Source organism: Aquitalea sp. S1-19 (assembly GCF_024343515.1).
The window spans coordinates 1-83809 of the sequence record NZ_RJTZ01000001.1 but is presented as its reverse complement, the minus strand read 5'-3'; the positions used below and the strand labels follow the sequence as shown (position 1 = coordinate 83809).

General features: G+C 57.9%; 86 protein-coding genes and 1 tRNA gene. 41 read left to right on the top strand and 46 right to left on the bottom strand.

Going from position 1 to position 83809, the window contains the following annotated elements; all coding sequences use genetic code 11:
* From EGI20_RS00435 to EGI20_RS00420, 4 genes are all read left to right on the top strand, one after another.
* Positions 1–358: GntT/GntP/DsdX family permease (locus tag EGI20_RS00435; protein ID WP_498628704.1), on the top strand; the 358-nt coding region annotated here is incomplete at its 5' end.
* 54 nt (positions 359–412) lie between these two features.
* Positions 413–1759: a D-serine ammonia-lyase gene (gene dsdA, locus EGI20_RS00430; RefSeq protein ID WP_124736487.1), complete on the top strand. Its 1347-nt coding sequence runs from the start codon at positions 413–415 to the stop codon at positions 1757–1759.
* 83 nt (positions 1760–1842) lie between these two features.
* Positions 1843–2826: a DNA-binding transcriptional regulator DsdC gene (gene dsdC, locus EGI20_RS00425; RefSeq protein WP_498628701.1), complete on the top strand. Its 984-nt coding sequence runs from the start codon at positions 1843–1845 to the stop codon at positions 2824–2826.
* Positions 2827–2859: 33 nt separating this feature from the next.
* Entirely contained in the window at positions 2860–4503 is a 1644-nt protein-coding gene (locus EGI20_RS00420) for a methyl-accepting chemotaxis protein (protein ID WP_498628699.1), read from the top strand.
* Here the strand turns inward: EGI20_RS00420 and tpx are convergent.
* The 4 genes from tpx to EGI20_RS00400 all read right to left on the bottom strand — a co-directional run bounded on the left by tpx (position 4476) and on the right by EGI20_RS00400 (position 7156).
* Positions 4476–4970, bottom strand: a complete 495-nt coding sequence (tpx, locus tag EGI20_RS00415; RefSeq protein ID WP_498628697.1) for a thiol peroxidase — start codon at positions 4968–4970, stop codon at positions 4476–4478. The two genes, EGI20_RS00420 and tpx, sit on opposite strands and share 28 nt — an antisense overlap.
* 135 nt (positions 4971–5105) lie before the next feature.
* A complete protein-coding gene (locus EGI20_RS00410; protein WP_498628695.1) occupies positions 5106–5720 on the bottom strand; it encodes an O-methyltransferase in 615 nt (204 codons plus the stop codon).
* A 129-nt stretch (positions 5721–5849) separates the two neighbouring features.
* Positions 5850–6239: a carboxymuconolactone decarboxylase family protein gene (locus EGI20_RS00405; RefSeq protein ID WP_498628693.1), complete on the bottom strand. Its 390-nt coding sequence runs from the start codon at positions 6237–6239 to the stop codon at positions 5850–5852.
* 17 nt (positions 6240–6256) lie between these two features.
* Positions 6257–7156, bottom strand: a complete 900-nt coding sequence (locus tag EGI20_RS00400; RefSeq protein ID WP_498628691.1) for a DMT family transporter — start codon at positions 7154–7156, stop codon at positions 6257–6259.
* A 273-nt stretch (positions 7157–7429) separates the two neighbouring features.
* Here EGI20_RS00400 and EGI20_RS00395 point away from each other — a divergent pair, with 273 nt between their 5' ends.
* Positions 7430–8536 carry a succinylglutamate desuccinylase/aspartoacylase family protein gene (locus EGI20_RS00395; protein WP_498628689.1) on the top strand — a complete coding sequence of 369 codons (1107 nt, stop codon included), beginning with the start codon at positions 7430–7432 and terminating at the stop codon, positions 8534–8536.
* A gap of 129 nt (positions 8537–8665) precedes the next feature.
* On the opposite strand, the gene EGI20_RS00390 is transcribed toward EGI20_RS00395, so the two are convergent.
* Both EGI20_RS00390 and EGI20_RS00385 read right to left on the bottom strand, forming a co-directional pair.
* Positions 8666–10099, bottom strand: coding sequence for a high affinity choline transporter 1 (locus EGI20_RS00390; RefSeq protein WP_498628687.1), 1434 nt, complete (start codon positions 10097–10099; stop codon positions 8666–8668).
* A gap of 278 nt (positions 10100–10377) precedes the next feature.
* Positions 10378–11226, bottom strand: a complete 849-nt coding sequence (locus EGI20_RS00385; RefSeq protein ID WP_498628685.1) for an MBL fold metallo-hydrolase — start codon at positions 11224–11226, stop codon at positions 10378–10380.
* A 210-nt stretch (positions 11227–11436) separates the two neighbouring features.
* Between EGI20_RS00385 and EGI20_RS00380 the strand changes: the two genes are divergently transcribed.
* The gene (locus EGI20_RS00380) at positions 11437–12678 is read left to right on the top strand and encodes a response regulator (protein WP_498628684.1); all 1242 of its coding nucleotides are present in this window, start codon (positions 11437–11439) and stop codon (positions 12676–12678) included.
* Here EGI20_RS00380 and EGI20_RS00375 read toward each other — a convergent pair.
* The 7 genes from EGI20_RS00375 to modA form a co-directional block, all read right to left on the bottom strand.
* Positions 12675–12923: a FeoC-like transcriptional regulator gene (locus EGI20_RS00375; protein ID WP_498628682.1), complete on the bottom strand. Its 249-nt coding sequence runs from the start codon at positions 12921–12923 to the stop codon at positions 12675–12677. The two genes, EGI20_RS00380 and EGI20_RS00375, sit on opposite strands and share 4 nt — an antisense overlap.
* Positions 12917–15202, bottom strand: coding sequence for a Fe(2+) transporter permease subunit FeoB (gene feoB, locus EGI20_RS00370; protein ID WP_498628680.1), 2286 nt, complete (start codon positions 15200–15202; stop codon positions 12917–12919). Before feoB ends, EGI20_RS00375 begins: the two co-directional genes overlap by 7 nt.
* Positions 15193–15432, bottom strand: coding sequence for a FeoA family protein (locus tag EGI20_RS00365; RefSeq protein ID WP_498628677.1), 240 nt, complete (start codon positions 15430–15432; stop codon positions 15193–15195). Before EGI20_RS00365 ends, feoB begins: the two co-directional genes overlap by 10 nt.
* A gap of 98 nt (positions 15433–15530) precedes the next feature.
* Entirely contained in the window at positions 15531–16394 is an 864-nt protein-coding gene (locus EGI20_RS00360; RefSeq protein ID WP_498628676.1) for an ATP-binding cassette domain-containing protein, read from the bottom strand.
* Positions 16391–17068, bottom strand: a complete 678-nt coding sequence (modB, locus tag EGI20_RS00355; protein ID WP_498628675.1) for a molybdate ABC transporter permease subunit — start codon at positions 17066–17068, stop codon at positions 16391–16393. Before modB ends, EGI20_RS00360 begins: the two co-directional genes overlap by 4 nt.
* On the bottom strand, positions 17058–17459 hold the full coding sequence (locus tag EGI20_RS00350; RefSeq protein WP_124736595.1) for a TOBE domain-containing protein: 402 nt from the start codon (positions 17457–17459) through the stop codon (positions 17058–17060). Before EGI20_RS00350 ends, modB begins: the two co-directional genes overlap by 11 nt.
* The gene (gene modA, locus EGI20_RS00345) at positions 17456–18211 is read right to left on the bottom strand and encodes a molybdate ABC transporter substrate-binding protein (protein ID WP_498628673.1); all 756 of its coding nucleotides are present in this window, start codon (positions 18209–18211) and stop codon (positions 17456–17458) included. The genes EGI20_RS00350 and modA overlap by 4 nt, the downstream gene beginning before the upstream one ends.
* A 200-nt stretch (positions 18212–18411) precedes the next feature.
* On the opposite strand from modA, the gene EGI20_RS00340 reads away from it, so the two are divergent.
* On the top strand, positions 18412–18738 hold the full coding sequence (locus EGI20_RS00340; RefSeq protein WP_498628671.1) for a hypothetical protein: 327 nt from the start codon (positions 18412–18414) through the stop codon (positions 18736–18738).
* 75 nt (positions 18739–18813) lie between these two features.
* Here EGI20_RS00340 and obgE read toward each other — a convergent pair whose 3' ends face one another.
* The 3 genes from obgE to rplU form a co-directional block, all read right to left on the bottom strand.
* Entirely contained in the window at positions 18814–20067 is a 1254-nt protein-coding gene (gene obgE / locus EGI20_RS00335; RefSeq protein WP_498628670.1) for a GTPase ObgE, read from the bottom strand.
* A 129-nt stretch (positions 20068–20196) separates the two neighbouring features.
* Positions 20197–20472, bottom strand: coding sequence for a 50S ribosomal protein L27 (gene rpmA, locus EGI20_RS00330; RefSeq protein WP_124736599.1), 276 nt, complete (start codon positions 20470–20472; stop codon positions 20197–20199).
* 12 nt (positions 20473–20484) lie between these two features.
* Complete coding sequence (rplU, locus tag EGI20_RS00325; protein ID WP_124736600.1) at positions 20485–20796, bottom strand: 50S ribosomal protein L21; 312 nt, start codon at positions 20794–20796, stop codon at positions 20485–20487.
* 188 nt (positions 20797–20984) lie between these two features.
* On the opposite strand from rplU, the gene ispB reads away from it, so the two are divergent.
* The 5 genes from ispB (at position 20985) to EGI20_RS00300 (ending at position 24511) form a co-directional block, all read left to right on the top strand.
* Positions 20985–21956, top strand: a complete 972-nt coding sequence (ispB, locus tag EGI20_RS00320) for an octaprenyl diphosphate synthase (RefSeq protein WP_498628706.1) — start codon at positions 20985–20987, stop codon at positions 21954–21956.
* 11 nt (positions 21957–21967) lie between these two features.
* Positions 21968–22042: transfer RNA gene (locus tag EGI20_RS00315), tRNA-Arg, on the top strand.
* 413 nt (positions 22043–22455) lie between these two features.
* Positions 22456–22659 carry a cold-shock protein gene (locus EGI20_RS00310; RefSeq protein WP_124735977.1) on the top strand — a complete coding sequence of 68 codons (204 nt, stop codon included), beginning with the start codon at positions 22456–22458 and terminating at the stop codon, positions 22657–22659.
* Positions 22660–22823: 164 nt separating this feature from the next.
* Positions 22824–23609, top strand: coding sequence for a DUF4396 domain-containing protein (locus EGI20_RS00305; RefSeq protein WP_498628667.1), 786 nt, complete (start codon positions 22824–22826; stop codon positions 23607–23609).
* Positions 23610–23692: 83 nt separating this feature from the next.
* Positions 23693–24511: a DUF3025 domain-containing protein gene (locus EGI20_RS00300; protein ID WP_498628666.1), complete on the top strand. Its 819-nt coding sequence runs from the start codon at positions 23693–23695 to the stop codon at positions 24509–24511.
* Here EGI20_RS00300 and EGI20_RS00295 read toward each other — a convergent pair.
* On the bottom strand, positions 24457–25662 hold the full coding sequence (locus EGI20_RS00295; RefSeq protein ID WP_498628664.1) for a YihY family inner membrane protein: 1206 nt from the start codon (positions 25660–25662) through the stop codon (positions 24457–24459). The two genes, EGI20_RS00300 and EGI20_RS00295, sit on opposite strands and share 55 nt — an antisense overlap.
* 55 nt (positions 25663–25717) lie before the next feature.
* On the opposite strand from EGI20_RS00295, the gene wrbA reads away from it, so the two are divergent.
* Positions 25718–26311 carry an NAD(P)H:quinone oxidoreductase gene (wrbA, locus tag EGI20_RS00290; protein ID WP_498628663.1) on the top strand — a complete coding sequence of 198 codons (594 nt, stop codon included), beginning with the start codon at positions 25718–25720 and terminating at the stop codon, positions 26309–26311.
* A 189-nt stretch (positions 26312–26500) separates the two neighbouring features.
* Here the strand turns inward: wrbA and EGI20_RS00285 are convergent, their stop codons facing one another.
* The 4 genes from EGI20_RS00285 to metX form a co-directional block, all read right to left on the bottom strand.
* The gene (locus EGI20_RS00285; RefSeq protein ID WP_498628662.1) at positions 26501–26944 is read right to left on the bottom strand and encodes an MliC family protein; all 444 of its coding nucleotides are present in this window, start codon (positions 26942–26944) and stop codon (positions 26501–26503) included.
* A 2-nt stretch (positions 26945–26946) separates the two neighbouring features.
* Positions 26947–28206, bottom strand: a complete 1260-nt coding sequence (locus EGI20_RS00280) for an AmpG family muropeptide MFS transporter (protein ID WP_498628660.1) — start codon at positions 28204–28206, stop codon at positions 26947–26949.
* A gap of 96 nt (positions 28207–28302) precedes the next feature.
* Complete coding sequence (gene metW, locus EGI20_RS00275) at positions 28303–28896, bottom strand: methionine biosynthesis protein MetW (protein WP_124735970.1); 594 nt, start codon at positions 28894–28896, stop codon at positions 28303–28305.
* Positions 28893–30035, bottom strand: coding sequence for a homoserine O-succinyltransferase MetX (gene metX, locus EGI20_RS00270; protein ID WP_498628658.1), 1143 nt, complete (start codon positions 30033–30035; stop codon positions 28893–28895). Before metX ends, metW begins: the two co-directional genes overlap by 4 nt.
* Positions 30036–30155: 120 nt before the next feature.
* On the opposite strand from metX, the gene EGI20_RS00265 reads away from it, so the two are divergent.
* The 3 genes from EGI20_RS00265 (at position 30156) to ybaK (ending at position 32050) form a co-directional block, all read left to right on the top strand.
* The gene (locus EGI20_RS00265) at positions 30156–30338 is read left to right on the top strand and encodes a protein MIGRI (protein ID WP_124735968.1); all 183 of its coding nucleotides are present in this window, start codon (positions 30156–30158) and stop codon (positions 30336–30338) included.
* A 246-nt stretch (positions 30339–30584) separates the two neighbouring features.
* A complete protein-coding gene (gene mnmL / locus EGI20_RS00260; RefSeq protein WP_498628655.1) occupies positions 30585–31502 on the top strand; it encodes a tRNA modification radical SAM protein MnmL/YtqA in 918 nt (305 codons plus the stop codon).
* A 65-nt stretch (positions 31503–31567) separates the two neighbouring features.
* Positions 31568–32050 carry a Cys-tRNA(Pro) deacylase gene (ybaK, locus tag EGI20_RS00255; RefSeq protein ID WP_498628653.1) on the top strand — a complete coding sequence of 161 codons (483 nt, stop codon included), beginning with the start codon at positions 31568–31570 and terminating at the stop codon, positions 32048–32050.
* A 5-nt stretch (positions 32051–32055) separates the two neighbouring features.
* Here the strand turns inward: ybaK and EGI20_RS00250 are convergent, their stop codons facing one another.
* Positions 32056–33270: a multidrug effflux MFS transporter gene (locus EGI20_RS00250; protein WP_498628651.1), complete on the bottom strand. Its 1215-nt coding sequence runs from the start codon at positions 33268–33270 to the stop codon at positions 32056–32058.
* A 68-nt stretch (positions 33271–33338) separates the two neighbouring features.
* On the opposite strand from EGI20_RS00250, the gene arsC reads away from it, so the two are divergent.
* A complete protein-coding gene (gene arsC / locus EGI20_RS00245) occupies positions 33339–33692 on the top strand; it encodes an arsenate reductase (glutaredoxin) (protein WP_124735964.1) in 354 nt (117 codons plus the stop codon).
* Between the two features lie 46 nt (positions 33693–33738).
* Here the strand turns inward: arsC and EGI20_RS00240 are convergent, their stop codons facing one another.
* The gene (locus EGI20_RS00240) at positions 33739–36105 is read right to left on the bottom strand and encodes a penicillin-binding protein 1A (RefSeq protein WP_498628649.1); all 2367 of its coding nucleotides are present in this window, start codon (positions 36103–36105) and stop codon (positions 33739–33741) included.
* 172 nt (positions 36106–36277) lie between these two features.
* Between EGI20_RS00240 and EGI20_RS00235 the strand changes: the two genes are divergently transcribed.
* The 8 genes from EGI20_RS00235 to EGI20_RS00200 all read left to right on the top strand — a co-directional run bounded on the left by EGI20_RS00235 (position 36278) and on the right by EGI20_RS00200 (position 43357).
* Positions 36278–37360, top strand: coding sequence for a pilus assembly protein PilM (locus EGI20_RS00235; RefSeq protein WP_498628647.1), 1083 nt, complete (start codon positions 36278–36280; stop codon positions 37358–37360).
* Positions 37360–37938: a PilN domain-containing protein gene (locus tag EGI20_RS00230; RefSeq protein ID WP_498628645.1), complete on the top strand. Its 579-nt coding sequence runs from the start codon at positions 37360–37362 to the stop codon at positions 37936–37938. Before EGI20_RS00235 ends, EGI20_RS00230 begins: the two co-directional genes overlap by 1 nt.
* Complete coding sequence (locus EGI20_RS00225) at positions 37935–38573, top strand: type IV pilus inner membrane component PilO (protein ID WP_498628643.1); 639 nt, start codon at positions 37935–37937, stop codon at positions 38571–38573. The genes EGI20_RS00230 and EGI20_RS00225 overlap by 4 nt, the downstream gene beginning before the upstream one ends.
* Before the next feature lie 8 nt (positions 38574–38581).
* Positions 38582–39106, top strand: coding sequence for a pilus assembly protein PilP (locus EGI20_RS00220; protein ID WP_498628642.1), 525 nt, complete (start codon positions 38582–38584; stop codon positions 39104–39106).
* Positions 39103–41226, top strand: coding sequence for a type IV pilus secretin PilQ (locus tag EGI20_RS00215; protein ID WP_498628640.1), 2124 nt, complete (start codon positions 39103–39105; stop codon positions 41224–41226). Before EGI20_RS00220 ends, EGI20_RS00215 begins: the two co-directional genes overlap by 4 nt.
* 32 nt (positions 41227–41258) lie before the next feature.
* Positions 41259–41825 (top strand): shikimate kinase, encoded by a 567-nt coding sequence (locus EGI20_RS00210; protein ID WP_498628638.1) that lies wholly within the window; start codon positions 41259–41261, stop codon positions 41823–41825.
* Positions 41812–42897 (top strand): 3-dehydroquinate synthase, encoded by a 1086-nt coding sequence (gene aroB / locus EGI20_RS00205; protein ID WP_498628637.1) that lies wholly within the window; start codon positions 41812–41814, stop codon positions 42895–42897. The genes EGI20_RS00210 and aroB overlap by 14 nt, the downstream gene beginning before the upstream one ends.
* Positions 42898–42991: 94 nt before the next feature.
* Positions 42992–43357 carry a type IV pilus assembly protein FimV gene (locus tag EGI20_RS00200; protein WP_124735957.1) on the top strand — a complete coding sequence of 122 codons (366 nt, stop codon included), beginning with the start codon at positions 42992–42994 and terminating at the stop codon, positions 43355–43357.
* A gap of 64 nt (positions 43358–43421) precedes the next feature.
* Here EGI20_RS00200 and EGI20_RS00195 read toward each other — a convergent pair whose 3' ends face one another.
* From EGI20_RS00195 to EGI20_RS00160, 8 genes are all read right to left on the bottom strand, one after another.
* Positions 43422–43856, bottom strand: a complete 435-nt coding sequence (locus tag EGI20_RS00195; RefSeq protein WP_498628635.1) for a hypothetical protein — start codon at positions 43854–43856, stop codon at positions 43422–43424.
* Between the two features lie 9 nt (positions 43857–43865).
* Positions 43866–44936: a PilX N-terminal domain-containing pilus assembly protein gene (locus EGI20_RS00190; RefSeq protein WP_498628634.1), complete on the bottom strand. Its 1071-nt coding sequence runs from the start codon at positions 44934–44936 to the stop codon at positions 43866–43868.
* A 47-nt stretch (positions 44937–44983) separates the two neighbouring features.
* Positions 44984–45682, bottom strand: coding sequence for a hypothetical protein (locus EGI20_RS00185; RefSeq protein WP_498628632.1), 699 nt, complete (start codon positions 45680–45682; stop codon positions 44984–44986).
* Positions 45675–46247, bottom strand: a complete 573-nt coding sequence (locus tag EGI20_RS00180) for a GspH/FimT family pseudopilin (protein ID WP_498628630.1) — start codon at positions 46245–46247, stop codon at positions 45675–45677. The genes EGI20_RS00185 and EGI20_RS00180 overlap by 8 nt, the downstream gene beginning before the upstream one ends.
* A 7-nt stretch (positions 46248–46254) precedes the next feature.
* Positions 46255–46713: a type IV pilin protein gene (locus tag EGI20_RS00175; RefSeq protein WP_498628628.1), complete on the bottom strand. Its 459-nt coding sequence runs from the start codon at positions 46711–46713 to the stop codon at positions 46255–46257.
* A gap of 104 nt (positions 46714–46817) precedes the next feature.
* Positions 46818–47795 (bottom strand): NAD-dependent epimerase, encoded by a 978-nt coding sequence (locus EGI20_RS00170; protein WP_498628626.1) that lies wholly within the window; start codon positions 47793–47795, stop codon positions 46818–46820.
* Positions 47792–48550, bottom strand: coding sequence for a glycosyltransferase family 2 protein (locus EGI20_RS00165; RefSeq protein ID WP_498628624.1), 759 nt, complete (start codon positions 48548–48550; stop codon positions 47792–47794). The genes EGI20_RS00170 and EGI20_RS00165 overlap by 4 nt, the downstream gene beginning before the upstream one ends.
* A gap of 99 nt (positions 48551–48649) precedes the next feature.
* Positions 48650–49969, bottom strand: a complete 1320-nt coding sequence (locus EGI20_RS00160) for a UDP-glucose dehydrogenase family protein (protein WP_498628622.1) — start codon at positions 49967–49969, stop codon at positions 48650–48652.
* A 96-nt stretch (positions 49970–50065) separates the two neighbouring features.
* On the opposite strand from EGI20_RS00160, the gene EGI20_RS00155 reads away from it, so the two are divergent.
* The 5 genes from EGI20_RS00155 to EGI20_RS00135 are packed head-to-tail and all read left to right on the top strand — an operon-like array spanning position 50066 to position 55360.
* Positions 50066–51022: a glycosyltransferase family 2 protein gene (locus EGI20_RS00155; protein ID WP_498628620.1), complete on the top strand. Its 957-nt coding sequence runs from the start codon at positions 50066–50068 to the stop codon at positions 51020–51022.
* Positions 51003–52220, top strand: coding sequence for an O-antigen ligase family protein (locus tag EGI20_RS00150; protein ID WP_498628619.1), 1218 nt, complete (start codon positions 51003–51005; stop codon positions 52218–52220). The genes EGI20_RS00155 and EGI20_RS00150 overlap by 20 nt, the downstream gene beginning before the upstream one ends.
* Positions 52217–53290, top strand: a complete 1074-nt coding sequence (gene rfaQ / locus EGI20_RS00145; RefSeq protein WP_498628618.1) for a putative lipopolysaccharide heptosyltransferase III — start codon at positions 52217–52219, stop codon at positions 53288–53290. Before EGI20_RS00150 ends, rfaQ begins: the two co-directional genes overlap by 4 nt.
* Before the next feature lies 1 nt (position 53291).
* Positions 53292–54392 (top strand): glycosyltransferase, encoded by a 1101-nt coding sequence (locus tag EGI20_RS00140; RefSeq protein ID WP_498628616.1) that lies wholly within the window; start codon positions 53292–53294, stop codon positions 54390–54392.
* A gap of 5 nt (positions 54393–54397) precedes the next feature.
* Positions 54398–55360 (top strand): polysaccharide deacetylase family protein, encoded by a 963-nt coding sequence (locus tag EGI20_RS00135; RefSeq protein WP_498628613.1) that lies wholly within the window; start codon positions 54398–54400, stop codon positions 55358–55360.
* Here EGI20_RS00135 and EGI20_RS00130 read toward each other — a convergent pair.
* The 9 genes from EGI20_RS00130 to polA all read right to left on the bottom strand — a co-directional run bounded on the left by EGI20_RS00130 (position 55327) and on the right by polA (position 67548).
* Positions 55327–56556, bottom strand: a complete 1230-nt coding sequence (locus EGI20_RS00130; RefSeq protein ID WP_498628611.1) for a glycosyltransferase family 4 protein — start codon at positions 56554–56556, stop codon at positions 55327–55329. The two genes, EGI20_RS00135 and EGI20_RS00130, sit on opposite strands and share 34 nt — an antisense overlap.
* On the bottom strand, positions 56553–57680 hold the full coding sequence (locus tag EGI20_RS00125; protein ID WP_498628609.1) for a glycosyltransferase family 4 protein: 1128 nt from the start codon (positions 57678–57680) through the stop codon (positions 56553–56555). The genes EGI20_RS00130 and EGI20_RS00125 overlap by 4 nt, the downstream gene beginning before the upstream one ends.
* 52 nt (positions 57681–57732) lie before the next feature.
* A complete protein-coding gene (gene msbA / locus EGI20_RS00120) occupies positions 57733–59484 on the bottom strand; it encodes a lipid A export permease/ATP-binding protein MsbA (RefSeq protein ID WP_498628607.1) in 1752 nt (583 codons plus the stop codon).
* Between the two features lie 95 nt (positions 59485–59579).
* The gene (locus EGI20_RS00115; RefSeq protein WP_498628605.1) at positions 59580–60716 is read right to left on the bottom strand and encodes a glycosyltransferase family 4 protein; all 1137 of its coding nucleotides are present in this window, start codon (positions 60714–60716) and stop codon (positions 59580–59582) included.
* Between the two features lie 64 nt (positions 60717–60780).
* Positions 60781–62520: a phosphoenolpyruvate--protein phosphotransferase gene (gene ptsP, locus EGI20_RS00110; protein WP_498628603.1), complete on the bottom strand. Its 1740-nt coding sequence runs from the start codon at positions 62518–62520 to the stop codon at positions 60781–60783.
* Positions 62521–62571: 51 nt separating this feature from the next.
* Positions 62572–62841 carry an HPr family phosphocarrier protein gene (locus tag EGI20_RS00105; RefSeq protein WP_124735941.1) on the bottom strand — a complete coding sequence of 90 codons (270 nt, stop codon included), beginning with the start codon at positions 62839–62841 and terminating at the stop codon, positions 62572–62574.
* A complete protein-coding gene (locus EGI20_RS00100) occupies positions 62834–63235 on the bottom strand; it encodes a PTS sugar transporter subunit IIA (RefSeq protein ID WP_498628601.1) in 402 nt (133 codons plus the stop codon). The genes EGI20_RS00105 and EGI20_RS00100 overlap by 8 nt, the downstream gene beginning before the upstream one ends.
* A 47-nt stretch (positions 63236–63282) precedes the next feature.
* Positions 63283–64674, bottom strand: a complete 1392-nt coding sequence (gene cysG / locus EGI20_RS00095) for a siroheme synthase CysG (protein WP_498628599.1) — start codon at positions 64672–64674, stop codon at positions 63283–63285.
* Positions 64675–64746: 72 nt separating this feature from the next.
* Complete coding sequence (polA, locus tag EGI20_RS00090; RefSeq protein ID WP_498628596.1) at positions 64747–67548, bottom strand: DNA polymerase I; 2802 nt, start codon at positions 67546–67548, stop codon at positions 64747–64749.
* 14 nt (positions 67549–67562) lie between these two features.
* Between polA and EGI20_RS00085 the strand changes: the two genes are divergently transcribed.
* Genes EGI20_RS00085 through thrB form a run of 3 tightly spaced genes read left to right on the top strand, consistent with a single transcriptional unit; the run spans position 67563 to position 69580 of the window.
* On the top strand, positions 67563–68291 hold the full coding sequence (locus EGI20_RS00085; RefSeq protein ID WP_124735937.1) for an LOG family protein: 729 nt from the start codon (positions 67563–67565) through the stop codon (positions 68289–68291).
* A 17-nt stretch (positions 68292–68308) separates the two neighbouring features.
* Complete coding sequence (locus tag EGI20_RS00080; RefSeq protein ID WP_498628594.1) at positions 68309–68632, top strand: DUF2782 domain-containing protein; 324 nt, start codon at positions 68309–68311, stop codon at positions 68630–68632.
* A 9-nt stretch (positions 68633–68641) separates the two neighbouring features.
* Positions 68642–69580 carry a homoserine kinase gene (gene thrB / locus EGI20_RS00075; RefSeq protein WP_498628593.1) on the top strand — a complete coding sequence of 313 codons (939 nt, stop codon included), beginning with the start codon at positions 68642–68644 and terminating at the stop codon, positions 69578–69580.
* A 56-nt stretch (positions 69581–69636) separates the two neighbouring features.
* On the opposite strand, the gene EGI20_RS00070 is transcribed toward thrB, so the two are convergent.
* Both EGI20_RS00070 and EGI20_RS00065 read right to left on the bottom strand, forming a co-directional pair.
* Positions 69637–71955 carry a putative bifunctional diguanylate cyclase/phosphodiesterase gene (locus tag EGI20_RS00070; protein WP_498628591.1) on the bottom strand — a complete coding sequence of 773 codons (2319 nt, stop codon included), beginning with the start codon at positions 71953–71955 and terminating at the stop codon, positions 69637–69639.
* A 79-nt stretch (positions 71956–72034) separates the two neighbouring features.
* On the bottom strand, positions 72035–72895 hold the full coding sequence (locus EGI20_RS00065; protein ID WP_498628589.1) for a LysR family transcriptional regulator: 861 nt from the start codon (positions 72893–72895) through the stop codon (positions 72035–72037).
* A gap of 161 nt (positions 72896–73056) precedes the next feature.
* Here EGI20_RS00065 and EGI20_RS00060 point away from each other — a divergent pair, with 161 nt between their 5' ends.
* Both EGI20_RS00060 and EGI20_RS00055 read left to right on the top strand, forming a co-directional pair.
* Positions 73057–73989: a YeiH family protein gene (locus tag EGI20_RS00060; protein WP_498628587.1), complete on the top strand. Its 933-nt coding sequence runs from the start codon at positions 73057–73059 to the stop codon at positions 73987–73989.
* A 115-nt stretch (positions 73990–74104) separates the two neighbouring features.
* Positions 74105–75136, top strand: a complete 1032-nt coding sequence (locus EGI20_RS00055; protein ID WP_498628585.1) for a YeiH family protein — start codon at positions 74105–74107, stop codon at positions 75134–75136.
* A gap of 57 nt (positions 75137–75193) precedes the next feature.
* Here the strand turns inward: EGI20_RS00055 and EGI20_RS00050 are convergent, their stop codons facing one another.
* A complete protein-coding gene (locus EGI20_RS00050) occupies positions 75194–75565 on the bottom strand; it encodes a YbdD/YjiX family protein (protein ID WP_498628583.1) in 372 nt (123 codons plus the stop codon).
* A complete protein-coding gene (locus tag EGI20_RS00045) occupies positions 75558–77624 on the bottom strand; it encodes a carbon starvation CstA family protein (protein ID WP_498628581.1) in 2067 nt (688 codons plus the stop codon). Before EGI20_RS00045 ends, EGI20_RS00050 begins: the two co-directional genes overlap by 8 nt.
* 247 nt (positions 77625–77871) lie before the next feature.
* On the opposite strand from EGI20_RS00045, the gene hemF reads away from it, so the two are divergent.
* From hemF to EGI20_RS00015, 6 genes are all read left to right on the top strand, one after another.
* A complete protein-coding gene (hemF, locus tag EGI20_RS00040; RefSeq protein ID WP_498628579.1) occupies positions 77872–78780 on the top strand; it encodes an oxygen-dependent coproporphyrinogen oxidase in 909 nt (302 codons plus the stop codon).
* Between the two features lie 27 nt (positions 78781–78807).
* A complete protein-coding gene (locus EGI20_RS00035) occupies positions 78808–79590 on the top strand; it encodes an MOSC domain-containing protein (RefSeq protein WP_498628577.1) in 783 nt (260 codons plus the stop codon).
* A gap of 79 nt (positions 79591–79669) precedes the next feature.
* Entirely contained in the window at positions 79670–79990 is a 321-nt protein-coding gene (locus EGI20_RS00030; RefSeq protein ID WP_498628576.1) for a hypothetical protein, read from the top strand.
* A 54-nt stretch (positions 79991–80044) separates the two neighbouring features.
* Positions 80045–80476 carry a DUF411 domain-containing protein gene (locus tag EGI20_RS00025; RefSeq protein ID WP_498628574.1) on the top strand — a complete coding sequence of 144 codons (432 nt, stop codon included), beginning with the start codon at positions 80045–80047 and terminating at the stop codon, positions 80474–80476.
* A gap of 18 nt (positions 80477–80494) precedes the next feature.
* Positions 80495–80959, top strand: coding sequence for a CopM family metallochaperone (gene copM, locus EGI20_RS00020; RefSeq protein ID WP_498628572.1), 465 nt, complete (start codon positions 80495–80497; stop codon positions 80957–80959).
* A 171-nt stretch (positions 80960–81130) separates the two neighbouring features.
* Positions 81131–81379: an alanine-zipper protein gene (locus EGI20_RS00015; RefSeq protein ID WP_124735924.1), complete on the top strand. Its 249-nt coding sequence runs from the start codon at positions 81131–81133 to the stop codon at positions 81377–81379.
* A 62-nt stretch (positions 81380–81441) separates the two neighbouring features.
* Here the strand turns inward: EGI20_RS00015 and EGI20_RS00010 are convergent, their stop codons facing one another.
* Complete coding sequence (locus EGI20_RS00010) at positions 81442–82479, bottom strand: L,D-transpeptidase family protein (RefSeq protein ID WP_498628569.1); 1038 nt, start codon at positions 82477–82479, stop codon at positions 81442–81444.
* Between the two features lie 133 nt (positions 82480–82612).
* The coding region (glmS, locus tag EGI20_RS00005; protein ID WP_498628567.1) for a glutamine--fructose-6-phosphate transaminase (isomerizing) at positions 82613–83809 on the bottom strand (1197 nt) is incomplete at its 5' end.

The window sequence follows — 83809 nt, the reverse complement described above, 5'->3', positions numbered from 1 at the left end:
GGGCAAGGTCCTGGCCGGAACGCTGGCACAACTGGACATGAACCCTATCGTACTGGCCTGGCTGATTGCAGGGCTGATGCACTTCGCCGTCGGCTCGGCCACCGTTGCCATGATCAGCGCGGCCGGCATGGTATTGCCTATGCTGGGCGATAACTCCGGCTACAGCCGTGAAATCATCGTGATTGCCATCGGCGCCGGCGCTATCGGCTGGACCCACGTCACCGACTCGGCATTCTGGGTGGTGAAGGAATATCTGGGTGTCTCGCTATCCGATGCACTGAAGAAATTTACCGGCGGTACCGTGCTGGCCTCCGTGGTCGCACTGGGACTGACTTTGCTGTTGTCGCGCGTGATTTAAGCAGACTACAGACAACACATGATCAAACTTATTATCTGATACAGGAGCAACATCATGATTCTGGGCAAAACAATTGAAAGCTGGTGCGCCAGCTACCCGCTGATCAATGAACTGATCGCCTTGCAGGAAACCAGCTGGTTCAACCCTGGCATCGCACCGACGGCAGAAGCACTGGCAGATGTCGGCCTGACCGCTGCCGATGTGGCCGATGCCAGTGCCCGTCTGGACCGCTTTGCCTCCTACATCATGCAGGTGTTCCCGGAAACCCGCGCCAGCGGCGGTATTATCGAGTCGGGCATCCTGCCCATGCCCAAGCTGCAAGCCGAACTGATGGCGCGTCATGACCAGGAATCTGCCGGCCAGTTGTGGCTCAAGGCAGATTGCAACCTGCCGATTTCCGGTTCGATCAAGGCACGCGGCGGCATCTATGAAGTGCTCAAGCATGCCGAAGACCTGGCGCTGGCTGCCGGCCTGCTCACCATCGATGACGACTACGCCAAACTGGACAGCGATGCCATGCGCGCTTTCTTCGGCCAATACAAGGTCGCGGTCGGCTCGACCGGCAACCTCGGCCTGTCCATCGGCATCATGAGTGCACAGCTGGGCTTCCAGGCCTCGGTGCATATGTCGGCCGATGCCCGCCAGTGGAAGAAGGACAAGCTGCGCGCCCATGGCGTGACCGTGGTTGAATATGAATCCGACTACAGCGTCGCGGTGGCACAAGGCCGCAAACAGGCCGAATCCGATCCTAGCTGCCACTTTGTCGACGATGAAAATTCTACCAGCCTGTTCCTCGGCTACGCCGTTGCCGCCGAGCGCCTGCAGCGCCAGATCGCGGCCGCCGGCATCACTGTCGACGCCGAACACCCGCTGTTCGTCTATCTGCCATGCGGCGTTGGTGGCGGCCCGGGCGGGGTGGCCTTCGGTCTGAAACTGGTATTTGGCGATGCCGTACACTGCATCTTTGCCGAACCGACCCACTCGCCGTGCATGCTGTTGGGCGTCCATACCGGCATGCACGACGCGGTGTCGGTGCAGGACTTCGGCATCGATAACGTCACTGCCGCCGACGGGCTGGCGGTCGGCCGTGCCTCCGGTTTTGTCGGCAAGGCGATGCAGCGCCTGCTGGACGGCTACTACACCGTCAGCGATGAAACGCTGTATCGCTATCTGGCACTGGCCGAACAGCTGGAAGGCATCCGCATGGAGCCTTCGGCACTGGCAGGCGTGCAGGGCATGGCGCGGGTACTGCAGGAAACACAGGGCTACCGTGCCCGCATCGGCCTGAGCGCCGAGCGCATGGCCAATGCAACCCATCTGGTATGGGGTACCGGTGGCAGCATGGTGCCGCCGGCTGAAATGGAAGCCTATCTGGCCAAAGGCCGGGCACTACTGGCCTAAACGTCGACACCCTGCACTGCCCGGGCGCGCTGACTGCGGCAGGCCCGGGCGGTTTGCATCCGGCTTTCCGGTACAATGCGACCATGTTGAATCTTTCGCCAAGAATGGGCGCCAAGCTCACCAACGCCCAGTTCGCCAACCTGCATACCTTTCTGGTGGCGGCCCGCCACCTGAGCTTCGCCCGCGCCGCCGAAGAGCTCTGCCTGACCGCCAGCGCCGTCAGCCACCGTATCGCCCGTCTGGAACAAAGCCTGTCACTTGCACTCTTCCACCGCCTGACCCGGAGGGTCGCCCTGACCGAAGACGGCGAGCGCATCTACCGCATTTTGCAAGGAGCGATGGGGGAGCTGTCAGAGGCATTGCAGCAGACACCGCAAGCCGAAGTGGCCGGCGCCATCGCGCTCTATGTCCGTCCGTCACTGGCTCAGTGCTGGCTGGTGCCGCGTCTGGCCAACTTCAGCGCCCGTTACCCGCATATCTCGCTGGATATCCGCGTGGGTAACGATAACGTCGACGTCCGCACGCAAGCCATCGACTTGGCCTTGTACTACGCCGATGGCGAGTTTCCCGGTCTGGTCGGCAGCAAGCTGATGGGGGAGATGATCGCGCCGGTGTGCAGCCCGGAATATGCCCATCAGCATGGTTTGCTGGACACGCCGGACAATCTGCGCCATTGCACCTTGCTGCACGATTCGCTGGCCTGGCATAACGCGGCCTACGATGCCGAATGGCGCTTGTGGGCGCGTCATCACCAGATGGATGCCTTGTTGCCCGAACGTAGCCTGACCTTTGACCGCTCGGATCTATGTGTAATTGCGGCGCTCAACCATGGCGGCATCGCTATCGGCCGCCATCAGCTGGTACAAAAGCGCATAGACAAGGGCGAACTGATCCTGCCCTTCGGCAATTTCACCCAGCCCGGCCACTATGATTATTACCTGGTTCACCCGCCCTACGCGGCCGTCCCCAAGCGACTGCAGGTGTTGATAGACTGGCTGCACGAATGCGCTACCCAGCCTTGCACACCGACAATTACTTGTCATAAAAATTTAACCACCCAAGGTTAAGCTGCGGCCATTCATATAAAATGGTGCCAGAGAATGACGATCAGCCAGCGCCTGTGGTCCTCGGTTGCGTTTACCCTCGCCTGCCTGCTGCTGGTCATGGCCAGCAGCGCCTATTTGCTGGAGCGGACACTGGGCGAGCTGGAGCACAACCGCCAGCAACAGACGCTCGGCATCCAGCTGTACACCCTCAAGAGCGAGGCGCTGGCACTGTCCCGCGCCGACCCGCTGCTGGATGAAACGGCCGTCAGGCTCAAGCGTGCCGACGCCACTTACGCCCGCCTGCTGCCGGAAGTGCTGGCGGCCTTGCCGGCCAGCGAGCACGAAGTGTTCCGCAACGCGGTTGCCGCCAGCTGGACGCAATACCACCAGCAGATGGCCTCGGCATTACAGATTGCCGCCACCGCACCGGAAGACGCGCTGGCGATCCCGGAGTCCGCCTACAGCAGCTTTCTGGCACCACTGGTCACACGGCTGGATCAGGACCTCCAGCGCCTGCAGGCTCAGACGGAACGGGACAATCTGCAGATTTCCCGCGACCTTGACCAGCTGCTGTTGCTGGTACTCGGGCCGCTGGCACTGGCTTGTCTCGCCGTGGTGCTGTCGCAAGGGCTGATCGCCCACTGGCTCAAACGCCGTCTGCGCGCCATCGACCAGGCCGCCGGCCATCTGGCCGAGGGCTGGCTGTCTACGCGCCTGCCCGAAGCAGGCAAGGATGAACTGTCGCATGCGGCACAAGGCATCAACCGTTTTCTGGAAAAACTGTCGACACTGCTGTCCCGCGTCCACAGCCATGCAGCGGCCGGTGCACATGAAAACACGCTGCTGTCCGGACTGACCCAGCAGGTCATTGCCATCAGCGCGGCTCAGGCTGAAGAAGCCGGCGTATCCCACCATGCAGCCAGCCGCGTCGATGAAGCGGCCGCCATGATCGCCCGCCATCTGGCAGTGATCGAAGCTGGCACCGCCGACGTGACGCGCCGCACCGCCAGCGCCCGCAGCGCATGCGAACAGGGCGCGGTCAAGATGGGGAGCCTGCTCGAGCGCATCGATGCCGTTTCGTTGCAGATGAGTGAACTGAAATGCTCCAGCGACAATATCCGTCAGGTCAGCACGCTGATCCGCGATATCGCTGACCAGACCAATCTGCTGGCACTCAATGCGGCCATCGAAGCGGCACGCGCCGGCGAGAGCGGCCGCGGCTTTGCCGTGGTCGCCGATGAAGTACGCAAACTGGCCGAACGCACCCGCGACGCCACCGACGGCATCGGCCAGGCCCTGCTGCAGATCGAAAACGCGACCGGCGTGCTGGACAGCACCATTCGGGAAGCGGGCAGCACCGGCAACGACAGCCGGCAGGCACAGAGCGTACAGGCCGAAACGCTGGCCGCCGTCGATGCGGCACTGAACGAAGTCAGCCGTAAAGTCAGCGAGATTGGAGAGGCGGGAGAAGAACAGGAAGCCAGCGGGCGACAGATCGTCGACACCAGCCGCCACCTGTCGGACAAGGCACAGGCCATTGCCCGCCAGATGGCCGCCATCGCACCGATGACTCAACGCCTGGATCAGGCCTCGGTGCTATTGCTGGGCGAGATGAGCTGGTTTAAACAGGCAGAACAGACGCCAGAAGTGGCGTCCCTCCACCCAGCTGCTTACAACACCGCCAGCGCCGCAGCGTAGTCCGGCTCCTGCCCGACTTCGCTCACCAGCTCGCTGTGCAACACCTTGTTGTCGGCATCCAGCACCACCACCGCGCGCGCAGTCAGACCCTGCAGGGGGCCGCTGGCAAACTCTACGCCCCAAGTGCTGCGAAACTCGGGATGGCGGAAGGTCGACAGATTGACCACGCCCTCGATGCCTTCGGCGCCGCAGAAGCGCTTCTGCGCGAACGGCAGGTCGGCCGAGATGCACAGCACGGTCACGCCGTCGCGGCCGGCAGCCTGCTCGTTGAACTTGCGTACCGAGGTGGCGCAGGTCGGGGTGTCGACGCTAGGGAAAATATTCAGGATCTTGTTGCCGGCAAAATCGGCCAGCGTCACCTCGGCCAGATCGCCGTTGGTCAGATTCAGGGCCGGTGCCTGAGAGCCGACGGCAGGCAAGACACCAGAAACTTCGATAGGGTTACCGCGCAGGGTGATGGTAGGCATGGGCTGCTCCTTGTGGGTTGACGCCATATCCTGCGCCACATGCCATCGAGATTCAACCACACGCGCATGATGGGTAGGGTGGCTTAGGCCGAAGGCCATCACCCACCAGCGACAAAGGCATCCCTACGCAGTGGCTTACTCTGGCGCTAGCGGCGCACCTTCCCTCACGGCCCGGGTCGCCATGAATTCACCATTGCCGACCGGAACCACGCAACAGAAGAATGCAGGATCCGCTTTGACCTGTGCCATAAACCCCACCATTTCCGCTTCGTGGGAAACGGCATTGTCAACGACCAGCAAACCGCCGGGTCGCAGACTACGCCGCAAGTCAGGCCACCAGCCAAGGTATTCTGAGCGCTCTGAATCAAGAAAGATCAGATCGTATGCATCATCCCTTGCTACTGCCAGCACCTGTCCTGCATCTTCGTGCTGCAAGATAATTTGTTGGTCCAGACCCGAGCGCTCAAAGTTGCTGAGTGCCAGCTGACACTTGAATTCGGAAAACTCTACTGTATGGACCTGCCCGCCCGTTGCCTTACATGCCTCGGCAAGCCATAGCGTCGAATAGCCATTCGATGTGCCGATCTCCAGCACTTGCCTTGCCTTGGTACTACGGACAAGCACGCCCAGCAACTCCCCGGTGCTGCGGGTAATATTGAGCATGCGCCGGGGACGATCACTGATCGTTGCATCATTGCCCTCGCCAAACTGCTCAAGCTCACGCAATAACTGCTGCAGTCCTGACTCCATCTTCCATCCTTTGAGCAATCAGGCCCCTAGCCGAGGCCGAAACATGAATTCACCTGCAATGATGTAGCGCTCACAGGCACCAATGGATGGTGGCCAACACGCCGCATCCTTCACCCTGGCTTACGCCCCCTACTCCACCATCTCCAGCCCCAGCTCGGCCATCAGTTCGCGCGCAACGCGGAATGCCTCCACCGCCGCCGGCGCACCGCCGTAGACACCGACATGCAGCAGCACTTCACGGATTTCGGTAAGGGTCGCGCCGTTATTGAGCGCGCCGCGCAGATGGCCCTTGAGTTCGGTGCTGCGCCCGAGCACCGCCAGCATGGCGCAGGTGACGAGGCTGCGGGTTTTCAGCTCGATGCCGCCGCGCTGCCAGGTGCTGCCCCAGGCATGCTCGTTGACCCAGTCCTGCAAGGGTTGCGAGAAGGCGTCGGCGCTACCCATCGCGCGCGCGACGAATTCCTCGCCCATCACCCGGGTGCGCATGGCAAGGCCGGCCTGTTTGTCCTGTTCACTCATCGTGTTCTCCTCTGGTGTCAGCGGTTCGCACGCGCGGCCAGCCACACGCCGGACAGGATCAGCGCGATCCCGGCGGCGTGATAGGCATGGAAGGCTTCACCCAGAAACAGCACCGACAGCAAGGCACCGAACATTGGCATCAGGTGGATGAAGCTGCCGGCCCTGGCCGGCCCGACGCGGGCAACGCCGAGGTTGTAGAAATAGTAGGCGGCCACCGACGGCAGGGTGCCGACGTAGGCGAAGGTAATCAGCGTGGTCGCGTTCAGCGGCGCACGCTGCCCGCTGGCGTATTCGAGCAGGAAAAACGGCGTGATGCAGGCAAGACCGATCACCACCAGCACCGTCAGCAAGCCCAGGCGGTTGAGGCCAGCCGGCAGGCCGCGCAGCAACAAGGTATACAGCGCCCACGCCAGCATGGCGGCAAATACCACCACGTCGCCGTGGTTGATCTCGAGGCGGATCAGGCGCGCCAATTCGCCGTGCGCGACGATGGTCAGCACGCCGGCAAACGACAGCAAAATCGCCAGCAACTGCAGGGCGCTGGCCTTGATGCCGAAAAACAGCGCGCCCAGCAGCACGATCAGGATGGGGATAAACGAATTCATCAGCACCGCATTGGTGGCAGTAGTTTCCTGCACCCCCAGATACACCAGCGAATTAAAGCCGGCGATGCCGAACACGCCAAGCGCCAGCAAACGGCGCCAATAGGGCAACCATAGCGCGCGCTGCTGCCATGCAGGCTTCAGCCCGAACGGCAGCAATACCAAAAGCGCGATCGCCCAGCGCGCGAACGACAGCGTCAAGGGCGGAATACTGGCGTGGGTGGCACGGGCGAGTACGAAATTGCCGGACCAGAACAGCGTGGTCAGCACCAGGAGCAGATAGGCGGAAGTCAGCGAGGAGCGGGAGGTCGTCATCCCCCGACCTTGCCATGCCATTAGGGTTAAAGCAAGCAGGACAAACCCTGTGCCATTTGCCACTCGCCGTCTTTTTCGCCATCCATGACACATCGGAAATGTGTTGTAACGGGTAAGCCCACCTTAGCCGCCAACACGCATACGGCATCATGGGCAAGACGCGGGGCGAGCCGCAAGGTACCATTCAGAGGAAGTGCGCTACCTGCGCTGAATGCCTGTTGAAGAACAACAGCGAACGTGACGCCGTTGATCACCCATACGACCGAGCCTGCCATGAAAATCGAGACCCTGCCCCTGATCAGCCCGATTCCCGGCCAGCAACATGCGCTGCAACTATGGCGTTTTGGCACAGCCGGCGCCCGCCCGCGCGTTTACCTGCAGGCGGCGCTGCACGCTGACGAAATCCCCGGCATGCTGACGCTGACACGCTTGCGCGAACATCTGGCCAGGCTGGAAACCGACGGACAGATACAAGGAGAAATCCTGCTGCTGCCCGTTGCCAATCCTGTCGGGCTGGCGCAGCAGCATCTGGGGCTGGCACAAGGGCGCTTCGACGCAGGCAGCGGTCTTAACTTCAACCGCCACTATCCAGACCTTGCGCCTGCCTTGCTGCAGAGGCTGCAAGGTCAGCTAGGCCAGGGCGCAGCAGACGACGTGATGATGGTACGCGCCAAGATACAGGCGCTGATGGCCGAACAGCGGCCGGCAAGCGAACTGCAAAGTCTGCAGCACACCCTGTTTTCGCTCGCCTGTATCAGCGATGTAGTACTCGACCTGCACTGCGACAGCGAAGCGGCGCTGCATCTGTATGTGCACAGCGAACAGCAAGAAGAGGCTAGTGTTCTGGCCGGCTTTATGGGCGCGGCAGCCACGCTCTACGCCACCGAGCAAGGCGGCAACTCTTTCGATGACTGCTGCACCCGGCCGTGGTGGAGCTTGCGCCAGCACTATCCCGGGCTGCCCATGGCCTGCTTTGCCGCCACGGTAGAACTGCGCGGCCAGCTTGACGTTTCACTGGAGCAAGCCGAAGCCGATGCGCAAAATTTGCTGGCTTATCTGGTCTGGCGTGGCGCCATCGCAGGACAGATCCAGCCGCCGGCCGCACCCGAAGCCCCCACGCCACTTGCCGGCGTCGGCATCAGCTATGCGCCGCATGGCGGCATTGTCAGCTACAGCCTGCCAACCGGCACCCGGGTCGAGGCCGGCACGCGGCTAGGCTGGGTGATCGACCCCTTAAGCGGCCAGCGCAGCGAACTGACGGCACAAACCAGCGGCCTCTATTACGCACGCGTGTTGCAGCGCTTTACGCTGGCCGGCAGCGAACTGTGCTTTGTTGCCGGCAGCGAACCGCTACGCCAAGGCTGCCTGCTGTCGCTGTAAGTCTGGATAAGTGATCTGGCCGTGGATGGTGCGGGACGCATTCCGCCCCAGGCTGCTGACACGAACAGGCCACAGAAAAAAAGAGCACGCCCCACCAGGGACGTGCTCTTTATGCTTTGGCACAGAGACTCAGGCGCGTCGCGCCTCTGGCGTCATCATCCCGATACGTTGCGGAGCCAGCGAGCCGATCAGCATGCCGGCCAGACTCATCAGCAAGCCCATCAGTTGCGGCGGCCAGAAGGCATCGTCGGTGTAACTGGCCTCCAGTAACAGCCAGCTAGTCATGCCGAAAGCGATGGCCAGCAGCGCGCCCTGTGTCGTCGCGCGCTTCCAGAACAGGCCGGCAATCAGCGGTACCGAAGCGGCGACCAGCGTCACCTTGTACGCGTTGCCGACCATCTCGTAGATGCTGGCATCGGACAACAAGGCAAAGGCTGTGGTCGAGATGGCGGCCACCACGATGGAGATGCGCATCGCGCGGATGAACTGGCGGTCGGTCATGCGTGGCAGCAGGTGCTTGAGCACGTTCTCGGTAAAGGTGACCGACGGCGCCATCAGCGTACCCGAGGCGGTCGACATGATGGCCGACAGCAGTGCGCCAAAGAACAAGACCTGCGCAAACAACGGCGTCTTGTCGAGGATCAGCGTCGGCAGGATCATCTGCGCATCGCGGGCGGCCACGCTGGCCACCATCCCGGGTTCGATGATCTCGGCCGCATAGGTCAGGAAGATGGGCAGCATGCAGAAGCACAGATAGAAGATCGCACCCAGGATCGTGCCGCGCTGGGCCACCTGCTCGCTCTTGGCCGACATCACGCGCTGGTAAATATCCTGCTGCGGGATCGAGCCCAGCATCATGGTCACCGCCGCACCGATAAAGCCGACCACGGTCTTGGGGTCAGTGTCGTGCAGAAAGGTAAACTTGTCGGCTGCGACCGCCTTGGCAATCACCACGTCGGCACCGCCGGCCATGCCGCCGATCAGCCACACCAGATACACCAGGCCAATCACGATGATGGACATCTGCAGGAAGTCGGTAAACGCCACCGACAGCATGCCGCCGCACAGCGTATAGACCAGCACGATGACTGCACCCAGCAAGGTGCCCATGGTGGTGCTGATCGCGCCGTCTGACAGCACGTTGAACACCACGCCCAGCGCCGTCATCTGCGCCGCGATCCAGCCCAGGTAGGACAGGATGATGACGATGCTGGAAATCGCCTCGACCACCGGACCATAGCGCTGGCGGAAGAAGTCGCCGATGGTCAGCAGGTTCATCCGGTACAGGCGGCGCGCGAAAAAGATACCGACCAGCATCAGGCAGGCAAAAGAGCCGAACGGATCTTCGACGATGCCGGAGAAGCCTTCCGCCAGGAAGGTGGACGGGATACCCAGGATGGCTTCCGAGCCAAACCAGGTGGCAAACACCATGGCGGTCACCACCGGCAAGGGCATGCTGGCGCCGGCCGTAGCAAAGTCCTTGGCATTCTGAACCCGGGTCGAGGCGTACAGGCCGATCCCGACCGTCACCATCAAATAAAGCACGACAAACCAAATCAACATCTCACGCTGTCTCCCGCGATTAGGGTGGTTGTTTTTTGCGGATTATCCGCCATGCCATGCCCCAGTCGAAGAGTTGTGAACGAAAAAACTACAGTTGCAGTGTCGTCAGCGTCCGCTGCTACCCGGGAAAAGGCAGGGATGGGCGGCGGAACCGTCCTCCCTGCCAGTGCTGCAAGGGCTTGCGGATAAGGATTTAGCCAAAAAATGCCTTTAGCCGCATATTTTTGAATTAATAAATTCAACACGCGTTAAACATGTTAAACAAAAACAACACTCAATCACGCCACCGCCAGCACATCCCAGTCCTCGACACCAAAGCGCCCCTTGCCATCACGCACCACCCTGCCGCTGGCCAAATGTGGATCATGGGTAAAGAACAGGCCGCCTTCGCGCGCCAGCAGGCCCTCAAGCAGCGCCTGCTTCTCATCGATCAGCATTTCCGGATAGCGGTCGTAACCCATGGTGATCGGCACATGTACCCAAGGCGTACCCGGAATCAGATCGGCGGCAAACACCAGCGGCCCGGCCGGCGTCGGAATTTCGGTCAGCAACATACCCGGCGTATGCCCATGCGACAGATGAAAGCGCCAGTCTTGCGGCAGGCAATCCGGTATTTCACCATCGGATAGCACCAGACGACCCGATGCCTGCAGAAGCTCGATCAGCTCGGGTATAAAAGAGGCACGATCACGCGCATGCGGCGTCAGTGCACGCTGCCAGGCGGCGCGACCGGCAACAAAGTGCGCGTTGGGAAACAGCAGTCGGGCCGGGCCGCCATCCCAGGCCGCAAGCAGACCGCCAGCGTGATCGAAGTGCAGATGCGACAGGATCACCACATCGATATCGGCATCAGACAGGCCCTGCGCGGCCAGTGCGTCCAGCAAGACATGCTGCGCCTCGACCACGCCGTAACGCTCGCGCATTTCAGGCGAGAAAAAAGCACCAATCCCGGTTTCCAGCAGGATACGCTGGCCAGCCGTTTCAACCAGCAGGCAGCGGCAAGCCAGCGGTACACGATTGGCCTCGTCAGGCGCCAGATAGCGCGACCACAAGGCACGCGGTGCATTGCCGAACATCGCGCCGCCATCCAGCTTCTGCGAATTACCATCAAGAGGGGTGAGCTTCATTGCGCCGTGCCTTTGTCATAAAAAGGCACATTATTACCAACAAAGCGGCGGATGCCAATAAACCGCCCGCAGCCGGTTCCATCCTGGCGCTACACGTCAGCGTGACATATGAAAAAGATCTCTTCGGCAAACGGATACAACATACGGCACAAGTCAACCCAGATGGATTAATGATATGATCATATTGAATTGACGCAAATGGGAAAGAGCATGCCGAGCGGCGATATCCTGCTAATCGAAGACAGTACCGCCATTCTGCACCCGCTGGCGCGGGTGATAGAACGCATGGGCTATTGCGTCCGCATCGCCATGAGCCGCGCCCAGATGAAGCAGGAGCTACTCAAGGGCGGATTGATGGCGGCGGTGCTGGATTACAGCCTGCCCGATGCACTGGAAGGCGAGGCGCTTTACGACCTGCTGCAAAAAGGTGTCCCGACGCTGGTATTGACTGCACGCAATGATGCCGCGACCCGCGAAAAGATTCTGTCCTATCCGGTCGTCGACTATATCCCCAAAGACATGCCGGCGGCGCTGGAGTATGTAGCCATGCTGCTGCGCCGTCTGGATCGCAACCGCCAGCTGGCCGCATTGGTCGTCGATGATTCGCATACCGTACGCCAACATCTCAAATCGCTGCTGGAACGCTACCTGTTCCAGGTCATTCTTGCCAGCGATGCCGATGAAGCCAAACAGGCACTGAAACAGCACAAACATATCCGTCTGGCGCTGATAGACCATGATATGCCGGGCATGGATGGCGCCAACCTGACCACCGAGATCCGTCGCAGTTTCGGACGCGAGCAACTCGCCATCATCGGCATTTCCGGTTCATCCAATAGCAGCACCAATCCGCGCTTTATCAAGGCCGGCGCCGACGATTTTTTGAGTAAGCCATTCAATCCTGAAGAGTTCTACTGCCGTATCACGCGTACGATCGAATATCTGGAAAATATGGAGGCCCTGGTGCAGGCAGCCAATCAGGACGCGCTGACCGGCCTGCCCAACCGTCGTGCCTTTTTTGCCGAGGCACTGCGCCAGAATGACGATTACGCTGTCGCCATGCTGGATATCGACCATTTCAAGTCCATCAACGACCGCTGCGGCCATGCCGGTGGCGATGAGGCGCTGATAGCGCTGGCAAAACAGCTGCGAGAACATTTTCCGGACGAAATGGCGGCGCGACTGGGCGGGGAGGAGTTTGCCATTATTCTGGGCGGCGATAACCGGGTACAGCAGCAAAGGCTGGAGAACTTCCGCCAGGCGCTGGCAAACCAGAAGCAGCATCTGGCCGGCCAGCACCTGAATCTCACCATCAGCATCGGCCTGTCAGATTGCAGCACCCAGAGTATAGAGCTGCAACTGCATCAGGCCGATGAGCGCCTGTACCAGGCCAAACAAGGCGGACGCAACTGCCTGGTTGCGCGCAAACGCAGCATGCAAGCGGCCAACTAAGCCTGCTCTAATACAAAAACCGGTCGGACTGTCTCGTCCCGCCACTGGTAGAGACGGCAGTCGCTGCTGCTGCAACCACCACAGCCCCCGCCGCATGCCGAACCACTGACCTGCACCCGTCCCTTACGTATCCACAGCGCCAGCATGGGCTCCAGGGCAGATGGCGGCACTTGCATCAGCACCGATAGTTCGGACAGACTCAAAACGGCACGGCTTTGCAAAATATCCCGCAGCCGGTTCAGCATGCGCAACTCCCGGAAGCGCAAGCCTTGGCCTTGCCTGCCGGCAGGGTATTGGCCGCGCCAGCCTGACGGCCAAAGTAGCGCAACAGCAAAAACCCCAGCCCCAGCATGCCCAGCACGCCAGCGATCCATAGCCCGGCCGTGGCCGGTACCGTTGCCAGACGCGAGACCTGATAAGTCAGCGTCGCCGCCGACCAGGCAATCACGAAGCACCATGCCCCGACCCCCGCCATCCAGCGTGCGCCGGCCTCGCGATACACCGCACCCAGCGCCGCGACGCAAGGCGTGTACAGCAGGATAAACACCAGATAGGCCAGCGCCGCGGCCGCACCGCCAAAACGCATTTGCATCTGGCCAAAGGTGGTCGTATCCACGCCCTGCTCTTCGGCAATGGCGTCACGGTCGGCCAGATCCCCGACCGACAGACCCAGCGGGTCGGTCAGCGCATCCCCCAGCGACGCCAGATTATCAGCTACGCTGGCAACGGCGGCCTGCAGGCCGGCTGCCATATCGTAAACCGGCTCATCCTCATGCCCTGCCGCTGCGCGCGCCAGATTGCCGTACAGCGAATCCAGCGTCCCCACCACGGCTTCTTTGGCGAAGATGCCGGTAAACAGCCCGACCGTTGCCGGCCAGTTGTCCTGCGTAATGCCCATAGGGGTAAATACCGGCGTCAGCACCCTGCCGGTTGCCGACAGCAGCGAAGCCTCGGTGTTTTCATTACCGAAACTGCCGTCTGCGCCCAGCGAATTGAACAGCGACAACACCATCACCACCGCCACGATCGCCTTGCCCGCGCGCACGATAAAACTCTTCAGCCGCTGCCAGCTGTGGATCAGCATGCCTTTAAGCGTGGGCAGGCGATAAGGCGGCAGTTCCATCACAAAAGGCGAAATCTCGCCCGACAGCAGGCTGTGCTTCATGGCCAGCCCGGTCAGTACCGCAATAGCGATGCCCAGCAGATACAGGGCAAACACCACATTCTGCCCGTCGCTGGGGAAGAAAACAGCGGCAAACATCACATACACCGGCAAGCGTGCACCGCACGACATAAAAGGCATCATCATGATGGCGGTCAGCCGGTCGCGGCTGGAGTCCAGTGTGCGCGTGCCCATAATGGCCGGCACATTGCAGCCGAAGCCGACCAGCATGGGTACGAAAGCCTTGCCCGGCAGGCCGACCGCGCGCATGGCACGATCAACCACCATGGCGGCCCGCGCCAGATAGCCCGAGTCTTCCATAAAAGACAGACACAGGAACATGGCGGCAATCACCGGAATAAAGGTCGATACGGTCTGAATGCCGCCGCCGATGCCGTGGGCCAGTACCGCCACCAGCCAGGCCGGAGCACCCATGTTTGAGAGCAGATGAGCGGTGCCATCCACCAGCAAGGTGCCGGTGGCCAAGTCGAAGAAGTCGATAAACACCGCGCCGGCATTGATCGCAAGCAGGAACATCAGATACATGGCCAGCAGGAACACTGGCAGACCGGTCACCCGGCCCAGTGCGAAGCGGTCAAGCCGCGCGGTCATGCCGGGGCTGGCAATATGCTCGCGCCGCAGCACTCTGGCACACAGCAGATCGATGGCGCTATAGCGCGCGCTGGCCAGCGCGATATCGGCGTCCTCCCCGGCCAGATCCGGCAGTGAACTGGCCGTACCCTCCAGCAAACGTGCCGACTGTATGGCACGGCTGACATCCGGCTCGGCCTGTGCCTGCGCCTGCAGCCAGGCTTCCAGATCGCCCGCCAGCGTAGGCTCGGGGCAGGGGATCACGGCGCTCGCCGCCGCCAGCTGGATGGCCGTCACCAGTTCGGCAACCCCCTTGCCACGATTGGCGCAGATGGCAAGCACCGGGCAGCCCAGTGCCTGCTGCAGAGCCGGCATGTCTATGCTGTGGCCACTGTTTTCCAGCGCATCCACCATATTCAGCACCACCAGCATCGGACGGCCCAGATCCAGCAACTGGAAGGTCAGAAACAGATTGCGCTGCAGATTGGCCGCATCCAGCACATTGACAATCAGCCCGTCCGCACCGGCCAGCACATGGTCGCGGGCGATGCATTCGTCTTCCGATACGCCTTCGTCACCGCCTTCAATCGAATAGGTGCCAGGCAGATCAATCACCTCCAGCGAGACATCGCCACGCAGACGCCCGCTCTTGCGCTCTACCGTGACCCCCGGCCAGTTGCCGACTTTCTGCCGCGCGCCGGTCAGCGCATTGAATAATGTGGTTTTACCGCAGTTGGGGTTGCCGATCAGGCTGATGCTGTTTAACGGCATAGCGCCACCTCGAGTCCGTCCGCCTCGGCCCGACGCAGGCACAAAGAAAAGCCGCGCAGGCTCAGCTCGAGCGGGTCGCCAAATGGCGCGACGCGCACGATTTCGACCATACAACCCGGAGTGATCCCCATCGCCAGCAGTTTGCGCCGGAATGGCAATGCAGCCGCAGACAAAGCGCTGACCGTCGCTTTTTGACCGGGCCGCAATTGACCCAGAGTGAGAGGCAACATGATGCACACTCCGACACAAATGATAATGGCTCGCATTATCACCCTATCGGCGTGATTTAATCCAGCAATGAATGCGATTTATTCGCATTTATGTCACATCACAGAATCAGCGGACTAAAGCCCTTGGCGGCGATGGTGACACTAGCCCCCACGCGCAACCGTGCCGCCTCGCCCTCATCCAGCACCACATCGACAATCTGCCCGCCCACCAGCAAGCTGGCCATCTCGACCACGTCGACGCGGCGTATCGCCAGCACCTGTGCCGCCAGATGAAAGCGTCCGCCGCTGCTTTGCGCGAGAAACAGCTCGGCCGGTGCGCCCTCGCCGACCACCTGCCCCGCTTCCAGCCTGAGCACATGCTGCGCCAGACGAAACACCTCGGCCAGATCATGACTGACCAGCACCGTAGACAAGGCAAACCGCTGTTGCAGCGCCAGCAACTCGCCCTGCAACTGCTCGCGCAAATCCGGATCCAGCGCCGACAAGGGCTCGTCCAGCAGCAAGAGCCGCGGCTCGGCCGCCAGCGCGCGCGCCAGTGCTACCCGCTGCTGCTGGCCACCAGACAAAGTCGCCGGCTTGCGCGTCGCCAGCGCAGCCAGCCCGGTCAGCGCCAGCAGCTCGTCCACCCGCTGCGGGTCTTTGCGCGCTTGGGCAAACTCGAGATTGCCGCGCACCGATAAATGCGGAAACAGCGCATAGTCCTGAAACACCATACCTACCCGCCGCGCCTGTGCCGGCAGGCACACGCCCTTGCTGCTGTCGAACCAGAGTTCGCCATCAACCACGATGCGCCCGGCGTCCGGGCGCACCAGCCCAGCCAGCATCCTGAGCAAGGTGGTCTTGCCGGCGCCCGAGGCACCAAACAGCGCTACGCGCTGCCCCGAATCCCAGCGGCTATCCACGCGCAAGAGCTGGCTACCCGCCGCGCCATCCAGCCGCTTTTCCACGTTGATTTCTATCATGCGGTCCTTAACGCGCGACGGTTGAACAGATACACCGTCAGCAAGATGACAAAGCTCAGGACAAACAGCACACCGGCGTACAGATTGGCCGCGGCATAGTTCAGGCTTTCGACTTCATCGTAAATGGCAATCGAGGCCACCTTGGTCACCCCCGGAATATTGCCGCCTATCATCAGCACCACGCCGAATTCACCCACGGTATGGGCAAACGACAACACGATACCGGCCAGCAAAGCCCCTTTGATATTGGGCAAAAGCACAGTAAACAGGGTATTGCTGCGCGAGCGCCCCAGCGTATAAGCCGCCTCGCTCAGGCTATGCGGCAAGGCCGACAGGGCCGACTGCAAGGGGTGCACCATAAAAGGCAGGCTGAACAGAACCGAGCCCAGCACCAGCCCTTCAAAGGTAAACACCAGACGCAAGTCGAAGGTCGCCAACAGCCAGCCACCCAGCGCACTATTCGGACTGAAGGCCAACAGCAGGTAAAAACCCAGCACCGAGGGCGGCAGCACCAGCGGCATGCTGACCAGGGTTTCCGCGACCGGCTTGAAGCGGCTTTGGGTGGCCGCTAGCCACGCCGCCAGCGGCACACCGATCAGCAGCAGGATCAGGGTCGTGATGCCGGCCAGACGGAAGGTCAGCCACAGCGGTGCCCAGTCAAGTTCAGTCCACATCAGAGAGCACCGTCAGTTCGTTGGCCTTGACCAGCGCAATCACCTCGTCCCCCACCACAAGCGCCAGCTCATCCGCGCCGCGCCGCGTAATCAGCGCCTCCAGCGTCAGGCCGGCGCAGTCGAGCATAATGCGCGACAGCAAACGGCCATGCTCCAGACGCAATACCCGCCCGGGCAGGCGGTTGCGCAGGCTGATGGCGGACAAGGGCGGGCGCGCCAGCGACACTTCCGCCGCCTTGATGGCGACATACAGGCGTGCGCCGGCCTCGTCCACGCCGTCCAAACCGGCGGACAAGGCGGTCAGCTCGACACCATTATCCAGTCTGAGGCGGCTCAGGCTCAGACAGCCCTCGCGCTCGCGCTCGAGCAAAGTGGCGGCAAAGCGGTTCATGGCAACAGATAACCGTGTTGTTGCAAAATGCGCTGCGCCTCGGGGCCGATCATAAAATCGGCAAAATCCTGGGCGGCTTTGCCCTGCGTGGCGGCACCATGGCGGGTAATCAGCATGGCCTGGCCGATAGGCTGGTACAGCTTGCGGTCTACGTCCACCCACTGTCCCTGCCCCGCCATCTGGCGCGACAACACCACCGCCTTGGCGGTAAAGCCTGCGTCTGCCGCGCGCGAATGGATGTACTGGTTGGTCTGGGCGATGCTCTCGCCAAACACCAGCTTGGCACGCAAAACGCCATCCAGCTTGAGCCGCGCCAATACCTTCATGCTTTCTCGGCCATAGGGCGCGACCTTGGGGTTGGCGACGGCAATCTTGCCGACTGCGGGCGACAACAGGCTCTGCTGCCAGTTTTTCATATCAAAGCCCGGCTGCCTCGACCACAGCACCAGCTGACCATAGGCGTAGATGCGCGGCGCGCCGGCAGCATGGCCGGATGCGGCCAGCGCCGCCGGATATTCGGTATCCGCCGACAAGAAAACATCAAATGGCGCGCCGTTCTGGATCTGGGCGGCAAACTTGCCGGAAGAGTTGTACACCGGCTGGAGCGGGATGCCGCTTTGCGCCGTAAAACGCTGCGCCAGTTCGACAAAGGTGTATTGCAGATTGGCGGCGACGGCAACAGTCAAGGGTTCGGCAGCACGTACGCTCAGACCGGAGAACAACAGGACAACAAGCAATAACAGACGGGGCATGCGGCATATCCTGGCGGGCAATGCCTGCGAGTGTATCAAAACTATCCAGCTTATCGTGGATGGCACCAAAAGCTCGCCTGCACTTCTGCGGCACGTGAACAAATGCACACACCCTACACTTAAAAAGTAACCGCAATCATAATTCAGGCATCGTCAAGGGTGGCAGCAAGCTCACCATCCGCCATACAAGGATATCAAACATGAAAAAACCCCTGATCATTGCCATGCTGCTACTCGGCTGCAGCAGCGTATTTGCCGGAAGCTGGGATGTTCGCAAGGAAATATGGGAAGGCGCGCATGAAGTTGGCCAAGCCAAGCGCGAGGGTGCGCGTGAAGTCCTGCAGGAAAGGCGGGAAGCGGCACGCGACTTCTACAATGCCGATACACCGTGGGAAAAGCGTCAGGCCATCCGTGAAGGTGCCCGCGAAGTCCGCCAGGCCAAGGCGAGAGCCTTCCGCGAAGTCCGTCAGGAAAAGCGCGAGGCGCGCCGCGAAATCCGCCGTGAGATCCGCAAACACTACCGTTAAGCATCCGGCACAGACAAACAAATCGGGGACAGGCCTGCTGACAGGTCTGCCCCCGATTCTTTATCACGTCAAAGCTTATTCGCCAGCCTGTTTTCCTTCTTCGCGCGCCGCGCGGTTGGCCGCTTTGGCCGCGGCCAGTTCGGCCTCTTTCTTGGCACGGGCGTCAGCTGCTGCCGCTTCACGCTGGGCATGAGCGGCCTGACGCTCGGCCCGCAATACCGCCTTGGCTTCGGCTTCGGCCGCTTCCTTGGCTGCCGCTTCATCACGCTCCTGCTGACGCTTGATGTCGAGATATTGCATGATGGCGTGGGTCAAGGGCTTGGTGCCTTCACCGGTCAAAGCCGAAATGGAGAACACGCGTGGTGTCACCATATCGAACTCGTAGCTGTCGTCCGGCTTGGCCGAAGTCCAGCCGAAGGCCTCAAGGAAAGCCGACACCGTCAGCTCGCGCTCTTCTTCCGGCAGCATGTCCAGCTTGTTAAGCACCAGCCAGCGCGGCTTGCTCAGCAGCTCCTCATCGTACTTTTTCAGCTCTTCCACCAGCGCATGTGCCTCGCGTACCGGATCGACATCCGGGTCGAATGGAGCCACATCCACGATGTGCAGCAAGATACCGGTACGCTGCAAATGCTTGAGGAAGCGGTGGCCCAGGCCTGCACCGTCGGCTGCGCCTTCGATCAGGCCAGGAATATCGGCAATCACGAAGCTCTTGGTATCCTGCATCCGCACCACACCCAGATTGGGATAGAGCGTGGTAAACGGGTAGTCGGCCACCTTGGGCTTGGCCGCAGACACCGAGCGGATAAAGGTCGATTTGCCGGCGTTGGGCATGCCCAGCAAACCGACGTCGGCCAATACCTTCAGTTCCAGACGCAGCGAACGTGATTCGCCGTCTTCACCCGGCGTGCACTGGCGCGGCGCCCGGTTGGTCGAGCTCTTGAAGTGGATATTACCCAGACCGCCGGCACCGCCCTTGGCGATGCACAGGCGCTGACCATGATGGCTCAGGTCGGCAACCACTTCGTCGGTATCGGTATCCATGATGATGGTGCCGACCGGCATATGCAGTTCGATATCTGCACCGCCTGCGCCGTAGCAATCGGCGCCACGACCACGCTCACCATGCTCGGCAAGGTATTTTTTAACAAAACGGTATTCAACCAGGGTGTTGACGTTCTCGTCGGCCACGGCATAGACACTGCCGCCCTTGCCGCCATCGCCACCGTCTGGCCCACCGAACGGCACGAATTTTTCACGGCGGAAGCTGGCTGCGCCATTCCCGCCACGGCCCGCTACCACTTCAATACGGGCTTCATCAATAAACTTCATCTTCTCATCCTTGCGCTGGACAGTGAGGAGTCAGGCATCAGATGCCGCGTGTGCAGCACCTCATGCCTCACACCTCACAAAAAAGAAAAGCCCTATCGCAGGATAGGGCTTTCCAGACCGGAACGGCGATTACTCGGCGTCTGCACCGGTGTACGGAACAACATTAACCGTCTTGCGCTGCAGAGCACCTTTGGTGGTGAACTCTACATAACCATCAACCTTGGCGAACAAGGTGTGATCCTTGCCCTGACCAACGTTCTCACCTGCGTGGAACTTGGTACCGCGCTGACGCACGATGATGGAACCAGCTGGGATCAGCTCGCTACCGTAAACCTTAACGCCGAGGCGTTTGGCTTCGGAGTCACGACCGTTGCGTGAACTACCGCCTGCTTTCTTGTGTGCCATGACTTATGCTCCTTACTTCGAAATCTCGTCGATACGGACTTCGGTGTAGTTCTGACGGTGACCTTGATGCTTCTGGTAGTGCTTACGACGGCGCATCTTGAAGATGCGAACCTTTTCGCCACGGCCGTGGGCAACAACCGTAACCTTCACGGAAGCACCAGCAACCAGAGGAGCACCTACAGAAACCTGTTCACCGTCAGCGACCATCAGCACTTCTTCAAGTACGATCTGGCTGTCGATGTCTGCAGGTATCTGTTCTATTTTGAGTTTTTGACCAACGGAAACTTTGTACTGTTTCCCGCCGGTTTTTATGACCGCATACATTCGAATAGCTCCTAATTCAAAATCTTCCGTACACGAAGCGTGCGAAAGAGCCGGGAATTCTACGCAAGTGCCTGAATCGTGTCAATTTTTTGCCCGCCCCGCCCTCACATGCACAGGGCATGGCGGGGCGCAGGGCTTTTCTGTTAATATCATGCGCTCCTGGCCCTAGCACTCACGCATACAAAATCATTGTGTCCAACCTCCTCTACCGAACCCTGATCGCCGACGACATGCAGGCGGTTGACCGCGTTATCCGCGAGAGTCTGCACTCCGACGTTGCCCTGATCCGCCAGATGGCCGAATACATTATCGGTGCGGGGGGCAAACGCATGCGCCCGGCTCTGACCCTGCTGTCCGGTCTGGCCTGCGGCTACCGCGGCGAGCATCTGTACAAGCTGGCAGCGATGATAGAGTTCATCCACACCTCGACCCTGCTGCACGACGATGTGGTTGACGAGTCCGATATGCGCCGTGGCCGCGAAACGGCCAATGCCCTGTTCGGCAACGCGGCCAGCGTGCTGGTGGGTGACTTCCTGTATACCCGCGCCTTCCAGATGATGGTCGGCAGCGGCAATATGCGCGTGCTGGAGGTGATGGCCGAGGCCACCAATATCATCGCCGAAGGCGAAGTGCTGCAACTGCTGAATATCGGTGAAACCGACGTCAGCGAAGAGCAGTACTTGCAGGTTATCCGCTACAAGACCGCCAAACTGTTTGAGGCGGCGGCACAAGTGGGGGCCATCATGGCAGGCGCCGACGAAGACAGCATTGCGGCGCTGGCTGCCTATGGCATGCATCTGGGTACGGCGTTCCAGATCATCGACGACGTTCTGGATTACAGCGGTGATGCAGCCACCATAGGCAAGAGCCTGGGCGATGACCTGGCCGAGGGCAAACCGACACTGCCGCTGATCTACACCATGCGTCACGGCAGCGCCGAAGCCGCAGAGCTGGTGCGTGATGCCATTGCCAATGCCAACCGCGACCGTTTCCCAGAAGTGCTGTCTGCGGTACAATGCTGCGGCGCGCTGGATTACGCCACGACTGAAGCCGAACGCGCAGCCGATGCGGCCATTACCGCGATTGCCGGCTTGCCCGAGTCGGACATCAAGGCGGCGCTGGTCGACCTGGCTTACCAAGCGGTGCGCCGTCAGGCCTAACCTGTTTCAGAGTCTCCGTAGTTAAATGGATATAACGGCCCCCTCCTAAGGGGCAGTTGTGGGTTCGATTCCCGCCGGGGGCACCAACAAGCAGTTCCACAAAGTTCCAAGAAGTTCACCCAACCCGCACAGCACTAGGCTTTGCGGGTTTTTTGTTGGCCGATAGAAGCAACAGCCCCCAAGCAACCGTCCTACTGGCCCTGATACCGCAGGCCAGCATACAAAACCCATGCCCCCAAGCCAAACAAGCACTTAGCGGCGCATGGCTATGGCCGGCGTAAAACCGGCCATAGCTTGGCCGAAATTATTTTCACAAAACCATTTGACCGACCGGGACAAGGTGCGTATAAAGGTCTCCGCAAGATCTTCAAGTAGTAGATTCAAGTATCAGAGTTGTTCCTCTTTATTGCGGTACTCCATTGTTCCACTCGGTCTTCCTTGATTATTGCGCATTCGGGCTTAGGCCCATTTCTACAGATTTGTTTTAAAGGAATTCCTCATGGAAACCGGTACCGTTAAGTGGTTCAACGACGCAAAAGGCTTCGGCTTCATCACTCCTGATGCAGGCGGCAACGACCTGTTTGCACACTTCTCCGAAATCCGCGCTGACGGCTTCAAGTCGCTGGCCGAAGGTCAGAAGGTTAGCTACGTATCCGGCATGGGCCAAAAAGGCCCACAGGCAACCAACATCCAGCCGCTGTAATTCGGCCCGGATTTGTTGTCTAGAAAAAGCCCCGCATTGCGGGGCTTTTTGTATGGGTAATGCGCATGAATATGCGCGCAAAAAAGCTAAAGACACTCCCCCCTCATAAGAAAACCCAAAGTAATCAGGCTATAGATAGAGACTTGCAAACATGAGTTTCTGCCATGCCTCTCCAGCATCTACCCGCCTGGCTTCACCCCCTTTCCCTGTTCACTCTTGCACTGGGTCTCGCCTGTTCTATCTATATCCTGCTTGACCAGCGCCAACGCCCTGCTCCCATGATGGCCATCATGCGCTGGGTCTGGCCAATCAATGCGCTGTGGGCCGGACCACTCGCCATCTGGGCCTACCGCCATATCGGCAATGGCAGCAAACCCCGCATCACATCTGCTCACGCCATGAAGATGGACATGCCCGCAGGCGGACACGATATGAAAATGAGCATGGATATGGGCGCCATGAAGATGGACCATATGAAGATGGGGCACATGGACATGGGTCCTAAAAAGCCGTTCTGGCAGAGCATCACCGCCGGCACCCTGCATTGCGGCGCAGGCTGCTCCCTGGCCGACCTGATCGGCCCCTGGCTGTTTCTCTTGATGCCTTTTTTGCTATGGGGCAGCCCCGTTTTCGGCGAATGGGCACTGGACTATCTGCTGGCGCTGGCTATCGGCGTAACCTTCCAGTACGGCGGCCTGATCGGCATGGTACCGCAGCAGGGTGCAGCGCTATGGTGGCGCGCGCTCAAGGTCGACTTTCTGTCGCTCAGTGCATGGCAAGTCGGAATGTATGGCTGGATGGCCTTCGCCATTTTCTGGCTGATCGGCCCGATGCATCCCACTGAACCTATCTTCTGGCTGATGATGCAGATCGCCATGGCTTGCGGCTTTATCACCGCCTACCCGATGAACTGGTTTCTGGTTCGCGCCGGCATCAAGACCGCCATGTAAGCCCCATGCTGCGCCGGCAACAAACCGCACCCGGCGCAGCAACTTGCTTTAAAATATTAGGCCGCATACCCGAACTGCCCGGCATGATCTCCACTTCCTTTCCGCACGCCCCCGCCCCGTTTTTCTCCACGCTGGACAGCCTGAGTGCGCTCACGGCAGTGCTGCAGGCCTGGCCCACACAACAAGACTATGACCAACTGCTGGCCAGCGCCCGCCATAGCGGCATCACACTGCCGCCGACACTGCGTTTCGCCTGCGACCTTGAGCCAGAAGCCTATTACGAGATGCATATCGGCAGCACCGGCGAAGTCCCGACCCGCAGTGAAAACTGGCACGACTGGTTTAATGCCTTGTGCTGGCTGATCTGGCCACAAAGCAAGACCGCGCTGAATGCACGCCATGTGCGCGCAATCGAGCGCGGAGAAGTCAAGCGCGGGCCGCTCAGGGATGCGGCGACCTTGCTGGATGAGTGCGGCGTGATTGTCGCCAGCTGCCGCCCCGACCTGCTCGCGGCGCTGGATGATATGGACTGGCAGACGCTGTTTGTCGGGAACCGCGCAGCCTGGGGACGGGAAATCGTCCCGCTGGTACTGGGGCATGCTGTCTTCGAGCAGGCGCTGGCTCCGCACCCAGGCTGGTGCGCCAAGGCGTTGCTGGTCGAGGTTGATGCCGACTTTTTTGGCCTGCCTCAAAGCGCGCAACTGGCGGCGCTGGACGCAAGGCTTGCCAGCGCACTGAGCAATGACGACTGGCTGCATAGCCCGCGCCAGATGCCGCCCTTGCCGCTACTGGGCATTCCCAACTGGTGGGCAGCCAACCGCGACCCGGATTTTTATCAGGATGCCGCTTATTTCCGCGCCACGCGCAGGGCAAAGTCGGCCAGCGTAGTGCTTTCCAGCTGATCGACAAAGGGCTGGAATACGCGGTCGACCTCCTCGGCCAGCGCGTCATCCTCGACATCGCCGCGATAGACAAACAGACGGAACAGCTCGGCCAGGTTGATGGTCGAGAGCTTGCGTCCCAGCGCCCAGTCGCCGGACTGGGTGGCCAGCACCATGCCTACGCTGGACAGACGCTCCAACACCCGCCCCAGTTCGTCGTAGCCGACAGCGACTTCGCCGCGCAATGCCTGCGGGCTGACCGGCTTGCCGCGCTCTTGTGCCGCATCCAGCAAGACCATCACCTCCAGCGCATCCAGAAAACGGCGGCGCGGCTCATTGCGCCGCCGCCATGCCTGACCCTGCCAGTAAGACAGCGAAGCGGTAAAGCTGGCCCCTACCAGCAAGACCATCCACAGCAGATACAGCCACAGCAGGAAAATCGGAATACTGGCAAACGCACCATAGATCGTCTGGTATGACCCCATCTCGCCGATATAAAAGCCGAACAGCGCACGCACCGCCTCCAGCAAAATGGCGGTGAGCGTGCCGCCCAGCGCGGCATGCCTCAAGGGTACAAAGCGGTTGGGCACGATACGCAGCAACAGGGTCAACACCAGCGTCGTCAGCAAAATGGAGCCTGCCACCTGGATAGACTGATCCAGCAGCGGCGACACCCGCTCGAAACGCGTGACCTTGAATAGCCAGCGCCAGGCCAGCAAGCCGCCGCCCAGCAAGATAGGCCCCAGCGACAACACCATCCAGTAGATCATGGTCTGCTGCAGCAAGGGACGCGGCTTGTTGACGCTCCAGATCGCATTAAAGGTGCGCTCCACCGTCGCCATCAGCATGATGGAAGTCGCCCCCAGAAAGATCACGCCGAACAGCGTCAGCCCGGCTGCGTTCTCGGTAAACTGGCGCATATAAACGGTAATCACCTTACCGGCAAATTCCGGCACCAAGGTGGTCAGCAGCAGTACCTTGAAGCGGGTGCTGTATTCGGAAAATGCCGGAAAAGCGGAAAAGACCGTCAGCGCAATCGTCAGCAAGGGCACCAGCGCCAGCAGCGTGGTAAAGGTCAGACTGCCGGCTACTTGCGGCAGGCGCAAACGAGCCATGCGCGTCAGAGTAAAGCGGGTGAAGCCGAACAGTGCTTCAGGACGTGGGAAAGTCATGGTTTCCAAGTGTAAGATGCTGCCATAACTCATGGTAACGATTTTCGGAGACACAATGCAGGATATCCTGGTGCTTTATTACAGCCAGCACGGCGCAACCCGCGAACTGGCGCGCCTGATCGCACGCGGTATCGACAGTGTAGACGGCTGCCGCGCACGCTTGCGCACCGTCCCCAAGGTATCGACGGTATGCGAAGCCACCGAGGCGACGGTACCGGACGCAGGTGCGCCCTATGTCGAGCGCGCCGATCTGGCCGAGTGCATAGGCCTGGCGCTAGGCAGCCCGACCCGTTTCGGCAATATGGCTGGCGCAATGAAATATTTTATCGATAGCACCAGCGCCGAATGGATGGCCGGCACGCTGGCCGGCAAGCCGGCCTGTGTGTTTACCAGCACCGCCTCCATGCACGGCGGACAAGAGACCACGCTCACCTCGATGATGATTCCGCTTCTTCATCACGGCATGGTGCTGCTGGGCCTGCCCTATACCGAGCCTGAACTGGCCGCGACCACCAGCGGCGGTACGCCTTATGGTGTCAGCCATGTCGCTGGCCTCAAGAACGATCATGCAATCAGCGAAGCCGAGCGCAAGCTAGCGCTGGCACAGGGCAAGCGTCTGGCTGAGATGGCAAAAAAACTTTCGGTCTAAGCTTCAACCGGTATCTGCCAACTCAAAGCCTGCAGCATGCGCGAGCACGCCAAAGCAGCAAACAGGTGCGCACCAACCCGGAGGACGGATGCGAGGTGATGGCCGGACAGGTACGCTTTTCGCTGTCAGGCCGTACGCGTCAATATGGCAGGCCATCCCTAGCCGCCGTGCTGCGGCTAACACCGCAGCCTAGTTCGGCTGCGCCACACACTGGCGCACCAGCATCCGGCCACCGCGCGTGCTCAAAAATGCGCTATCGCCCTTGGTCCACCACACCAGCTGGCGGCTGGCGTAGCGTGCTCCGCTGCCGCTCACTGCCAGGCTCAAGCGGTACTTATACCCCTTCCAGCGCAGGCGGATAGGCTGCGTGTCTGCATCGGCATAGGCCGGATACAGCACACTAATCTGTTGCGCCCCCGCGCAACGGTAGTCAACCCGAAAAGGCACCGAACCCAAGGCGGGTTCGACCACCGGGGCGGGCTTCGGCGCCTCCGGGATGGCGACGAGCGGCGTGGCCGGCACCGCCAGCGGCGCACTGCTCTCCAGCGCCGGCATCGACGCTTGCACGGCACTGGCATCGGCCCATGCCATGCCACTCATCAGCAGCCCTAAAACAGCAAGCGGAGATCTCACGCTTATGCCTCCTTCCATGGCGCGACCTTGTGCAGCAAAGCCATGCCTGGCAGCGCCAATACGGTACAAATCAGAAAAAATACGGTCCAGCCCAGACTGTCGACCAGATAGCCGGTGCCGGCATTGGCCACCGTGCGCGGCACGGCGGCGAGGCTGGTAAACAGCGCAAACTGGGTGGCGGTGTAAGCAGGATGGGTGGTGCGCGCGATAAAGGCGACAAACGCCGCCGTACCCAGCCCCACCCCCAGTGCTTCGAAACCGATCACCAGCGCAAGGCTGGACAGCTCCGTCGCACCAACCTCGGCAAAGCGGCCATGCATCGCCAGCCAGGCAAAACCCAGAATCGACAGCACCTGCACCACGCCGAACACCCACAAGGCGCGGTTGATGCCCAACTTGATCATCCAGGCACCGCCCAGCAAGCCGCCAATCACCGCCGGCCAAAGCCCGGCATGCTTGGCGACCAGCCCGATCTCGGACTTGGAAAACCCCATATCCATATAAAACGGCGTCGCCAGCGCAGTGGCCATGCTGTCACCCAGCTTGTAGAGAAAGATGAAACCCAGAATCAGCAGCGCGCCCTTGACGCCACTGCGCCCGATAAACTCGTGAAACGGCTCGACTACCGCCTCGCGCAGGGTCTTGGGAGTGGCGGCTGCCAGCGCAGGCTCGCTTACCATCAGCGTCATGGCAATGCCGGGCAACATAAACACGGCGGTAATTACAAACACCTGCGCCCATGGCAGATGGTCGGCCAGAATCAGCGCCAGCGAGCCCGGAATCAGGCTGGACAGGCGATAGGCATTGATATGGATGGTGTTGCCCAAACCCAGTTCGCGGTCGGACAATATCTCGCGCCTGAAGGCATCGATCACCACATCCTGACTGGCAGAAAAGAATGACACCCCCAGCGCCAGCGCCGCGATAGTCATCAGATCCTGCTGCGGCGAGAACAGGCCAAAGCCCATCATCGACAGCAAGAGTGCACACTGGGTCAGCAGCATCCAGCCACGGCGCCGGCCAAACAGCGGCGGCGTAAAGCGGTCCATCAGCGGTGCCCAGACGAATTTCCAGGTAAACGGCAACTGGATCAAGGCAAACAGGCCGATAGCCTTGAGGTCTATGCCCTCGCTTCTGAGCCAGGCCGGCAGCAGGTTGATCAGCAGATACAGAGGCAGGCCGGAGGCAAAACCGGTAAAGACGCAAATCAGCATCTTGCGCGACAGGATCTCATGCTTCCAGTCGGTGGGTGCGTCAGTCATAAGCGGGGACAGCCTTTTCAATCGGGGTAGAGGGGCAGAGCAGCAAAGCGGGCATTCTACGCCACGCCCCCGCTGCCCGACATGCCGGCCCGGCCTTTATTGCCGGCTGACGCGGTAAAACGCCAGGCTGCCCAATAAATTGGGCATGAAATCGATGCGCCGCCCTTTGTCCATCACCACCCGCTCCAGCACGCGTATGCCGTTCTTGGCACACAGCGCTTCGAAATCCCCCAGCATGCACCAGTGGATGTTCGGCGTGTTGTACCACTGGTAAGGCATGGTTTCCGACACCGGCATCCGCCCGCGCATAATCTGCCAGCGGTTGCCCCAGTAGCCGAAATTGGGGAAGGTGACGATAGCTTCACGCCCGACGCGCAGCATCTCGATCAGGATCTGCTCGGTGTGCAGCATGGCCTGTATGGTCTGCGACAGCACCACTACATCGAAGCTCGCATCGCCAAACTCGGCCAGGCCCGCCTCCAGGTCGGCCTGCAGCACATTGATACCGGCCTCAACGCAGCGCACCACATTGTCGACGGCAAAGTCGACGCCATAGCCGCTCACCTGTTTGCTCTGCTGCAAGTGAGCCAGCAATTCGCCCGAGCCGCAGCCCAGGTCGAGCACGCGCGAAGAAGGTTTGATCCAGTCGGCGACCAGCGCCAGATCCGGTCGCAAGGCAGGGGTACTCATGCGCTTATCTCCGCAGCAACGCGGCCCAGATAGGCACGCATCAGCTCTACATAAGGGGGGTCCAGCATCAAAAAGGCGTCGTGGCCGTGTGCCGACTCGATCTCGGCATAACTGACGCGCCGTCCGGCGGCGACCAGCGCCTTGACCGTCTCGCGCGAGCGCTCGGGCGAGAAGCGCCAGTCCGAAGTAAAGCTGGCCACCAGAAAACCGGCGCTGGCACGCTGCAAGGCCTTGACCAGATCGCCACCGTATTCGCGCGCCGGATCAAAATAATCCAGCGCCTTGGTCATCAGCAAATAGGTATTGGCATCGAAGCTGTCGGAGAATTTGTCGCCCTGATAGCGCAGATAAGACTCGATCTCGAACTCGACATCGAAGCCGAACTGGTATTCGCCCGAGCGCAACATGCGGCCGAATTTCTCGCCCATGCCGTCATCCGACAGATAGGTGATATGGCCCAGCATGCGCGCCAGGCGCAGGCCGCGACGCGGCAACACGCCCTGGCCGTAAAAGTTGCCGCCATGAAACTCGGGGTCGGTGAGGATGGCCTGACGCGCCACATCATTAAAAGCAATATTCTGCGCCGACAGCTTGGGCGCCGAGGCGATCACCAGCGCATGAGCGATGCGTTCGGGGAAACGTATGCTCCAGTCCAGTGCCTGCATGCCGCCCAGACTGCCACCTATCACCGCCGCCCAGCGCTCGATGCCCAATCGGTCGGCCAGTCGGGCCTGCGCGATCACCCAGTCCGCCACCGTCACCATGGGGAAGTCCGCCCCCCAGGGCTGGCCACTGGCCGGATTGATCGAGGACGGCCCGGTCGAGCCATGGCAGCCGCCCAGATTATTGACCCCGACCACGAAGAAGCGCTCGGTATCGATGGGCTTGCCCGGCCCAATCATATTGTCCCACCAGCCGGCACTCTTGTCGGACTCGCTATAACGCCCGGCCACATGGTGGTGGCCGGACAAGGCGTGGCAGATCAGGATGGCGTTGCTTTTGGCCGCATTCAGCGTGCCATAGGTCTCGAATGCCAGCTGATAAGCCGGCAGTACGGCCCCACAGGCAAGCGCAAGCGGAGTATCAAACGCCGCATACTGGGCACTGACTATCCCGACAGAAGAGGGAGTAACGGACATGGGTGATTGCGGCCTCGAAAAAATCGCCATGTAAGCGGTCAGCCATTATATCGTTTGGGCAGACTTGCGTAAGCTTCAAGTACAAAGCAATAATGAGCCCCCATATCCCCCGCCTTAGCCATGTTCGGTCGCCTGTTCAAATTTTTCGTTCTGTGCTTTGTGCTGTATGCAGCCTATCGCTGGCTGTTTGACCGCAGCCAGAAAAAGACCCTGCGCGAATGGGTCCTCATCCTCGCGCAGGCACTGGTGATCAGCTCGGCCATCTTCGGTGTGCTGTATCTGTTTGGCTGGCACCGCTTATAAGAGCGTGTTCACGATCTCGCGAGCGAGGGCGAGACAAGGCGAAAACGGCTGAGAAAGCGGAATGTACAGGTGGTACATGAGCATTTCGAAACCGTTTTCAACGCCGTATCGCTGATGCGCAGCAGATCGTGAACAGGTTCTAAGACCCAGGGCGGAAGCGGAAAGCCATCCACACCCAAGTCTTTGATCCAGCACAGGGATTCATTTTCACCGGACTGTTAAGCTGTGCGGTTTTTTCCGGCCGCCATGCAACTCGATCACTACGTCCACACCTTCGGCCATTACCTCAAGGCACGCTTCGGCGAACGCGTGCATAAGCTGTCACTCGCCGGCGACTTCACCTGCCCCAACCGCGACGGCACGCTGGGCCGTGGCGGCTGCACCTTTTGCAATGTAAAAAGCTTCGGTCGCGATGCCGGCATTCTCTCCATCAGCGAACAGATCGCCCGCGAAAAGATTCGCACCGACCGCGCACGGCGCTATCTGGCCTATTTTCAGGCCTACACCAGCACCTATGCCGAAGTCGAAACCCTGAAAGCACTCTATGACGAGGCCGCTACCCAGTCCGATATCGTCGGCTTGTGTGTCGGCACCCGTCCCGACTGCGTACCGGATGCGGCACTGGACCTGCTGGCCGGCTATCAGGCGCAGGGCATGGAGGTCTGGCTGGAGCTGGGTCTGCAAAGCGCGCACGACAAGACACAGGAAGCCATACGCCGCGGCCACACGCTGGCCGACTACCGCGACGCGGTGGCGCGCGCGCATCTGCGCGGGCTCAAGGTCTGCACCCACCTGATTGCCGGCCTGCCCGGCGAAAGCCATGCAGATATCCACAGCACACTAAAGACCGTACTCGACATCGGCGTCGAAGGCCTCAAGCTACACCCGCTGATGATCGTGAAAGGCAGTCGCATGGCGGCGCAATACCAGCGACGCGAAGTCATGCCGATGCCGCTGGACGAATACGCGGCGCTGGCGGCCGATTTGATCCGCGCCACCCCGCCCGAAGTGGTCTACCACCGCGTTTCCGCTACAGCGCAAGCGCCAACGCTGATTGCGCCCGACTGGTGCGGCCCGCGCTGGCTGGCGATGCAGGCCATAGCCGACAATCTGGCACGCCACGGCGGGCAAGGCAGCGTATTGGGGCAGCCATGGCATATGTAAGCCGGACTTTACCGGCAGCCTGAGCGACTCTAAGCTAGCATGGTTTTTTATCGACAAAGAGCACCATGGCCAAGGAAAAAACTCCGGTGACCCAGGCGGTACGACTACTGCGCGAGCACGGCATCGCCTTTAGCGATCATCTGTATAAATACGAAGAGCGCGGCGGCACACGCGTGTCGGCGCAGGAACTGGGCGTAGACGAGCATTGCGTCGTGAAAACGCTGGTAATGGAAGACGAACACAAAAAACCGCTGATCGTGCTGATGCATGGCGACCGCGAAGTGGCGACCGGCCTGCTGGCACGCGCCATAGGCGTGAAAAAAGTCATGCCGTGCGACCCCAAAACCGCCGACAAACACAGCGGCTATCAGGTTGGCGGCACCAGCCCCTTCGGCACGCGCCACGCCATGCCGGTTTATATGCAGGCCAGCATCGCCGACTTGCCGCGCATCTATATCAATGGCGGCAAGCGCGGCTATCTGATAGGGATAGACCCTGCCGATGTGGTCAAGGTATTGAACGCGACGCTGGTCGAGGCCGCCGCCTGACCTTTTTAGCGCTCAAGGCAGGAGGCGCGGCCGACACGCCGCCGGTAGGCGTAACGGAAGGCAAAACCCAGCGTCAAAAAGGCTGTCATGGTCAGCGCCAGCATCAGCGGGCTGCCCCATACCAGGGGCGACACCACGCCGGCAACGATACTGGCCAGCATGGTCTGGGTGAAGCCCTGCAGGGAAGATACCGTGCCACGCAGTTCGGGAAACTGGTCCATCAGGGTCAGGGTGATGGAAGGCGACGCCAGCGACATGCCTGTGGTGTACAGCATCAGGGGCAGCACGCTTTGCGGCACGCCGGCCGGCAACCACAAACACACCGCCAGATTGGTGGCTGCGGCAATAAACATCATCCAGTAGGCGATGGACACCAGCTCGCGCGCGCCGCGCCGCCCGGCCATCTTGCCCGACAGGAAAGCGCCCAGCATGATGCCGCCAACGGCCGGGCCGAACATCCACAAAAACTCGTCCGGCCCCAGCCCAAGATGGCGCATTAAAAACACCGGCGCCGACGGGATATACAGGAAGAAGCCGGCGAAGTTGCATGACACAGCCGCGGCCAGCAACTGGAATTCGCGCTTGCGAAGCACGGTCAGATAAGCCTGCCACATCGTGGAAAAACGCAAAGCCTGGCGCTTTTCCGGCGGATGGGTTTCCGGCAAGGCAAACCAGCTCATGGCAAACAGGCCGAAACCGATCAGCGCCATAAACACGAAAATCGAACGCCAGCCAAAACCGCCATACAGAAAACCGCCCACCACCGGTGCAATCGCCGGTGACAGCGAGAACAGCATGGTCACCTGCGACATCAGTCGCTGCGCTGCGGCCCCGTCCAGACAATCTCGGATAATCGCCCGCCCCACCACCAGCCCCGCCCCGCCACACAAGCCCTGCAAGGCGCGAAACAGCAGCAGCGTGCCCAGATTGGGCGCCAGCGCGCAGCCTAGCGATGCCACGCCAAACAATAAAGTCGACGCCAGTAAAACACGGCGCCGCCCCACCGCATCGGAAATGGCTCCGTGCCACAGCATCATAAAGGCGTAACACAGCAGATACACCGTCAGCGCCTGCTGGATTTCTATCGCGTCCACGCCCAATGCCTCACCGATGGCATGCATGGCCGGCAAAAAGGTGTCGATGGAAAACGGGCCGACCGTGGACAGCGCCGCCAACAAGAAAGCGAGTGCCCCGTGGCGCTGGGTGACAGATGGTGGCATGCTGCATTCCGGATAGAGTCACAAACAGGGTGGCGGTTTTCCGTTACCCAAGAAACGAAGGAGATGGCATGATCCGCCTTTACCACAACCCGCGCTGTTCCAAGTCACGCGAGGCACTGCAACTGTTACAGGATGCAGGCGCTCAAATCGAAGTCATCGAATATCTGAAGCAAACGCCCAGCATTGAAGAACTGGACCAATTGCTAAGCTTGCTGGAGCTGGAGCCGCGCCAGCTGATGCGCCGGCATGAAGAGGAATACCAGATGCTGTATCTGGACGATATCGCGCTGGAGCGCCGGCAGCTGATCGCCGCCATGCACGACAACCCGATACTGATCGAGCGCCCCATCGCACAGTGCGAACAGCGCGCCGTGATCGGCCGACCGCCACAGAATGTATTGAGCCTGCTCACCCAGGCTTGACGAAAAAGGGGCAACGCCTCTCAAACCGGAGGCGCTGCCCGTATGCTCAGAACAGCAATTCTTTCACATTTTCCACCGCATCCTGCGCCGCATCGGGTGGTGCCACCGGCACTGCGGCCTCCTCTTCGGCAGGCTTGGCCGCTCCCGGCACCGAACCACGGTTATTGATCTGCAATTCGGGATTGGTGCGCTGGAACTCTTCCATATAGTACTCGTCGCCTCCGCGCAGACCGGCTCCAGGCCTCACCACAATACCCTCGGGCGGCGGCAGGTCGACTTCGGGCTGTCCCTTGAGCGCATTAGCCATATAGTTGGTCCAGATCGGCAAGGCGGCCGTCCCGCCATAACCGAAGCGCCCCAGACTGCGCGGCTGGTCATAGCCCACCCAGGTCACCGCGACCAGATTCGGACTAAAACCGGCAAACCAGGCATCACGGAAATCATTGGTGGTACCGGTTTTCCCCGCCAGATCGGAACGCCCCAGGCTCATGGCACGGTTGGCGGTACCAAAGCGGATCACATCGCGCAACAGGCTGCTGGTAATAAAAGCATTGCGCGGATCGATCACCTGGGTCGCCCCCTGTCCGGCCACCGCCGGCGCGGTACGCGCAATCACGCGACCATTCAGGTCTTCAATGCGGTCGATGAAATAGGCGCGGGTACGGTAGCCGCCATTGGCAAACACCGAATAGCCCTCGGCCATCTGCAAGGGCGTCACCAGACCGGCTCCCAGCGCCATGGTCAGATAGGCCGGATTATTCTTGGCCGAAAAACCGAAACGCTGTGCATATTGCTGGCCGTAGTCGGTACCTACCGCCTGCAGGATGCGGATGGACACCATATTTTTGGACAAGGCCAAGGCACGGCGCATCGAAATCATGCCGGCGTAACGGTTATCGTCGTTTTTGGGTTCCCAGCGCTGGCCCCCGATGCTGGCCGGGTCTATCGACAATGGTGCATCGTTAATCAGAGTTGATGCAGTAAAGCCGCGATCCAGACCTGCCGAATAAATAAAAGGCTTGAAAGTCGAGCCCGGCTGGCGCCATGCCTGCGTCACGTGGTTAAAGCTGCGTCGGTTGAAATCAAAGCCCCCGACCAGCGACTTGATGGCACCGGTGCGCGGATCCATCGAAACAAAGGCCCCTTCCACCTCGGGCATCTGGGCGATTTCCCAATAGCCTTTCGGGTTGGGCTGGATACGCACCACGGCACCCGGCCGTATCTGCTGTGCCGGCGTCAGCTTGCTGGACAGGGCGCGGCGGGCAAACGACAAGCCCGGCCCCTTGACCGTGGCAAAACGGCTGCCGCGCAAGTAAACCTTTACTTCCGACGGTGAAGCAAACAACACCACACCCGGCTCAAGCTCGCCACTATCGCGAATCGACGACAGCGCCTCATCCAGCGCCTCATCCCGCTCTTCGGTCATCGCGCCCAGATCGACAAATGACTCTGGCCCGCGATAGCCCAGACGGCGGTCGTAATCCATCAGCCCGGCACGCAGTGAGTCAAAAGCCCAGCGCTGGTTGCGGCTATCGATGGTGGTATAGACGCGGAAGCCTTCGGTATAGGCCGCATCCTTATACTTCTGGTACATGTCCTGACGTACCATTTCCGCCACAAACTGCGCAGGCACGCCGGTGTCACGTGCAGGCTTGGCTAAGCCCAGCGGCTCGGCCTTGGCCGCCTCTAGTTGAGCTGTCGAAATATGGCCTAGCTCATGCATGCGACGCAAAACATACAACTGGCGCAAACGGGCACGCTCGGGATTGGCAACCGGGTTGTACGAGGAAGGCGCCTTGGGCAAGCCGGCCAGCATGGCAAATTGCGCCACGCTTAACTCATTCAAAGGCTTGCCGAAATAGGCTTGCGAGGCGGCCGAAAAACCGTAGGCACGCTGCCCGAGATAGATCTGGTTCAGATACAGCTCGAGAATCTGGTCCTTGGACAGGGTATGTTCGATCTTGAATGCCAGCAGCGCTTCATTAAACTTCCTGCTAAAAGTCTTTTCACTTGATAAGAAGAAGTTTTTAGCCACTTGCATGGTAATGGTGCTTGCACCGGACCGCGTATGCCCAGATACTATATTTCCTAGCGCGGCTCTAAGAACACCGACATAATCTACACCACCATGCTGGTAAAAGCGTTCATCCTCAGCGGATAGCAGCGCCTGACGCATCAGCGGCGGCACGTCGTGAATACGGGAGAACGAGCGGCGCTCTTCTCCGAATTCACCAATCAGCGCACCGTCGGCGGCATAGACGCGCAGCGGGATCTTGGGGCGGTAATCGGTCAGGATGTCCAGATTGGGCAAACGCGGCCAGGTGACAAGAATGGCAACAGCCAGCACACCGACCGCAAGTGTCGTGATACCGAGTATGGAGCCCAGCACAAGCTTCAGGATTCGCAGCAACATAATGGTTCGAAAGAAAAATCGAGCCCTGATTATACCGTTTTACCCGGAAGCGCTGGCAAAGTTCCGCACTTAAGAATAATTGGTCATTATTAAAGGGAGGCGGCTACTTTCCATATCTAAGGAAAGAGCCGATAACGACATGCTGGGTGGCAAACTGGAATTACCCAAATCCTTGAGCAGTCTGCTAGCGGGACGCCGCCAGACAGCAGACAGCCTGATCGGACTGGATATCAGTTCAAGCGCTATCAAGATGGTCGAAATCGGCCGCCAAGGCAAAAACCTCCTGCTGGAACGCTACGTCATCGAGCCCCTGCCCAAGGACGCGATGAACGAAGGCAACATCAATGACATCGAAGCGGTTGCTGACACGCTGCGCCGTGCGCGCGCACGGCTGGGCAGCCACTGCAGCCGGGTTGTCATGGCGCTGCCCACGACCATGGCAATTTACAAAAAAATACTGGTGCCGGCCGGTCAGGACAAAACGGATCTGGAGTTTCAGGTCGAAAGTGAAGCCAGCCAATACATCCCCTTCCCGCTGGATGAGGTCAATCTCGACTTCCAGGTACTGGGACCCGCGCCAACCCATGCCGACGATCTGGAGGTATTGATATGTGCCTCGCGCAAGGAAAAAGTCGAAGAGCGCCTGGCCATCGGTGAAATGGCAGGATTCACAACGGCCATTATGGATGTCGAAGCCTTTGCCATGCTGACCGCGTTCGAGCAGTTGCAAATGCAGCTGCCAGATCAGGGCTTCAACCAAACCTTTGCCCTGTTTGATATCGGCGCCACCAAGATTCACTGCTCTGTGATCCGCAACGGCCAGCAGTTGTATTACCGCGAACAGGCATTCGGCGGCACCCAGCTGACACGTGAAATCCAGCGCCGCTACGGCATGACCCATGAAGAGGCGGAAAAAGGCAAGCGCAGCATGCTCTTGCCCGAAGGCTATGAATTCGAACTGCTGCAGCCCTTTGTCGACTCTTTATCACAAGAGATCCAGCGCGCGCTGCAATTCTTCTACACCACGGTCAGTGTGTCGCAATATCTGCGCGTCGACTACATCCTGCTCGCCGGCGGCAGCAGCATGCTGCTAGGTCTGGATGACGCTGTTGCCCTGCGCACCCAGATCAGCACCATGATTGCCAACCCCTTCACCACCATGACCCAAGCCCCCGGCATTCCGATTAAAGATCTGTTGCTGGATGCGCCTGCCCTGCTGGTTGCCTGTGGTCTTGCACTAAGGAAATTCGACTGATGATACGCATCAACCTGCTCCCATACCGGGAAATGCGGCGCGCGGATCACAGACGCCGCTTCCAGAACATGCTGGCACTGGCCATTGCCGGTAGCGCCTTGCTGCTGGCCGCCGGCTATGCCCTGCAAAGCCATGCACTGGACAAGCAATTGTCCCGCAACCAGCGTCTGGATAGTGCCATTGCCGAACTGAGCGTCAAACTGGGCAAGATCACCGAGTTGCGCCAACAACGCGCTGCTTTGCTTGCGCGCAAAGACCAGGCCGCCCAGCTGCAAAATGGCCGCTCGCAGGCGGTGCGCCTGTTTGATGACCTGATCCGCTTTATGCCGGAAGGGGTTTATCTCAAGGATTTCAAACAAGCCGGCAACACCATCACCCTGTCCGGCTACGCACAATCCGGCGCTCGCGTTTCCAACTATATGGGCACTTTATCCGACTCCGGCCTGTTCATTAATCCGGTACTGATAGAAGTGAAAGCCGCCGCGCTTGGCAATCTGCGCGCCAGCGAATTCAGCCTGACGATGGCGCTGCAGACACAAGGCGAGCAAGAAGCCCACAAGACAGGAGCGCCACAGTGAACCTGAATATCAATCTGGACGAGCTGCGCAACCTCGACTTCAACGACATCCAGAACTGGCCACTACGCTCCCAGCTGATCACGCTGGGCGTGATGGCCATATTTATCCTGCTGGCCGGCTACTTTGTGGTTCTGGGCCCGCAACGCGATGAAATTGCCGCCGCCGAAGCGCGCGAAGCCGAGCTGAAAACCCAATATATCGACCAACGCCGCCAGCTGGCCAATCTGGAGGCACTACAAGCCCAGCTCAAAGAGATAGAAAAAAGTTTTGGCAACCTAATCCGTCAACTGCCAACCAAAGCAGAGATGGCATCCGTACTGGCAGAGATCAACCAGGCGGGCGTGGGTCGCGGCCTGCAATTCGAACTATTCCGCCCCGGCCAGGAAATCCGCGGCACCGAGTTGGCCGAGCTGCCGATCGAGCTGCGTCTGAATGGTACTTACAATGACCTAGCCACTTTTGTGTCGGATGTTGCCCGGATGTCGCGCATTGTCACCATCGGAGATATTTCGCTGACCCCGGCGGCCGGCAAAGATGGCCGCCTCACCCTGCAGGCAACGGCCAAGACCTACCGCACGCTGGAACCCGCCGAACGCGCCGCAGCGACGGCCAGCGCCAAGGAGAAGGGAAAGTGAGCACAACCATGAAAACCGCGCTTTCCCGGCTGCTATGGCCGCTGTTACTGGCTGGCTGCACAACAGCATCCGACGATATCGATAGCTGGATGCAACAGCAAGGCCACGGCTTGGTCGGCAAGGTTGAACCGATTCCGCAACTAAACGCTGCGGCTACCACTATTGACTACACCGGTTTCGGCCTGCTGTCGCCATTTGACGCGAACAGATTCAAGACGGCGGGCAGCCAGAATAGCGCCAATGCACCCGACTTCAAACGCCCGCGCGACCCGCTGGAAAAGTATGGACTGGAACAGCTGAAAATGGTTGGCAGCCTGCAGATCAAGGGCATACGCCACGGTCTGATCCAGACACCGGATGGCATGGTGTATCCAGTGCGAGCCGGTAGCTTTATCGGTACCAATTACGGCAGGGTGACGGCCGTACTCGATGCACAGATCAAGCTGGTCGAGACGGTAGAAGAAAGCAACGGCGAGTGGGTCAAACGCGAAACCGATATTCTGCTGGCAGATGAACAAGGGCAAAGTAAATGAAAACAACAAGACAACTGACCATGCTGGCGGGCAGCCTGCTTATCTCCTCCAACCTGGCGTGGGCTGCCGGCAATAGCATTACCAAGATCGAAACCTTGCCTGGCAACGGCGACCAGCAGGTACTGGCGATCACGCTGGCCAAGCCTGCCCTGTTACCCAAGAGCTTTGCGCTGTCCAATCCGCCACGCATTGCCTTCGACTTTATCGACACGGGCAGCAGTCTTGCCAAAACACAACTGGCCCTGCCCGGCCCCTTGCTCAATAACGCGACCATTGTTGCGGCAGGCGAGCGTAGCCGCGTCATCCTGTCGCTAGCCAAAAACAGCCCCTACCAGACCCGGGTGGAAGGCAACCGCATCCTGGTCACACTGGGCAATGTGCAGCAGCGTGTACCAGCCGCCAGCATCACGGCCCCTTTCAGCAGCGCGCCAGTGGCTGCAGCCCCCGCTTATGTTGCCAACATTTCGGGCAGCGACATCCGCCTGGTGGATTTTCGCCGTGGCAGCGATGCTTCGGGTCGGGTCGTGATCGATCTGCCTAACGCCAGCAGCGCCACCGATGTCAGCCGCAGCGGCAAAAGCCTCATCATCAATCTGGGCGCACCGCTACCGCGCCGGCTGGAGAGACGGCTGGATGTCACCGATTTCGGTACTCCGGTACAGAGTATCGATGCCAGCAATCTGGGCAAGGGCAGCCGCATCGTCTTGCAAAACGCGGGCGAGTGGGAGTTTTCCTCCTATCAGGCCAATCAGCAACTGGTCGTAGAAGTGCGCAAGATTTCGACCGAGCAGGCCAATGCCGCACTGATGGCATTGGGCAAGACCATCTACAAAGGCGAAAAGCTGTCGCTGAACTTCCAGAATGTCGAAGTGCGCGCCTTGCTGCAGACACTGGCCGAGTTTGCCGGCTTCAATCTGGTCACCGGCGACACGGTCACCGGCACCATGACCTTACGCCTGAAAGATGTACCGTGGGATCAGGCGCTGGATATCGTCTTGCAGCAAAAAGGGCTGGCCAAGCGTCAGGTCGGCAATGTGATCCGTATCGCACCACAAGCCGACATGATTGCGCTGGCCAAACAGGCGGCCGAAGCCAAGGAAGCGACCACCTTGCAAGAGCCCTTGGTCACCGAAGTCTTCCAGATCAAGTACCGCACAGTGGAAGAAGTCATGACAGCTATCGCCGGTCTGGTCGATATCGACAGCAAGGACAAGGCCAACGCGGCAACTGCGACCGCCAGCAGCAATAACGGAGTGAAAGCATCGGCCTATGCCGACGCCAAGACCAACCAGCTGATCGTGCGCGAGAAACCAGCCGTGCTGGATGAGATCCGCGCCGTGCTGGCTATTATCGACAAACCGTCCAAGCAGGTACTGATCGAGGCGCGCATCGTCGAGGTCAGCGACACTTTCCAGCGCGATCTGGGTGTGAAGCTGGGTTTTGCCAAAGTCGGAGGTGATACATCGGTCGGTTCTGGCTACGGTCCAGCGGGAGGTACGCCACTACCAGGTGGCCCTGCAACGCTGCCAACGACCCCCAATATCAACCTTCCGTCCAGCTTAACCGGCGGCAATGTAGGAATCATTTTCAAGGGTGCCAGCTCCATTATCGGTTTGGAACTGCAAGCTATGCAGACCCAAGGCAAAGGCAAGATCGTATCCAGCCCACGCGTGCTGACCGCCGACCGTACCAAAGCCATCATCAAGGAAGGTATCGAAATACCGTACCAGTCGACCAGTGCCGACAGCGGGACAACGACCGAATTCAAAGAAGCCAACCTGGTGCTGGATGTAACCCCGCAAATCACGCCGGACAACGAGATCATCCTCGACGTACAGGTCAACAAGGATGCGGCCAACTTCCTGAAATCGGTCAATGGCGAACCGTCCATCGACAAGCGTGAGGTCAAGACTCAGGTGCGCATCGGAGATGGCAATACCGTGGTAATCGGCGGCATCTACATCCAGGACGAGAGCGACACCGTCAGCAAAGTTCCGCTGTTGGGCGATATCCCGGTACTCGGCCATCTGTTCCGCAGCAACTCGCGTAAGAACGATCGCCGTGAGCTTCTGGTCTTCATCACGCCACGCATCGTGGAAAGCGAAACTTTGATCCGCTGAAGCGGCGACAGCACACAATGACATCCGATACAATGCCCAGCATGAAACTGGCTGGCAACTTATTCCTGGTCGGCCTAATGGGGGCCGGCAAGACGACCGTCGGACGCGCGTTGGCAAGGCGCAGCGGCAAGACCTTCTATGACTCGGATTACGAGATCGAGCAGCGCACAGGAGTGCGCATTGCGACCATTTTCGACATCGAGGGGGAGCGGCGTTTTCGCGAGCGTGAAACCCTGGTCATCACCGAACTGGTGCAGCAGCAGGATATCGTGCTGGGCACCGGCGGCGGTGCCATCCTCAGCCCGGTCAACCGCCAATTGCTGGCTCGCCATGGCACCGTGATCTATCTGCGCGCCAGCATAGATGACATCCTGACCCGTACCCAGCACTGTACCAATCGCCCGCTGCTGCAAACAGCAGATCCGCGCGCCAAGCTGGAGGCACTGTTTACCGAACGTGACCCGCTATACCGCGAAATTGCCGACATCGTGATCGATACCAGCCAGCAGAATGTCAATCTGCTGGTTTGCCAGCTGGAGGAGCGGCTCGCCCGCCTCCAGGGCCCACCTCCGGAAGCGTCCAAGCATGAAAACCCTTGACCTCGTACTGCCCGACACGCAATACCCTATCCATATCGGCCAGGGTCTGCTGGACAGGGGCGAGCTGGTCGCCGCCCACCTGCCACAAAACAAGGCCGTCATCGTTAGCAACACCACGGTTGCCCCACTGTACCTGACCCGGCTTAAGGCAACGCTCAGCGCGCAAGGCGTCAGCACGCTCGATATCGTGCTGCCCGATGGCGAGGACTTCAAAACCTGGGAAACGCTGAACCGGATTTTTGATGTACTGCTGGAGCAAGGCTGCGAGCGCAAGACCACCCTGATTGCGCTAGGGGGAGGGGTGATCGGCGATATGACCGGCTTTGCCGCCGCCTGCTACCAGCGCGGCGTGCCCTTTATTCAGATCCCGACGACGCTACTGGCACAGGTCGACTCTTCGGTCGGCGGCAAGACAGCCATCAATCATCCGCACGGCAAAAACATGATCGGCGCTTTCTACCAGCCGCGTGCGGTGATCGCCGATATGGATCTGCTGGATACCCTGCCCGATCGCGAGTTATCCGCCGGGCTTGCCGAAGTGATCAAATACGGTCTGCTGGGTGATGCCGCATTTTTTGCTTACCTGGAAGCGCAAATGCCAGCACTACTCGCGCGCGACAAAACCGTACTGGCTTACACCGTCGAACATTGCTGTCGCATGAAGGCCGAAATTGTCGGCCAGGATGAAAAAGAAGCAGGTATCCGCGCCCTGCTCAATCTGGGACATACCTTCGGCCACGCCATCGAAGCAGGGCTGGGATTCGGCATCTGGCTGCACGGCGAAGCCGTCGCAGCAGGCATGCTGCTGGCGGCCGAGGCATCGCGTTTGTCAGGCGATTTAAGCGAGCAGGATGTGCAGCGTATCCATGCCTTGCTGCAAGCGGCAAAGCTGCCGACCCTGGCACCGAATCTGGGCTTGGCGCGCTGGAAGTCCTTGATGGCGCACGATAAAAAATCAGAGAATGGTAGCACTCGCTTTGTATTAATGAGTGCAATAGGCCGCTCAAAACTCGCTACGCTGCCAGATAATATGCTAAATGAAATACTAACTAGTCGCTTTATACAACAATAGTTCCCTAAATCGCGAAATTAATACAACCGTGCATTGAGCCCTCTCTTTCCTGCTGGTAATCTTGCCTTAGCCATCATCAGGTAAGGGGAATAAGATGTTTACGGCAATTGCAGGACTGGCAGGCCAGGCAAGCATCAACAGCGCTCGCAAACTTTGGCGCCAACTGAGCTATGTTCCTCCGCGCAAGCGCGGTATCGACCCCATAGGTGAAGCAGAAGTTTTTCTGCACTATGGCCGTATCGACGATGCCATCATGGTTCTGCGCGATACCATGAAGCATGAGCCAAGCAATACCGCTGCCAAAGTGGCACTGTTGCGCGCTTACTCTTACCAACGCAACGTCAAGGATTACTCCAGCCTTGCCGCCACCTTACGCGATGAACTGCATACCTATCCGGTGTGGAATACCGTGCGTAAAAACGGTATGGCCATTGACCCGCATAACCCGCTATACCAGTAAGCGATCTCCGCCCAAAATGAAAACGCCACTCAGTGTGGCGTTTTTTGTTCTTGCTCCTCCACCACTACCGCTCGCGCACACGCGCCGGATCACTCCATGTCAGCAGGCTTGCCAGCTCTACGCGATGCGGGCCGGCTTTGTCCTGCCACGTCACCTCGACCCTGAGCGCCTGATAGGATGGCGTACATTGCGGCGTCACCTGCCAGCTACGACTGAAAATCGTGCCTTGCACGGTTGTTTGCTCTGCGGTATGGCTGCTGGCCAATAAAGAGCCGGCCCCCGGACAGGTGGTGTGCAGGTATTCCCCGGCAGCAATTAAGGCGCGCAAAGACTCGAGTTTATCCGCGGCATAGTACTGGGCAAAAGCATGCGCCTTGGCTTCGGCACTACTGGCCAGCGTAGTGCTAGCCAGACGCAAGCCCGCCAACAATCCCACTGCCAACAGCAATAAGGCAATCAGTGCCTCCAGCAAAACATAGCCGTGCCGCACCATGCGCATATATGTCCCCTACCAGTCGCGCCAACTGCTGGCGAGCACAGACTCCTGACGCAGGCTTTGCGCCTTGGCCAACAGCGCCGCGTCGTATTCCAGCTGCAGCGTGCCCTCTACTTGGCCCAGCGCCTCCAGCAGCAGGGCTCCCTGCACCTTGGCGCCATCATGGCTGGACAGTTTGCGCGCATAAACCACACCAAACACGACACTCCCCGCCGCCAGTTCCAGTTCGCCATCCACTAGCAGAATCACCGGCGCAGCTGGATTGCCCAGGCGGACCGGCAAACGGGTGTACGGCTGGCCATCCAGCGCCGACAGCAATACCACCTTGCCAGCCATATCACCCTCAGGCAAAGGCTGGTGACCAGCGAGATGAATATCGGCAGAAGCCTTCAACGCATCCCAGCCCAGGGCAAAAAACGAACGGAATAATGCTTCTTCGGATAGCGCTGCCAAAGCCGCATCGGCCAGCTGTACATCACTGCCAGGGCTGGCATTGGTCGAGCCCGCCTGATCCAGTAAGCCATCACGGGCAATGCGCGTGCTAAACGACAGCACCGGCAAGGTACCACTCCTGATCGTCAGCGGACGCTGATTATTGACCACCTCCAGACGGCCACCCGACGCGCCATCCAAGCGCCGTGCAAGCAATGTAGCCTCCGGCACGGCCAGCAATACCGGCTCGGCCATCACCAGCTGGCTCACCACCCGCCGCGCGCTGCCATCATCGCTAAAGCCGGTCGCCATAATGCGCAGTCTGACAGGCGCTGCGGCCGGTAGCACACAAGCCGGCCCAAAGCTGGCGGCATCGCAAAACTGCACCTGCCAGCGCGGACCACCCAACTGACCGCGCGCCAGCGCTCCTGTCGCATCCGTATCCAGCTGTCCATCACCATTATGATCGGCTCCGCCGGCAAGATAATAAGCCACGCCATAATGCAATCCTGCCTCGGCCGCCTCCAGCGCCTGCTTGGCACGGTAACTGCTGGCGGACAACTTGAGTTCGAGCAGGGATGTTCGGGCGGCATAGACCGTCATCAATGCCACAGCCATCATTAAGACCAGCACCAAGCCCAAGGTAAGCATGCCTGCCTGACGCCGGGGATTACGACCATCGCGCACGACCCGTTCTCCTAAGGCGCGGAGAAAACCCGCAGGTTACGTAGCTGTACCGAACTTTCCAGCTGCTGGCGGATAGATGGATCGGCCAGCAGATAAGCACCCAGCCGGACCTTGAGCAGACGTACCTCGACCACGCGGTCACCGCTTTGTGCGCTGGCCAATAGCGCCGTACAACCGCCACTGTCCGTACGCTGCGCCCGGGTCACATTCACACACTTGCTGGCGGATACATCAAACAGCAACGTATCCACCGCCATAAGTGCGCCATCGGACAGGCTTTCCCAGTTACCACTACTGCACAGCATGGAGGCCGGGCCGCTGGTTTTCATACGCAGACTCATTACGCCGGCGATAGTTTGCAGCTTGAAACCCAGACGCTCATCTGCGCTGATCTGACCATCGCTATCGCGGTCATAGCTGTAGCGCACACAAGCCGGCATCGCCGTATCCAGATTGTCCATACCGGAAGAAAAAGGATTAGCCAACGGCGCACTGGCCGCCACCGCATGCCAATAGCCGGCGCGGCGCAGCTCTGCAGTCATCACATCCATCATCGCCTGCAGGTCGGCATTCAAACGCAAGGTCTTGAGCGTCGTACTGCTGCTACGCACATGCGCCACATACAAAGCCCCGGCACTCGCCAAAATGATCAACGCCAGGGTGATGCCCAGCATCAGATCCAGCAAGGAAAACCCGCGTACGCTACGCATGGCAGCCGGCATCAGGGTAAGGCGCGAGCTGTGTCGCACCGGCCGGCGAACAGACGCGGATACGCCCCAGAATGCTGACCAGCACCCGCGTCTCCAGACCGCTTGCAGACAGCAAAGTCACCCGCCCGTTATCCGCCACCCCGCGCACCGGCTCGAAGCGCGCTTCGTTGCCGCTAAAGCCGCTCACCAGCAACTGCACGCCCGGGTAATCGCGACCATGAAACACGGCAACCGAGCGCGCACCACCATCTGCCGCCGCGATAGCGCAAACCTTGCGGGCATCCAGTCCGCTGGGATCACAACCCGGCACATCACTGGCGGCAAAATGCCATTGCCCGGCAGCACCGGCGATAAAGCGCATATACATCGGACGCGACTGTTTAAGCGCCTCCATGCGTACAAACTGTAACTGGCGATAAACCAGCTCGGTTGCGGCAATCAGGCGCTGGCGCTCGACCCAGAGCGAGAGATGAGGCAAAGCCACAGTCAGCAAGATGCCCAATACCGCCAGCACCAACAGCATCTCCAGCAAAGACCATGCACGCAGCACGCGAAGCCGGGGCATGGCAAGCTCACCCCGCGCCCCAACAGACACGCCTGGCTGCAGACGACATATCCGGCCCGTTTTCATTCAAGTGAAACAAGCTAGCCGGACAGACGCTATCTTCCCCCTGACCGCCCTTGTCCGTAGCAGTGGCCTCGGCAAGATACGTGGTGCTAGCGGCACTATCGGGCAGCAGCGAAATGGCGTAATAGCCCTCGGGGGATAGCGCAGGAAAAGCCAGCGTAGACAAAGCGGCACTGGCACCACAACTTGAAACTGCGCCCAGATGCTGCGCATAGAAAGGACAGGAGGCACGAAAACGCTCTTGCGCCAGCGCCAACCCCAACAAGGCCGTACGCCCGTCAGTACGCCGTGCCTGCAATACATAATCACGGTAAGCGGGATAAGCCACCGTCGCCAGAATCGCCATCACCAGCAGCGCGATCATCAACTCGATCAGCGAAAAACCGGCATGAACGGGACGCATGGCATAGCCTCCTGGGCAAAGAAAACGGCGACCGCAAAGCCGGCCGCCGTCAATGAAATGGTCTGCTGAGTCAGACTAGACCATCAGGGGAAAAACGGAAGAACTCAAGCAAGATCAAGCTTATGGTAATGCCGGTACCAGTCGACAAAGCACTGCATGCCTTCCATCAAGGGGGTATCCGGCGAAAAGCCCACTGCAGCGCGCAGGCGTGCGGTATCGGCATAGGTGATGGGCACATCACCATCTTGCATCGGCAGGTATTCTTTAACCGCCTCGCGGCCGCAGGCCGCCTCGGTCGCTTCTATAAACGCCATTAATTCGACCGGATTATGGTTGCCTATATTGAACAGCGCATAGGGCAACTCGCCCGTCGGCACATGCGCCATCACCCGCAACACGCCCTCGACGATATCGTCGATATAGGTAAAGTCGCGCTGCATCTTGCCGTGGTTGAACACCTTGATCGGCCGGCCATTCAGGATGGCATCAGTGAACAGCCATGGCGCCATGTCCGGACGCCCCCATGGACCATAGACAGTGAAGAAGCGCAAGCCGGTCGCCGGCAAGCCGTACAAGTGTGCGTAACTCGCCGCCATCACCTCGTTCGCCTTCTTGGTCGCCGCATAGAAGCTGACCGGCAGGTCGACGCGATCATCCTCGGAAAACGGCACTTTGGCATTGCGCCCGTACACACTGCTGGAACTGGCAAACACCAGATGCTTGACCGGATAACGGCGACATCCCTCCAGTACATTGGTAAAGCCAGTCAGATTGCTCTCGGCGTAAACATGCGGGTTTTCGATCGAATAGCGCACGCCAGCCTGTGCCGCCAAGTGGATCACATAATCGAAATGCTCCCCGGCAAACAAGCTATCCAATCCGGCCATATCGGCAATATCAAGCTGGTGAAAACTAAACCCGGACTGGCCTTGCAAGGTTGCGAGACGTGCATGCTTAAGCTCGACCGCATAGTAATCATTGAGGTTATCAATGCCGACTACCTCGACTCCATCACGCACCAGCAGGCGCTCGCATACCGCGCGGCCGATAAAGCCGGCGGCGCCAGTGACCAGAACTTTCATCCTTCTTTCTCCAGACGGCGAAGCTCAATCAGCTTCGCGTATTTCAGAAAACTGTTCATACAACCGATCGCAATGTGCACTAGCCCTGGCACACCATCAAGAAAACCGCGACGCACGATATAGAACTTGATGAAGCGAAGCAGCGGACTGAACAGCAACTTGGTGATCCCAACTCGCTTGCCCGCCCGAAACAGCATCTCTGCTTGCAGGCTGGTATAGCGGTTCTGCTTGGCAAGATACAGCGCAACATCCTCTCCCGATTCATGCATCAAGTCACCGTGCAGGCGTCCAACGTCACCATCACAAATAACATACTCGTGCACGGCATGGTCAGACCAACGTGCGCGGCGGCGGTCGAACAAACGCAGGCTAAGATCGGGATAACCTTCCCCATGGCGCAGAAAGCGCCCCATAAACTTATTGCAACGAGCAAAGCGGTAAGCGGCGAGCGCTGGCGATGCCAACACTTGCCGGATAGCAGCAACCAAACCATCACTCAACCACTCGTCGGCATCAAGGCACAACACCCAGTCATGCTTCGCCTGCGCGACCGCAAACTGCTTCTGCGGCCCGAACCCAAGCCAGTCCTGATGCAATACCCGCGCACCGTAATGCTGTGCAATTGTCTGCGTATCGTCTTCGCTACCCGAATCCACCACTACGATTTCATCAGCCCAACGACAGCTCATCAGGCACTGCTCCAGCCCCTGCGCCGCATTTTTGGTGATCATCACCACGCTTACCCGCTCAGCCATACATACCCCAGAAAACGGAAACGCCGCTGTCACCAGCGGCGCACGGCTTTTAAAACCGATTGAGAAGAAGCAACTCAACCTGCTCCCTCCGCCAAACAATCAACGCCCAATCGCCAGATATTCGAAGCCTTCACCACGCAACCATACCGGGTCATACATATTGCGCCCGTCAATAATGAGCGGATGCTTGAGCGCAGCACGGATACGATCGAAGTCCGGTGCACGGAACGCCTTCCATTCGGTAACAATCAGCAACGCATCAGCACCGAGCAGCGCACTATCCATGTCGGCCGCAAAAGCCAGCTTGGCATTATCCCCCATTACCCGCCTCGCCTCATCCGTTGCCACCGGATCAAATGCCACCACTTCGGCGCCACGACGCGTCAACTCGGCCACAATGGCCCGGCTAGGTGCCTCGCGCATATCATCAGTATTGGGCTTGAACGCGAGTCCCCACATGGCAAAGCGACGGCCAGTCAAATCCTCACCAAACTTCACAACCACCTTGTCTACCAGACGCAGCTTCTGTGCATCATTAGCATCTTCAACCGCATTCAACACACGCATGGCGTGACCGTTTTCACGACCGATAGCAGCCAGTGCCTTTACATCCTTGGGAAAGCAGGAGCCGCCATAGCCTGCCCCAGGGTAAAGGAAGTGATAACCGATACGCGGATCAGAACCGATACCCTGACGTACCCGCTCGATATCAGCCCCCAAGGCCTCGGCCAGGTTAGCCAGTTCGTTCATGAATGAAATACGCGTTGCCAGCATGGCATTGGCAGCGTACTTGGTCAGCTCAGCAGAACGTACGTCCATAAACAGGATACGCTCGTGGTTACGCTGAAACGGCGCATACAGTCGGCGCATGGTCTCGATTGCCCTCTCGTCTTCGGCACCAACCACGATACGATCCGGCTTCATAAAGTCCTCGATCGCCGCACCTTCCTTCAGGAACTCTGGGTTGGAAACCACGCTAAACGGAATCGTCTCACCACGCTCAGCTAGCACATCCATCATCGCCGTCTTGACTTTATCAGCAGTACCCACCGGAACCGTCGACTTGTCGACCACCACTTTGTGGTTAGTCATGTAGCGTGCAATATTTCGCGCAGCAGCAGTAACATACTGCAGGTCGGCCGAGCCATCCTCATCCGGCGGCGTGCCCACAGCGATAAACTGGATCTCGCCGAATGCCACCGACTCGGCCACATCGGTGGTAAAGCTCAGACGGCCAGCAGCCACATTGCGACGTACCAGTTCATCTAACCCCGGCTCATAGATCGGTATGCCGCCTTGCTGCAAGAGCTCAATTTTTTTGGGATCAAGATCCAGACATAACACATGGTTGCCGACTTCAGCCAGGCAGGTACCAGTAACAAGGCCCACATAACCGGAGCCGATGACGGTGATTTTCATGGATATACTCATACTTTAAAATACACCAAGAATAGCATGCAAAAAGCAGCTCTGGTAAGATGATGCAACTAACACCAATTTAAATAGGCGTCAAGCATGGCCGATAATACAAAAAAAATTGCTATCGTAATCATTGCGCACAACCAAGGCAGATATCTTGACGCTACTTTAAATTCCGTAAAAGAACAAACCATAGGTTTGAAAAACATAGAGGTTATTCTTGTCGATGACAGCTCGGATGATGAAACCAGCCATATAATACAAAAATTCAAAGAAGAAAACCCGGAAGAAACAAAAACAAAACGCGTTACATTTAAAAACGTAGGAAGAACTCGCAATACTGCGGTCGAAATGGTAACAACTCCATTCATGATATTCTTGGATGGAGATGACATACTAAACAAAGAGGCATGCGAATTTCTTTTAAAAATATCAAAAGAATATGGCTGTGATTTCGTTATATCAAAACTAAAAAACTTCTATTCCTCTCAACCAGATAATAGTCAAGAAAAAGCAAAACTAAACAACATAGAATTACTCACAAAACACAATGCAATTTCACAACTACTCTATCATAAAAAATACATGGGGCATTTAACTGGATGCCTATTAAAAAGCGACTCGATGAAAAAAAACCCATTCCGACCAATAAGCTGCTATGAAGACCTTGACTTAACACCCAGCATAATAATGTCTTCCAATAACATTGCTTACGCCCCATCCCCAATTTATTTTTACAGGCAAAATAAAAATAGCACATCAAAAAACATTGATGACACAAAAGCTGCAACCATGGTAGAAATATTAGATAAACTCAAAAACCTACCTAAAGGCATAAAACAACAGCACTATTATTTTAGCCTATGCGTAAAACAAAGCAGTGTACTACTAGACAATACAAAAAACATAAGCGACACAACCATAACATCGATATATAATTTATTGAAAAAAATACCAATCTTTTTATTCATACTATCCCCATACGTAAGAATAAGCAGGAAACGGTTAATAATTCAAATTATACTAGGCAAAAATGCAAAAAAATATAGCTAACGATTTAATTGCTGTACTATGCGGCTTAAGCATAGCTTTAGCATTCATAAACCCCGCCCTATCAAGAGATCTATTCTACACTTCCACCGGACTGGCAACTCTCTATTTCATAGTGAAAAAAATAAACCCAGCAAAAACAATGGGGCTAATTGGATTTTCATTTATTGCATTTGGATTATACAAAGTAGGCCGCACTCTACTAGAAACGGGTACATTAAATCCCAGTGCTGATGCATTACAAGTTTATCTAGCAACCGGATATAGGTTTATTCTTGGCGCGTTTTTAATCAGCTTTTTAAGACGAAAAGAATGCAAATTAGATTCATTGATGCCAATTTTCCTTATTACATCCCTCCTAACATCTTTTTACATCGCCTCTACTGACGTCTTAATTAAAGGATTAAGCAGGGGTGGAAATGACATAGGCTACCGGGCAACAAACTTTTCTTATATGGTAACGGCAATATATCTCACCTACCTTGGCCTTAGTATAAACAACACTTCAAGGAATATTGTAAATACAATAACTATCTTCACAGTTTCACTTATGGCATGGGCCACTATAATATTAACCGGCACCAGAGCCGCCATGATAGCAATAGCTATAGGTTCAATGTTTTTACTTATAAAAAGCAACATTAAATTCAAAAAAGAAACAACATTAGTTACATTACTACTAATAACAATAAGCAGCGCTGCGCTATACAGCAACCATATAAAACCACGAATCATGGAAGCACAACTTGACATATCCAGCTACATAGACAATAGCAACAAAGCGACATCAATTGGTGCAAGATTTGAAATGTGGAAAGCCGGAATAAAATCATTTGAGCAGAGCCCAATACTTGGATTAGGCTATCATGGACGCGAAATTTTTATAAAAAACCAAGTCTCTTTAGGAACACTGGATCCTATCACCGACCACTTCAGTACGGTCCACATGCACAATGAGTTGATTGAAGAACTATCCACAAGAGGATTAATAGGTGGGTCCCTGCTAATATTGATATACATTGCAAGCATCACCACCCGCACCTCAGAAAAAAATAAACTAGCACTATATGGTACAGCATATAGCTACATGCTTTTTGGACTAAGCGACGTATTATTCTTTAGCCGCGAATCCAGCTCGTTATTTATACTACTAATAGCGCTAGTAGTAATCAATAGTGAAGAAAAGAATATTTTAAAATGAAAATAAATAATCAACATAAAAATATACTAGTAATAAAATTACGTCACCACGGTGACGTATTGCTGACCACGCCTACACTTGAGAAATTATCAAGTATTTATCCAGAGTCCAGCATTGATGTATTGCTTTACAAAGAGACCACGCCAATACTTGACAAAAACGAGCTAATCAACAACATCTTCCACATAGACAGAACAAGAAAAGGAATACAAAAAGTAAAATCCACAATAGACCTAATCCGTAATTTACGAAAAAAAAATTACGATTTAGTTATACACCTATCTGATCAGGGGCAAGGTGCATTTATTGCATGGGCTGCAGGAAAAAATACAGTTATTGGCTTCGACTATCCGAAACGCCGGGGTACACATTGGTCACGATTTTTTACTCACTTAGCCCCAGTTGCTAATAGCAATACAATTCATACGGTCGAACAAAATTTGATGGCATTAAAGCCACTTGGAATTGATTACGAACACGACCTCCCCGGCATGTCTTTGCAAGTATCAGAAGAAAGCAAAATAAAGGTGCAGCACATGCTATCAACACAAGGGATTAGCACGCCTTATATTGCTGTACATCCTGCGTCACGATGGTTTTTCAAATGCTGGGAAGATGAACGCTTTGCTCAAGTCATACAGACCCTGGCAGACCAAGGGTGGCCAATTGTACTTACTTCAGCTCCAGACTCCAAAGAGTTGGCACTCATAGCCTCTATAGTGAGGCAGACAAACTCTGAAAAAATAATATCACTAGCAGGTAAACTCACCTTACCCGATCTTGCTGCCGTTATTGTAGGTAGTCGTTTATTTATTGGCGTAGATTCAGTCCCAATGCATATGGCAGCAGCGCTTAAAAAAGACACTGTTGCCTTATTTGGTCCAAGTAAAGTCAATGAATGGCGCCCATGGATGACACGCTACGTATTGATCAATGCCGCTGATTTTGGCCCACTCATTGATCCGGATGATGTTGATACCAGCACTACTGAACGTTACCTAAAAAACATTCCTATCACATCCGTATTGGAAGCCGTACACAATTTGCTAGAAAATAAAAAAGAGAATTGAAATGCCCCAACCACTTATCCTATTTATTATTGATGGCCTAGCGGGTGGTGGCGCAGAAAAAACTGTAATTTCACTTGCATCAAAATTAGCTGAACTAGATGCTGAAGTCTGCATCATCTCACTACGCGACGTTCAGGCATATCCAGTTCCTGAAAATGTTCGCCTGATTAAAGTAGCTGACAACTACCATGGCCCATTTAGCAGACAAACAGAAATAAGACGTAGAGCCAAGCAACTTGATGAAAAATTACAACAACACTTCCCGAGCCGAATTATAAATTTAGCAATATCAAACCTACCAAAAACAGACCGGATTGTTGCTGCAAGCAAAATACTGAGTAGTGCATGGATGTGTTTGCATGGCGCAATCGCAAGCACGCAACTGCAAGAAAAAAATGGATTACGTCGCTGGATAAAAACTCGACAATTACGAAATACATATAACAAAAGAAAGCTCATTACCGTTTCAAATGGGCTACAAAATGATATTACCGAAATCGGACACGTCAAACCGGAAATAATGATTACGATTCCAAACCCTTTTGACTTCGATAAAATACGCTCAGCATCCAAACAACCATGCCCCTTGCATGGTGAACAATATATTATCCATGTTGGTAGATTCCACCCAGTGAAAAGGCATGATCGTCTTTTAGAGGCATTTAAACTAAGTAATTACCCTGGAAAATTAGTTTTGCTAGGTTGTGGAACCGAGCAAGAAACATTATTACTTAAAAAAATATGCACACAGCTTGACATCGAAGATAGGGTATTATTCTTTGGATTCAAAAAAAACCCATACCCTTATATTCGCCATGCAGAAGCTCTAGTACTCAGCTCAGATTTCGAGGGATTTGGCAATGTTATTATCGAATCTCTTATTTGTGAAACACCTGTAATTAGTACCGACTGTCCTTACGGACCGCGCGACATATTGACTGGAAATTTTAGACGACATTTGGCCCCACTGAATGCTAAAGGACTGGCTAAGACCATAGTTTCCGTCTTAGAAAATCCAGAAATTGTCAGCGATGATTTTCTTAGAAAATTCGACATAACATATATCGCAAAAAAATATCTTGAATTAGCTAATCCAAAATAAACACCATGAAAAAAATACCTTTCCTCATCACCATAGATACAGAAGGTGATAATTTATGGGGTGATGCTCCAGTTATCACAACGAAAAATGCACACTACCTGCCTAGGTTTCAAGAGTTATGTGAGCAATATAATTTTAAACCAAGCTACCTCACTAATTATGAGATGGCTATAGATCCAACTTACCAAGTATTCGCTAAAAATGTCATTTCCCGTAACACGGGCGAGGTAGGAATGCACCTTCATGCATGGAATAGTCCTCCGCTCAGTCCCCTGATTGGCGGAGATCCGGCAGGAAAGGCTTATCTGATCGAATTTCCGGAAGCCGTTATTCGAGAAAAGGCCGAATACATGACTTCCTTGCTTGAGGATACTTTTGGAGTGAAAATGCTAAGCCACCGTGCAGGGCGCTGGGCATTCGATACTAGATATGCGCGAATACTACGTGAACTGGGCTATAGGGTCGACTGCTCGGTCACACCCCATGTTGATTGGCGACAAACTCGAGGAGCCATCTCTGGCGGGACCAACTATTCTGCATTCCAAGAAAATGCCTACTTTATGGACTCGGACGATATATCCAAGCCTGGAGATTCGAGTCTGCTACAAGTACCGATGAGTATCACTCGGAAATATCCGGCGTGGGTTGATGCACTCAAAGGTGGAATCCATACATTACGCGGGAAACAGAAATCGCCATCTCTGCAATGGTTACGCCCGCGCGGGGGCAACGCAAAAGGCATGATTGCTGCGGCTGAATTCGCATTGAAAAGTAGAAAAACACATGTTGAATTCATGCTGCATTCATCCGAATTCATGCCTGGAGGAAGTCCTACCTTCAAGGATGAAGAAGCTATCGAGCAACTCTATGTTGATCTTGAGACCCTTTTCAAGTTCCTAAGAAATTACTGTAAAGGCCAAACACTTGCCGAGTTTCATTCCGATTTTTCAATTTCCAATCGGCAATGACTCCGCAAAACACTATACATTGACCTTAAGTATTCATTGTAGAAAAAGCCGGATCTAGCGCGCTTAATGGCTTTCCGGCTCATCTCATCATATAAAGTACTACTTTTCAACAGGAAATTCACTACATCGGCAACGTCTTTTGGGTTCAACAATTTCGTTGGTACCAAAGTATCATGCTTTGGATCATATACCTCAGTAGAAAATTCCACGCTGGCATTAGTATCATTCCGATAGTGTTCAATAGACAGGCTTGGCTTTAAACAGAAACCGGTCTCTCCATCCGCGACAATTTCAGGATAGCCGTCAATATTACTGCAAACGACAGGTATGCCGTGAGCCATGGCCTCAAGACATACTAGAGGCATAGTCTCGTGCATTGAAGTACTAACAAATAGATCAATACCATTGTAAAACATTGGCATATCATCGACCACCCCCAGCAATTTTACCTTATCCGCCAGCCCCTCAGATAAAATCAGCCTCTCGATGGCATCTTGCTCTGGGCCCTGTCCGGCTATAACAGCTTCAACATCAACTCCCTGTTCAAGCAATAATTTCACAGTCAGAACCAACAACCCTACCGCCTTGAGAGGCACTAAACGCCCTGCGACTCCAAGCCTGAAAACTCGGTCAGAATTGAGTTTTCGCGCAACCGAAATCGATGGCAGCAGACCGGGACGAACAGGATTCCGGCATATTGCGACAGACTGCTCAAATTTGTGCTTGAGTTGCAACATCCTACTCGCAGCTCTAGATGCGCCAATCGCAGCAGTAACATAGGGAAAAAAACAGTCCAGTTGATGTTGAGAATGGGAATACCAGCTCATTCCGTGTTCATAGTAGATCACGGGACAGGGCAGCTTTTTCCCTGTCGCGCCAAAATCAGTGAACTGATTCCATACCAGAATCAGATCAGGCTGAATGCGACGGATCAAGGCCAGACGACGCCATGCTCTCACCGCGCGTGGTTTACGAGGTAATTTAACGAGTCCAATCTGCTTGGGTGACACAAGTAAACGGCTTGCATTGGCGACTGGCTCACGAAAGCGAGGAGCCATATTCAGACTATCGGCAATCGTGTAATGCTCGACCTCAAGTCCAAGTGGTGGAGGTGCCTGGATAAAGTCGGCAAACATGGTTTCGACTCCACCCACCTTATCCAGATCAATCAGATGAGCAATACGCAAATGTTTCATTGGCTTAAATTCCGACGTGCACGTTTGGCCGCCTGCTGATACGCCTCCAGCATCCCCTTCATCATAAAATCGAAGGACATGTACTGCCGTGCATGCAGATAAGCAGACTCACGTAAACGCTCAGCCAAGGCCTTATCCCGTAGGATACGCTCCATCGCCATAGCCAAAGCGTGTTCACTCCCGGGTTCGCATAACAAGCCGGTATCTTCGTGTGTGATCATTTCCGGCAGACCTCCCGTTGTCGTTGCAACGACATTTTTTTTCATCAGAAATGCCTGTGCAACCAAACGCGTTTGAGCTTCGGTTGCAACCGAAGCGATGACGACCATATCCGCCATAGCCAACCAGTTTTCAATATCCCCCTGATAGCCGAGAAATCGAATGCGGCTGCCAAGCTCATCGCCGGCCGCCGCCAGTACTTGCGCCTTGTAATCCTTGGTCTGCCCTGTGGCCTCGCCGAGCTGAATACATGTCACCGTAGGATGTTTAAGCAGCATTTCACGACATGCCTGAACAAAAAATAGCTGCCCCTTATCTGGCCGGATCATGCCTACATTGGCAATTACATAGTCGCCTGCACCGATGCCCAATCGGGCACGCATGACTTCTCCATCTCGCTCGGGACTGAAGCGTGTTTCATCTACTCCAGCAGCAGCCACATGCACCCGCTCAGGCGAACTCAATTTACCGGCGCACAATATCTCCCTAACCTTACCGGCGGTCACCACAATTCCATCGTTACCATGACGCCATAACAGGCGCTGTATACGGCTGCTACGCACAGGATCGGTTACATGGCGTGAGCGGACAATGGGTAAACCGCTAAACCATTTGATATAAGCCCCATAGGTGCTATCGCGATTGCCATGGCAATCCAGCAGTTCAATTTTATGTGCCTGCAGGAATTGCTTCAGCTTGCGAAATGTTGCAGGATTTGCCGAGCCTCGAATGTCCAGTTCAAACAGCGGTACATTCCGTTTCGTTGCATGCCTGGCAATAGCAGAACCGGGTCTGGCAATAATCCAGGCTTGATGTCCGTGTTGATTCAACCATTCGGTCTGCTCCAAAATACGTAATTCCTGCCCGCCCCAATCCATAGAAGACTCTATGTGCGCCATGCGCATAAGCTAATTTCCCTACTCGTTGTTTAGCTACCGCTTGGCAGCCAGATATCAGTCAGACTTCATTCGCCCTGAACTGCAAGCGATTCAAATTGGCATACAGCCCATCCTTGGCTAGCAAATCAGCGTGTTTCCCCGCTTCGGCAATTCTGCCCTGATGCATGACCACAATCCGGTCTGCATGCTCAATTGTCGACAACCGGTGAGCAATAACTAAGGTAGTACGATTCTTCATCAGGTTTTCCAGCGCACTCTGCACCAGACGCTCGGACTGTGTATCCAGTGCACTTGTCGCTTCATCCAGAATCAAAATCGGCGCATTTTTCAGAATGGCGCGGGCAATGGCCAGACGCTGACGCTGCCCACCCGATAAACGGGTTCCATTTTCACCAATCAAGGTTTCAAATCCTTGCGGCATTGCCTCAATAAACTCGAGTGCATTGGCTGCCCGAGCCGCCTCACGGATCTCATCTATACTCACCTCGCCAATACGGCCATAAGCAATATTGGATGCAACGCTATCGTTGAATAGCACGACATCCTGGCTTACCAATGCAATATGTGCCCGCAAGCTACTCAACGTAAACTCAGTCAATGACGTGCCATCAAGCAGAATCTGTCCGGCACTTGGCTCATAAAAACGGGGAATCAAGCTCGCCAAGGTTGTCTTACCGCTGCCACTAGAGCCAACCAAGGCAACCGTTTCGCCGGCGCCAATATCAAGATCAACACCTGACAGTGCCTCACGCTCTGCACCCGGGTAACAAAATGATAATTGACGGAAGCTGAGTGCCCCTTGGGGAGCCCGCAAATGGCGGGTGCCATGATCAGGCTCGCCATGCTCGTCGAGGAAGCCAAAAACACTTTCAGCAGCAGCCAGCCCTCGCTGTATAGATTGGCTAATACTGGTAATCCGCTTGATCGGAGCGAATAGCATCAACATGGCCGTCAAGAAGGACATAAAGTCCCCCGCAGAAAAATTCCCGGCCTGTGCCTGAACGCCTGCGTAATAAAGAATGACAGCCAGAGCGCACGCGATAATCAACTGTGTCACTCCGGTACTCGCAGCACTGGTAGCACGCTCTTTAACCTGATTATGGCGTATGGCCTCTGCCGCCCGACCAAAACGCTCAGCCTCATAGGCCTCACCGCCATAGACCTTAACTACGCGCTGGCAATCTATACTCTCACCCAATACCTGAGTCAGCTGCGCCATATCCTGCTGGTTTTTGCGTGATAGTCCGCGTAGGCGGCGACTAACAAAACGAACACACAAAGTCACCGCAGGCATGACTGCCAAGCAAATCAACGTCAATTTCCAGTCGGTATATAACAGCAGGCCAAGCAAACCAATAACGGTCACGCCATCCTTCACTGTGACCGTTATCACGTTAAATCCTGCTTCGCTCACTTGAGTTACATCAAAAGCAATACGCGACAGAATACGCCCGGAAGGGTGGTCATCGTAGTAGTTGACAGGCAATCGAACCATACGCGAAAACATTTCCTCGCGCAGGCTTTGAACCAGATGACCCGACAACCAACTGGAAGCATATTCATTGATGAAACTAGTCGCGCCTCGCAGTGCAAAAAGCCCAACAATAGCTAATGGCGTCCAGATGATGGCAGCAGGATCTCGATCGACAAATCCTCCATCGATCAAAGGTTTCATCAAGCTTGCAAACAAGGGTTCGGTCGCCGCCGCGACGACCATGGTCAAGATGGAAAGAGCAAATACTTTCCAGTACGGCTTGAGGTAATGCAGCACTCGCTTATAAAGCGCAAAGCTGGTCATTTCTTGGGGCATAAAGGAGAGCCTGCGTGAAAAGCGCGGATTATAAATCAGAAGCAATAATCTTAGAACATTGCTGCCTAAACAAAGACTTACTATTTAATGTAGAGTTAACACATAGAACCCAGCAAGGTTTGATAATGCTCCAGCAAGGTTTCAGCCATCGTCGCCAAGGTCAAAGGCTCGGCACACTGGCGTGCATTGAATGCCATCTCAGGCCAAGCTTCACGCCTAGTTAGCCACTGCCCTAACTGCATTTGTATTGTCGAAACTGAAAGCGCGTCAGCTACCCAACCATTTTTTCCATTGTCAATGAGTTCAGCAGCACCACACTGCAAAGAGGTGAACACCGGCAAGCCACAGGCTAGCGCCTCGACACAGACATTGGGAAAAGGGTCATAAAGCGTAGGCAAAATGAAAGCATCGGCCATACCGTAAAAAGGTTTGACATCATGCTGGGGGCCGGTGAAACGTACTCTCTTGCTGACCCCTAATTTTTCAGCCAACACTTTATAGCGCTTCAGGTGTTTATCCCCTCCCACTACGATCAAGTGCAAGTCCCGATGCGGAACAATAGCCTCAAGCGCGCGAGCCACCCCCTTGCGTTCAAAGCCGGAACCGACATAAAGCAGTAATGGTGCAGCAGCAGGAATATCCCAATGCGCACGCATAGCAGTACGGTACATACCCTGCAAGCGTGGATGAAATGCCTCGGTATCGACTCCATTGTAAATCACAGCAAAGCGGTCATCGTCCAAGTGGAAAGCTTGCTGAATCTCGCGCTTAACCATGTGCGAATTACAAATCACCAAACGTAAGTCAGGATGCAGAAACATCGCGCGCTCGGCAGCACAAACGTAATGGTGATAAGGATTAAGTTTCAAAGACCACTTACCCGCACAGGAAAGCGTTTGACGACGCAAGTCCAACCAGCGCGCGTGAACGCCATCACCGGCACGGTAGATATGACAACCCGGAATGCGCTCGTGTGACTGCACTAGGTCAAACCCTTCACGCTGCCATAAAGCTCGCGCCGCACGAGCAAAGCCCCAATCACGCCACACATTGCCGAGATAAAAAGGGTCTACCTTGAAGGTGGAAACCCCAGCTATTTTTTCCCAATGCCTGGCAAGCAGACTGACGTCAAGCTGCCCCTGTGTCGCCAGCGCATCCAGTGCTCGACTGACAAAACGCTCGGCGCCACCTGCCGAATTATATTTTTGCCGGACAATGGCTAAGTGGGTCATAACCATCTTTTGATGAGGCTCGGACATACGTCAGGATAAATTTTCAGCATAGAAAAAAGCCGGATCAAACGTCCGGCTGGGCATTGAGTTGTTGCAACAGGTCGGCAATCTTATCAGGATCTTCGCTCCTGAGCATGCGCGACACGATGGGGGCGATGGTGTCGAGGTGGGTTTCGCGTACCACCTGTTTCACCGCCAGCACGCTGGCCGGGTGCATGGAGAAGCGGCGCAGGCCCATGCCCAGCAGCAATCGGGTGAGCCTGGCATCGCCGGCCATCTCGCCGCAGACCGACACCGGGACATTGCCGCGGGTGGCGGTCTTGATGGTGTGGCCGATCAGTTTCAACACCGCAGGGTGGATGGGGTCATACAGATGGCTGACCGAATCGTCGTTGCGGTCTATCGCCAGCGTGTACTGGATCAGGTCATTGGTACCGATGGAGACAAAGTCGACATATTTGAGGAAGCTGCCGACCACCAGCGCCGCCGACGGGATCTCGATCATGGCGCCGACTTCGATTTCTTCGGAAAACGGGAAGCCGACTTCGCGCAACTCTTGCCGGGCATACTCCAGCTGGGCCAGCGCCTGCTTAAGCTCGGAGAGCGAGTTGATCATGGGAAACAGGATACGGATCTTGCCATGCGCCGAGGCGCGCAGCAGAGCGCGAAGCTGTTCGCGGAACATCAGCGGCTCGGCCAGACACAGGCGAATACCGGTCAGGCCCAGCGCGGGGTTATCGGCGCTGCTGCGTCCCAGCCACTTGGGGTTCTTGTCGGCACCCAGATCCATGGTGCGTATGGTCACCGGCGCGCCCTTGAGCGACTCGGCCACTTCGCGGTAGGCCAGATACTGTTCTTCTTCCGATGGCAGGGTATCGCGCCCGAGAAACAGGAATTCGCTGCGGAACAGGCCGACGCCTACGGCACCGCTGCCGTGTACATCATTCACATCGGATGGCAATTCGATATTGGCCAACAGTTCAATCACGGTGCCGTCCTGGGTGGTGGCATGCGCCTTGCGCACCTTGGACAGCTTGCGTTTCTTGTCGCGCCAGGCACGCTGGCGGCGGCGATACTCGGCGAGCACGACAGGCTCGGGATTGATGATCACCACGCCTTGCAGGCCATCGACGATGATGACTTCTTCTTCGCAGATCAGCTCGCGCCCGTGATGCAGCGCAATCACCGAAGGCAAGTCCAGACCGCGCCCCAGGATGGCAGTATGGCTGGTGCTGCCGCCCACGTCGGTGATAAAGGCCGCGACGTTGGACTCCTTGAAGTACACCATATCGGCCGGCGACAAGTCGTGCGCGACCAGAATGGTATCGTCGGCGAGAATATCGGGCGCCAGCAATTCACCCGCGTGGCCGCGCAGATTTTTGAAGATGCGCTCGGTCACTTGCAATACGTCGTGCTTGCGCTCGCGCAAATAGTCGTCGTCCATCGCATCGAACTGCTCGACCAGGCGGTCGCACTGCAGCTTGAGCGCCCACTCTGCATTGCAGTTCTGCTCGGCTATCAATTCGCGCGGTTCGTACGAGATGGTGATATCGCCCAGCAGCATAATGTGCAGCGACAAAAAGGCCCCCAGCTCGGCCGGGGCATTTTGCGGAATGCTGCCCCTGAGCATTTCCAGCTCTTTGCGCGTGGCGCGGATTGCCTCGTCAAAACGCAGCTGCTCGGCCGGCACTTCCTCGCAAGCGAGCAGCACATGCGGCACGTCGGTCATGCTCTGCGCCAGCAGGTGTGCGCGCCCGATGGCGATACCCCCGCCTACCGCGACGCCGTGCAGGATAATGCTCATGCCCCTTCTCTCCCCGATATTGGTTTTAACGCGTGCCTTGGTACGCCGAACTTACTCCGCTTCGTCGAAGCGGTTATTGATCAAACCCAATAATGCGGCCAGTGCATCCGTTTCGTCCTGGCCATTCACTTCCAGCTCGACGGTAGATCCTTTACCCGCCGCCAGCATCATCACCCCCATAATGCTTTTGCCGTTGACGCGGCGGCCATTGCGCGCAATCCATACCTCGCTCTTGAAACGGCCGGCGGTCTGGGTGAACTTGCTGGACGCCCGCGCATGCAGACCCAATTTATTGATGATTTCGACTTCTTGTTTAAGCATCTTGCTCCCCGTTATCCATAAGCTGTACGCCCTCTTCTCCGCCACTCATGGCCTTGGCCACGACCATTTCCAGCGGGTTGTCCGCATAACACAGGGCACGCACCAGCATGGGCAGATTGGCACCGCTGACCACCGCTACCTTGCCGTGGAGCGCCAGCCGGCCGGCAATATTGGCCGGCGTGCCACCCAACATGTCCGACAACACCAGCACACCGCTGCCGCTATCCAGCGACGCGATCAATGCTTGCGCCGATTGCTGCACCACAGCCGGCTCGGCATCGCAAGCGACGGCCAGCGCACGGGCATTCGCCGGCACATGCCCCAGCACATGGCTGGCACACTCCAGCAGGCTGTCGCCCAAGGTGTAATGGGTAATCAGCAAAATGCCGATCATGGTGGTGCTCCCTGTTATTTTACCCGTCGCAGATGACGGTAATTGTATCAGCCGCCCGCCGGCTTGCGGCGGTACCAAGTCAGGCGCTCCGACAAGCGTACCACCTCGCCGACAATAATCAGCGCCGGCGAGGCAATGCCGTGTGCCTGCGCCAGCGCCGGCAAATCGGCCAGCGTTCCGGTCAGCGTGCGCTGGCGCACAGTAGTGGCTTGCTCGACAATCGCCGCCGGCGTATCGGCCGCCTTGCCGTGCAGGATAAAACCATCGCACAGCCCCTGAATATGGCTCAAGCCCATATACACCACGACCGTCTGCTGCGGCCGGGTCAGTGCCGGCCAGTCGAGGTTGAAGCTGCCGTCCTTCATATGGCCGGTCACAAACACCACCGACTGTGCGTAGTCGCGGTGCGTAAGCGGGATGCCGGCATAGGCGGCCGCACCCGACGCCGAGGTAATGCCCGGCACCACTTCAAACGGAATCCCTTCAGCGGCCAGCGTATCGATCTCCTCGCCGCCACGACCAAAAGTAAACGGGTCGCCACCCTTCAACCGCAATACACGACGCCCGGCCTTGGCCAGGCTGACCATCAGGCTGTTGATATCGTCCTGCGGCAAGGTATGGTCAGCGCGCGCCTTGCCCACATAGATACGCTCGGCATCACGGCGCACCAGCTCCAATAGCTCGGGCGCGACCAGCTTGTCGTACAGCACCACATCGGCTTGCTGCATCAGGCGCAAAGCGCGGAAAGTCAGCAGGTCGGGGTTGCCCGGCCCTGCACCCACCAGATAGACGCAACCGGCGTGCCAGCGCGCGTCGCTCGCCAGCAGAGCATCCATTTCGACATCGCCGCCATCGCTGCCCGCCATCACCGCCTCGGCCAGCGGCCCTTGCAGCACCGCCTCCCAGAAGGCACGACGCTCGTCTACCTGGCTAAAGCGTGCCTTGACCCTCTCGCGCCAGTCACCGGCAAAGCCTGCCAGCGCGCCATACCCTGCCGGAATCAGACTCTCCAGCCGCGCGCGCATCAGCCGCGCCAGCACCGGCACCTTGCCGCCGGTCGACACTGCAATCACCATGGGCGAGCGGTCAATAATGGCCGGCGTAATGAAGCTGGAGAGCTCGGGGTCATCCACCACATTCACCGGAATGCCGGCGGCCTTGGCCGCATCCGCCACCTGCTGGTTCACCTCGCGCGCATTCGTTGCGGCAATCACCAATTGCGGCTGCCCCAGCATTTCCGGCCTGAAAGCCGCGCCAATATGCTCCACCTCGCCTGCGGCCACCCACGCGGCCAGCTCGGGCGTAAGCTCGGGCGCAATAATGCGCAAGCGCGCGCCGGCACTACGCAGCAAGCGCGCCTTGCGCAAGGCGACTTCTCCGCCGCCGACCAGCAGGCAGGCCTGATCCTGCAACTTCATGAAAATCGGAAAATAATCCACAGCCCGGCTCCAACACATCAGGCCAATAGCATACCCTGAAACCGGGTATGGATGCCGCTTCTGTACCAGTACTTAATGCGCCGCCCCCCAGCTATCGCCGGCGCCGACTTCGGCCAGTAACGGTACTTTCAGCGCCGCCACCCCGGCCATCAGCTCGGGCAGTTTGACCTTGACCAGATCCAGCTCGGCCATGGGCACTTCAAGTACCAGTTCGTCGTGCACCTGCATAATCAGCTTGCTGGCCAGTTTTTCGCGCTGCAACCAGCCCTGTACCGCAATCATCGCCAGTTTGATCAGATCCGCCGCTGTGCCCTGCATCGGGGCATTAATCGCCGCACGCTCGGCGCCGGCACGGCGCATGGGGTTAGCACCGCGGATTTCCGGCAGATACAGGCGGCGGCCGAAGGCGGTTTCCACATAGCCCAGTTCGCGTGCCGACTCGCGGGTGCGCGCCATATAGTCGGCCACGCCGGGGTAGCGCATGAAGTAGCGGTCGATATACTGCTGGGCGGCGCTGCGCTCGATATCCAGCTGGGCGGCTAGGCCGAATGCGCTCATGCCGTAGATCAGACCAAAGTTGATGGCCTTGGCTGCACGGCGCTGCTCGCTACTGACCGCCTCCAGGCTGACGCCGAACACTTCGGCGGCGGTGGCACGGTGAATATCTTCCCCTGCGGCAAAGGCGGCCAGCATGCCCGCGTCGTCCGACAGATGGGCCATAATCCTCAGCTCGACTTGCGAGTAGTCGGCCGACACGATGCAGGAACCGGCCGGCGCGATAAAGGCTTCGCGCACACGGCGCCCTTCTTCGGTGCGCACCGGAATGTTCTGCAAATTAGGGTCCGAGCTGGACAAACGCCCGGTCACCGCCACTGCCTGTGAATAACTAGTATGCACACGCCCGGTCTGTGGATGAATCAGCAAGGGCAGCTTGTCGGTATAAGTCGACTTGAGCTTGGCCAGGCTGCGGTACGCAAGGATCAGCTTGGGCAGCGGGTAATCCAGCGCCAGCGCTTCCAGCACCGATTCATCGGTGGAATAACCACCACTGGCGGTTTTTTTCACGCCCTTGGTCGGAATGCCCAGCTTGCCGAACAGGATTTCCTGCATCTGCTTGGGCGAATTGATATTGAAACTCTGCCCGGCCAGCTCGTGGATCTTCGTTTCCAGCGTCAGCATCTCCAGCCCCAGGCTATGGCTTTGCGCATGCAGGCGGTCTCGGTCGATCAACACACCATGGCGCTCCATAATGAACAGCACCTCGGCCACCGGCAGCTCGATATCGCGATAGACCGAGGCCAGCTTGTCTTGCAGCATAGGCTTGAACACCGCATTCAGGCGCAGGGTAATGTCGGCATCTTCGGCGGCGTAGCGGGTGGCGGTATCCAGATCGACCTCGGCAAAGCCGATCTGCTTGGCGCCCTTGCCGCAAATGTCTTCGTAGGCGATGGTCGTTTCGCCCAGATGGCGGCGGGCCAGATCATCCATATTGTGGCGCTGATGGCTCTCGACTACGTAGCTTGCCAGCATGGTGTCGTCAGCCACGCCGGCAAGGGTAATGCCGTGGTTGGCAAATACATGGCAGTCGTACTTGAGGTTCTGTCCCACTTTTTTGCGACCGGCATCCTCCAGCCATGGCTTGAGCCTGGCTAGGGTCTCTTCCAGATCCAGCTGGTCGGGCACACCGGGGTAATCATGCCGTAGCGGGATATACGCCGCTTCTGCGGCCTGTACCGACAGGCTAAGCCCAACGATGCGCGCCGCCATCGGCTCCAGGCTGGTGGTTTCGGTGTCGACCGACACCAGCTCGGCATGGTTTAGCTTATCCAGCCATACATCCAGCTGGGCGGGCGTGGTGATCATCTGGTAATCGCGCGCCAAGGGTGCGGCCAGCGGCAGGGTTTGGGCCACCACCTCGCCAAGCGGTGCAGGAGAGTCAAACAGGTCATCGGTCGTATGCAGTGCCGGCGCAGGTTTGGCCATGGCAGGCGCCACAGCGACGCTGGCGGCACCGCCCTCCTCCATCAGCTCGCGGTAAAAAGTCCGGAAGCCGAATTGCTGAAACAATTCCGCCAGGCGCGCCACATCGCGCCGGCCATGAACCAGGCTGTCCATCCCGTGCGCCATATGTCCGGCCAGGTCGACATCGCATTTGATGGTGATCAGCTCGCGCCCCTTGGGCAGCCAATCCAGCACCGCGCGCAGGTTTTCGCCCACCTTGCCGCCTATCTTGTCGGCGTTGGCCATCACGCCCGCCAGCGTGTCGTATTCGGCCAGCCACTTGAGCGCGGTCTTGGGGCCGCATTTGTCCACGCCGGGCACGTTGTCGACCTTGTCGCCAATCAGCGTCAGGTAATCGATGATGCGTTCAGGCGGAACGCCAAACTTGGCCAGTACCCCGGCCTCATCCAGCACCTCGTTGGTCATGGTATTGACCAGCGTCACGGCGGGTGTCACCAGCTGCGCAATATCCTTGTCGCCGGTCGAGACAATGACCTTCATACCTGCTTTTTCGCCGGCATGGGCCAGGGTGCCGATCACATCATCGGCCTCGACCCCGCCCACCACCAGCTTGGGCCAGCCCAGAGCCTCGACCACCGCATGCACCGCCTCGACCTGGCTTGCCAGGTCTTCCGGCATGGATGGCCGCTGTGCCTTGTACTCGGGATACAACTCGTCGCGGAAAGTCTTGCCTTTAGCATCGAATATGCAGGCGCTATAATCGGAGGCCACCTCCTTTTCCAGCCGGCGCAACATGTTCACCATGCCGTATACCGCACCCATGGGCTTGCCATCGGGCGAGCGCATATCCGGCATGGCATGGAAGGCGCGATAAAGATAAGAAGAGCCGTCAATCAGCAGCAGTGTTTTCATAAGAGGCTTTTAAGATGAGCTTGTCCGATAAGTTGCCGCCCAGCAGCGACCGCTACGAGATGATGCAACGCTTCCGTGCCCGCGAGGCCTGGCACGTGATGAAGATATTGTCGGAATTTGTTGAGTCGGCAGAAGAACTGCAGGGTATCACGCCTGCAGTCAGTATTTTCGGCAGCGCGCGTACCGCGCGCGACCAGCGTTATTATAAGCTGACCGAGGAAGTCGCCCGCCTGTTGTCGGACGCCGGCTTCTCGGTCATCTCCGGCGGCGGCCCCGGTATTATGGAGGCGGCCAATAAGGGTGCATTTTACGGACGCAGCCCGTCGGTTGCGCTCAATATCGTACTGCCGCACGAGCAGACGCCCAACCCGTATCAGGACCTCAGCCTCAAATTCAACCATTTCTTCAGCCGCAAGGTGATGTTCGTCAAATACGCCATCGCCTACGTGGTGATGCCCGGTGGCTTTGGTACACTGGACGAAATGTTCGAGGCACTGACACTGGTGCAGACCGGCAAAAGCCGCAAGATTCCCATTATTTTATGCGGCAGCGAATTCTGGCAGGGCCTGCTCGACTGGATACGCGCCCAATTGGTCGACGGCGGCATGATTGCCGCAGCCGACCTTGATCTGGTGCAGCTGATCGATGAGCCTCAGGCCATTGTCGACACCATTTTCAAGTATTACGAAACCCGTGGCTTCGAGGCGCTGCCCGAAGAAAACGAACAACTGCTCAATCTTTGAGCACCAAGGAAACCACTATGCGCCATCTTTTGCTTGCCCTGACGCTTGCCAGCCCGCTGGTACTGGCCGACACCCCGCCGGCCGCTCCCGTTCCCCCGCCACCGGCCATCGCCGACGGCATGATTGAGGGCGCCGGCCCCGAGCCCGAGGTGCGCATTATCCAGAAAGGCGCGGACAAGATAGAGGAATACCGCATCAACGGCCTGCTCTATATGATCAAGGTGACGCCATCGATCGGCTTTCCCTACTATCTGGTCGACGATGATGGCACCGGCAACCTCAAGCAGATCGATCCGGCACGCCGCATCGTTATCCCGCAATGGGTCTTGATGCGATTCTAAGGACAAAGCATGTCGGTTTACACCTCGGTTACAAAACAGGCGCTGACAGACTGGCTCGCCGGCTATGCGCTGGGCGAGCTGGTCGATCTGAAAGGCATCGCCGCCGGTATCACCAATACCAATTATTTCGTCACCACCACCCATGGCCGTTATGTGCTGACGCTGTTTGAAGCGCTGCAACTGCACGAACTGCCCTACTACCTGCAACTGATGAGCCATCTGTCGCGCCACGGCGTCGCCTGCCCGGCGCCTGTCGCCGACAATACCGACCGGCTGGCGTCCATGCTGTGCGGCAAGCCGGCCTGCCTGGTCACCTGTCTGGATGGCGCCGATGTCAGCGAGCCCTCGGCGACGCAATGCCGGGCACTGGGCGAAATGCTGGCCACCTTGCACCGTGCCGGCGACACCTTCACCCTAAAAATGAAAAACCCCCGCGGCCCGCGCTGGTGGAGCCAGGCAGCGCAGACGCTTTACGCCAGGCTGCCGGACAGTGACGCGGCCATGCTGCGCGCAGAGATCAAGCTGCAGGACAGCCACCGCTTCGATCATCTGCCCTCGGGCGTGATCCATGCCGACCTGTTCAAGGATAATGTGCTGATGAAGGGCGAGGCCATTGCCGGCTTTATCGACTTTTACTATGCCTGCAACGATGTACTGCTGTACGACGTAGCCATCGCACTGAATGACTGGGCGCGCAAGGCCGATGGCACGATAGACGATACGCTGGCGCGTGCGCTGCTGGATGGCTACCGCAAGGTGCGGCCGCTCACGGCAGAAGAAGAACAAAACTGGCCGGTGATGCTGCGGGCCGGTGCCTTGCGCTTTTGGGTGTCGCGCCTCTTGGATCTGCACTTCCCGCCTGCAGGCGAACTGACCTTTACCAAGGACCCGGCGGTATTTCGCCAGCTGATTGTCGACGACAGCAGACGCACGGATTTCTGGCTGTAAAAATCAGCCTGTACCGAGCGCTGGGCAGGCGCTCAGTACAGGCCATGACACACTCGCTAAACCGCAGTAACAGGCCGTTCAAGCTGCGCCCAATCATGGGGCTCGCCCAGCCAGGCGAGCATGGCCACCCCATCCATCGGGCGGGCAAACAGATAACCCTGTATCTGCCGGTAGCCTATCGCACGCAATTTCCGGTACTCCTCGACGGTTTCCACACCTTCGGCAATCAATGCCAGCCCCATGCCCTGTGCCATGTCGTACACGGTGTGCGCCAGCGTGTCATCTCCGGCGCCCAGCAACTGGACAAAACTGCGATCCAGCTTGAGCGTATCAAACGGCAGCGCGCATAGCCGCGCCATGGACGAGTAGCCGGTGCCAAAATCATCCAGATGCAAGCCTATGCCTATGCCCACCAGTTCGGCCAGCGTCTGCCCGGCCTGAGGCAACTCATCCAGCGTCGCACTTTCAGTAATTTCGATCGAAACGGAATCTACAGGCAGACCATGCCCGGCAATCAGCGCCTGCAATCGAGCGGCCAAATTCACTTCCAGCAGCTGCAACGCCGACAGATTGACCTGCAATTTGAGCGCAGGCTGCAAGGCCCGGAACGCACAGAAGTCCACCAAGGCCCGGCGCAGCATCTGCTCCCACAGGGTACCGATCAGGCCAATTTCTTCGGCCAGCTGGATAAATGTCAGCGGTGGAATCATGTGGCCATTCAAGGACCAGCGCGCCAGCATTTCCAGCGAAACCACCTGCCCTGTCACCGCATCCACTACCGGCTGGAACCACGGCCGGATCTCGTCGTTTGCCACCGCACTGCGCAAAGCCTGCTCCTGCGACAAACGCTCATCGGCAGCGGCACTCATCTCCTGACGGTATACGCACAGGCCATCCCGCCCCTGCTGCTTGGCGGCATACATGGCAAGATCCGCATGGCGCATCAGAGCCAGCACTTCCATGCCGGCTTGCCAGCTTGCCAGCCCTATTGACGCGGTGACCTTCAATTCGTGGCGGCCCACAATAAAGGGCTGGCGCAAGACAGGAAGTAGCCGCTGCGTCACATGTGCGGACAAGGTGGCGGCATCATCAGCAATCAATGCGCAAAATTCGTCTCCGCCACTACGGAACAACATACCGCGACCGTCCAGCACACGGTGTAGCAGCTCCGCCAGTGCCTGCAACAACTGATCACCGACCAGGTGACCCAGGCTGTCGTTAATCCGCTTGAAACCATCCAGATCAAGCAGCAGCAGGCTATAGACCTGTCCGTTGCTGCGTCTTGCCACTTCCGCCAGCGCCTGCTCCAGCGCCCAGCGGTTTCCCAGCCGGGTCAGCGGATCCGTCACCGCCTGTTGCTGCAGCGTCTCCCGCACCCTGGCCAGCTCATCCATTTGCCGGTTGTAAGCCAGCGCCAGATCATCCAGTTCGCAGTGCCCCTCAACCGGCCAGTGATGAGTCTCGCTCCCCGCGCCCGTGCGTGCCAGGCGGGCAAACTGTTCGATACGAGAAATCACCAGTTCACGCAAAAAACGGCGCATCCACCAGCTGGCGATAGCGATCAGCAAGACAATACTGCAAGCAAAGAAGCCGCTCAGCCATAACAGCATGCGGTGATCCAGCTGCTTATCTATCTGCAGCGACCAGCCCGGCGCATCGGCAAGTGAGCGGACAAGACGATACTCCACCCGCCCATCCCAACCATAGCCAGCGCGCACCTCCTCATGCCCCTGCCCGACCGCCACGTCCAGCCCGGCCTGTGCACCCAGCCGCGCCATATTGGCCCCGTCAAGATAACGCCCCATCACCATCATGCCGTTGCTGGGGGCGCTTTCATCCGTCGTACTGATGCCAGCCAGCGCCAGCTGCGCAGGTCGTGAACCGATAAACGCCAGATGCTTGGCAGTCTCCCCCGCCGCCAGTTTCTGGCTCTGAATAGCCAGCGCAGACAAGGCGCGCAGCAATGCCGGCGACAAGGGGCTATGGCTATCAGCGGCAACGACGTACAACAACTCGCCATTACGACGAAAAATGGCAGTGAAATCGACACCCAGACCATGATAACTATCGGAAAAACTGGTTTCGATAAAGCGGCGGTCGGGACGATTGACATAATGGTAAGCATCATCCCAACTGGCATAATCCTTCACCAATGCCTGCAGGCGTTCGCGTTCTGAAGCCAAGAGCAGGGTCGCCTTGTCGGCCTCGGCCTGCATCAGGGTCTTGTCGTTCAGATGCGTAAACAAAATGAGCAGACACAGGCTGGCGAGCAATAGCAGGCTAGCCAGTACCGTCATCAACAAGACAAAGCGTCGCGTCAGCAGCGCCTGTAGACGGATAGAAGATGGGGGATTCGGCGTGGTTAGAGTCGGCACAAGCCACACTTCCATATTAATTTATATGGAATTTACACTGGACCAATAAAAACCACTACCGATTAATGAATTAACCCACTCACAACCTTTGCAGGAAAGCCTGCAAATGCCGGGCCGCAATCCGTTCACGCTGTTGCACCTGCCACAGGCTGCGTACCAATCGCGGCAGCGGTGCCGATAACTCGACCAGACGGCCATCGGCCAGCCATTCATTCACCACTTCGCGCGACAGGCAGGAGATGCCCAGGCCCGCCGCCACGCTGCGCTTGATCGCCTCAGAGTCGCCCAGCTCCATCTCCAGATTCAGCCCGGGCAAATGGGGCAACAACAGGCGCTCGACCTCCTCGCGTGTGCCGGAACCGGCCTCGCGCAAAATCCACGCCGCCCCGGCCAACTCGGCCGGCGTCAGGCTGCGCCCGGCCAGCGCATGGGCGGGGGATGCAAAAACTACCAGTTCATCTTCGCGCCAGGGCAGAACCAGCAGTTCCGGATGATGGCACGGCCCTTCGACAAAAGCGCAATCGACCTCAAAGCCAAGCACTGCCGCGATAATATCGCGGGTATTGGCGACCTTCATTTCCAGTTGCACGGCAGGGTAATCGCGCCGGAAAGCGGCCAGATGCGCCGGCATCAGATAGTTGGCAATGGTGGTACTGGCGCCCAGCTTGAGCCAGCCGGCATCGCTCAAAAACAGCGTCTCCACATCATGTGCGCTATCCAGCAAGGCACGGGCACGCGGCAACAACACGCGCCCATGCTCGTTCAGCACCAGACGCCGCCCCACCCGGTCAAACAGGCGCAGACCCAGACTGGCCTCCAGCTTGTCCAGCGCCTGACTGGCCGCCGACTGGGTCAAAGCCACCCCCGCCGCCGCACGCGTCACGCTGCCTTCTGTCGCGATGGCGGCAAACACTTCCATTTCACGCAGGGTAATGTGCATCTATCTCCCCTTCACCATCACGAAGGCCTAATCAATCAGTTTTACGAATCAATACTATTAATATTATCTGTTTTTCCTCTAAGCAAATGGAAGGTATTGTTCGCTATCTTTAAAACAAGTCTATCTGCGGCTACATCCGCATGCAGATCAAGAAAAACAAAATGGCTACTCTTCCCCGTTTGACCTGCCAGACCAAGACCGTGCTCTTTGCCGTCGCTGCCCTGCTATGCCTGCTGACCAGTCCGGCCATCAGTCTGTTTGCCGGCCTGGTGTTTGCCCTGACGCTGGGCAACCCTCTGCCCGGCCTGACCAAGCAACTGTCCAAGCAATTGCTGCAGTACTCGGTCATTGGACTGGGTTTCGGCATGAACCTGCATGAGTCGCTGGCCTCCGGGCGCGAAGGCATGCTGTTTACCATCGTGTCGGTCAGCCTGATCATGCTGCTGGGCTGGTTTATCGGCCGCCGCCTCAAGCTGTCCGACGGCACCGCCTACCTGATCGCTGCCGGCACCGCCATCTGCGGCGGCAGCGCCATTGCCGCCGTGTCGCCGCTGACCAAGTCCAGCGAAAGCGAGATCTCGGTGGCCTTGGCGACCATCTTCGTGCTCAACGCCATCGCGCTGTTTATCTTCCCGCCGCTGGGTCATTATTTCGGTTTGAGCGACCAGCAGTTCGGCATCTGGGCGGCCATGGCAATTCACGACACCAGCTCGGTGGTGGGTGCCGGTGCGGCCTATAGCGAGGAAGCGCTGAAGATCGCCACCACGGTCAAGCTGACCCGTGCGCTATGGATCATTCCGCTGGCCTTTGTCACCACCCTGGTGTTCCGCGACAAAAGCGCCAAGATCCAGATTCCGTGGTTTATCTTCTTCTTTATCCTGGCGATGATTGCCAACACCTATCTGAGCATTCCGGCCGTACTGACAAGCAGCGTAGTCTGGCTGTCGAAAAAAGCCCTGGTGCTCACCCTGTTCCTGATCGGTGCCGCCTTGTCGCGTGATGTGCTGCGTACCGTCGGCATACGTCCGATGGCGCTGGGGCTGATTTTGTGGGCCATCATCGGTACGGCCAGTCTGGCGGCGATTACGCTGTAAGCAACGACTGCGGCATGGCTTCTATCCGAGCATAAGCCGGTGAGCATACCCTGCCACCGGCTTCTATAGTCTTAACGACAAGACTCCCGCTCCGAGACGGAAAGAAGACACCACCATGCCACCACTCAAATCCTTAATTCCCGGCCTTGCGCTCTCATTACTGCTGGCCTTCGCGTCCATCTGGGCAGCCGAGCTGGCCATCATGCGCGAGTTCGGCTTTTCGGCGCTGACCATTGCCATCGCCGGCGGCATGATCATAGGCAATACGGTCTACCCGCTGTTTGCCGCCCCCTGCCACGAAGGCATCAATTTTTCCAAAGCCAAGCTGCTGCGCCTTGGCATTATTCTGTTCGGCTTTCGCCTGACCTTTCAGGACATTGCCGGCGTCGGTCTGGCCGGCATCCTGATCGATGCGCTGGTACTCACTTCGACCTTCTTCCTGGCCTGGTATCTGGGACGCAAGGTGTTCGGTCTGGATGAGGAAAGCACCATACTGATCGGGGCAGGCAGTGCCATCTGCGGCGCAGCAGCGGTGCTGGCAACCGAACCGGTACTGCGCGCCAAGGCCGACAAGGTGGCGGTGGCGGTGGCCACCGTGGTGGTATTCGGCACGCTGGCGATGTTTGTCTATCCGGCCGCCTGGCATGCGCTGGTCAAGGCCGGTTATCTGGCCAATAACGAGTTCGCCTACGGCGTATTCAGCGGGGCCACTATCCACGAAGTGGCACAAGTGGTCGCCGCCGGCAAGGCAGTGAGCGAAGACGCCGCCACCAGTGCGGTGATCACCAAGATGATACGGGTGATGATGCTGGCGCCTTTTCTGCTGATTCTGTCGAGCTGGCTGGCAAAACGCCATCGCGGCAGCGGGCCGGGGCGCGGCAAGGTGCAGATTCCATGGTTCGCCGTGCTGTTTCTGGTAGTGGCCGGCTTTAACTCGCTGGATCTGCTCTCCCATCCGCTGGTGACCTGGATTGTGTCATTCGACAATCTTATGCTGGCCGCCGCCATGGCCGCACTGGGGCTGACCACCCATATTTCGGCCATCCGCCAGGCCGGCGTCAAACCGCTGGCGCTGGCCGCGCTGCTGTTTGCCTGGCTGATCGTCGGCGGCGCGCTGATCAGCTCAGCCTTGCTGGCCTGGCTCTGACCGATAAAAAAACAGCCCCGGGAATACCGGGGCTGTTGCCATTGCTGCCGTTTACCTTCAGCACGGGCACTTGTTAACGTTGCCCGCGCCGGGAAAGCGCGCATCCAGACAGTAGCGATAAAAGTCCTCTCGACTCAATGGCAGCGCATCGGGGTGGCGACTGCGCATATGCTCGAGGTAGTACTCGTAGTCATGCACCCCCACCATCAGGCGGCAAGTCTGCACCACCTTCTTCGCCGCATCCCTGACCCCGGACAGCCAGCCTGACCCCAGGCTGTAGCGCTCGAAATCGTCACGGCTCATCACCACGCCATCTGGCGAGCGCAGCCGCTGCTCGTCCAGATAGCGCTGGTAAGCCAGATCCGCATCATCTGCGCTACGCGGCTCGCCCTTGGCCGCACTTGGCAGCAAAAAGCTCAGGTCAAGCATGGCCAGTATCCGTGCGCAGCTTGAGTTCGGCTTCGTGTACCGTCGGCTTGTCGGCCGCCAGCGCCTTGCGGATGTTCACCACCGCCGCGACCAGCATCACCATCGCCACCAGCATAAAGAATGCGCACAGCCCGGCATTGATCTGGTTGTTGAACACGATGCGTTCCATATCGGCGATGCTCTTGGCCGGTGCCAGCAGCGTGCCATCGGCAATCGCGTTCTGGAAGCGCTCGGACTGGGCCAGGAAACCGATCTTCGGATTATCGTGGAAAATCTTCTGCCAGCCGGCAGTCATCGACGTGATGTACAGCCAGATGGTCGGCACGATGGTGACCCACGCGTAACGCTGCTTCTTCATCTTGAACAAGACCACGGTACCCAGAATCAGCGCCATCGATGCCAGCATCTGGTTGCCGATACCGAACAGCGGCCACAGCGTGTTGATGCCGCCCAGCGGATCGGTCACCCCCTGATAGACGAAGAAGCCCCAGCCCGACACGGCCACCGCAGTGCCCAGCAAGTTGCCGGCCCAGGAGTTGCTCTTGGCTACGCTAGGAATCACGACACCAACGGTGTCCTGTACCATGAAGCGGCAGGCGCGGGTACCGGCATCGACTGCGGTCAGGATGAACAGCGCCTCGAACAGGATGGCAAAGTGGTACCAGAAGCCCATCATCGCGCGGCTATTGAAGATCTCACTGATGATGTGCGCCATGCCAACAGCGAAGGTCGGCGCGCCACCGGCACGCGACAGGATGGAGTGCTCACCCACATCCTTGGCGATCTGGGACAGAATTTCCGGCGTGATCATAAAGCCCCAGCCATTGATCACCGCCGAAGCTTCCTGAACCGTGGTACCGATCACTGCCGCTGGCGAATTCATCGCGAAGTAGACGCCCGGATCAAGCACGCTGGCACAGATCAGCGCCATGATGGCGACGAAGCTCTCCATCAGCATCGAGCCGTAGCCGATCATGCGAATATGGCTTTCACGCTCGATCAGCTTGGGTGTCGTGCCGGACGACACCAGCGCATGGAAGCCGGAAATGGCGCCGCAAGCGATCGTGATGAACAGGAAGGGGAATACACCACCGGAAAATACCGGACCGGAACCGTCGATAAAGCGGGTGATGGCTGGCATCTTGAGTTCGGGCGCGGCAAAGATGATGCCGACGGCCAGACCGGCGATCACACCAATCTTGAGGAAGGTCGACAGGTAGTCACGCGGCGCCAGCAACAGCCATACCGGCAATACCGATGCCACAAAGCCGTAGCCGATCAGACCCCAGGTCAACTGCACGCCGGTCAGGGTGAACAGCGGGCCCCAGGTCGGGCTTTGCGCGATGTTTTCGCCATAGACAATGGCCAGCATCATCAGCACGAAACCGATCACCGAGATCTCGCCGATGCGGCCCGGACGGAGATAACGCATATACACGCCCATGAATAGCGCGATCGGAATGGTTGCGGCAATGGAGAACACGCCCCATGGGCTCTCGGCCAGCGCCTTGACCACCACCAAGGCCAGTGCCGACAGGATGATGACCATCACGCCCAGCGCGCCCAGCATCACGATCACGCCGGCGCCGGTACCCAGTTCCTGCTTGGCCATCTCGCCCAGCGAACGGCCGTCACGACGGGTCGAGATAAACAGCACCAGGAAGTCCTGCACCGCCCCTGCGATCATCACGCCGATCAGAATCCAGATCGTACCGGGCAGAAAGCCCATCTGCGCCGCCAGAATCGGCCCGACCAAGGGGCCTGCGCCGGCAATCGCCGCGAAATGGTGGCCGAACAGCACCCATTTGTTGGTCGGTACATAGTCGAGGCCGTCGTTATGGCGCTCGGCCGGCGTCATCCGTTTGTCGTCAAGCTCGAACACCTTTTCGGCAATGAACTTGCTGTAGAAGCGGTAGGCAATGCTGTAGCACGACACCGCCGCCAGCACCAGCCAGACGGCGTTGACGTGTTCGCCGCGGCTGAGCGCCAGCATGGCAAACGCGATGGCGCCCACCAGCGCCACCGCGCCCCAAGTCAGCCACTGTTTGATTTCTTGCATGAAACAATCCCTTGCGGTGAATGGGTAGGAAAAAACTCTTTTGGGTTTTTGTATTTTGTATACCGAATTGTGTCCTACCCACAAGTAATAATCAATATGAAATCAAATGCATTTTTTCATAACAAAATCTCGCCTGAAATTCCAACAACACTCCGCTTTATTTGCCATCAACATATACATGGTTCGCATACAAACGATGCGCACGCTGCTGTTACAATCGGCCAACTGCATTTCCGGAATCCCCGCCATGAGCCACCCCCACATTGATCAGGTCAAAACCTTCCTGCTGGACCTGCAAGACCGCATCTGCAGCGCACTGGAAGCCGCCGACGGCCGTGCACGCTTTGTCGAAGACGCATGGCAGCGCCCAGCCGGTGGCGGCGGCCGCAGCCGGGTACTGAGCGCCGGCGCAGTGTTCGAACAGGCCGGTGTCAATTTTTCGCATGTCTCCGGCGACAACCTGCCCGCCTCGGCGACTGCCCATCGTCCGGAACTGGCCGGACGGCGCTTCGAGGCCATGGGGGTGTCGCTGGTGATCCACCCGGAAAATCCCTATGTGCCGACCAGTCACGCCAATGTGCGTTTTTTCATTGCCGAAAAGGAAGGTGAAGAGCCGGTCTGGTGGTTTGGTGGCGGCTTTGACCTGACCCCCTATTACGGTTTCGACGAAGACTGCGTGCACTGGCATAGCGTGGCACGCGACCTGTGCGCACCCTTTGGCGCAGAAACCTATCCGAAGTACAAGACATGGTGTGACGACTACTTCTATCTCAAGCACAGAAGCGAACCGCGCGGCATCGGCGGCCTGTTCTTCGACGATCTGAATACACCCGATTTTGCACAAAGCTTTGCCCTGATGCAGGCGGTAGGCAATGGCTATCTTGATGCCTATCTGCCGATTGTCGAGCGCCGCAAGAGCCTGCCATGGGGCGAGCGCGAGCGCCAATTCCAGCTCTACCGCCGCGGCCGCTATGTGGAGTTCAATCTGGTGTGGGATAGAGGCACGCTGTTCGGTCTGCAAAGCGGCGGGCGTACCGAGTCCATCCTGATGTCGATGCCGCCCTTGGTGCGCTGGGAATACGGCTACACGCCGGCCGCCGGTTCGGATGAAGAGCGGCTAAGCAGTCATTTCCTTACCGCAAGGGATTGGGTCTGACCCGCCCGCAGCCACGGAGCTTAAGCCATGCCGCTCACGCAAATCTTTATACACCCGCTCAAATCCTGTCGCGGCATAGAGACCGGGCGCGCGTTTGCCGGCTTTAGCGGCTTTTTGCACGACCGCGAATGGTTGCTGGCCACAGCGGATGGAAGCTTTATCAGCGCGCGCACCGACCCCGTGCTGCTGACGGTCAGTGCCGAGCCCTGGCCGGGCATGATGCTGTTCCGTGCGCCGGGTCGCCCGCCTATCGCTGCCTGCGAAACCCGCTACACCGAAGCAGTCGCAGCCGAGGTATGGGGTGACGCATTCCGCGCCTGGCATGGCGACGCGGCACTGGATGCATGGTTCAGCGCGCTGCTAGGCAAACCCTGCCGCCTGCTGTGGCTGGGTGCGCAATCAAAGCGCATGCGCAGCCAGCTTGAGCATCCGGTCTCGTTTGCCGATGGCTACCCCTATTTACTGGCCAATCAGGCCTCGCTCGCTGCACTGAACAGCGAGCTTGCCACCCCGGTCAGCATGCGCCATTTCCGCCCCAATCTGGTGGTTGACGGGTTTGCGCCCTGGGCAGAAGACCAGTGGAAAACGCTGCGTATCGGCGCCGTCGTCTTCGACGTCGCCAAGCCGTGTGCACGCTGCGTGCTGACCACGCTTAACCCGGACAGCGGCCAGCGCAGCCGCGACAGCGAACCGCTGCGCTTATTGGGCAAGCGCCGCCGCATCGATGGCGAAGTACTGTTCGGCTTGAATCTGGTCGCCCGCACACAAGGCCTCATCAACGTGAATGATGCGGTGGAAATACTGGCGTAAAGCCGCCCGTAAGCCACACGTGGCTGACGCAATTCAAGCGGCAGTGTTACCATGCAGGCACAAACTCCTTGAGACACTCATGTTTGCGCGTCTGTTACGCCTCGTCCTGCTTACGTTCAGCCTGCTGATTCCACTGCAGGCCAGTCTGGCAATGCCCGCCATCGGGCAGGACGACTGCTGCGCCAGCGAAATAAGCCAGACAGATTGCCATCAAGACATGCAGGACACGCTGGCCGGCAATAACAGCATGATGTGCTGCCAGTTGCATGCGGCCACACCCGCGGTGATCCTGACTACACCACCACTACTTGCACCCCGGGAAACCTGGCATGAACTGATGGCGCTAGCGCCCGAGTCCTGCATACCCGCCCCACCCGAACACCCGCCACGACAGGCCTGAATAGCGCGACAGCCATCCGGCTGACCTTATTCAAATCTATCGTGGAGTCTTTCCGTGAAACACCAACACTTTATTGTGGCTGCGCTTGCGGCCGTCCTTTCCCTGCCTGCGCTGGCGGCTCCCGCCGGCGTCATGCTCAAGGATCCTTATTGCGGCTGCTGTGATGCCTGGGCCGGCCATATGAAGCAAAACGGCCTGGAAGTAACGAGTCGTATCGAGCAGAACATGGCCAAAATCAAGGATGAACGTCGCGTGCCGGCCAACTTGCGCTCCTGCCATACTGCAGAAATAGGCGGCTATCTATTTGAAGGCCATGTACCAGCAGATCTGGTGAAAAAAGTCCTGAAAGACAAGCCCAAGATTGCCGGCCTCGCCGTGCCGGGCATGCCCATGGGCAGCCCGGGCATGGAAGGCCCGAGCAAACAGGCTTATCAGGTCGTCGCCTTCGACCGTCAGGGCAAGACCTACGTCTACGCCAACCGTTAATATTCAAGGAATACCATCATGAAAAAAATGCTGCTGATCGCCCTCGCCACCCTGAGCCCACTAGTCTTCGCTGCCGCACCGGCTCCTGCTGCCAAACCCGTCTGCCCGATGGCCTCAGGCAAGGGCCACATGATGCCCGGCCACGCCATGCCAGCCATGCCTGCAGGCTGCCCGATGGCAGACGCACACGCCGGCCATATGATGGCGGTGACACCTGCCACAGCCACGCCGTCTACGCGCGACTATATGACGGCGCATGATGCGATGATGAAAGGCATGGCTATCCAGTACAGCGGCAATGCCGACCGCGACTTTATGGCCGGCATGATCCCCCACCATCAGGGTGCCATCGATATGGCCCGCGTCGCACTCAAGCACGGCAAAGACCCGGTGGTACGCAAGCTGGCGCAGGAAGTCATAGAAGCGCAAGAGAAGGAAATCGCGCTGATGAACCAGTGGCTGGCCACCCACCCGCTGAAGTAATCATTTTCAAGCCTTCATCATCAAACCGCCCGACACCGGGCGGTTTTTTCACGCCCGCCGCCGGCAATTCTTGCCTTTTGCCATATAGCTGTTACTTATTCTCTATGGGGTCAACGCTTGCATCTGCTTGCGGCCAACATTGGCTGACTCCAGCCTTCAGGAGATCGTGCGATGAATGTAAAAACCACCCTCAGCCTTGTCGCGCTGACACTGTCCCTCGCAGCCTGTGCCACGACCGACACCGATGCCCGCAATATGGCGGCCAAGGCACAATCGACGGCTGACCAGGCCCTATCTACTGCCAATCAGGCCAATGCCAACTCGCAAGCCGCCGCCCAAATGGCACAGCAGGCACAACAAACCGCCAACCAGACCGCCGCCCAGCTTAACGGCATGATGCAGAAGGGCATGGTCAAGTAAAGCTGCGCCACAAACCATAAAGAGCCGCTCGCTGCGGCTCTTTTTTCTGCCCAGCAAGCACCTCACTGCTTGCGTAAGGGCACTCTGGCTTTGTTGGCATCCTCGCCATAAGGTGGCTCGGTATAGGCTTGCACCGGCAGACTCTCGATAATCTCGCCAGAGGTGGGGGCACCAGGGCTGACCGCCAGAGGCAAGACAGTCGGCTTGGCCAGCACCGCATCGACCCGCTGCCAGTCCACATCGCGGCCCTCCTTGTCCGGCAAGGCATCCAGCAGCGCTTGCACCTGCTCCCGATCTGGCACAGCCTGCTCATACTCGCCAACCACGGGGTAAGAAACCAGCACCGGCTTGCCATCCAGCACCCCGGCCATCAGTGGCTGGTTGATGATGCGGATAGCCACACCACGCGGCAGCAGCTTCATCAGCTCGGCAGCATTCTCCGGATACAGATGCAGACAGCCGTGACTTGCGCGCGTGCCCAAGCCCCATGGTTTGTTGGTGCCGTGAATGAAAATGCTCTTGAAACCGGTCTGAAAGGCCAGCATCCCCATCGGGTTATCCTCGCCCGGCGGCACATAATTGGGCAGGACTTCACCATCACGCTCGAAATGTTCAGCCTTGATGCTGTCAGGCGGCGTCCAGCCCGGATCCTGAATTTTGGCCACCAGCCGCGTCTCCCCCAGCGGGGTCGACCAGCCTTCGCGCGCAATACCCAGCGGCACGGTATACACCTGACGCGGCGGACCCTTTTTCGGCGGTAAAAAATAGAACAGCCGCCGCTGCGGAATATTCACCACCACCCCCTGCCACGGCTTGGGCGGCAACACATACTGCGTGGGCACGACCACCCGCGCATGTGCCTCCGGCGTCCACATATCGACAGCGGGATTGGCCTCGGTCATTTCCATAAAACCGGTGCCGTAGTGGCGCGCCAGATCCAGCAAGGTATTGCCCTCGGCCTCGACCGTCACCGCTTGCGGCGCACCCACCACGGTGTCGCCGTTTTCCGGCAGATCGAACACCTGCGCCTGTGCGCCGGCACAGGCCAAAGCCAGTGCCAGTGCCAGCACCGTCAGGCGGCAAGAGAACAGACTGTGCATATCATCATCCTCCATCGCATTTGCGATGCCTTCAGTGAAGCACATCTGCCACACGAAACCGTATTTCTGCCAGACACAAGATAAAACGGGGCACCCTCCGGTGCCCCGTTTCCATCAGTATGACACTGACGCCTTACTCAACGGTGACCGACTTGGCCAGGTTACGCGGTTTATCGACGTCGGTACCACGCGCCAGGGCCACATGGTAAGACAGCATCTGCACCGGGATGGTGTGCACGATGGGCGACAATACGCCGGAATGGCGCGGGGTGCGGATCACATGCACGCCCGGGCTGTCTTCGAAATGGCTGTCCAGATCGGCAAATACGAACAGCTCGCCGCCACGGGCCGAGACTTCCTGCATGTTCGACTTGACCTTCTCGAGCAGGCTGTCGTTAGGTGCAATCACCACCACCGGCATGTTTTCATCCACCAGCGCCAGCGGGCCATGCTTGAGTTCGCCAGCCGGATAGGCTTCGGCGTGGATATAGGTGATTTCTTTCAGCTTAAGCGCGCCTTCCAGTGCGATCGGGTAGTGCAGACCGCGCCCGAGGAACAGGGCATCATTCTTGGCGGCAAAACGCTCGGCCCAGGCCTTGATCTGTGGCTCGAGGTTAAGCGCATGTTGTACCGAGCCCGGCAGATGGCGCAGCTCGTCGATCAGGCGCGCTTCGTCCGCGTCGCCCAGCTTGCCGCGCAGCTTGGCCAGGGTCGCGGCGAGGGTGAACAGCGCCACCAGCTGGGTGGTGAATGCCTTGGTCGAAGCCACACCGATTTCGGCGCCGGCGCGGGTGTAGAACACCAGATCGGAGGCGCGCGGAATGGCGCTCTCACGCACATTGCAGATGGACAGAGCCCACTTGTGGCCCAGTTCGCGCGCGTATTTCAGCGCTTCCATGGTGTCCAGCGTCTCGCCCGACTGAGAAATGGTGACCACCAGATGCTCGGGGTCGGCCCAGGCCGCACGGTAGCGGTATTCACTGGCGATCTCGACATCGCACTGGATGCCGGCCATGGCTTCTATCCAGTATTTGGCGGTCAGGCCGGCGTAATAGCTGGTGCCGCAGGCAAGAATCTTCACTCCGCGCACACGGCTCAATACGTCGGCGGCCTGCGCGCCAAACAGCTCGGGCACAAAGCCGCTATCCAGCAGGTTTTCCAGCGTATCGGCAATCGCCTTGGGCTGCTCGTGGATTTCTTTCTGCATGAAGTGGCTATACGGGCCCAGCTCCAGCGAGGCCAGCGAGACATCGGACACATGGATGGCGCGCAGGGCCGGCTGATCATCCTTGTCGGTCAGCATCACGCTGTCACGGGTCAGCAGGCCGAT

Bases quoted from the DNA above. Each gene is read 5' to 3' on its own strand.
- dsdA (WP_124736487.1), top strand. From the start codon at position 413: ATGATTCTGGGCAAAACAATTGAAAGCTGGTGCGCCAGCTACCCGCTG.
- dsdC (WP_498628701.1), top strand. From the start codon at position 1,843: ATGTTGAATCTTTCGCCAAGAATGGGCGCCAAGCTCACCAACGCCCAG.
- EGI20_RS00420 (WP_498628699.1), top strand. From the start codon at position 2,860: ATGACGATCAGCCAGCGCCTGTGGTCCTCGGTTGCGTTTACCCTCGCC.
- tpx (WP_498628697.1), bottom strand. From the start codon at position 4,970: ATGCCTACCATCACCCTGCGCGGTAACCCTATCGAAGTTTCTGGTGTC.
- EGI20_RS00410 (WP_498628695.1), bottom strand. From the start codon at position 5,720: ATGGAGTCAGGACTGCAGCAGTTATTGCGTGAGCTTGAGCAGTTTGGC.
- EGI20_RS00405 (WP_498628693.1), bottom strand. From the start codon at position 6,239: ATGAGTGAACAGGACAAACAGGCCGGCCTTGCCATGCGCACCCGGGTG.
- EGI20_RS00400 (WP_498628691.1), bottom strand. From the start codon at position 7,156: ATGACGACCTCCCGCTCCTCGCTGACTTCCGCCTATCTGCTCCTGGTG.
- EGI20_RS00395 (WP_498628689.1), top strand. From the start codon at position 7,430: ATGAAAATCGAGACCCTGCCCCTGATCAGCCCGATTCCCGGCCAGCAA.
- EGI20_RS00390 (WP_498628687.1), bottom strand. From the start codon at position 10,099: ATGTTGATTTGGTTTGTCGTGCTTTATTTGATGGTGACGGTCGGGATC.
- EGI20_RS00385 (WP_498628685.1), bottom strand. From the start codon at position 11,226: ATGAAGCTCACCCCTCTTGATGGTAATTCGCAGAAGCTGGATGGCGGC.
- EGI20_RS00380 (WP_498628684.1), top strand. From the start codon at position 11,437: ATGCCGAGCGGCGATATCCTGCTAATCGAAGACAGTACCGCCATTCTG.
- EGI20_RS00375 (WP_498628682.1), bottom strand. From the start codon at position 12,923: ATGCTGAACCGGCTGCGGGATATTTTGCAAAGCCGTGCCGTTTTGAGT.
- feoB (WP_498628680.1), bottom strand. From the start codon at position 15,202: ATGCCGTTAAACAGCATCAGCCTGATCGGCAACCCCAACTGCGGTAAA.
- EGI20_RS00365 (WP_498628677.1), bottom strand. From the start codon at position 15,432: ATGTTGCCTCTCACTCTGGGTCAATTGCGGCCCGGTCAAAAAGCGACG.
- EGI20_RS00360 (WP_498628676.1), bottom strand. From the start codon at position 16,394: ATGATAGAAATCAACGTGGAAAAGCGGCTGGATGGCGCGGCGGGTAGC.
- modB (WP_498628675.1), bottom strand. From the start codon at position 17,068: ATGTGGACTGAACTTGACTGGGCACCGCTGTGGCTGACCTTCCGTCTG.
- EGI20_RS00350 (WP_124736595.1), bottom strand. From the start codon at position 17,459: ATGAACCGCTTTGCCGCCACTTTGCTCGAGCGCGAGCGCGAGGGCTGT.
- modA (WP_498628673.1), bottom strand. From the start codon at position 18,211: ATGCCCCGTCTGTTATTGCTTGTTGTCCTGTTGTTCTCCGGTCTGAGC.
- EGI20_RS00340 (WP_498628671.1), top strand. From the start codon at position 18,412: ATGAAAAAACCCCTGATCATTGCCATGCTGCTACTCGGCTGCAGCAGC.
- obgE (WP_498628670.1), bottom strand. From the start codon at position 20,067: ATGAAGTTTATTGATGAAGCCCGTATTGAAGTGGTAGCGGGCCGTGGC.
- rpmA (WP_124736599.1), bottom strand. From the start codon at position 20,472: ATGGCACACAAGAAAGCAGGCGGTAGTTCACGCAACGGTCGTGACTCC.
- rplU (WP_124736600.1), bottom strand. From the start codon at position 20,796: ATGTATGCGGTCATAAAAACCGGCGGGAAACAGTACAAAGTTTCCGTT.
- EGI20_RS00310 (WP_124735977.1), top strand. From the start codon at position 22,456: ATGGAAACCGGTACCGTTAAGTGGTTCAACGACGCAAAAGGCTTCGGC.
- EGI20_RS00305 (WP_498628667.1), top strand. From the start codon at position 22,824: ATGCCTCTCCAGCATCTACCCGCCTGGCTTCACCCCCTTTCCCTGTTC.
- EGI20_RS00300 (WP_498628666.1), top strand. From the start codon at position 23,693: ATGATCTCCACTTCCTTTCCGCACGCCCCCGCCCCGTTTTTCTCCACG.
- EGI20_RS00295 (WP_498628664.1), bottom strand. From the start codon at position 25,662: ATGACTTTCCCACGTCCTGAAGCACTGTTCGGCTTCACCCGCTTTACT.
- wrbA (WP_498628663.1), top strand. From the start codon at position 25,718: ATGCAGGATATCCTGGTGCTTTATTACAGCCAGCACGGCGCAACCCGC.
- EGI20_RS00280 (WP_498628660.1), bottom strand. From the start codon at position 28,206: ATGACTGACGCACCCACCGACTGGAAGCATGAGATCCTGTCGCGCAAG.
- metW (WP_124735970.1), bottom strand. From the start codon at position 28,896: ATGAGTACCCCTGCCTTGCGACCGGATCTGGCGCTGGTCGCCGACTGG.
- metX (WP_498628658.1), bottom strand. From the start codon at position 30,035: ATGTCCGTTACTCCCTCTTCTGTCGGGATAGTCAGTGCCCAGTATGCG.
- EGI20_RS00265 (WP_124735968.1), top strand. From the start codon at position 30,156: ATGTTCGGTCGCCTGTTCAAATTTTTCGTTCTGTGCTTTGTGCTGTAT.
- mnmL (WP_498628655.1), top strand. From the start codon at position 30,585: ATGCAACTCGATCACTACGTCCACACCTTCGGCCATTACCTCAAGGCA.
- ybaK (WP_498628653.1), top strand. From the start codon at position 31,568: ATGGCCAAGGAAAAAACTCCGGTGACCCAGGCGGTACGACTACTGCGC.
- EGI20_RS00250 (WP_498628651.1), bottom strand. From the start codon at position 33,270: ATGCCACCATCTGTCACCCAGCGCCACGGGGCACTCGCTTTCTTGTTG.
- arsC (WP_124735964.1), top strand. From the start codon at position 33,339: ATGATCCGCCTTTACCACAACCCGCGCTGTTCCAAGTCACGCGAGGCA.
- EGI20_RS00240 (WP_498628649.1), bottom strand. From the start codon at position 36,105: ATGTTGCTGCGAATCCTGAAGCTTGTGCTGGGCTCCATACTCGGTATC.
- EGI20_RS00230 (WP_498628645.1), top strand. From the start codon at position 37,360: ATGATACGCATCAACCTGCTCCCATACCGGGAAATGCGGCGCGCGGAT.
- EGI20_RS00220 (WP_498628642.1), top strand. From the start codon at position 38,582: ATGAAAACCGCGCTTTCCCGGCTGCTATGGCCGCTGTTACTGGCTGGC.
- EGI20_RS00215 (WP_498628640.1), top strand. From the start codon at position 39,103: ATGAAAACAACAAGACAACTGACCATGCTGGCGGGCAGCCTGCTTATC.
- EGI20_RS00210 (WP_498628638.1), top strand. From the start codon at position 41,259: ATGCCCAGCATGAAACTGGCTGGCAACTTATTCCTGGTCGGCCTAATG.
- aroB (WP_498628637.1), top strand. From the start codon at position 41,812: ATGAAAACCCTTGACCTCGTACTGCCCGACACGCAATACCCTATCCAT.
- EGI20_RS00200 (WP_124735957.1), top strand. From the start codon at position 42,992: ATGTTTACGGCAATTGCAGGACTGGCAGGCCAGGCAAGCATCAACAGC.
- EGI20_RS00195 (WP_498628635.1), bottom strand. From the start codon at position 43,856: ATGCGCATGGTGCGGCACGGCTATGTTTTGCTGGAGGCACTGATTGCC.
- EGI20_RS00190 (WP_498628634.1), bottom strand. From the start codon at position 44,936: ATGCTTACCTTGGGCTTGGTGCTGGTCTTAATGATGGCTGTGGCATTG.
- EGI20_RS00185 (WP_498628632.1), bottom strand. From the start codon at position 45,682: ATGCGTAGCGTACGCGGGTTTTCCTTGCTGGATCTGATGCTGGGCATC.
- EGI20_RS00180 (WP_498628630.1), bottom strand. From the start codon at position 46,247: ATGCCCCGGCTTCGCGTGCTGCGTGCATGGTCTTTGCTGGAGATGCTG.
- EGI20_RS00175 (WP_498628628.1), bottom strand. From the start codon at position 46,713: ATGCGTCCCGTTCATGCCGGTTTTTCGCTGATCGAGTTGATGATCGCG.
- EGI20_RS00170 (WP_498628626.1), bottom strand. From the start codon at position 47,795: ATGAAAGTTCTGGTCACTGGCGCCGCCGGCTTTATCGGCCGCGCGGTA.
- EGI20_RS00165 (WP_498628624.1), bottom strand. From the start codon at position 48,550: ATGGCTGAGCGGGTAAGCGTGGTGATGATCACCAAAAATGCGGCGCAG.
- EGI20_RS00160 (WP_498628622.1), bottom strand. From the start codon at position 49,969: ATGAAAATCACCGTCATCGGCTCCGGTTATGTGGGCCTTGTTACTGGT.
- EGI20_RS00155 (WP_498628620.1), top strand. From the start codon at position 50,066: ATGGCCGATAATACAAAAAAAATTGCTATCGTAATCATTGCGCACAAC.
- EGI20_RS00150 (WP_498628619.1), top strand. From the start codon at position 51,003: ATGCAAAAAAATATAGCTAACGATTTAATTGCTGTACTATGCGGCTTA.
- rfaQ (WP_498628618.1), top strand. From the start codon at position 52,217: ATGAAAATAAATAATCAACATAAAAATATACTAGTAATAAAATTACGT.
- EGI20_RS00140 (WP_498628616.1), top strand. From the start codon at position 53,292: ATGCCCCAACCACTTATCCTATTTATTATTGATGGCCTAGCGGGTGGT.
- EGI20_RS00135 (WP_498628613.1), top strand. From the start codon at position 54,398: ATGAAAAAAATACCTTTCCTCATCACCATAGATACAGAAGGTGATAAT.
- EGI20_RS00130 (WP_498628611.1), bottom strand. From the start codon at position 56,556: ATGAAACATTTGCGTATTGCTCATCTGATTGATCTGGATAAGGTGGGT.
- EGI20_RS00125 (WP_498628609.1), bottom strand. From the start codon at position 57,680: ATGCGCATGGCGCACATAGAGTCTTCTATGGATTGGGGCGGGCAGGAA.
- msbA (WP_498628607.1), bottom strand. From the start codon at position 59,484: ATGCCCCAAGAAATGACCAGCTTTGCGCTTTATAAGCGAGTGCTGCAT.
- EGI20_RS00115 (WP_498628605.1), bottom strand. From the start codon at position 60,716: ATGACCCACTTAGCCATTGTCCGGCAAAAATATAATTCGGCAGGTGGC.
- ptsP (WP_498628603.1), bottom strand. From the start codon at position 62,520: ATGAGCATTATCCTGCACGGCGTCGCGGTAGGCGGGGGTATCGCCATC.
- EGI20_RS00105 (WP_124735941.1), bottom strand. From the start codon at position 62,841: ATGCTTAAACAAGAAGTCGAAATCATCAATAAATTGGGTCTGCATGCG.
- EGI20_RS00100 (WP_498628601.1), bottom strand. From the start codon at position 63,235: ATGATCGGCATTTTGCTGATTACCCATTACACCTTGGGCGACAGCCTG.
- polA (WP_498628596.1), bottom strand. From the start codon at position 67,548: ATGAAAACACTGCTGCTGATTGACGGCTCTTCTTATCTTTATCGCGCC.
- EGI20_RS00085 (WP_124735937.1), top strand. From the start codon at position 67,563: ATGAGCTTGTCCGATAAGTTGCCGCCCAGCAGCGACCGCTACGAGATG.
- EGI20_RS00080 (WP_498628594.1), top strand. From the start codon at position 68,309: ATGCGCCATCTTTTGCTTGCCCTGACGCTTGCCAGCCCGCTGGTACTG.
- thrB (WP_498628593.1), top strand. From the start codon at position 68,642: ATGTCGGTTTACACCTCGGTTACAAAACAGGCGCTGACAGACTGGCTC.
- EGI20_RS00065 (WP_498628589.1), bottom strand. From the start codon at position 72,895: ATGCACATTACCCTGCGTGAAATGGAAGTGTTTGCCGCCATCGCGACA.
- EGI20_RS00060 (WP_498628587.1), top strand. From the start codon at position 73,057: ATGGCTACTCTTCCCCGTTTGACCTGCCAGACCAAGACCGTGCTCTTT.
- EGI20_RS00055 (WP_498628585.1), top strand. From the start codon at position 74,105: ATGCCACCACTCAAATCCTTAATTCCCGGCCTTGCGCTCTCATTACTG.
- EGI20_RS00050 (WP_498628583.1), bottom strand. From the start codon at position 75,565: ATGCTTGACCTGAGCTTTTTGCTGCCAAGTGCGGCCAAGGGCGAGCCG.
- EGI20_RS00045 (WP_498628581.1), bottom strand. From the start codon at position 77,624: ATGCAAGAAATCAAACAGTGGCTGACTTGGGGCGCGGTGGCGCTGGTG.
- hemF (WP_498628579.1), top strand. From the start codon at position 77,872: ATGAGCCACCCCCACATTGATCAGGTCAAAACCTTCCTGCTGGACCTG.
- EGI20_RS00035 (WP_498628577.1), top strand. From the start codon at position 78,808: ATGCCGCTCACGCAAATCTTTATACACCCGCTCAAATCCTGTCGCGGC.
- EGI20_RS00030 (WP_498628576.1), top strand. From the start codon at position 79,670: ATGTTTGCGCGTCTGTTACGCCTCGTCCTGCTTACGTTCAGCCTGCTG.
- copM (WP_498628572.1), top strand. From the start codon at position 80,495: ATGAAAAAAATGCTGCTGATCGCCCTCGCCACCCTGAGCCCACTAGTC.
- EGI20_RS00015 (WP_124735924.1), top strand. From the start codon at position 81,131: ATGAATGTAAAAACCACCCTCAGCCTTGTCGCGCTGACACTGTCCCTC.
- EGI20_RS00010 (WP_498628569.1), bottom strand. From the start codon at position 82,479: ATGCACAGTCTGTTCTCTTGCCGCCTGACGGTGCTGGCACTGGCACTG.